This is a genomic window from Aquimarina mycalae, assembly GCF_029906345.1.
GTDB lineage: Bacteria > Bacteroidota > Bacteroidia > Flavobacteriales > Flavobacteriaceae > Aquimarina.
In genome coordinates, this window is the sequence record NZ_JARYGY010000002.1 from 623,929 (window position 1) to 723,735 (window position 99,807).

At 33.0% G+C, this 99,807-nt stretch carries 75 protein-coding genes and 1 tRNA gene (1 of these 76 only partly in view); 45 read left to right on the forward strand and 31 right to left on the reverse strand.

Annotation, left to right across the window (positions count from 1 at the left end; translation table 11 throughout):
- Window positions 1–176, reverse strand: the 5' portion of a protein-coding gene (locus QBK95_RS07400; RefSeq protein ID WP_280932124.1) for a carbohydrate-binding protein. Its footprint begins 664 nt before the window's first position; only the first 176 of its 840 coding nucleotides appear in the window; its start codon is at window positions 174–176; its stop codon lies beyond the left edge, outside the window.
- Window positions 177–901: 725 nt separating this feature from the next.
- On the opposite strand from QBK95_RS07400, the gene QBK95_RS07405 reads away from it, so the two are divergent.
- The 6 genes from QBK95_RS07405 (at window position 902) to QBK95_RS07430 (ending at window position 6,147) form a co-directional block, all read left to right on the forward strand.
- Window positions 902–1,630 carry a hypothetical protein gene (locus tag QBK95_RS07405; RefSeq protein ID WP_280932126.1) on the forward strand — a complete coding sequence of 243 codons (729 nt, stop codon included), beginning with the start codon at window positions 902–904 and terminating at the stop codon, window positions 1,628–1,630.
- Window positions 1,631–1,638: 8 nt separating this feature from the next.
- Complete coding sequence (locus tag QBK95_RS07410; protein WP_280932128.1) at window positions 1,639–2,301, forward strand: hypothetical protein; 663 nt, start codon at window positions 1,639–1,641, stop codon at window positions 2,299–2,301.
- Complete coding sequence (locus QBK95_RS07415; RefSeq protein WP_280932130.1) at window positions 2,274–3,056, forward strand: sensor histidine kinase; 783 nt, start codon at window positions 2,274–2,276, stop codon at window positions 3,054–3,056. Before QBK95_RS07410 ends, QBK95_RS07415 begins: the two co-directional genes overlap by 28 nt.
- Before the next feature lie 163 nt (window positions 3,057–3,219).
- Complete coding sequence (locus tag QBK95_RS07420; protein WP_280932134.1) at window positions 3,220–3,858, forward strand: response regulator transcription factor; 639 nt, start codon at window positions 3,220–3,222, stop codon at window positions 3,856–3,858.
- Between the two features lie 223 nt (window positions 3,859–4,081).
- On the forward strand, window positions 4,082–5,542 hold the full coding sequence (gene rpoN, locus QBK95_RS07425) for an RNA polymerase factor sigma-54 (RefSeq protein WP_280932137.1): 1,461 nt from the start codon (window positions 4,082–4,084) through the stop codon (window positions 5,540–5,542).
- A complete protein-coding gene (locus QBK95_RS07430) occupies window positions 5,542–6,147 on the forward strand; it encodes a hypothetical protein (protein ID WP_280932139.1) in 606 nt (201 codons plus the stop codon). The genes rpoN and QBK95_RS07430 overlap by 1 nt, the downstream gene beginning before the upstream one ends.
- Here the strand turns inward: QBK95_RS07430 and QBK95_RS07435 are convergent.
- The 13 genes from QBK95_RS07435 to QBK95_RS07495 all read right to left on the reverse strand — a co-directional run bounded on the left by QBK95_RS07435 (window position 6,142) and on the right by QBK95_RS07495 (window position 15,003).
- Complete coding sequence (locus tag QBK95_RS07435) at window positions 6,142–6,855, reverse strand: porin family protein (protein WP_280932142.1); 714 nt, start codon at window positions 6,853–6,855, stop codon at window positions 6,142–6,144. The genes QBK95_RS07430 and QBK95_RS07435 overlap by 6 nt on opposite strands.
- A 183-nt stretch (window positions 6,856–7,038) precedes the next feature.
- The gene (locus QBK95_RS07440; RefSeq protein ID WP_280932144.1) at window positions 7,039–7,518 is read right to left on the reverse strand and encodes an ExbD/TolR family protein; all 480 of its coding nucleotides are present in this window, start codon (window positions 7,516–7,518) and stop codon (window positions 7,039–7,041) included.
- A 20-nt stretch (window positions 7,519–7,538) separates the two neighbouring features.
- Window positions 7,539–8,165 carry an ExbD/TolR family protein gene (locus QBK95_RS07445; RefSeq protein WP_280932147.1) on the reverse strand — a complete coding sequence of 209 codons (627 nt, stop codon included), beginning with the start codon at window positions 8,163–8,165 and terminating at the stop codon, window positions 7,539–7,541.
- 391 nt (window positions 8,166–8,556) lie between these two features.
- Entirely contained in the window at window positions 8,557–9,036 is a 480-nt protein-coding gene (locus tag QBK95_RS07450) for an ExbD/TolR family protein (RefSeq protein WP_280932149.1), read from the reverse strand.
- Between the two features lie 21 nt (window positions 9,037–9,057).
- On the reverse strand, window positions 9,058–9,666 hold the full coding sequence (locus QBK95_RS07455) for an ExbD/TolR family protein (RefSeq protein ID WP_280932152.1): 609 nt from the start codon (window positions 9,664–9,666) through the stop codon (window positions 9,058–9,060).
- 2 nt (window positions 9,667–9,668) lie between these two features.
- A complete protein-coding gene (locus QBK95_RS07460; RefSeq protein ID WP_280932154.1) occupies window positions 9,669–10,163 on the reverse strand; it encodes a hypothetical protein in 495 nt (164 codons plus the stop codon).
- Window positions 10,164–10,271: 108 nt separating this feature from the next.
- Window positions 10,272–11,063, reverse strand: coding sequence for a MotA/TolQ/ExbB proton channel family protein (locus tag QBK95_RS07465; RefSeq protein ID WP_280932156.1), 792 nt, complete (start codon window positions 11,061–11,063; stop codon window positions 10,272–10,274).
- Window positions 11,064–11,145: 82 nt separating this feature from the next.
- Window positions 11,146–11,233: transfer RNA gene (locus QBK95_RS07470), tRNA-Ser, on the reverse strand.
- A 68-nt stretch (window positions 11,234–11,301) separates the two neighbouring features.
- A complete protein-coding gene (locus tag QBK95_RS07475; protein WP_280932158.1) occupies window positions 11,302–12,336 on the reverse strand; it encodes an asparaginase in 1,035 nt (344 codons plus the stop codon).
- A 59-nt stretch (window positions 12,337–12,395) separates the two neighbouring features.
- Window positions 12,396–13,184, reverse strand: coding sequence for a TatD family hydrolase (locus tag QBK95_RS07480; protein ID WP_280932160.1), 789 nt, complete (start codon window positions 13,182–13,184; stop codon window positions 12,396–12,398).
- Window positions 13,185–13,267: 83 nt separating this feature from the next.
- Entirely contained in the window at window positions 13,268–13,567 is a 300-nt protein-coding gene (locus tag QBK95_RS07485) for a hypothetical protein (protein ID WP_280932162.1), read from the reverse strand.
- Window positions 13,568–13,681: 114 nt separating this feature from the next.
- Window positions 13,682–14,419, reverse strand: a complete 738-nt coding sequence (locus QBK95_RS07490; RefSeq protein WP_280932164.1) for a tetratricopeptide repeat protein — start codon at window positions 14,417–14,419, stop codon at window positions 13,682–13,684.
- Window positions 14,416–15,003 carry an RNA polymerase sigma factor gene (locus tag QBK95_RS07495; RefSeq protein WP_280932165.1) on the reverse strand — a complete coding sequence of 196 codons (588 nt, stop codon included), beginning with the start codon at window positions 15,001–15,003 and terminating at the stop codon, window positions 14,416–14,418. Before QBK95_RS07495 ends, QBK95_RS07490 begins: the two co-directional genes overlap by 4 nt.
- A gap of 131 nt (window positions 15,004–15,134) precedes the next feature.
- On the opposite strand from QBK95_RS07495, the gene QBK95_RS07500 reads away from it, so the two are divergent.
- From QBK95_RS07500 to QBK95_RS07540, 9 genes are all read left to right on the forward strand, one after another.
- Window positions 15,135–16,172 (forward strand): hypothetical protein, encoded by a 1,038-nt coding sequence (locus QBK95_RS07500; protein WP_280932167.1) that lies wholly within the window; start codon window positions 15,135–15,137, stop codon window positions 16,170–16,172.
- 160 nt (window positions 16,173–16,332) lie between these two features.
- Window positions 16,333–18,312, forward strand: a complete 1,980-nt coding sequence (locus tag QBK95_RS07505; protein ID WP_280932169.1) for a PKD domain-containing protein — start codon at window positions 16,333–16,335, stop codon at window positions 18,310–18,312.
- Window positions 18,293–20,902, forward strand: coding sequence for a CHAT domain-containing protein (locus QBK95_RS07510; protein WP_280932171.1), 2,610 nt, complete (start codon window positions 18,293–18,295; stop codon window positions 20,900–20,902). The genes QBK95_RS07505 and QBK95_RS07510 overlap by 20 nt, the downstream gene beginning before the upstream one ends.
- Complete coding sequence (locus QBK95_RS07515; RefSeq protein WP_280932173.1) at window positions 20,899–21,336, forward strand: retropepsin-like aspartic protease; 438 nt, start codon at window positions 20,899–20,901, stop codon at window positions 21,334–21,336. Before QBK95_RS07510 ends, QBK95_RS07515 begins: the two co-directional genes overlap by 4 nt.
- Before the next feature lie 263 nt (window positions 21,337–21,599).
- A complete protein-coding gene (locus QBK95_RS07520; RefSeq protein WP_280932175.1) occupies window positions 21,600–22,184 on the forward strand; it encodes a hypothetical protein in 585 nt (194 codons plus the stop codon).
- A gap of 149 nt (window positions 22,185–22,333) precedes the next feature.
- Entirely contained in the window at window positions 22,334–23,293 is a 960-nt protein-coding gene (locus QBK95_RS07525; protein ID WP_280932178.1) for a methionyl-tRNA formyltransferase, read from the forward strand.
- Window positions 23,294–23,344: 51 nt separating this feature from the next.
- Entirely contained in the window at window positions 23,345–23,869 is a 525-nt protein-coding gene (locus tag QBK95_RS07530) for a phage tail protein (RefSeq protein WP_280932180.1), read from the forward strand.
- Between the two features lie 43 nt (window positions 23,870–23,912).
- Complete coding sequence (locus tag QBK95_RS07535) at window positions 23,913–24,437, forward strand: phage tail protein (protein ID WP_280932182.1); 525 nt, start codon at window positions 23,913–23,915, stop codon at window positions 24,435–24,437.
- A 231-nt stretch (window positions 24,438–24,668) separates the two neighbouring features.
- Window positions 24,669–27,221 (forward strand): beta strand repeat-containing protein, encoded by a 2,553-nt coding sequence (locus tag QBK95_RS07540; RefSeq protein ID WP_280932184.1) that lies wholly within the window; start codon window positions 24,669–24,671, stop codon window positions 27,219–27,221.
- A 332-nt stretch (window positions 27,222–27,553) separates the two neighbouring features.
- Here the strand turns inward: QBK95_RS07540 and QBK95_RS07545 are convergent, their stop codons facing one another.
- Window positions 27,554–28,807, reverse strand: a complete 1,254-nt coding sequence (locus tag QBK95_RS07545; RefSeq protein ID WP_280932186.1) for an ABC transporter permease — start codon at window positions 28,805–28,807, stop codon at window positions 27,554–27,556.
- Window positions 28,808–28,946: 139 nt separating this feature from the next.
- Between QBK95_RS07545 and purH the strand changes: the two genes are divergently transcribed.
- The 6 genes from purH to rodA all read left to right on the forward strand — a co-directional run bounded on the left by purH (window position 28,947) and on the right by rodA (window position 36,141).
- A complete protein-coding gene (purH, locus tag QBK95_RS07550) occupies window positions 28,947–30,479 on the forward strand; it encodes a bifunctional phosphoribosylaminoimidazolecarboxamide formyltransferase/IMP cyclohydrolase (protein WP_280932188.1) in 1,533 nt (510 codons plus the stop codon).
- A 43-nt stretch (window positions 30,480–30,522) separates the two neighbouring features.
- Window positions 30,523–31,551, forward strand: a complete 1,029-nt coding sequence (locus tag QBK95_RS07555) for a rod shape-determining protein (RefSeq protein WP_027393894.1) — start codon at window positions 30,523–30,525, stop codon at window positions 31,549–31,551.
- 145 nt (window positions 31,552–31,696) lie between these two features.
- Window positions 31,697–32,524: a rod shape-determining protein MreC gene (gene mreC, locus QBK95_RS07560; protein ID WP_280932193.1), complete on the forward strand. Its 828-nt coding sequence runs from the start codon at window positions 31,697–31,699 to the stop codon at window positions 32,522–32,524.
- On the forward strand, window positions 32,517–33,023 hold the full coding sequence (gene mreD / locus QBK95_RS07565; RefSeq protein ID WP_280932195.1) for a rod shape-determining protein MreD: 507 nt from the start codon (window positions 32,517–32,519) through the stop codon (window positions 33,021–33,023). Before mreC ends, mreD begins: the two co-directional genes overlap by 8 nt.
- Window positions 33,020–34,888, forward strand: coding sequence for a penicillin-binding protein 2 (gene mrdA, locus QBK95_RS07570; protein ID WP_280932197.1), 1,869 nt, complete (start codon window positions 33,020–33,022; stop codon window positions 34,886–34,888). The genes mreD and mrdA overlap by 4 nt, the downstream gene beginning before the upstream one ends.
- Window positions 34,888–36,141, forward strand: a complete 1,254-nt coding sequence (gene rodA / locus QBK95_RS07575) for a rod shape-determining protein RodA (RefSeq protein ID WP_280932199.1) — start codon at window positions 34,888–34,890, stop codon at window positions 36,139–36,141. Before mrdA ends, rodA begins: the two co-directional genes overlap by 1 nt.
- 54 nt (window positions 36,142–36,195) lie before the next feature.
- Here rodA and QBK95_RS07580 read toward each other — a convergent pair whose 3' ends face one another.
- A complete protein-coding gene (locus QBK95_RS07580) occupies window positions 36,196–36,996 on the reverse strand; it encodes a DNA/RNA non-specific endonuclease (protein WP_280932201.1) in 801 nt (266 codons plus the stop codon).
- A 451-nt stretch (window positions 36,997–37,447) separates the two neighbouring features.
- Here QBK95_RS07580 and QBK95_RS07585 point away from each other — a divergent pair, with 451 nt between their 5' ends.
- On the forward strand, window positions 37,448–39,040 hold the full coding sequence (locus tag QBK95_RS07585) for a vitamin K epoxide reductase family protein (protein WP_280932203.1): 1,593 nt from the start codon (window positions 37,448–37,450) through the stop codon (window positions 39,038–39,040).
- Between the two features lie 204 nt (window positions 39,041–39,244).
- Here the strand turns inward: QBK95_RS07585 and QBK95_RS07590 are convergent, their stop codons facing one another.
- Both QBK95_RS07590 and QBK95_RS07595 read right to left on the reverse strand, forming a co-directional pair.
- Window positions 39,245–40,357, reverse strand: coding sequence for an ABC transporter permease (locus QBK95_RS07590; protein ID WP_280932206.1), 1,113 nt, complete (start codon window positions 40,355–40,357; stop codon window positions 39,245–39,247).
- A gap of 9 nt (window positions 40,358–40,366) precedes the next feature.
- Window positions 40,367–42,502 carry a carboxy terminal-processing peptidase gene (locus tag QBK95_RS07595; RefSeq protein ID WP_280932207.1) on the reverse strand — a complete coding sequence of 712 codons (2,136 nt, stop codon included), beginning with the start codon at window positions 42,500–42,502 and terminating at the stop codon, window positions 40,367–40,369.
- A 170-nt stretch (window positions 42,503–42,672) separates the two neighbouring features.
- Between QBK95_RS07595 and surE the strand changes: the two genes are divergently transcribed.
- The 5 genes from surE (at window position 42,673) to QBK95_RS07620 (ending at window position 47,664) form a co-directional block, all read left to right on the forward strand.
- Window positions 42,673–43,455 carry a 5'/3'-nucleotidase SurE gene (gene surE, locus QBK95_RS07600; RefSeq protein WP_280932209.1) on the forward strand — a complete coding sequence of 261 codons (783 nt, stop codon included), beginning with the start codon at window positions 42,673–42,675 and terminating at the stop codon, window positions 43,453–43,455.
- A complete protein-coding gene (locus tag QBK95_RS07605) occupies window positions 43,448–43,729 on the forward strand; it encodes a hypothetical protein (RefSeq protein ID WP_280932211.1) in 282 nt (93 codons plus the stop codon). Before surE ends, QBK95_RS07605 begins: the two co-directional genes overlap by 8 nt.
- Window positions 43,730–43,748: 19 nt before the next feature.
- Window positions 43,749–44,876 carry a lipid-A-disaccharide synthase gene (gene lpxB / locus QBK95_RS07610; RefSeq protein WP_280932213.1) on the forward strand — a complete coding sequence of 376 codons (1,128 nt, stop codon included), beginning with the start codon at window positions 43,749–43,751 and terminating at the stop codon, window positions 44,874–44,876.
- A complete protein-coding gene (locus QBK95_RS07615; RefSeq protein WP_280932215.1) occupies window positions 44,873–45,391 on the forward strand; it encodes a C40 family peptidase in 519 nt (172 codons plus the stop codon). Before lpxB ends, QBK95_RS07615 begins: the two co-directional genes overlap by 4 nt.
- 224 nt (window positions 45,392–45,615) lie before the next feature.
- Window positions 45,616–47,664, forward strand: coding sequence for a ComEC/Rec2 family competence protein (locus tag QBK95_RS07620; RefSeq protein ID WP_280932216.1), 2,049 nt, complete (start codon window positions 45,616–45,618; stop codon window positions 47,662–47,664).
- 12 nt (window positions 47,665–47,676) lie between these two features.
- Here QBK95_RS07620 and QBK95_RS07625 read toward each other — a convergent pair whose 3' ends face one another.
- Window positions 47,677–48,960, reverse strand: coding sequence for a serine hydrolase domain-containing protein (locus tag QBK95_RS07625; RefSeq protein ID WP_280932218.1), 1,284 nt, complete (start codon window positions 48,958–48,960; stop codon window positions 47,677–47,679).
- 280 nt (window positions 48,961–49,240) lie between these two features.
- Between QBK95_RS07625 and QBK95_RS07630 the strand changes: the two genes are divergently transcribed.
- Window positions 49,241–49,711 (forward strand): MORN repeat-containing protein, encoded by a 471-nt coding sequence (locus QBK95_RS07630; RefSeq protein WP_280932220.1) that lies wholly within the window; start codon window positions 49,241–49,243, stop codon window positions 49,709–49,711.
- A 33-nt stretch (window positions 49,712–49,744) separates the two neighbouring features.
- Here the strand turns inward: QBK95_RS07630 and QBK95_RS07635 are convergent, their stop codons facing one another.
- The 6 genes from QBK95_RS07635 to QBK95_RS07660 all read right to left on the reverse strand — a co-directional run bounded on the left by QBK95_RS07635 (window position 49,745) and on the right by QBK95_RS07660 (window position 57,455).
- Window positions 49,745–50,083 carry a hypothetical protein gene (locus QBK95_RS07635; RefSeq protein WP_280932222.1) on the reverse strand — a complete coding sequence of 113 codons (339 nt, stop codon included), beginning with the start codon at window positions 50,081–50,083 and terminating at the stop codon, window positions 49,745–49,747.
- A gap of 323 nt (window positions 50,084–50,406) precedes the next feature.
- Window positions 50,407–51,063, reverse strand: a complete 657-nt coding sequence (locus QBK95_RS07640) for a hypothetical protein (RefSeq protein ID WP_280932224.1) — start codon at window positions 51,061–51,063, stop codon at window positions 50,407–50,409.
- A gap of 246 nt (window positions 51,064–51,309) precedes the next feature.
- Complete coding sequence (locus tag QBK95_RS07645; protein WP_280932226.1) at window positions 51,310–51,849, reverse strand: thioredoxin family protein; 540 nt, start codon at window positions 51,847–51,849, stop codon at window positions 51,310–51,312.
- 96 nt (window positions 51,850–51,945) lie between these two features.
- Window positions 51,946–53,694: a peptide MFS transporter gene (locus tag QBK95_RS07650; protein WP_280932228.1), complete on the reverse strand. Its 1,749-nt coding sequence runs from the start codon at window positions 53,692–53,694 to the stop codon at window positions 51,946–51,948.
- 10 nt (window positions 53,695–53,704) lie between these two features.
- Window positions 53,705–55,258: a peptide MFS transporter gene (locus QBK95_RS07655; RefSeq protein ID WP_280932230.1), complete on the reverse strand. Its 1,554-nt coding sequence runs from the start codon at window positions 55,256–55,258 to the stop codon at window positions 53,705–53,707.
- Window positions 55,259–55,283: 25 nt separating this feature from the next.
- Complete coding sequence (locus QBK95_RS07660) at window positions 55,284–57,455, reverse strand: S9 family peptidase (RefSeq protein WP_280932232.1); 2,172 nt, start codon at window positions 57,453–57,455, stop codon at window positions 55,284–55,286.
- A 247-nt stretch (window positions 57,456–57,702) separates the two neighbouring features.
- On the opposite strand from QBK95_RS07660, the gene QBK95_RS07665 reads away from it, so the two are divergent.
- Together QBK95_RS07665 and QBK95_RS07670 are read left to right on the forward strand one after the other, a co-directional pair.
- The gene (locus QBK95_RS07665; RefSeq protein WP_280932234.1) at window positions 57,703–59,019 is read left to right on the forward strand and encodes a hydroxymethylglutaryl-CoA reductase, degradative; all 1,317 of its coding nucleotides are present in this window, start codon (window positions 57,703–57,705) and stop codon (window positions 59,017–59,019) included.
- Between the two features lie 454 nt (window positions 59,020–59,473).
- On the forward strand, window positions 59,474–60,127 hold the full coding sequence (locus tag QBK95_RS07670; RefSeq protein WP_280932236.1) for an ATP-binding cassette domain-containing protein: 654 nt from the start codon (window positions 59,474–59,476) through the stop codon (window positions 60,125–60,127).
- Window positions 60,128–60,598: 471 nt separating this feature from the next.
- On the opposite strand, the gene QBK95_RS07675 is transcribed toward QBK95_RS07670, so the two are convergent.
- Window positions 60,599–61,342, reverse strand: a complete 744-nt coding sequence (locus QBK95_RS07675; RefSeq protein WP_280932237.1) for a hypothetical protein — start codon at window positions 61,340–61,342, stop codon at window positions 60,599–60,601.
- Between the two features lie 291 nt (window positions 61,343–61,633).
- Here QBK95_RS07675 and QBK95_RS07680 point away from each other — a divergent pair, with 291 nt between their 5' ends.
- The gene (locus QBK95_RS07680; RefSeq protein ID WP_280932239.1) at window positions 61,634–62,563 is read left to right on the forward strand and encodes a GYDIA family GHMP kinase; all 930 of its coding nucleotides are present in this window, start codon (window positions 61,634–61,636) and stop codon (window positions 62,561–62,563) included.
- 293 nt (window positions 62,564–62,856) lie between these two features.
- Window positions 62,857–65,343: a glycoside hydrolase family 9 protein gene (locus tag QBK95_RS07685; RefSeq protein WP_280932240.1), complete on the forward strand. Its 2,487-nt coding sequence runs from the start codon at window positions 62,857–62,859 to the stop codon at window positions 65,341–65,343.
- Between the two features lie 104 nt (window positions 65,344–65,447).
- Here QBK95_RS07685 and odhB read toward each other — a convergent pair whose 3' ends face one another.
- Together odhB and QBK95_RS07695 are read right to left on the reverse strand one after the other, a co-directional pair.
- Window positions 65,448–66,668 (reverse strand): 2-oxoglutarate dehydrogenase complex dihydrolipoyllysine-residue succinyltransferase, encoded by a 1,221-nt coding sequence (odhB, locus tag QBK95_RS07690; protein WP_280932242.1) that lies wholly within the window; start codon window positions 66,666–66,668, stop codon window positions 65,448–65,450.
- A gap of 61 nt (window positions 66,669–66,729) precedes the next feature.
- Complete coding sequence (locus tag QBK95_RS07695) at window positions 66,730–69,513, reverse strand: 2-oxoglutarate dehydrogenase E1 component (protein WP_280932244.1); 2,784 nt, start codon at window positions 69,511–69,513, stop codon at window positions 66,730–66,732.
- Between the two features lie 114 nt (window positions 69,514–69,627).
- On the opposite strand from QBK95_RS07695, the gene QBK95_RS07700 reads away from it, so the two are divergent.
- Window positions 69,628–70,149: a hypothetical protein gene (locus tag QBK95_RS07700; protein ID WP_280932246.1), complete on the forward strand. Its 522-nt coding sequence runs from the start codon at window positions 69,628–69,630 to the stop codon at window positions 70,147–70,149.
- Window positions 70,150–70,291: 142 nt separating this feature from the next.
- Window positions 70,292–70,669, forward strand: coding sequence for a hypothetical protein (locus QBK95_RS07705; protein ID WP_280932248.1), 378 nt, complete (start codon window positions 70,292–70,294; stop codon window positions 70,667–70,669).
- 15 nt (window positions 70,670–70,684) lie between these two features.
- Here the strand turns inward: QBK95_RS07705 and QBK95_RS07710 are convergent, their stop codons facing one another.
- From QBK95_RS07710 to QBK95_RS07720, 3 genes are read right to left on the reverse strand one after another with little or no spacing between them, the layout of a single operon-like run.
- Complete coding sequence (locus tag QBK95_RS07710) at window positions 70,685–71,311, reverse strand: hypothetical protein (RefSeq protein WP_280932250.1); 627 nt, start codon at window positions 71,309–71,311, stop codon at window positions 70,685–70,687.
- A 16-nt stretch (window positions 71,312–71,327) separates the two neighbouring features.
- The gene (locus QBK95_RS07715; protein ID WP_280932252.1) at window positions 71,328–71,660 is read right to left on the reverse strand and encodes a hypothetical protein; all 333 of its coding nucleotides are present in this window, start codon (window positions 71,658–71,660) and stop codon (window positions 71,328–71,330) included.
- Between the two features lie 16 nt (window positions 71,661–71,676).
- On the reverse strand, window positions 71,677–72,651 hold the full coding sequence (locus tag QBK95_RS07720; protein WP_280932255.1) for a polyprenyl synthetase family protein: 975 nt from the start codon (window positions 72,649–72,651) through the stop codon (window positions 71,677–71,679).
- 185 nt (window positions 72,652–72,836) lie between these two features.
- Here QBK95_RS07720 and QBK95_RS07725 point away from each other — a divergent pair, with 185 nt between their 5' ends.
- The 11 genes from QBK95_RS07725 to QBK95_RS07775 form a co-directional block, all read left to right on the forward strand.
- Entirely contained in the window at window positions 72,837–73,436 is a 600-nt protein-coding gene (locus QBK95_RS07725) for a TetR/AcrR family transcriptional regulator (RefSeq protein WP_280932256.1), read from the forward strand.
- Window positions 73,437–73,439: 3 nt separating this feature from the next.
- Window positions 73,440–74,861 (forward strand): TolC family protein, encoded by a 1,422-nt coding sequence (locus QBK95_RS07730; protein ID WP_280932258.1) that lies wholly within the window; start codon window positions 73,440–73,442, stop codon window positions 74,859–74,861.
- 8 nt (window positions 74,862–74,869) lie between these two features.
- The gene (locus QBK95_RS07735; protein WP_280932259.1) at window positions 74,870–76,036 is read left to right on the forward strand and encodes an efflux RND transporter periplasmic adaptor subunit; all 1,167 of its coding nucleotides are present in this window, start codon (window positions 74,870–74,872) and stop codon (window positions 76,034–76,036) included.
- A 5-nt stretch (window positions 76,037–76,041) separates the two neighbouring features.
- Entirely contained in the window at window positions 76,042–79,542 is a 3,501-nt protein-coding gene (locus QBK95_RS07740) for an efflux RND transporter permease subunit (RefSeq protein WP_280932261.1), read from the forward strand.
- A 379-nt stretch (window positions 79,543–79,921) separates the two neighbouring features.
- Window positions 79,922–82,414: a TonB-dependent receptor gene (locus tag QBK95_RS07745; RefSeq protein ID WP_280932263.1), complete on the forward strand. Its 2,493-nt coding sequence runs from the start codon at window positions 79,922–79,924 to the stop codon at window positions 82,412–82,414.
- Between the two features lie 23 nt (window positions 82,415–82,437).
- A complete protein-coding gene (locus tag QBK95_RS07750) occupies window positions 82,438–88,731 on the forward strand; it encodes a fibronectin type III domain-containing protein (RefSeq protein ID WP_280932265.1) in 6,294 nt (2,097 codons plus the stop codon).
- A 12-nt stretch (window positions 88,732–88,743) separates the two neighbouring features.
- Entirely contained in the window at window positions 88,744–89,229 is a 486-nt protein-coding gene (locus QBK95_RS07755; RefSeq protein ID WP_280932267.1) for a hypothetical protein, read from the forward strand.
- 12 nt (window positions 89,230–89,241) lie between these two features.
- Entirely contained in the window at window positions 89,242–89,601 is a 360-nt protein-coding gene (locus QBK95_RS07760) for a hypothetical protein (protein ID WP_280932269.1), read from the forward strand.
- A gap of 345 nt (window positions 89,602–89,946) precedes the next feature.
- A complete protein-coding gene (locus QBK95_RS07765) occupies window positions 89,947–94,731 on the forward strand; it encodes a hypothetical protein (protein ID WP_280932271.1) in 4,785 nt (1,594 codons plus the stop codon).
- An 88-nt stretch (window positions 94,732–94,819) separates the two neighbouring features.
- A complete protein-coding gene (locus QBK95_RS07770) occupies window positions 94,820–96,883 on the forward strand; it encodes a fibronectin type III domain-containing protein (RefSeq protein WP_280932273.1) in 2,064 nt (687 codons plus the stop codon).
- Between the two features lie 4 nt (window positions 96,884–96,887).
- Window positions 96,888–99,807, forward strand: a 2,920-nt coding sequence (locus QBK95_RS07775; protein WP_280932275.1) for a SprB repeat-containing protein, incomplete at its 3' end; no start/stop codon positions are given.

Below are 99,807 nucleotides of genomic sequence, written 5' to 3' on the forward strand. Positions count from 1 at the left end.
CCTCTATAATAACTATAGGATGAAAAAGATTTAACTAAATCAACTGGATTCGAACTTTTGATGGATTGATCTACTGTAATTTCATGATTCTCGATACTTTGGTCTTCTAATAAGTCATTATCTGTAGTACAGGAAAAAGAGATCAGACAAACTAGGAAATAAATATATTTTCTCATTTTTTAAGTGGTTTTAAACGGTTTTAATTAGTAATTGTTTGATTTTGGTTATAATATTTGTTGTTGACTACTTTTCGAAAAGTTTAGGTCTTGCTTTAAAAGCTGTAATGAAGTAATGAAAGGAAGGAAACCTAGTCAACATTTCTTATGTTTTTTAACACATTGATAACGAAAAACGTTTTCGGAAAGAGAAGGATTTAACACTTTATTAAATGCAAAAAATTGTTTTTACAAAGTATTCTAATTTTGACGGCATACATTAAAAATATGATTTTCAGGGTCGAAAAAATTTCGCCTTCTACTTCGAAATATTTAGTGCTACATATAGAGAAAATCACCGCTTATACGCAAAACTTTGAACCAATTATAGTAACTACAAATTATTTAATCCCAGTAAGAGTTATGGTTAGCATCTAGTCTTTTATGAAACACCTATTTATATAGGTATAAAACTCATCATAGAGATCTCACAGTTGTTTCCCTTTTTACAAAAGGGGTGTTTCCCCCTTTTTATAAAAGTAAGCTAAAGTAAAACCTATATGTTTAAAATGCTGTTTATCAGCGCCTTAAGCACGTTCTGATGTAATTACACCAATTGCTAATTTTTTTAAACTATATAAAATGGTATTTTTAATTCTTAAAACTCAACAAAAGTTGAGTTTTGCTAACAATCACTTCGACCATCGTCGAAATCACACAAATATCTTAATAAACCTATATCAAAAATGAAACAACAAACTAACCCTATCAAAAAGTCTGTAATGGTTGCGTTAGCATTAGTGCTAATTACATCATGTAAAGAAGGAGATCAATCTAGCAATGCAGAATTAAAAAAATGCAAAAAAAAGATTGAAACGTTAGAAAAAGAAAACAGAGCACTAAAGGAGCAACTGGGTTCTATAAATGATAAAAGACCAGATAATATTATTCAATCTGATTTTGCTAAAGACATTTATCATCTATATGATAAAAGAGAAGAATTAATCAATGAAGTTGTTGGTACAGATGGAGAGGACAATGATTTTAAAGCCACAAGATCTTTATTTTATGATCTTGATGATTTAAACAACTATCTCGCATATGTAAAAAAACAATCTCGAAAAGCAAAGGTAAAACCTACTGGACTTAGGTTCTATTTTGCATTATATCCTGATGATTATTTACGCGGAGAAAAAGATAAGAAATACGCAAAACGACAAACCATTTTTATTGCTCCTACCAAAGAGGTAAAAGATGCAGCAGGTAATACCGAACAACTAGGATACACTCTGGATAATAACTATGGAGTTCAATTGCTAAGAGAAAAGCTAGATTTTGATAGCAGAGCCACTGATAAAAAAGGCAAATCGTACCAAAAAGCTAGTTTTTTAAATTTTAGCAATAATACTCAAGAGATAGAAGAAAATAGTTTGATAGCCGATGAAGTAGCAGGAACACCTCCAATGGGCAAATAATAAAGCTAATGAGTCTAAGTAATGAATTTATAAATACCTTAATAAAAATTTGTATTGGTTTTGAAGTTTTTACTGCAATCGTAGGAACTATATTCTTTTACAAATATAAAGACGCTAAGTTTTTGAGGTATTTCATATTTTTCATTTGGTATGTGGCGACTAATGAGCTTGTCGGACTATATATAAAACTTGATTCTGGTGTTAATGCAATCATTTATAACATTTATAATGCAGTAAATTTCACTTTCTTCTTATTATTATATCGATATTATTTTAAAAATGAGAAAAATAAGAAGTTAGCACTTTACTTCAGTATTATTTATCTAAGTTCTTTTGTTATAAATGGCTTTTTTGAAAACTACCTGTCAGAGTATCAAAGATTTCCGTACATATTAGGAGCTTTATTTTTAGTCATTACCATTCTACTTTACTTTTTTGAAATATTAAATTCAGAGAAGGTTCTTAATGCCAAAAAGAACCTTCTCATTTGGATCAGCGTAGGATTACTGATGTATTTTGTAGGTAACCTTCCTTTTAGAATCCTACGCAACTATTATCAAGAACTAACCGATGCCACGGTTTTGTTTTTAGTTAATATCACCTTAACAGTAATCATGAATACCTGTTTTATCATAGGATTTATATGGAGCGACAAGAAACAGCAATATTAATAGCAACCATCGTACTTATTATATTAGTAATACTAATGGTTACACTTTTTTTGGTGTTCCAAAGAAGGAAGAATAGTCTTTTGCTTCAACAAAAAGAGGCAGAGAAAAAATTTGAGCGTGCCATAGCCGAAACACAAATTGAAATACGAGAAGAAACGCTGCGCAATATTAGTTGGGAATTACACGATAATATTGGTCAATTACTTACGCTCGCCAAAATACAGGTTGATGTTGCGCAAGGGGATCCAGAAAGGCTTCCAGAAGTTACAGAAACCATTACTAAAAGTCTAACAGAACTAAGAGCATTATCAAAGTTAATTAATCCAGATGCAATTAAGAGTTTGAGTCTTACAGAAGCAATTGCCTTAGAAGTGGAACGTTTTAATCGATTACAATTTATTGAAGCCACTTTAAGCACCAACACCGAAGTAAGAGCATTAGATGACAAAGCAGAGATTATTATTTTTAGAATCTTACAAGAATTTTTTAGTAATACAATCAAACATTCTAAGGCTTCAAAATTAACTGTGAATGTTAAATATGACAGACATAAAATAGTCATTAACGCAAAAGATGATGGTGTAGGGTTTAATATCAAAGATCTTACCTCGAGAAAAGGCATTGGATTGTGCAATATGCAAAATAGAGGAAAGTTAATAAATGCAGAAGTTGGCCTTCATTCAGAAAAAGGTAAGGGTACAGAGATTATGCTAACATATCATTATAAAAAAATAACATTAGAAGAAGTTGACTAATTTAGTACCGTATAGTAGTAAACAATGTTTCTATGTCACACTGAGCTTGTCGAAGTGTATAGAAAACAAATAGTCTTCGACAAGCTCAGACTGACACATTAGGTTTTATTACATAAACTTTTAAAGAAGGTCTGTTCACACAAAAAACAACAAACATAAAAAGATGAAATATTCAGTAGTAATTGTAGAAGATCATATTCTATTGTCGCAGGCATTAGCAGGATTGGTAAATGGATTTTCCAAATTCAAAATATTATACCTCTGCAAAAATGGGAGAGAATTGCTGACTCGTCTTAAGGATCCTAAAAACATCCCAGATGTCGTTCTTATGGATATTAATATGCCAATCATGAACGGAATAGAAACCACTATTGCACTTAAAGAAGAATATCCACAAGTAAACGTACTAGCACTTTCTGTAGAGGAAGATGAGAAAACTATTCTTAAAATGCTAAGAGCAGGAGCTAAAGGATACCTATTAAAAGATACCGAAAAAAGCATCTTAGAAAATGCACTCATCGAAGTTCAGGAAACAGGTTTTTACCATACCAAAGATGTTACTAATTTATTATTAGGCTCCTTGAATCCTAAAAAAGAAAACAAAGTCATTTTAAAGGATAGAGAAATGGAATTTATAAAACATGCTTGTACCGAAAAAACATATAAAGAAATTGCAAGTGACATGTTTTTAAGCCCCAAAACAATTGAAGGGTATCGTGATTCAATATTCGAAAAATTAAACCTTAAAAACAGAACTGGACTCGTTATTTATGCGATAAAAAACAAAATATTTATCCCTTAAGTTTTATTAGTTTTTGGCTATTAATAAAATTAAAACTTCTACTTTTTTAGTTTAAAAATCATTTTTGGCGTGTTTTTTGATCAAATCGAAAAAACAGTTTTAGATACTTTTAAGAAATACTTATAAAACTAAAGCTATTTTTAAGACAAACTAACCATCGATTACCTACAGAAATACGCCGTATTTTGTTTATTTTTGTGAGTATAAGAACATTGATATTTTTATGCTTAAGCAACAATTAAATTTTAAACTTTCTCAAAAACTTTCTCCTCAGCAAATTCAGCTAATGAAATTGATTCAACTGCCTACTCAGGCTTTTGAACAGCGTTTGAAACAAGAAATGGAGGAAAACCCTGCGCTTGATAGTGGTAAAGAGAAATCTGAAGAATATGAAGATACCTTTAGCAATGAAAATTCAAACGAAGAAGATTACGGAACAGAGAAGATTGATACTGAAATTAATGTAGATGAATATCTCAGTGATGATGAAATCCCTAGCTATCGCTTAAGCTCTAATAATTATAGCGCAGATGATGAAGATAAGAATGTTCCCTATGCCTCTGGAACATCATTCCATCAACATTTGGTAAATCAATTGAACACCTACAGATTTGATGGTGAAGAAAGGGAAATTGCAGAATTTCTTGTGGGTAGTATTGATGAAAGCGGTTATATAAGAAGAGCTGTTTCTGACATTCTTGATGATCTTGCTTTTACTCAAAATGTATATACCTCTGAAGATAAAATTGAAAGTGTTCTAAAAATAGTCCATCAACTGGATCCTGCGGGTGTTGGTGCCAGAAATCTTCAGGAATGCCTGTTAATTCAATTAGACAGAAAAGAAACTACCATACCCATAAAACTAGCATCACTGATCTTAGAAAAATCTTTTGATCACTTTAGTAAAAAGCACTACGATAAGCTTTTGACAAAATTTGACATCACAGAAGATCTTTTAAAAGAAGCTATTGAGGAAATCGAAAACCTCAATCCTAAACCAGGTGGTGCCTATGCAGGAAACAATAAAATGATAGAACATGTGGTTCCTGATTTTACCATACGAATTACTGAAGGCGAACTAGAGCTTACATTAAATGGTCGTAATGCTCCAGAATTACACGTTTCCAGAGAATATAATAACATGCTTCAAGGCTATAAAGCCAGCAAAGAAAAATCCAGATCCCAAAAGGATGCTGTGATGTTTATCAAACAAAAATTAGATGCCGCTAAATGGTTTATTGAAGCTGTTAAACAGAGACAACAAACACTTTTTTTAACTATGAGTGCAATAATGCACTATCAAAAAAGTTATTTCTTAAGTGGAGACGAACGTAATTTGAAACCCATGATCCTAAAGGATATTGCAGATGAGATCGATATGGATGTTAGTACTGTTTCTAGAGTAGCCAATAGTAAATATGTGGACACTCCCTATGGAACAAAACTAATCAAAGAATTTTTCTCAGAGTCTATGACCAATGATCAGGGCGAAGAAGTTTCTACACGAGAGATTAAAAAAATATTAGAAATAACAATAGGAGAAGAGGATAAGAAAAAACCGCTTACCGATGAAAAGTTGGCGAAAATTTTAAAAGAGAAAGGATATCCTATTGCTAGAAGAACAGTCGCCAAATACAGAGAACAATTAGATATCCCTGTTGCCAGACTACGAAAAAAGATTTAATGAACTTTTTACTGAAAAGCATTTCATATATTTTTCACCCACTATTGATGCCTATAGCGGCTTCGTTAATTTATTTTACTACCGCACCTAGGTTTATCCCTGAAAATATTATTAAAGCCAAGATTTTTGGATTATTAGTAGTCACTGTACTTATTCCTATTGTACTTTATTTTTTTCTTAAAACGATAGGCGTTATTACGTCAATTCATCTGGAAGAAGCTAAACAACGTAAAATACCGCTGTTACTGCAATCGTTATTGCTACTTTTGGTAATTAAGATGATTATAGATGTATATAATTATCCAGAGCTATACTTTTTCTTCCTTGGACTTCTATTATCATCGTTAAGCGCAATTTTTATTGTGTTTTTCAACATCAAGGCAAGTCTTCATATGATTGGATCAGGAGCTGTAACTATGTTCACTATAGCAATAAGTATACATTTTGGTATTAATCTTACACTTCTTATTGCCGGAATGATGATTATAAACGGTCTTGTAGCTACTTCTAGATTACATTATGAAGCTCATAGTAATCTGGAGCTTATTTTAGGTTTTTTAGTAGGTGTTATTCCACAACTCACATTGGTTAATTTCTGGTTATAGGATATAAAACATCAAACCAATTTTAGCAACATTAAGTCCAACTTCTTCATTACCTATTCTAGCATCACTATTAAACAAGGGATTCAAACTATAATAAAAATGAAAATTAAATGTATTCCATCCAAAAGTGAACGTTGCTCCTACTCTCCATCTATTTAATTCATCAATTTTAGTTTGTCCTACCTGATTTCCAGGTTGTTCAAAATTAGAATCAAAATAATACAAATAACCTATTCTTAAACCAGTATAAATTCTCCAGAACTTATGTGTATCTGGCACCGAAGTTCGCCATCTAAACTCTAAAGGAGATTCTATTAAGTGTGTGGTAAATCTATTTTTATCAAAATCTACACCATCTAAACTACTAAAAATACTCTGTTCGGTTTGCTCTTCTTCACCGATAAACAAGTTTTGACCATATGTATTAATAGAATATCCTAGTCCCAACCCAATTGCTATATTTCGTTTTTTATTAATTGGCATATCTCTGGTATATCCAATATGAAATCCACCAGAAAAACCAGATTGTCCAACTCCCGATGGAGTATTCCAAAGAAGATTAAATGTAAAACCAGTATAGAACTGATCCTCACGATATAACGAATCCAAGACTTTTTCCGATTCTGTATTGACCGTATTAATATCTTGCGCAAAATTAGGACAAACACTTAGGAAGAATAGCCCAACAAAAACCAACAACTGCTTCACCTGATAAAATTTCTTAATACATATTCCATATAAGGTTACTAAAATAAATCTATTTCTTTAGAAAAGAGAGCTACTTTATAAAAAACATGTTTCTGTATATGAATTGATTAACTTATGTTAAAATAGCAATGATTAAGAATCGCTACGTAAACATAGGATTCTTAATCATTACATTATCATTTTCTACTGTTCATTAAGCACAGCTTCTCCTGTTCTAGTGGTATAATTAATCTTAAGCATATTGATTGCTCTCAACTCCTTTTTAATATCACCTACAAGTCCCATTTTTGTGTCCTTATCAACTTTTAAAGCCGTAGTTAAGAACGGTCTTAATTCTTTTAGTTTTGACTTCATTTCTTCCAGCACATAAGGTTTTACTTCTCTTATATCTGCAAATTTATCATTGAGTTGAATTTTAGAAGCTGTACCAACATTTTTATATCTGGAACTGGGTTTTCCAGCGTATATATGTATCACCATGTTTTTTTTATCCAATTTTTCAATTTGATCCGCATATGGCAGCTCATTTTCCACTACTAATGTATGCTCTCTCATCACTGTAGCTACCATAAAGAAAAATAATAACATAAAAACGATGTCTGGTAAAGATGCTGTTGAAATCGCAGGCAACTCAGCCTTTTGTTTCTTTTTAAATATTGACATAATTAAGCGTATTTAAATGATTATAATTTTTGAGATTTTGATTCTTTAGGTTCGGCTTCTGATAGTTTTTCTGGATACATTAATTTAATCTCGGTAATCCGTTGTTTTAACCTTTCTTTATCTCCTGAATGATTGATATCCTTTAGATTCTCTTTCATTTGAGTAAATGACACCCCATATAATCTCAGTGCTTCCCGATTTCTTAATTCAGTGTAAGCACTCACAAGCTCATTCTGAACCGCTATATATGTCTCGTAATTAGTCTCACGATTGTTAATAAGAGATATTACTGCCCTATTTGGATTATCTGATGACTTAGGATCTCTTAAACCTTTGCAATAATGACAGGTTTCCTTTGCTTCTCCTCCTCCATTATCTAAAAAAGCTATCGCTGCATCTTTAAGATTCGCAAGCTTCATAGGCTTCTTTTCTACAAAAAGTGCATTAACCTGATTCAACTCCACTCTAAATAGATTTTTCTCCTTAACAATCATTTCTGATATCAAATCATCTGGAGGTGGAGGTAACTTTCTACTAATTCCATAGTCCGTTTCGATGGTAGTACTTACTAAAAAAAAGATAAGTAATAAAAAAGCAATATCCGCCATGGATCCTGCATTCACTTCTGGTGCTAATCTTCTAGCCATAATTAATTTATATTTAGTTAATAATTACTTACAGATCAATACACTGTGAATCAGAAAAGTGATATTGGAAACTAAAAAGAATAGCAGCATCCCAAAAAATACAGTTAGTACAATTTTCAGAAATAAAATTGCCAAAAACATTAAAATAGTATTTGGATAATAACTATGGTATTCTATTATTTCAATATCACTTTTTTGGAAGGTTAGATATTGATCGTATTAACAGATCACAGTTATATAAAAATTGACACAATTGTTATGCCATTTTGCAGAATAACACCACAGAAAAGGGAAGAGCACATCAATTCTATGGTCATTAGGTAAACTTAATTAAATAAAAAAGTCCCGCCAATGGCGGGACTTTAAAGGTATATAAATCTTTAACCTCTACTTATAGGTTATCGGTTGCTTCACCTTGTCTTGTGGTATAATTTATTTTTAGCGCTTGAACTTCTCTAAGTTCTTTCTTAATATCGCCTACAAGACCCATATTAGTATCACCATCAACTTTTAAAGCTGTGATAAGAAATGGTACTTCTTCTTCCCTTTTAGCTGCTCTTTCAGCTAAAACAAAAGGTTTGATATCACTAACTTCAGCAAATTTATCATTCAACTGAATTCTAGCTTGTGTACCTGCACTTGCAGCATATCTAGAGCTAGGCTTTCCAGCATAGATATACATTACCAAGTTTTTCTTATCAAGTTTTTCTGTTTGATCAGCAACAGGGAGTCTATTTTCTATTTTCAAGTTATTCTCCCTCATTACAGTTGCCACCATAAAGAAAAACAGTAACATAAATACGATATCAGGCAAAGACGCTGTAGAAATAGCTGGTAATTCACCACTTTTTTTCTTTTTAAACTTAGACATAATTACGTTTTTATGTTATACTTATTTCTTTGGTTCAGCTTCAGAAAGTTTTTCTGGATACATTAATTGTATCTGCTTGATCTGATCTTTCAATCTATCCTTACTCCCTGAATAATTTACGTCCTTCAATTCAGATTCCATTTGCGTAAATTTCTTTCCATACAAACGTTCTGATTCTCTATCACGTAGTTCAGTATACGCAGCAACCAGTTCATTCTGTACAGCTATATACGTAGCATAACTAGTTTCACGATTGTTACGTAAAGATATTACTGCTTTTTCTGGATTATCCGAAGAGCTAGGATCTCTTTCTCCTTTACAATAGCTACAAGCTTCATCACCATTTCCTCCTCCATTATCTAAGAATGCAACTGCTGCAGCACGTAAATCTTTTAACTCCATAGGAGCTTCCTCAACCAAAAGGTCATTATTTTTGTTCAATTCTACCACAAAAATATTTTTTTGTTTAAGAATTGGAGGCTCTACCGTTTCATCTAACGGCGGTGGTAATTTACGACTAATACCTCTATCTGTATCAATGGTTGTTGTAACCAGAAAGAATATAAGAAGTAAAAATGCAATATCCGCCATAGATCCTGCGTTCACCTCAGGTGCTGATCTTCTTGCCATAATTATTTACCTATTAATTTTTTAACTCCAGATGCTACCATAAGACCTACTGCCGCCGCTGCCAAAATGTAGAACGCATAAAGACCTGTTCCTACTAATTTGGATCCACCAGCAGATAGTACTTCACCATCTTTCATTTCAGTTTCCACACCGTTTGCCAATGCATAACCTATTCCTAGTACAACTAAAAAGGCAACGATACCAATACCTGCTTTCTTAAGACCTGCAGGGTTCTTGGCTAAGGCAGAAAATACTGCAAATAACGTAGCTATTATAATAACAACTAATATTATTAATGTCAGAGTATACATCGGACTAACTAAAGAGGTAGCTTCAGCAAATGCTGATCCAGCTTCATCTTTAACCAAATCCTTTGCCTCAGTAATACCATAAGTATCCATAAGTGTATCAAAATTGTTACCCATCAAGAATAACATGATAGCACCTATTGCTCCTACCGCTAGTATCACATATGATAAAATTTTTGAAATTTTCATTTGACTAATGTTTTATTTGAACCGCTATAGCGATTCCTATATTAAATAATAAATTGAATCGAAGAACATCTATATCCATATAGTTGTCCTAATAAAATCGAAACTTTATTATTTCTTGTTTTTGTAAGCTACTAACATATCGATTAAAGTAATCGATGCATCTTCCATATCATTTACTATACTATCAATTTTAGCGATAATATAGTTATAAAATACCTGAAGTATAATAGCTACAATAAGTCCAAATACTGTAGTAAGAAGTGCTACTTTAATACCACCTGCTACTAAAGAAGGTTGCATATCACCTGCAGCTTCAATTTTATCAAATGCATCAATCATACCGATTACAGTACCCATAAACCCAAGCATTGGAGCAAGAGCGATAAATAAAGATACCCAAGATACATTTTTCTCTAATTGTCCCATTTGAACACCACCATAAGCTACGACAGCTTTCTCTGCAGCGTCGATACTTTCGTCAGCCCTGTCAAGACCTTGGTAATAAATAGAAGCAACTGGTCCTTTTGTATTTCTACAAACTTCTTTTGCTGCTTCAACACCACCACTATTAAGAGCATCTTCAACATTTTGTTGTAGTTTCTTAGTATTAGTAGTAGACAGGTTTAAAAAGATAATTCTTTCAATTGCTATCGCAAGACCAAGAATCAAACATAAAAGAACGATCCCCATAAAGCTTGGACCTCCTTCTATAAAACGTTTTTTAAGATTTTGGTGAAAGGATTCCTCCACTGCTGCAGGCTCTTCCGCCTGAATAGTTGTTGTTATTGGAGCAATTAATAATTGCACGTTTGCCGTTAACTGGGCTGGAGCAGTGGCTGCTTGCATATTTCCAAAAGCCATTACTGTTGCGATTGCCAGAATAGAAAATAGTCTTTTCATTGCGCTGATTCTTAATTTTAATTAGTTAAAGGGTTAAAGATAAAAAAATATTACAAAATCTATTAAAATTTTAATAATAATGCAGAGAGGAAGGGATTCGAACCCTCGATACGCTTTTGACGTATACACACTTTCCAGGCGTGCGCCTTCGACCACTCGGCCACCTCTCTATCAATAAATTGCCAAAAATTGGTTGAGCAAATAACAAAAAAAATGTTAGCTACTAAAATTTAGGGCGTTAATTTTCTGACATTTCACCTCGTAAAGAAGTTTCGTATATGGTTTTGAGCACTTTAAGTGGTAAATTTTCTCCTAACAAATACATTAACTTAGCCAATGCGGCCTCTGTTGTGATATCTTTTCCTGATATAACACCTGCTTTTTTCAATGCTACACTGGTATCATATTTACCCATTTCGACACTACCTCCTGCACATTGTGTTACATTAATAATAGGAATACCTTTTTTTATTTGCTCAGAAATTATGCTTAAAAACCATTTTTTAGTTGTCGTATTACCCGATCCATAGGTCTCAATAATTATACCTTTTATTTCATTTGAAGAGAAAATACTTCTTAAAATCACCTCATTAATACCAGGAAACATTTTAATAATGACAATATTATTATCAAAATGGGTATGATATACCATTTTTTTCCTTCGATTTATATTCCTTAAAAAAGAAGTATTTACTTTAAGATGCACTCCTGATTCTACAAGTGCTGGGTAATTAAGAGATTGGAACGCTTTAAAATGTTCTGCGTTAATCTTAGTGGTTCTATTAGCTCTCAATAGTTTATATTCGAAATACAGTCCTACTTCTGTGATCACTGGCTTTCCTTTTTTTTGTAGTGCAGCAATTTGTACGGCTGTTATTAAATTTTCTTTAGCATCAGTTCTTAGATCTCCTATAGGTAATTGAGATCCTGTGAAAATGATCGGTTTACCTAAATTTTCAAACATAAAACTAATTGCAGAAGCAGTATAAGACATGGTATCACTTCCATGTAATATGACAAAACCATCATATTTTTCGTAATTATCATTGATAATATCTCCTAATTCTTTCCATCGCTCTACATCCATATCAGAAGAATCTATAGGTTCTGCAAAACTTATGGTTTCTATATTACAATCTAACTGTGTGAGCTCAGGAATTCTTAGCAACAATTCGTCAAAATCAAAAGCGATTAAAGCTCCTGTTTCAAAATTCTTGACCATACCAATGGTACCACCAGTATAAATCAATACTATGTTTGGTGAAGTATTCATTTCAAAACATATATTTATTTGTCTCGCAAATGAACAAAATTTAAATTACATTCTGCAATCTATATACCGAATATCTCTTTAGAGTTCTTAGTCGTGATTTCGGCAATTTCTTCAGGTGTTTTTTGATATATTTCTGACAACTTTTCTACAACACGTATTAAATAAGAGCTTTCATTGCGTTTTCCTCTATATGGTGTAGGCGCTAAATAAGGAGCATCAGTTTCTAAAACGATATGATCTAAGGAAAATTGATTCAAAAAAGTGTCTATTTTACCATTTTTAAAAGTAACTACTCCTCCAATACCTAGTTTCATATTATATCCTATTGCTCGATGTGCATCCTCTATAGTACCCGTAAAACAATGAAAAATCCCAAACAAATCTTCTCCTTTTTCGGATTCTAGTACTTCAAAAACTTCTTCAAAAGCATCTCTACAATGAATAACTATAGGAAGTTTATACTTTTTAGCTAGTTTAATTTGATACCTAAACGCTTCTTGTTGTTGTTTTAGAAAAGTTTTATCCCAATATAAATCCACACCTATCTCTCCTACTGCATAGAATTTTTTATCAGAGGTTTTATCTAAACGTTTCTCCAGTTCTTCTTGCACATGTTGTAATTCTTCTTTGTAATTTTCTTTTACATGAGTAGGATGCAATCCCATCATCAGGAATACATGGTCAGGAAATTTTTTTTCGATGTCATACATTGATTTTGTATAAGCAGAATCAATTGCAGGAACGAAGAAACGTTCTACACCAACTGAAATTGCCCTTTGCATCATTTCGTCTTGATCCTCTGAAAAAGACTCACTATATATATGTGTATGCGTATCTGTAAGTATCATGCGGCAAAAATAACCAAATTTCACTCACACAATTTATACTAAGAAGAAATATTATTTCTTAAAAATTAAATATCTCGAAATACCTAATTCACACTGATAATCCGTTCTAGAGGAATGATTGTAGATTGCTTAAGGATCACCGACTTATCAGTTATTCCCCAAATTGTAGTCTCTACTTTTTTGGATCCTTCATCATCAGCAAAAATGATTTTAACTTTAAGGTGTTCTAGGTTCCCTAAACTTAATCCTCTAACTAACTTACGATACCTATCTCGTTTATCTCTTTTGTTATTCAAAACTTCTTGATGCGGAAAGTGAAGAAATTTTATTTGCTCTTTTTCTATAACCTGTATATGATCATTAATCCCCATAACATATTTCATTTAAATTATTCAAAAGTTTAGTATAAGTAACTACCTAAAAATTACATAATACAACGCTTTTATTAAAGAAAATATTGTTAATTAACACATTAAGAATCAACACATTCTAGGTAATTATAGTTTTTTCATCAATTTTTGAGCCTGTTGATAATCTTCTGCTTCTTCAGGAAGTGTTTTCAGTATTTCAATACATCGTTCTTTATTATTTTGTTTCAATTGATTTAATGCCTCAAACCAAATTGCCTTGTACTTATATCCGGAATTCCCTAACTGCAGTTTGCTAAAAGCCTGTGACGCTTGCTCATATTTATTTTGTTCTACTAATGTGATTCCATAGTAAAAAAGATATGTTGAGTTAGCATTATCGTTTTCTAACAATTTAAAAAGATATTGCTCTGCATCAGTATAATTTTGAGAATTAAATGTTTCCTCCGCTTTTTTTACAAGTTCGGCTTCACCACTTCTCTCTGTAATAGACAATGCTGGTATAGAAACAAAATCATTATAGGTTGCACTACTTTTAGTAAAGGTATATACTCCCAAAATAATCGCAATACTCGCCGCAACAGCATATCCCCAAGAAGGCATTCTAATAACTTTTGTTTGAGGTTTATCGGGTTTTTGTTCAAAAAACGTATCTCCAATCTCTTTTAAATTATTCTCTAAATCATATTGCGCTTGAGCTGAACTAAGATTAGAATCCAGATAAGAATTCCATTCTTCATAAGCTTTAAACTCTTGTGCAGCATTTGTATCCTCACTCATCAATAGTGATAATGTTTCTTCTTCCTTTACCGAAAGTTCGCCGCTTATTTTTCTTTCAAAAAGCTCGTATTTTTCTTCTGGGGTCATAACAAGTTTTTTATTTGATTATACTTAGGAGAGCTTTGAACCATTTCGGTCAATTGACCTATGCATAACGATTTTTTCTTCCGGACATAGCCATAAGACTGCCCTAATTTTGATGCTACTTCTTCCATAGATTTTATGGTAAAAGTTGCTTTTAACAATTCTTTACAAGCCTTACCTAATTGATCAAATATTTCAGCAAAAAGCTTATTTCTAGCTTCAAAAACCAAGGTTTCATCTGCATATCGTTCACTCTCATCATCAATAGATACGATTGCTTCATTAATTGTTACCTCTTTTGTAGCTGTTTTTTTTAATTCGTTAAGCCATTTACGTTTACACAGCAAAAAGAAATATGCATCAAAAGGACAGGTAAGTGTTAGTTTTTTTTCTTTTGCTTGCTTATATATCGTAATTAATGTTTCCTGAATAATATCCTGAGCTCTAGATTCGTCTCCATTATTCTTCTTTATATACCCCACAACTTTGGGGGCAAATTTTTCATATACCTCTTTAAGAACAATAGTATCATTGGTTAGAAGTGCCTCAATATATTTCTGATCAGCATGCATTTTGGTATTTCCCATAAATAATTGGTCTGAGCAACTAAATTAAAAAAGTTTTAAGAAAAAGGGTAACAAAAAATTAGTGTTGTTGATATGAAGATGTAAACATTAAAAAATAGAAAGTCCACAACGGGCTATTAAAATTAAAAAATATGAAAACAAATAGTACAACAATTACATTACTGAATAATAGTAGGAATGTAAAACAAACAATCACAAACTTTTTACTTTTAGGGTTAACCATACTGTTTTTAGGAAGCTGTAGCAGTAATGATGACAATGACATTATTATTCAACAAATTCTGGATGGACTTGAATTAGAAGCTGAAATTACCGCTAATCGCGAAGAAGCTTTACAAACTTTTACATTAAATGGCGGAACAGGAGAAATATATGGAGAAGATGGTACTATATTATATTTTCCTCCAGGAAGTATTGTAGATCAAAATGGAGATCCTGTTACAGGTGTTGTTACCATAGAATTAATTGAAATCTACAATAAAGCTAAAATGTTATTAACTAAGATGCCTACTAATGGGAAACGTCCTAATGGAGATATTGAAACACTAGTATCTGCAGGAGAGTTTTTTATCAATGCAACGCAAAATGGTGAACAATTAGCAGTAGCAAATGGTTTCCAAATTTTTGCTCCTGCAGAAGAATTTGATGAAGATATGACAATTTTTAATGGTCAGGATAATGATTGTGATGGAGATGAAATGCAATGTGACATCGTATGGGAAGAAGACGAGCAAGGAGGCTTAGAACCTATGCAAAGAGAAGGTCCTAATGGACAAGGAGTTAGTGGATATGGAGGTTTTTTAAGCAATTTTGGATGGACAAATTTAGATAGATGGTATAATTACGAAGGTCCAAAAACAATTGTATATGCAGATGTTCCTGAAGGTTTTGACAATACGAACAGTAATGTATACATATCCTATGATGGAGAACCTACAGCTCTAGCCTTATTAGACATCTACAATCCTGATACAGGTTTATTCTCAGAACACTATGGTTTAATTCCAATCGGACTAGAGGTACATTTCATTTTTGTATCCGTACAAGATGATCAGTATGTATATGCTATTCAAGGAGCTACAATAGGTTTAGATCACACAGAGATAATTGGTGCTACTACCACAGGAACAGAAGCAGAATTAGTTGCATTGATCAACGGTCTCCCTTAAAAAAATCTCACACTGGAGTATGCTTATTAAGTAATGGGGGTTACGGCAAATTTCAGAAAAATTCCGGAAGGGTTAACCTTCCGGAATTTTAATACATTAAAAGATGTAATTCTATCTGATTTAACTTTTTGTTTATCTTTATTAACACTAACAACAAATCATGAACAGGTCTTCGGCTATTTTTATACTTATATGTTTTCCTTTTTTCTGCATTGGACAAATATTAACCAATGATACTATTCCAAGAATAGCACCAATATCATATGAAATTCAAGGCAATCGGGTAACATACGGAGCAGAAATGCCTCCTCTCAATCAAGTTGCAGGTGCTCCCAAAGCATTCTACACATACTATTGGGAACTTGGAGATGGAACCTATAGTTTTAAAGAAAAACCAACTCATACATATAAAAAAAATGGAACATTTGATGCTAAGTTATGGGCAACAAATAATTATGACAATGGAAAACCTCCCACAAGTAGACCTAAATCTGTTACCATTAGCAATACAATAGACGAAGCATCTATACAATATAACTCTCCTTTTATTGAAGATGAGGATCTAATCCTAAAACGAAATCGTGAACCCATTCCAGATCAAGAAATGGTCTTTATTACAAGTTACAAAAACACTCACAACTATGTATCTAGTGGTAAATTGTATCTATTCTATAATGATCGTCAATTTAAGAATGATAATTTCATCATTGAGGATACCCGACTCCATCACAATGAACGCATTGTTCCTTTGGATGACATTTCTTCAATACTTCCAGAAAATGATGATCATACATTGTTAGCTTCTGACAATCCTTCTTTTCTAAACAACAAAGTATTGTTTGTACAAGATACTACCAAACGAAAAAACTTTCCGCTAACACTTGAAGAATCAAAAGCACTATACAGAAGTTATCAGATCATAGAATTCGACGACATGCAACCTGGTGAAGAACGTAATATATTCAGAACATTAAAGACTACTCCAGAAATGATTAAAGACACAAGTGCAATCGTCACTCTACGAAGTGTATATGTTCCTGATAATAATTATGATAATCATACCGTAAAAGATACTGAGATGGAAATTGTAACTTCTCATGATCCTAATAAAATGTCTTCTAATGGATGGTTAATGAATTATAGATTGGTTAGATTTAAACGATTAAAATTTAAAGTTCGTTTTCAAAATAACGGAGAAGGTCCTGCTAATACTATTAAATTAGAAGTAGATACCCCAGAAATGTTTGATAAATCCACTTTAAAAATAGATGGTATGTATCCAGAATGTCCAATCTGTCCTAAAGAGAGAGAAGTAAACTATAGTTGCCTGGACACTATACTTCAAAAAGATAAAATCATCTTTCAATTCAATAGAATTTACCTTCCAGGAAGTGAACAGAAAAATGTTGAAGAGATTGACTCCACCAAAGGTTTTGTAAAATATTCTATGAAATTTGGTAGAAAATTTCACAAAAAAAAGACGCGAAGCAAGACTGCTATTTATTTTGATAAAAACGACCCTATTATCACCAACTATGCCACTACGAGATTCCTGCCTGGAATTTCTATTGGAGCCAAGGCTGGATATATTTCGGCCCCAGAATTAGACAATCAAAAAGAATATTTTATAGGAGCTACCCTATCACCTTTTAAGTCGTATCGAGGATATTATCAGGCAGAACTATTTTTCTCTTCTTCTTCATTTGATGAAGTAAGAAATTTTGAAACACGCGTTATAGGTCCTAATGGAGCAGAAGATTTGACACGTTTTTCTGAAGTAAACCAATATGATAATATAACGATATATGCTGTTCCTGGATCATTTAGATATAATTTCAATAATTATGTAGCTTTTGGCGCTGGATTGCAAGTAAAGTTAGATCTAACCAGCACAAACAATCAGGAAACTACAGGGCAAGGTTTTTTTGTAGATATTAATGGAGAAGAAATCCCCAATCCAGATAGAAATACTTTTTCGAATCAAGAAATAGACGATAGTTTTACAAATTTGCAAACTGGAGTTTTTGTCGGAATGAATATAGGAGCTGTTAGGATCGGACCAAGTATTGGTGTGAGATATGTGTACAATTTTGATGCTCCCAATTCTCAAATTCAGTTCTATGGGATTTGGAAATTTTAGGATACTATTTTTGGTTTTTCTATTTCTCTGTATAGGGAATAAGCCTCTTCAAGGGCAGCAAAAAGTTAACACCGCAAAACTCATATACAATCAATTAGATACTTTCTTAGAAAAACCCTCAAAACCTAAATTACATCAACTAAGCAACATAATAGCATCTGAAGAAAAACATCTTCTAACCAAAGAAGATCAATTAGCCTTTGTTATTGCACAGGCTAATATGGGATATTACTACAATTTTTTTGGAAACGTTTCTAACGCGATTTTACATTATGAGAACGCATGGAAAACTTTTAATAATAATGCACTAGACAACTACGATATTATTGAAAATTGTCTACAACCTCTTGGTAATCTATACCTAAAAATTGGAGATCTTCAGAGAGCAACAATTACCATCACCAATTACTTATATCAAGCAGAACAATCACAAAACACAACTAAAATACTTTCAGCTGTAACTAATCTATCCATCGTATACAACAATCAAAGTAACTATCAAAAAGCAATTGAAATTCTGAAAAAAGGAGAAGTTATAGCTCCTAAAAACATAAACATATTAACAAACTTAGCGACAAACTATTTAGATGCTAAAGACATCAAAAAAGCTGAGATCTATGCTCTTAAAGTAACTTCAATAGATTCAACTCAGGTAAATGTATATCAAATCTTAGCTGCAATTGCATTAGAACAAGAAAACTTACCAAAAGCCCAGAATTATTTTCTGAAATCAAAATCTAAATTACTTGAAAAACAGCATACCTCAGTTAGAGATCTTGCTAAACTACAATTAGCATACCTTGACATTCTTCTTTATAAAAGAGCATTTTTCGAAGCATTAAATCATCTAAAAGAAATTTATACAATTCTTATTCCAGAATACACTTTAGAAAAAGACGTTCCAAAAAAAGAAACCCTTATCGCAGACAGAATAGTGCTTAAAGCGTTAGATATTCAAGCATATATCTATCAACAAATAGATAAACCTACTATAGCTATTGAGGCATATGAAGCAGCTTTTGAGGTTAATTCAAAATTAAATCTAGCGTATCCATTGCAGGATACTAAGATTATTCAACATAGTCAAAACCGAAATCGTACTGAGACGTTTATTGACCTATTGTACTCTTTATATAAGACAACAAAACATCAAGAGTATGTTGTAAAAGCATTCCAAGCTGCAGAAAATTCTAAAGCGCCATTTGTTAATGAAGCCTTAGTATCAAAGCACCTACTATCACAATACAAAAACGACTCATTAGTATCTAAAATCAATATCCTAAACAACTCACTTGCCCAGTACGACACCTATATTCTAAAAGAAAAACAAAAAGGCGAGCAAGCCAATATTCCTCAAATTCAAAAATGGAACTCCTCTAGAAGCACACAAGCCATCGAACACTCAGAGGTCACTAAACAGCTTCAGAAAAAATATCCAAATCTTCTTTTTAAACAAGGAAAAATTTCGATTGTATCGCTTCAAAAAAAGCTAAGACAAGATGGTCTTACATTGATTGAATATTTTTTCGGAAAAGAAACGATTTATCAATTTAAAATCGATGCTGATTCAATAGAAATAACAGACATAAACAACACTACAGATTTTAAAAATACTATTCAAGGTTATATACGTTATTTTGACAACGCTTCTATGATCATTAATAATGTTGAAGATTTTTCTAACAGTAGTTTCGAGCTTTATAACGCATTAAATATTCCTGCAACAAAAAGCATACTAATCATCCCTGATGGACTTCTTAATTTTATCCCTTTTGAAACATTACTCACTAAAAAAAGCAATTCTTTACGTTTCCAAAATATGCCTTTCTTACTTACATCTACTATCACCAGCTATGAAATTTCTGCAAGTAAGTATCTCCGATCAGTGAATACGAATACAGACAGTGCAACAAGAACTATTTTGGGTGTCTTTCCAGTTTTTGAAAATACAGCCTTGGCACTTCCATTCTCTTTAGATGAACAAAACTTACTACAACAAAAGTTTGATGGTAGATTCTTAGAAAAAGAAAAAGCTACCTATATACAATTCATAGATGAAGTAGAAAACCACGACATTCTGCATCTATCTACACATGCAGAGGCTGGTGGATTTTCAAGGCCAGCTTCTATTAAATTTAGAGATCAGGATGTTTTGGTAAATCAATTATACGGACTACAATTAGAAGCGGATCTAGTTGTCCTAAGTGCATGTGAAACGGGTATTGGCACTATAGCAAAAGGAGAAGGCCCATTAAGCATTGCAAGAGGTTTTCAATACGCTGGAGTTCCTAATGTACTATTTTCATTATGGAAAGTAAATGATAAAACTACTTCTGAATTAATGCAATACTTTTATAAAAATCTTCATCTTTCTAATTCAAAAGCACACGCATTATATCAAGGAAAACTAAATTATCTCGCTTCCGAAAAAATTTCTAATACCCAAAAATCCCCTTATTATTGGGCAGCATTCGTATATTATGGTTCTTATCAAACTCCATCAGTATCTAATTATAACTGGATCCTTATTATCGGTATTTTCTTATTAATTATACTATTTTTGTTTGTGATTCGACAAAAAACAAAATGACAACACTTCGCCAGTTCCTTATCAGTAAAGAATACCATCGTATTAGACTTATTTATACAAAAACAAACCATTTTGAAGTAAAGGCAATACTTAATGGTGTAACGGGTAATTTTATTGTAGATACAGGAGCATCCAATTCATGCGTTGGTTTTGATGCTGTAGAAAAATTTCACCTTTTTGCACAAGATAGTGATGTAAAAGCTGCTGGAGCTGGAGCAACCGATATGCTTACTCAACTTTCTAAAAAAAATATGTTACAATTAGGCAAATGGTCAAAAAATAATATCTCGCTCATTTTATTTGATCTTACTCATGTAAATACTGCCTTAATTGCACATCAAGCCGAACCCGTAGACGGGATTATTGGTGCTGATGTATTGAAAAAAGGAAAAGCTGTTATTGATTATGAACGAAAATGTCTTTATCTTAAATAACTGATTTTAAAAATCACATTTCTACACCGCAATAAATCTACCTCTAAACAGGAAACATCCCCAATCATCACAATAGTTCCCAAAACACATAGCGGGGAATTTACACTGTAAATCAACGAATTAACTTACGTTTTATCTGTAAAAAACAAGAAGAAAAACCATAAATATTAAAAATAATTCTTAGTTTTAAGGAAATATTAAGATTTTAAAATAACCTCTTATAAACCTAATAAGCCTATTGTAAAACTCTACATACCCTTTTTATGAATCGAAGAAATTTTCTAACATCAGGAACTTTAACTGCTGGTGCACTATCTTTAGTCCCTACCTCAATTTTTGCAAATAACAACACTATTTCAATTTTTTCCATAGGTAAAGGATTTAACAGCATATCCGATCAGATCCAACATCTTTCAGTAAAATTCTTATCGAAAAATGTATTAAAAGCGCATACAAAACTCCTCATAAAACTTGATGAGAAAGGATATAACTATAGCAATTCTGATATCGTTCAATTAAGCAATAATTGTTATGCCATTCCTTTAAGCAAAAAACCATTAATCGGATTTGATTCTAAAGAACTTGCTCTATTAATAGAACAAAACGGAGTATATAAACACTACATTCTTAATGAACCCACATCCATAGCATTTAATTCTTTGATTGAGAATTTTAGCAGAAACTCTGAAGCTCAAAGTTTAAATTTAGATACACTTAACTTCATTTCCCCAAACGAAGTGATTGGAACCTCTTTTGGAAAAGAAAACACATTTACATATAAAAATGTAAGCGGGAATACTATAACACTAAAAGGTTCTTCAAAGAAACAGGTAGCTATTATTAGCTAACATTTTGGTCAAAATTCAGGTAGTTATACGTATTGATTTATTTTAATACTCTGTTTAGTTTTGATACATAGGGATATCAGAAAAATCATCTGAATACTTTAATCAAGAAAACTAGATACATCTCTAGTGTATTATAAAACCGTGAATTCATGAAAATAATACTTATTGGAAGCTTTCCTGTCTGTCTTTCTGTATACAATAGCTTATCGAAAGATAATCATCTTGATGCCGTATGTTTTCAGGAATCCGAAGTCCCTAATCCAAAAAAAAACTTCTGGTTAACTTCTATCCAGAAAGAAGGTTTAGATACTTTTCTGATAAATAAACAAAATATCTATACAGAATTCAAAACTTGGTTAGAAGATAAAGCTCCTGATTTAGTGTTGGTTTGTGGTTTTTCCATTAAAATCCCCAAAGCAGTATTAGGGATACCAACACATGGTTTTCTAAACGTTCATTTTGGAAAATTACCAGAAAACAGAGGTCCAGACCCTTTATTTTGGTCCATTAAACAAGGGAAAAAACAAAGTGCTATTACTATTCATCAAATGGATGAAAATTGGGATACTGGTAACATTTTAATAGAACAACCAGTTCCTATTATACCAGGAGAAACACTTGGAATGGCTAATTCTAAGATGAGCTATATGCTTGGCGGATTAACTCAAAAAGCATTAGAATTAATAGTAAATCCTGAAAACCTAAAACCTCAATCAGACAAAAACACCCATTATAATCAAAAACCAACAGAAAAGGACACAATTATACATTGGGAAACACAAACCGCTGATGAAATAGAACAGTTAATTAACGCTTGTAATCCTAAATACGGCGGAGCCACCACCTATTACCAAGGATCACCTATTAAAATAATTGAAGTTTCGCCAGTAGACACTCAACCTCTATTGGGCAAAACTGCTGGAGAGATCATACATGCACATCCACAAGAAGGATTATATGTGTATTGCAAATACGGTAAATTATTAAAAATAAATACAATCAGTTCTGACGCCGGTGTTTTATCTGGAATCAAATATGTACATCTGGGTGTAAGACAAGGACATTGTTTTACCACAAGCTTACAAAAGAAACAACGCGCAGCCATATAAATGGCTGCAATTACTAAATAACTAATTTATTAATCTTAAAATCAATTCAATATGGAAGGAACATTGGCAGAAATCAGACTGTTTGGAGGCAATTTTGCTCCTAGAAATTGGGCCCTTTGTGAAGGACAATTATTAGCAATTAATTCCAATCAAGCTTTATTTTCTTTGTTAGGGACTATTTATGGAGGAGATGGTAGAACTACGTTTGCTTTACCAGATCTAAGAGGTCGTGTACCTATTGGTCCTGGACATGGACCTGGATTATCCTCTTATAAACAAGGACAAAGAGGAGGAGTAGAAACTGTTATTCTTAATACAACTCAGATTCCTAATCACACTCATACTGTACAAGCAAATTCAGCTTCTCCTGTTGGGAGAGGCGAAGGTTCTTCTACCGCTGCTGGAACATATTGGGGAGATGGAGACAGTTATGCTTCGGCAAAAAACAACACTATGGCAGCAGATGCAATTACGGTAGGTAATACAGGAGGTAATTTAAGTCATGAAAACAGACAACCTTATTTATCTACATATTACATCATTTGCTTACAAGGTGTTTTCCCTTCTAGAAGCTAAAAGATTTCTATTTTAATTATTCATCTAAAATTCAAAAAATATTATGGAACCAACTATAGGAGAAATTAGAATGTTCGCTGGTAATTTTGCCCCAAGAGCATGGGCATTATGCGAAGGTCAATTATTACCAATTAATCAAAATGATGCATTATTCTCAATACTAGGAACTACATATGGCGGGGATGGCAGAACCACTTTTGCCTTACCTGATTTAAGAGGTCGCGTTCCAGTAAGCCCAGGAAATGGTCCAGGATTATCTACTTATAAACAAGGACAAAGAGGAGGAGTAGAAACTGTTACTCTTAATACAACTCAAATTCCAAGTCATACCCATGTTGTACAAGCAAATTCAGCTTCTCCTGTTGGAAGAGGTGAAGGTTCTTCTACAGCTGCGGGAACATATTGGGGTGATGGTGATAGTTACGCCTCAGCAAAAAACAACACTATGGCTGCGGACGCAATTGCGATAGGAAATACAGGAGGTAATTTAAGTCACGAAAATAGACAACCTTTTCTATCCATTTATTATATAATATGCTTACAAGGAGTATACCCTTCTAGAAGTTAACAATTTTAAAAAAGTTCTATACAGAACACCTTTATTCAAAATAAAGTTATAACCATATAAATTTAGGTAATTTGGAGTGTTCAACTTTTTTACCTAGATTTATATGAATAAGGGTTGTAATAACAAAAACTTATCAAATATATTGATAGCAATTCTTTAATTATGAAAATAAATTACTCATTTTTTTTAGTTTGTTTATTCCTTTTTTTTACAGGATATAGTCAAACTACTTTGAACTTTACTATAGATGCAGCAACAGATAATGGGACTACCATCACTGAAACAATAGTAGACGGCGGTGACACATATGTCTTGACTGCTGCTTCCTCTAATGACGCGCAATTATTCGATTTAGGAGGAGGAGATCAAATATTTTTTACAGCTGTTGATGGTAGTTTACCACCTTGGGTTGTTTCTATTACTAGAAATGGTTCTCCTGTTTCTTTTACATTAAACGGTCTAGATTATGATACAGTAGCTGCAGGGAACATTTCTGTAGAAAATCAAGATGATAATACTATAGCAGCATCTGCGAATTATAGTGGTTCTGGAGCAATTACGATTACTAACACGTCCAATGCAACTAATATTTCAAGTTTTAAGATTACTCCTGGGGATTCTGATGATTTAAATGATTTTGGTTTTCATAACATCAATGTAACATTCCCTGCTGCAGACACAACTCAACCAGAAATAACATCTGTAGATAGACAAAATCCAACAGCATCAACTACCAACGCTGATGTATTAGTTTTTGCCATAGAATTCTCTGAGCCTGTTGTAAATGTAGATACCTCTGATTTTGTTATAGGAGGTGGTTCTACGGCAACAGTAACTAATGTTGCAGATCAAGGAAGTAATATTTGGAATTTAACAGTATCGGGTGGAGATTTGGCTAGTTTTAATGGCAATGTAATTCTTGGATTAATTGCTAGTCAAAATATACAAGATGCAGCTGGAAATGCTTTATCTGGCATTACAGATCCGACTCCAGAAAGTTTTGCTGTTGATAATATGGCACCAACAGGATACTCTGTATCCATAGATCAAAGTCCAATCAATGCTGGAAATGACGATGCAGTAAGTTATACCTTTGCGGGTGCTGAAGTTGGAGCTACCTACAACTATACTTTTACAACTTCTGGTGGTGCAGGATCTGTTACTGGTTCTGGAGTTATCGCTACAGCTACTGATCAAATTACAGGAATTGATCTAAGTGGATTAGCTGATGGTACTATAACCCTTAGCGTTACACTTACGGATACTATTGGAAATACTGGTGTTGCAGCAACCGATACAGAAACTAAAGAAACTATTGCACCAACAGGATACTCAGTATCCATAGATCAAAGCCCAATCAATGCTGGAAATGACGATGCAGTAAGCTTTACCTTTGCAGGTGCTGAAGTTGGAGCTACCTATAACTATACTTTTACCACTTCTGGTGGGGCAGGATCCGTTACTGGTTCTGGAGTTATCGCTACAGCAACTGATCAAATTACAGGAATTGATCTAAGTGGATTAGCTGATGGTACTATAACCCTTAGCGTTACACTTACAGATGTTAATGGAAATACTGGTGTCGCAGCAACCGATACAGAAACTAAAGAAACTATTGCACCAACAGGATACTCAGTATCCATAGATCAAAGCCCAATCAATGCTGGTAATGACGATGCAGTAAGTTATACCTTTGCGGGTGCTGAAGTTGGAGCTACCTACAACTATACTTTTACAACTTCTGGTGGTGCAGGATCTGTTACTGGTTCTGGAGTTATTGCAACAGCTACTGATCAAATTACAGGAATTGATCTAAGTGGATTAGCTGATGGTACTATAACCCTTAGCGTTACACTTACGGATGTTAATGGAAATACTGGTGTTGCAGCAACCGATACAGAAACTAAAGATACTGAAGCGCCAACAGGATACTCAGTATCCATAGATCAAAGTCCAATCAATGCTGGTAATGACGATGCAGTAAGTTATACCTTTGCAGGTGCTGAAGTTGGAGCTACCTACAACTATACTTTTACCACTTCTGGTGGTGCAGGATCCGTTACTGGTTCTGGAGTTATCGCTACAGCTACTGATCAAATTACAGGAATTGATCTAAGTGGATTAGCTGATGGCACTATAACCCTTAGCGTTACACTTACGGATGTTAATGGAAATACTGGTGTTGCAGCCACAGATACAGAAACTAAAGATACAGCAAGACCTAGTGTAGCTATAACCTCAACTGAAAGTCCTGGACCTACTGGATCCAATCCAATTCCAGTAACCATTACCTTTTCTGAAAGTGTATCAGGTTTTACTGAAGGAGAAATCACTGTCGTTAATGGTAGTACAGGAAACTTCTCTGGAGGAACAGGAACTACATATACAGTAGACATTACACCTTCTGGAGCTGGACCACTAACAATAACTGTAGATGTAGCTGCAGATGTAGCTACTAATATGTCAGGAAATGGAAACACAGCTGCTCCTCAGTTTAGTATTGGTTATGATAACGTATTAAGTATTAATGATGAAATCCTAGAAAATGGGCTTACTGTTTATCCAATTCCATCTAGCAATACAATCAATATCTCTGGAGCAATTAATCTAGCAATAGAACGTGCTGAAATTTTTGATATACAAGGTAAACTGATTCTTTCTCAAAAACTGAATGCTAGTAGTATTACCAATACGATTGATATCTCTTCTATTCGTTCTGGATTATACCTAATGACAGTTTATTCTGAAACTGGTTCAGCCACCAAAAGAATAATTAAACAATAAAAAATCTTATTGTCATAAAAAAAGCCGAGATTAAAATCTCGGCTTTTTTTATGCTCTAAAATATCTCTAGAATCCTAAGTTCTTTAAACAATTCTTTCTAAAATAACTTAAGATTACCTGCAAAACTATAAACAAGTATTTCTACCTATTTCGTTATACTCTCATTCACAGTATCTTTACCGTATGATTATAGAAGGAATGTCCCAAAATAAAAAAAGAAATATAATGATGAAAGTAATTCCCGTTGCCGTATTGGTTATCATATTGATTGCACTAGCTATGAACATATACCTATTATCTAGGTTTGTATAAAAAATAGTAGTTTTTTAGTACTACATTCCAGTTCTAATGGCTTCTACAGGATCCAATCTGGCAGCCATCCAGGCAGGAAAAATACCAGCAATTAACCCTATCAATGTAGACCAAAACATACCCCAAAACATATTGGAAGAAGATAATATAAATTCGAAATCTCCTGTAAGTTGCGAGGCTCCCTTAGAAATCAACCAGACAAAAAACAATCCTATTAACCCTCCGAAAATAGCCAGAATAACCGCTTCAAATAAAAACTGAAGTAAAATAAACTTCTTTTTAGCTCCCAAAGCTTTTTGAATACCAATTAAGTTTGTACGTTCTTTTACACTTACAAACATAATATTTGCTATTCCAAAACCTCCTACTAATAGCGCAAAGCCTCCAATGAACCCTCCAATTTTGGACATGGTTCCTGTAATATTATCTATAAAATCTGTAAACCCTTGTAATTGGTTTACAAAGAAATTATCAATATCATCAGGTTTCAAACCTCTGTAAGATCTTACTTTTTGTGTTAAAGAAGCCACAAATTCAGGAACATCACTTCCTGTTTCGGGTTTAATAATAATCATAGGAAATGTGAACTTATTATTATCTCCATAAATCCTTCTCACAATATTAACTGGCAATATCGCTGCAGTATCTTTAGAACCTCCAAAAAGACCACTTCCTTCTTTTTTTAAGACACCAATTACTGTAAATTTCCTTCCGTAAATACGTATTTTTTTACCAATAGGGTCACTGGATCCAAATAGACTGTTAGCGATTTCATCTCCAACTACAACAACTGGAGCTCCAGCAACTGATTCCTGCTCATTATAAAACCTGCCTTTAACTACTTGTAATTCTTCAATTTCGTAATAATCACTAGTAACAGGAACTATATCTACATTACTTACACTTTGATCACTATACTTTATAGTTTCCTGACCTACATTAAGTAAAAAGCTAGCTGCTTTTAAATTTGGTGTTGTTCTTTTAACATGTTGATACTCTTCAAAGGTTACATCGGGAAACTGTTCTCTTTTCCAATCTGGAACCTCAGATGGTCCAAAAGAAACACGAGTAAGATATATAGTACTATTATCTAAAGAACTTATACTTCCTTTTATTTCTTTTTCTAAAGAATCTACAGCCGCCAATACTCCAATAATCGAGAAAATACCAATGGTAACTCCTAACAAAGAAAGAAACGTTCTTAACTTATTATTTTTAAGGGCATTAATCGCAAAATTAAAGCTTTCTTTTAGTACTCTAAGATAAATCAGCATATGCTATTTTTTGAACAATATAAAGATAGGACGTTTTCCTTATAATTTTGTTACAAAATATCTAAAACAATTACAGATAATGGGTTGTCTAATTGATAACTAAATTATTACTTTTGCGTTTTACTAACTAAAAATTGTCATGAGCAACATAAAAACCGCTAAATCTGCATTAATTTCTGTTTTCAGTAAAGAAGGATTAGCACCTATCGTAAAAAAATTAGACGAACTAGGTATTACTATTTATTCTACAGGTGGTACTGAAAAATTCATTAAAGATCAAGGAGTACAAGTGATTCCAGTAGAAGATATTACTTCGTATCCTTCCATTTTGGGAGGAAGGGTAAAAACCTTACATCCAAAAGTGTTTGGAGGAATATTGAATCGTCAGAATAATGATAGTGATGTTGCAGAATTAGAACAATACGAAATCCCACAAATAGATATTGTAATTGTAGATTTATATCCATTTGAAAAAACAGTTGCCTCTGGAGCTTCAGAACAAGATATTATTGAAAAAATAGATATTGGTGGAATTTCTTTAATCAGAGCTGCCGCTAAGAATTTTGCAGATGTTACCTGTGTTGCCTCGGTAGATGATTATGCAGAGTTTTTAAACGTTATTTCTGAAGGAAACGGAAGTATCTCTCAGGAAGATCGCAAACGCTTCGCTGCAAAAGCTTTCAACGTTTCTTCTCATTATGATAGTGCTATTTTTAACTACTTCAATAGTGATCATGAAATTGCCTCACTAAAAATTAGTGAAACTAAAGGAAAAGTATTGCGTTATGGAGAAAATCCACACCAAAAAGGATTTTTCTTTGGAGATTTTGATGCAATGTTTGATAAATTACACGGTAAAGAGTTATCATATAACAACCTACTGGATGTTGATGCTGCGGTAAACCTAATGAATGAATTTAAAGGAGAAGCTCCTACCTTTGCAATCCTTAAACATAATAATGCTTGTGGTTTAGCACAACGCTCTACTGTACATCAATCATATATTGATGCATTGGCAGGTGATCCTGTTTCTGCGTTTGGTGGTGTATTAGTTAGTAATTCTGAAATTGATGTTGCTACCGCAGAAGAAATTCACAAACTATTCTGTGAAGTAGTAATTGCTCCATCTTATAATAATGAAGCTCTGGAAATATTAAAAGGGAAGAAAAATAGGATCATTTTGATTCAAAAAGATATTACGTTACCACAAACTCAAGTTCGTTCTTGTCTTAATGGTGCTTTAGTGCAGGACAAAGACTTAAAAACAGATGCTTCATCTGATCTTACAACAGTAACAAAGGTTGCTCCTACTACAGCTCAAGTTGAAGATCTTTTATTTGCTTCTAAAATATGTAAACACACAAAATCTAACACCATTGTTTTTACTAAAGAAAAACAACTGCTAGCGAGTGGAACTGGACAAACATCCAGAGTAGATGCATTGAGACAATCAGTAGAAAAAGCAAAGTCATTTAATTTTGACCTTAATGGTGCTGTAATGGCAAGTGATGCTTTCTTTCCGTTTCCTGATTGTGTAGAGCTTGCGGATAATGCAGGAATCAAAGCTGTCATTCAACCAGGAGGTTCTATAAAAGATCAATTAAGTATAGATTACTGTGATGCAAACGGAATTGCAATGGTAATGACAGGAACTCGTCATTTTAAGCATTAATTTTAGTACATTTACTCAATTCTAACCCTTTTTATCGTTTTATATGGGATTTTTCGACTTCTTTACTGAAGAAATTGCTATAGATTTAGGTACCGCAAATACCTTAGTTATTCATAATGACAAGGTGGTCGTAGATAGCCCATCTATAGTCGCCAGAGATATTATGTCTGGAAAAATAATTGCAGCAGGTAAAGAAGCTGCAATGATGCAAGGAAAAACACACGAAAACATAAAGACCATCAGACCTCTTAAGGATGGGGTAATTGCGGATTTTGATGCAAGTGAAAAGATGATAAGCATGTTTATCAAAGATATACCAGCGCTAAAGAAAAAGATTTTCACTCCTGCCCTACGTATGGTTATCTGTATCCCATCGGGAATTACTGAAGTTGAAATGCGTGCTGTAAAAGAAAGTGCTGAACGTGTAAATGGAAAAGAAGTATATCTTATTCACGAACCTATGGCTGCAGCTATTGGTATTGGAGTTGATATCATGCAACCTAAAGGAAATATGATTGTAGATATCGGTGGAGGTACTACCGAAATTGCTGTTATTGCTTTAGGAGGAATTGTCTGTGATAAGTCTGTAAAAATTGCAGGTGATGTATTCACAAATGACATCATATATTATATGCGAACTCAACACAATTTATATGTTGGAGAGCGTACCGCGGAGAAAATAAAAATACAAATTGGAGCAGCTACAGAAGATTTAGAATTACCTCCGGAAGAAATGAATGTTCAAGGTCGTGATCTTCTGACGGGAAAACCAAAGCAAGTTCAGATTTCATTTCGTGAAATTGCAAAAGCATTAGACAAATCTATTCTTAGAATTGAGGATGCGGTTATGGAAACATTATCGCAAACTCCTCCAGAGCTTGCTGCAGACATTTACAATACAGGAATCTATCTTGCTGGAGGAGGATCTATGTTAAGAGGGCTTGATAAAAGATTGTCTCAAAAAACGGATTTACCAGTGTATATTGCTGAAGATCCACTTAGAGCAGTAGTACGAGGAACTGGAATTACACTGAAAAATATTAATCGATACAAAAGCGTATTGATCAAATAATAGTTTTTCAGAAAATTATACTTAGTAGGATATACCTAAAATCTATTTTTTACGTTATGCTGCTTTGATTGTTTTTAATTATGCTAAAAAGCATCTTATTAAAAAACTATAAAATTATTTTTAGAATTTAGTACCCCCATAAAGCATGCAGCAGATTATTAATTTTTTAATACGGAATAAAAACTTCCTATTATTTCTGCTTCTGTTATTATTGTCCTTATTACTAACTATACAATCCCATAGTTACCATAAGAGTAAATTTATTAGCTCTACCAACTTTCTTACAGGCGGAATCTATGGATGGAGACATTCTATAAGTGATTATTTTGGCCTTAAGAAAGAAAATGACCGTCTTCTCGAAGAAAACGAACATCTTCGCAATCAGATAAGTTGGCTATCTAATGACACTATTGTCAATAAATACGTTGACACAACATCTTTTAATAAACCTTTTACCTTTATTAAGGGAATTGTTTTTAAAAACGATTACAGTAAAATGGATAACTACATTTTAATCAATAAAGGTGAAAAAGATGGAATACAACCAGATATGGGTGTCATTACAGATAAAGGAATCGTTGGTATTGTAGAAAACACTTCTAACAACTACAGCAGGGTTATTTCTATATTAAATAGCAACTCTCGAATTAATGCAGGGTTAAAAAAATCAAATCAATATGGATCATTAGTTTGGAATGGTAAAAACCCTAATATAGTACAGCTAGAAACCATTCCTAGACAAGCTATTCTAAAAAAAGGTGATACTATTATTACCAATGGTCGTTCTACTATATTTCCGAGAGGAATAGGAATTGGCACGATACTAAATTATAAATTAGATCAAAATCAGAGCTATTATCTTATTGATGTACAATTATTCAATGATATGACGAATATAGGTTTTGTGTATTCTATTAAAAGTAATGATGCTCCAGAAATTAAATCCTTAGAAAACCCAACAATTAATGAATAACAATGTACTCTTATATATAGGTAGGTTTATTGTTCTTGTTTTGGTTCAGGTATTTATTCTCAATCATATTAATTTCCTAGGATATCTTAATCCGTATATCTACATCATTTTTATTTTATTAGCTCCTATTAATATCAACAAAAGTCTTTTTCTTTTTTTAAGCTTTATTTTAGGGTTAACCATTGACATGTTTGGTGATTCTGGTGGAGTTCATGCAGCTGCTTCTATTATTATTGCGTATTTGAGACCTGTAGTACTAAGATCGGTTTTTGGTTTGAGTTACGAGTTTCAAACTGTCAAGCTAAGTAAGGTAGGACTAGGTGAACGATTAGCCTATGTAACCTTAATGGTATTCTTACATCACACCATACTTTTCTCACTAGAAATATTTAACTTCTCACATACACTATTAATTGCAAAAAAAACGTTATTTTCTAGTCTATTCTCAATCATAGTAATTATGCTAGTATTGGTATTGTTTAGAAGAAAAGATTCATGAGAAAATTGTTACTTTATCTTATTATTATTAGTACTGGAGTCGTATTTGTTTCCAGGCTATTTTATTTACAGATTTACAACACTTCCTTTGCTGCTTTATCAGAAGATAACGCAATAAAAGTGTTATATGATTACCCGCAACGTGGAGCAATTTATGATAGAAATGGCAAATTACTAGTAACTAACCAACCGTCTTATGACGTAATGGTAATACCAAGAGAACTAAAGCCTTTTGATACATTAGAATTTTGCTCTATACTTAAGATTACCAAAGAAAAGCTCGTAAAACAATTAAACAAAGCCAGAGTATATTCTCCTCGTGTTCCTTCTGTAATTATTCCTCAACTCACCAAAGATGAGTATGCCTATTTGCAAGAAAAAATGCGAAAGTTTGATGGGTTTTATATTCAGAAACGTTCTCTAAGAGATTATCATACCGTAAATGCATCTAATGTACTTGGGTATATAGCCGAAGTAAATGATGGATTGATTAAAAAAGACCCATATTATCTTTCTGGAGATCTTATAGGAATGCAAGGTGTTGAGAAACAATATGAAAAAGAATTAAGAGGAGTAAAAGGAATTAAAAGAATACAGAAAGATAGATTTAACCGAGACATTGGTCCTTATAAGAATGGCAAATATGACACGCTTCCTGTTAACGGAAGAGACCTGACCATTACTATTGATGAAGAATTACAGTCATATGGACAAAAGTTAATGGAAAATAAACGAGGTGGTATTGTAGCTTTAGATCCTTCTACAGGCGAAATTCTTACTTTAATAACAGCTCCAAGTTATAAACCAGAATTATTGGTAGGACGAAAACGTTCTCCAAATTATACAAGATTACACTATGATTCTATTTCGAGGCCATTATTTGATCGAGGTGTTAAAGGTGAGTATCCTCCTGGATCTCCATTCAAAGCAATAACAGCATTAATTGGATTACAAGAAGGGATTGTAAATACTCAAGAAAGCTTCTTTTGTAATCATGGTTTTAGATATGGAAAAAAAGCGAAACTAGGTTGTCACGCACATAGAAGTCCATTAAGCATGGTATCTGGGATTGCGCAATCTTGTAATGCATACTTTGCAAATGTATATTTAAGAAGCATCAACAAATACGACACTCCTCAGGAAGGTATAGACAACTGGAAAAGACATGTAGAAAGTTTTGGGTTAGGAAACTATTTAGGAAATGATTTATCAAGTGGTAGTAAAGGACTGGTCCCCAACTCTAAGCTTTATAATAGACAGTACGAATATCCTAAATACAAATGGTATGCAACAGCAACTATATCGAATGCTATTGGTCAAGGAGCGATATTAGCTACCCCAATACAATTAGCTAATATGACTGCTGCTATAGCTAATAGAGGGTATTTTTACACTCCTCATATCGTCAAAGCTATTGATGGGAAACCAGTTACTATAGAAAACTTCACTAAACCAAAATATACCACAATCAACAAAGAACATTTTGAACCTATAATTGAAGGAATGCATCAGGTTTATGTGCAAGGAACTGCTTCATCTTTGCAAGTAAAAGACATAGAGATTTGTGGTAAAACTGGTACTGCAGAAAATTATACTATAGTTGATGGGCAACGCATGCAATTAACCGATCATTCTGTTTTTGTTGCATTTGCACCAAAAGATAATCCCAAAATTGCTTTAGCCGTTTTTGTAGAAAATGGATATTGGGGATCTAGATATGCTGGTAAAATTGCAAGTTTAATGATTGAGCAATATATTAAGGGATCCATTTCCAGGACAGACCTTGAAGATTGGGTTTTGACTCATAGTCTAGAAGAAGAATATGCTAAACCATATAGTGGAGAACCTTTTAAAATTAATCAATAATGGCTAAATCTACAGTTGTTGCAATAGATTGGCTAACCGTACTTTTGTTTTTATTATTAGTTGGTTTTGGATGGGGCAACATCTATTCCGCATCTTACGGAGATGAAGTTTTTTCTATCACCAATTTTTCTTTGCCTTATATAAAACAATTATACTGGATTGCTTTAAGTGTTATTATCATTATCATTACTCAAGCAATTGAAACCAAATTTTACGAAAGGTTTGCTGGCTTAATTTTTATCATATCCTTGGTATCACTATTGGGACTCTTCCTATTTGGAAAAAACGTTAATGGTGCTACTTCTTGGTACGCTTTTGGGCCTGTTGGACTACAACCATCAGAATTCGCAAAAGCTGCTACCGCATTGGCTCTTGCAAAGTTCTTAAGCGATATGCAAACCAATATAAATCTAATCAATCACCAATTAAGAGCATTTTTAATCATTGCAGTTCCTGCATTATTTATTGTACCTCAACCAGATCCAGGAAGTGCATTGGTGTATGCTGCTTTTTTCTTTCCATTGTATCGAGAAGGTTTAGCCGCTACCTACTTAATTATAGGAGCTTCTGCAGCAGCATTATTTATACTAACCTTATTATTTTCACCCTTATGGGTCGTAATAGGCATCGCATCAATTATGCTACTGATTCTGATCAAAAACAGAAAGCAAAAGCCTAGATACTCAAGATATTTATTATCAATTATTGTGATTACAGGATTTTGTTTTTCTGTAAACTATATTTTTAATAACGTTTTTGAGCAAAGACATCGAGATCGTTTTAATATTGTTTTAGGTAAGGAAGTAGATTCTAAAGGGATTGGATACAATACAAATCAAAGTCAAATTGCTATTGGAAGTGGTGGTTGGACTGGAAAAGGATGGAAGGAAGGTACACAAACTAAAGGCGGTTTTGTGCCAGAACAACATACTGATTATATTTTTAGTACTGTTGGAGAAGAATGGGGTTTTCTTGGTGCTACAACAATTGTAATATTATTTATTGGATTACTTATCAGGTTACTATATCTAGCAGAGCGGCAGAAATCACAATTTAGCAGAGTTTATGGATATAGTGTGGTAGGTATCTTGTTTGTACATTTTGCTGTAAATGTTGGAATGGTTACTGGATTACTCCCTACAGTTGGAATCCCTCTTCCGTTTTTTAGTTATGGAGGATCGGGATTATGGGGATTTACCCTTTTACTGTTTATTTTTATCAAGCTTGATTCTAATAGAGTCAATGAATGGTAAGCTTAATTTTTATGGGATTTATAAACATATGACAGATTAATCCAGTTATAAAATTTACAATTTCCACCCATTTTTATTAGAAGATCCTTCTAATCGGTTTTCTGTATCATCCTTCAATTTTGAAAAAAAATCGATTCCTGTTAATTTTTCAATACTATCAGTAGTAACGATAAAATCTTCTAATGGCTTATCTGTATCTTTATTAGGAATCAAAAATGCGATTATTTTAGGATTCTCAGAAGAATTATCAAGAATTACTTTATAAAAATAATTCGGTACCGAAACTGCTTCATATCCTATTGTCTTAAGGTCTTTTGTCAAAACTCCTCCAGTAACAACATATACACCATTATATCTACTTGCCCAATATCTTGTTTTTTGCTCTAGTCGATTCCAAATCCCTGCATTAAATTCATGATTCTGAGGAGAAATATTAGAAGTAAGAAAGGTTTCTTCAAAAGCATCATAACTAAATTTTCTATCTCCAGCAGGACATAAATGTCCTTTGTCATATCCCGAATTTTTATAATTTCTCCAATCAGCTGATGAGGATTTCACCTTTTTATCAATCTCAAAATAAGGTCTTTTAAATTCATTTTTGGATAAATGTTCTTTTTTCAGTTCATAGGCCACCCATTCTGGTTGTTCATGCTTCTCTGAATAAGAAAAAGAGTAATTGCGATGAGAAACCACAACTCCAGTTGTTGACGATGGAAGGTAGAAAAAACCAAACTCATTATTATCTACATCATTAGATATGTTTTTAGAACCGCTTGTATCTATTTGTTCTTCGATATAATAAAACCCTATTGTAACAACGAGTACTAACAATGGATATATATACTTTCTTTTCAAATCTTTGATTTTAATGATTGACACATAACAAGCTACAAAAGTATCAAAATCAAACTATACTCTTACATTACATGTTATATGAAATCACAATATCTCATATATGATATTGCTCGTTTACCAGAGACACATAAAATCATATAAAAAACAAACTTTAACATAAATAAGGAGCTATATTTTCAACAAGTTTTTGTGAATTTAAACAACTAATTGTCAATATTTTAAAACAAAAAGAAACCTAAAAACTACGGTTATTCCATTTCTATTTTATGTAATTTCCTCGTCGATAGTATGCCTAAAATATCTAATTTAGGAGGCTTATTCTTTTGAAAGAAAATCTTTAATTTCTCAATGTACCGAGAAAAAATATAGCATAAGTATATATGGGGCAATTACTTATACTATCTTTATCCGAAGATTAAGCACACAAAATAAACATCATCTTAAAGGGAATATGGAAAATAATATTGAAAAAATCGTAGAAACAGTGCTAATCCAAAACAGGATTAACGACTACGACAAAAAAGATTTAGAACTACAACTACAGATACATCCTAATTATCCAAGTTTTCAGTCCATCACTGATACTCTTGATTATTTTAATATTGATAATATTGCAGTAGAGGTTCCTATTGAAGCACTTGATCAACTTCCTAAAAGCTTTGTATCATTAGTAAAAAAGGACAATACAGAGGAGATCGTTTCTGTTATCAATAAGGACGGACGCATTCAACTTAAGCATACTGATCTTGAAAATAAGAATTACTCACATGAAGAGTTTAAAAAAATATGGTCACCTAAAGTAATAGCGGTCGAACACAATACTAGTGGAAACAATATTTTCTCTAAACAATCCTTATTACAAAACCTTTTATTTGGTGGATTATTAATAAGTGCCATAGTACTTTTCTTAAATAGAACTGTAGATATTAATCAGATTTTGTTTTTGTTATTATCCATTTCAGGAATTGTATTCAGTTTTTTTGCAGTAAGAGAAAGCTTAGGTATACAATCTAATACCATGCATCAATTTTGCACCTCTGTAGGAAGTTCTAATTGTGGCGATGTTATTAATAACAACACTGGTAAATTATTTAAGAATTTTTCATTAGCAGATGCTAGTATGGTATTTTTTGGTGTTCTTACTGTGTATCAATTATTTTATGGCTTTAATAACACCTTCTTACTACCTACTCTTATTGGTATTCCGTTTATAATATACTCCATATATTCTCAGGCATTTGTAATTAAAAAATGGTGTGCCATTTGTATGGCAATTAGTGCTATATCTATTAGTATGATTGTTGTTGCAGTACTAAGCCTTTCTTTTAGCTTTTCATTGTCGTTGATTGCAGCATTTGTATTGATTGCTACATTATTTACATTGGCTTATATGTATGTTAAAGAGCATATGGTAGAAAATAAGGATTATAAAAGTGATAATATAAAACTCAACCATTTTAAAAGAGACAGACAAATATTTGATCATTTATTGAGCATCTCAGAAAAGATAGAAGATAATTCCAGTATTACCAATGAAATTGTTCTAGGGAATCCAAACGCTAATTTTAAGATTATTAGCCTTACTAACCCAATGTGTGGGTATTGTAAAGGTGCTTTTGAAGCTTATGCAAGAGTTCTAAGATCAATGAGTGAACAGCTTCAGGTAATCATTCGGTTAAAAGTAGCACTAGATGACCTTGATAATCAAGCGACTCAGATTAGTTTACGTTTAATGGAAATATACCATACCGATGGAGCTGATAGCTTTATCAAAGCGTATAGCGAATGGTTTAACGACAGAACATATAGCACTTGGATTAAGAAGTTTGGAGCTCCTAAAAATAATGAGAAACATATTGAAGTACTTAGGACTCAATCCGAATGGGCAGAAAAAAACAATCTGTTTTATACTCCTGCTTCATTAATGAACAACTCTATATATCCTAAAAAATATAGCTATGATGAGTTTTTTCACTTTACTAGTATGCTAATAGAAAATCAAAATGAACATACTTATGAAGAAGAAAAACCTATAGGTGTTTAAGAACACAACCGCATAACTTTTTAGCTAGTCTGAAAAGTTAATTTATGAAAGACGTATTATTACTCTTTTTCTTCACACACTCAGATATTTCCCTGAAAACTTATAATTTTCGGGGAATGTTTTTTTATATCTATTTTAAATAAATTGAAAATGTTATAAACTCTAATAAAAAAGTGAGTTTTTATGGCGTACAGTAGTTACTTTTTAACCCTTTACATCTAATGCGTCTCTTAGTGCATTACCCATAAGCATAAATGCCATTACCAAGCTCATGATTCCAATACCTGGTATTATTGCCAGATAAGCTTTTCCCAAAATGATATACGAATAATGATCTTTAATCATTGCTCCCCAACTGGCCATTGGTGGTTGAGCTCCGATTCCCAAAAAACTAAGTCCACTTTCAATAAGAATAGCAGCTGCAAAATTAGCTGCAGAAATCACTATTACTGGAGCTAAACTATTAGGAAGGATATGTTTTGTTATTATTCTAAAATGATCATATCCCAATGCTTTTGCGGCTGTCACATATTGCATTTGTTTTATGCTTAGAACCTGCCCTCTTACAATCCTAGCCACTTCTACCCACATCGTTAGTCCAACTGCTATAAAAACCTGCCAGAAACCCTTTCCTAAGGCTAATGTAATAGCAATAACCAGTAATAAGGTAGGTATTGACCAAGTGACATTAATCAACCACATAATGACTACATCAACCTTTCCTCCAAAATAACCAGCTATAGCTCCTAAAGATATCCCTAGAAGCAATGATATCAATACTGCTACAAATCCAATTGAAAACGAAATGCGAATGCCTACAAGCATTCTACTTAACAGGTCTCTACCATATTTGTCTGTTCCTAAAATAAAGGTATGATTCTTAATATACCTATCTTCTATTTCTTGTTGTATGATACCTTTTGGAAAATTGCTTAGTGCAATATCTTTTGAAACTTCCATAAGTTCTCCTTCATTAAAAGGAATTACTCTTAGTATAGAATCAAGAAAGCTATAGCGCTCTATCGGAATCTCGGTATCCATATTTTTAGTTCCGAAAAATATCTTATTAAAAAACGATTGATCAGATACAGAACCTGAAGGAATAGTTAACATTTTTACAGAAAAGCCTGGTCCTTTAGAATGTATTGATAAATGCATCTGATTGGCATTCTTAGAATTATCGGGCGCCAACACATATGCTAAAATTGCGATTATTGCACAAAAAACAATAAACCAAAAACTCAAAACGCCCCAAAAATTTTTCTTAAATCTTTGGAGCGCTAACTTTGTTAATGAGTTTGACTTAGTTTCTTGCATTAAAGCATGTTAATTCTTGAGTGTAAGTGGATTTTTAGATCTACGTATATTGTTTATCTTCATATCTTCTAGAACACTTAAAGCTTCTTCAACATATACATCTTTACTTAAACTTTTATGCCATCTGTTTCTCTTTTCTTTAAGAACAGAATCTTGCGTCATTAAATCCTTTTCGTATGGTAATGATTCGAAAGTCAAATTAGTTTTGTAGTCATTTAATTTTTCAAAACGTTTAGCTTGTTCCTCATTCAACTCAATATTTGCTTTATATTTCTTATAGTTTAAAGAGTATACATCGATATCTCTTTTTTCTCTAACCCATTTAGCATTTTCATCAATCAATTTTAATTGTTCGTTTGTCGCCATACGAGCTTTACTTTTATTAATGGTTTGATCAAAATCAATATAACCATCCCATAAAGTATAATCGGCTGCAGGGATTTTATCCCAAGGAAGTGGATTCTCCTGATCTTTTTCACCAATGTCAATATAGCTATAGCGATCTGGAACTACTACATCACTTTTAACTCCTTCTAATTGGGTAGAACCTCCATTTACTCTATAAAACTTTTGAGTCGTCAATTTTAATGCTCCTAAATCTCCAAAATCATTGCTACGCATCCATCGATTAAGATCCATTACATTTTGCACTGTTCCTTTTCCGTAGGTTTGCTTACTACCAATAATAATTGCTCTTTTATAATCTTGCATTGCGGCTGCCAAAATCTCTGATGCAGATGCAGAAAGTTCATTTACTAATATCACCAATGGTCCATCCCAAAGTACGTTTCTATCTTTATCACTTAAAACTTCTGGAGATTCTCCTTTTGTTCTTACTTGAACAATAGGTCCTTTATCAATAAACAATCCCGCAATATCCACTACGGTTTGCAATGATCCTCCTCCATTATCTCTAAGATCTATTACCAGACCTTCCATATCCTGTTCTTTAAGACGAATAATCTCTTGTTTTACATCCTTAGCAGCATTACGTTGATTATAGTCTTGCATATTGAAATAGAACTTAGGTAAGTTTATAACTCCATAACTCTTGTTGTTCTTTTTCACTAATGAAGATTTAGCATATGTTTCTTCTAATTCAACAACATCTCTTACTATTTCTACATTTTCAATAGTTCCGTCTACTTTTTTTACCGTTAGCGTAACTTTAGTTCCTTTTGGTCCTTTAATAAGACTCACAGCATCGTCCAATCTCATTCCCACAATGCTAACAGGCTCTACTTCATCTTCCTGTTTTACCTTCATAATAAAATCCCCAACTTCAACCATATTTCCTCTCCAAGCAGGACCACCAGATATAATCTCTATAATTTTTACATTATCATTTTTCTTCTGTAATCGAGCACCGATACCTTCTAATTTACCAGACATAGCAATATCAAAACGATCTTTATCCTGAGGTGCGAAATAGTACGTATGAGGGTCGAATTCTTCAACTATAGAATTGATATAGATAGAAAACCAATCTTTTCTTTCTAAATCATCCGCAAATTCGAAATATTCTTTTAATGAAGTTTTAGTAATCTCACGAGATTCTTCTTCTAATAATACTGCAGACTTTCTTTCGTATTTTTTATTTACGGTTATAGAGTCTATTTGCTCATCAACCTTATCATAATAGCTGGATAGTGCATTAAATTTAAGCTGCAGTCTCCAACGATTTTTCATTTCCTTTTCATTACTAGCGTAAGATAGTGTTTCGTAATCTGTATTAATAGTTTCTTCTTTTTCAAAGTTAAACGGACGCTCCAATATATCTTTGTATAAAGATCTAGCATCGTTCATTCTTTGTTGTAATCGCTCATAAGTAAGATTAAAGAAATCAATCTCTTTATCTCTTATTTGATCGTCTATTAGTGTTTCAAATTTTTTGAACTCCTTAATATCACTTTCATAAAAATATCGCTTTAATGGATCTAAAGCATCGATATAATCAACAAAAACATTTTTCGAAAAATCATCGTCTATATTCTTTGCATCATAATGACCCTTACTTAACACATAACTAATCAAATCTATCAAGATTCGATCTTTATCAGGATCATTTTCAGTTTTTGTTGTGAAGCTGCAAGAAGCAGCAGAAACGATTACGGTAAGCATCAATACCAAAAAACTCTTTTTCATACGCTCATTTTTAATTTAGGGGGTTCTTGGCAAAATACATTAAAAATCGTGCCAATATCAGGTAATATTACTAAATTTTTCTTAAAAGAACTAATAATGTTATCTCCTGATTACTAATAATATATTTAGAATAAAAAAAATGTACTTTTACGAACGAAAAAAAGAATCCTATGTTGCAAAAAAAACCATTGATTTTAGTTACCAACGATGATGGGATTACTGCTCCTGGAATTAGGGCTTTGATTAGTATCATGAATGAAATCGGAGATGTATGTGTTGTAGCTCCCGATAGACCTCAAAGCGCTATGGGCCATGCAATAACCATCAACAGCACCTTGTATTGTGATCCTATTGTTATTGACAAAAGTGCTCCTCAAAAAGAATACAGTTGTTCTGGAACTCCTGTTGATTGTGTCAAAATGGCAACTAGACAAATTCTTGACAGAAAACCCGATCTATGTGTGAGTGGAATTAATCACGGTTCCAATTCTGCTATTAACGTAATTTATTCTGGTACTATGAGTGCTGCAGTAGAAGCAGGTATTGAAGGAATTCCGGCAATAGGTTTTTCTTTACTAGATTACAGTATGAAAGCTAACTTTGAGCCTTCTAAAAAATATATAAAAACAATTGTAAAAAACGTGCTTGAACATGGATTACCAAAAGGAGTAGTCCTTAATGTCAATATTCCTAAGCTAGATGAGGATGCTATAAAGGGAATTAAAATTTGTAGACAAGCTAACGCACATTGGGTAGAAGAATTTGATAAACGAACTAACCCAATGGGAAGAGATTACTATTGGCTTTCAGGGAAATTTATTAATGAAGATAAAGGTGAAGATACCGATGAATGGGCATTACAACAAGGGTATGTATCTATTGTTCCGACACAATTCGATCTCACAGCACATCATTTTATACAAGAACTAAACAATTGGTCACTACATGATTAAAAAAGAAATTCTCATTGGTTTTTTTATAGGTATTATTGCCAATATCATTGGTATAGTATTATATATTTTATTATTTTCTGAACTTAGTATTAAAGAAACATTACAGGCTGCTCAGGAAAATAACTTTTTAGGAAGTTTAATTGCTTTAGGGGCGATTCTTAATCTAATAATTTTCTTTTTATTTTTAAAACAAAATAAACCCTATAGAGCTCGTGGCGTACTTCTTGCAACAATTATAGCTGCAGTTTGCATTGCAATAAGTAAGTTTAGTTAGTATCTGAAAGTATAAAAAGATGAAATATTATCTTATAGCAGGAGAGGCATCTGGTGATTTACACGGTGCTAATCTTATGAAATCTATTCTTAAAGAAGATCCCGATGCAGAATTTAGATTCTGGGGAGGAGATTTAATGCATGATGTTGGTGGATCTATAGTAAAACACTATAGAGAATTGGCATTTATGGGGTTTATAGAAGTTATTCTTAATCTTTTTACCATTCTTAAAAACATAAAACTTTGTAAGCAAGACATTGTGGATTACAAACCAGATGTATTAATCTTTATTGATTATCCTGGATTTAATCTACGTATTGCTAAATGGGCGAAAGAAAAAGGATTTCGAACCCACTATTATATTTCTCCTCAAATATGGGCATGGAAAGAAGGTAGAATCAAGAGTATCAAAAAGTGCATTGATGCAATGTATGTCATTCTGCCCTTTGAGAAGCCATATTATGAAAAAAAACATCAATTTCCTGTTAATTTTGTGGGCCATCCTTTAATAGACGCTATTGCAAATCATCAACAGATTATGCCTGATGATTTTAAGAACAAACATGGTTTGGATGACAGGCCTATTATTGCAATTCTTCCTGGAAGTAGAAAACAAGAAATTAAGAAGATGCTAGAAGTTATGCTTAGTATCGTTGATGATTTTCCTGATCATCAGTTTATCATCGCTGGAGCACCTAGTCAGGATGCTGAGTTTTATGCTCCATTTATAAAGAAAGATGGAGTACATTTAGTAATTAATCAGACCTATGATTTATTGAGTTTAAGTAATGCTGCTTTAGTTACTTCTGGTACAGCCACACTGGAAACAGCTCTTTTTAAAGTACCAGAAGTTGTCTGTTATAAAGGAAGTGCTATTTCATATCAGATTGCCAAAAGAGTTATCAATCTTGATTATATTTCTTTGGTGAATTTAATTATGGATAAGCCTGTAGTTACCGAGCTTATACAAGGGGATTTTAATACAACAAGACTTAAGCAAGAACTTACAACCATCTTGGATGACTATAAAAGAGCAGTAATGTTCTTGGAATATTATGATTTAGAAAAAAAGCTTGGAGGAAAAGGAGCAAGTGATAAAACTGCAAACCTCATTGTAGAAACTATAAAACAACACACCACAGGATGAATAAATTACACTACTTTTTGCTTGTACTCTGTATTATATTCACTTCTTGTGGAGGTGCTAAAAAAAGTAGTGCTGTTTCTTCTCGAAAAACAAAAAAAACTACTAAAACACGTACTGTTGTTTCCCCTAAAAACAAAAAAATCAAGAGTATTATTGGTTACGCAAAAACTTTTGAAGGCACAAAATATAAATATGGTGGTACTACTAAAAAAGGAATGGATTGTTCTGGATTAGTTTACACATCATTCAAAAAAGGTGAAGTTGTGCTTCCCAGAACATCCAGAGCAATGTCTACTCAGGGAACTAAAGTTTCTTTAAAAAATATTGCAGTTGGAGATCTCATTTTTTTTAAAACTAATAAAAGGAAAAACGTAATCAATCACGTTGGTTTAGTAGTCAATGCAGGCAAAAAAATTGAATTTATTCATGCATCTACCTCAAAAGGAGTAACCATATCTAGTCTTGACGAACGATATTGGAATAATTGTTTTGCAGGGGTTCGTAGAATTTTATAGCCAAAATTCAATATAAAACTACGTAAATATCCTACTATCATAAAGGGGTTTCTACACCATAATTTATAAAAACATCTTTATTGGTTCGGCTTATAATAAGAATATACTTTTATCAAAACCTTATTTTAGGTATTTAAACACCTATTCTCTGGGTAACATATATCCTATACGCAACACGATTAACTAGAAAGGTCAAAAACTTTCCTGTTAATCCATTAATATTCGTGTATAAACTACTTAATATTCCTTTTCTGACCCTTACTTTTTCTTTAATTACAGGAATTATTTTCGGGTATTACAAATCAACAGATATTGACACTACTTTTCAAACACAAACTATTGCGATACTCAGTCTCATATTATCATGGTGGTATGTGAAAAAAATATTCCGTAACACATACATATTTAGCATTTTAGTAATAGTTACATTTTTCTTTTTTGGAGTTACTTTGGTACAAACTCATAATCCAAAGAATTCACAAAGTCATTATACAAATATCCTTTCTGAGAAATCACTAGAAAACCCTGTCACATTAAGTTTCCATATTAAAGAAAGATTAAAGCCTACCTCCTATTATGAAAAGTATGTTATCACTCTTGTATCCCTTGAAAAAAATGCAGTTACAGGAAATATGTTATTCCAAATACCTAAAGACAGTTTAAAAGCCTCTTTAACTATTGGAGATTCATACATTATCTACGCACAAATCAAACCGATTTCTACACCATTGAATCCAAATCAATTTGATTATGCTAATTATTTATCCAAACAGTATATTTTTCATGTGGTTACGACAGATTCAAAGCTGTTAATTTCTACCAATAATCCAATAATATCGGCTCATAGTATTGCCCATTATATCAGAGCCAATATCAATCAAAAATTATCCTTTTATTTTAATAACAAACAATTATCCATTATCAATGCACTTCTTTTAGGGCAACGTCAGGATATTGACAAGAATACTTTTATTGATTATAGAGACGCCGGAGCGATACATATTTTAGCCGTTTCTGGGCTTCATATTGGTATTCTTTTAATGATTTTAAACTTAATTCTAAAACCATTAGAACGTTTAAAAAAATATGGCAAAGCTGTTAAAACCATACTCATCATTTTATTACTTTGGTGTTTTGCTGTAATTGCTGGTCTATCTCCATCCGTTCTTCGAGCTGTAACCATGTTTTCTTTTATTGCAATAGGAATGTACACTAACTCAAGAACTAGTATTTACAATGCTTTGATTATTTCTATGTTTCTCTTATTATGCGTTCAACCCTTGTTATTATTTTCTGTTGGATTTCAGCTTAGTTATATAGCGGTTTTTTCAATTGTATGGATTCAGCCATCTCTAGCTAGTATATATCGACCTACATTTTACCTCGACAACATCTTATGGGACACTTTTACAGTTACTATAGCAGCTCAACTTGGGTTATTACCATTAAGCTTGTATTATTTTCATCAATTTCCACTTTTATTTTTTGTTGCTAATCTTATTATAATCCCAGTATTAGGTATTATACTTGGGTACGGTATATTGGTAATCATACTTGGAATATTACAATTGCTTCCCAATTGGTTAGCGATCATTTTTGGAGACTGTATTAATGTAATGAATAACACGGTTCATTGGGTATCAAAACAGGAAGCTTTTTTAATTACAGAAATTACATTTTCATGGAGAATGCTAATCACTGGTTATATTTTTATAATTGCTTTTGTATCCATATCCAAAAAATATAGTGTGCAAAGGCTTTATGTACTAGTTGGCAGTATTCTTATACTATCGTTCGTTTTGACATATGAAAAACACATATATAATAATCAAGAAGAACTTATCGTTTTTCATAATCGAAGGAATACTACCTTAGGAATTCTCCAAAATCAACAATTAGACATCTACAGTAAGGATTCTATTTCGGAAATAACAAAAAACTATGTCTTAAAAAATTATCTTATCGAAAACAAGTCATTAGTTACTTCTAACAAAAAACTAAAAAACGTGTACAACTATAGAGAAAAAGTAATCTTAATTATAGATAGTTTTAGTGTATACAACGTCAATGGATTACGGCCTGATATAGTTATTTTATCAAATTCCCCAAAAATTCATTTAAATAGAGTATTAGATGTATTACATCCCCAACAGATTATAGGCGATGGCAGTAACTACAAGAGTTATCTTGATCAATGGGAATTGACTTGCGAGCAAAAAAATATCCCTTTTCATCGCACTGATAAAAAGGGAGCATTTATTTTTAATGAATAACTTTTAATACGTCTATAATTCTGCGATTTCTTCCACGAATTCTTCTTCTGGAAGCTCCATAATTTGTTTTACAATGGCTTTTATATCTGGAATCACTGTTCTGGCTAATTTTGTTGGACTATTAAAAAGAACTGTAATACCAAGATCTTCTTCTGGATAAATGGCTATTTCACTTCGATAACTATTTACGTGACCTCCATGGTGAATCATTTTACTAATTTCACCTGTACGATTATTTTTAAATGTGTGTATACGCCAACCTAACCCATAGTAGGATGCTTGATGACCAGACCATTTCTGATAATATTTACTGCGTCCTTCTATTTGTATATTGCTATTAAAAACTTCGTTCATAATATTGGTTCCTAGAACATCTTGATTATGTCCTAACAAAAAACGCATATACTTAGACATATCTGTTACACTTGCATTTACTCCTCCAGCGGCTATTGCATTATAATACTTTTGATTAATCTTTACCGTTCTATATCTTCCGTATCGTTTGCGATGTGGATATGCAATATTATCGGTATTGATAAATGACTGATAATCGGTAGATGCTGTAGTCATATCCAAAGGAGTAAATATTTTATCAGCGATTTCTTTACTATAAGAGTTTCCTGTGACTTTTTCGATCATTGTTCCTCCCAACGCGAATGCTGCATTTTGATAGCTATATACAGATCCAGGGTTTCCTATTGTTTGAATTTTTTTAAAATCGGCAGCAATAACCTCCAGATCTACTCCATCCTCTACCAAATTCGTATAGCTATGGTATGGTAATCCTGATGTATGCGATAATATATGAGATAATGTAATCTCTTCTGTTTTCTTTTTACTTGCTAACTGAAATGTTGGAATATGATCCTGTACTTTATCATCCCAATTCAATTTGCCTTCTTGCACCTGAATTCCTGCTAAAATCCCAGCAAAACCTTTAGAAACAGACCCGATTCTAAATACCGTTTCTGCATCAATGGTAAGATTTTCTTTGCTATTACGTTTTCCGAAACCACCAAGATATACCATAGAATCGCACTTAACAACTCCAACGGCAGCACCTATAATTTTCTTTTGGGCAATTGCTTTATTAAAATAAGCCTCTATGGCTTCTGTTAAACGTTGTTTATACAAATCAGAAAGAGGATTCTTAAAAACTGGTTTCGCTTCTTCAATCTGTGTTAACGCTGTCTGTTGCGCAAGTGAAGAAGAATCAATTTGATTAGCTGAAATAAGAGGGAAAAGCAATGCAATTAACAACAACATTGAAGGGGCAATGATGAAACGTTTTTTCATAGTGGGTTAAGCTCTAAAATATATTTTTAATTAAGCCGATTTCTAAACAACTTTTTAAATATGATTTGGTTTATTAGGATTTAAATTTCGGCTAATATAACGATTATCGGCAATATTCATCGTTAAAACGCACTTTTTTTAAACATATTGTATATATAACACATTTTTTTTAGGTTTTGATTCATCTAAATCATCTGATAATCAGAAAATAATAGCTAACACAAAAACACAGTTTGATGTAAGTTTTCCTTCACGATTTACGACAATCCTATAAAAAACGATGAAAAAGAGCATTTTATTATTGGTTGTAGTTATTCTAGCATGTTTTAGCGGAAACGCACAAAAGATCCATACAATTCCAACGAAACAGATTAATCAATTATCTAGTGGATGGCACAAATTTGTATCTGAGGGTGCTACTTTTGATGTAGAGGTACTAAATGGAACCTTGATTAAAGGAAATATCATATGGTTTGACACTTCTACCTACTCTGGCAGTTTCTCTGGTAACAAGATTTCTGGAAGAGGGACATATACCTGGCCAAATGGCGATCGCTATGAAGGAGGATTTAGAGGTAATAAATTACATGGAAAAGGCACTTTCTATAAATCAGATGGCACTAAACATCAAGGTAAATGGAAGCACAATAAAAAGAATGGAAAAGGAAAACGCTATGACAGCCAAGGCAATATAGTTCAGCAAGGGACTTGGGAACAAGATGTTTACATCAACAAAGCAGCCAAGAAATAATATTACCTGTGCTCATAGATTTGATGTTACTTACTACACCAACTTTATATCTTCTTTAAATAACATGTGAATATATTCTGCATGAATTTTCACATGATGTTTACTCTCTAAACAATGAAAAAGTAAATGAATTAAACCATAATCCCCTAAACAATCACGATATTCATCCTGTTCCTTATTTTTTACCCATAGAATAAAGCTACATAAATGCCCTATTTCCCCAATCTTTTTAGGGCTTTTTAAACATTCCTTAAACTCATCCAATGGCATACGTGCATACTCATCATACTTTTGCTTACAAAAGTTGTAATCAAATGTATGCTTATACGATCTAAGATTTCGATTTTGTATTTCATAATTAATGCCACTCATAAGTTACATGTATTCGATTAGGTACTTATACTTTATAATTATATTGTTTTAGATTGTATGTCTTATTAATATCAAAACATACTCCACGATTGTGTTTTTAAGATTCCTTTAATGAAGTTTAACGAAATCCTATGATTAGGAATTATTCCTATACAAAGATACAAAATATGGAATTATTCCAAGTATTTTACATGTTATTATTTACTAAAAACTTCTATTTATAATAGATTTTACTAAAATAAGTTCATGGCAATAATTCAAAAACAAAACTCCCTTTTATCGTATTGATAAAAGGGAGTCAAAGTATTAAAATAAAGAGTTTATCAGATTTTTTTGATTACTGTAATAGCAATCTCTACTCCAGATACATTCAATGTACTTAGATCAGATGGTAGCACTATCGGATCATTCGAACCAAAGGATTTTGCATCCAATTCTAATTGCCTATATCTAATCCCAGGTTCCAGGAAAAATTTATCAGACAATTTTAATCTTAGTTTAGCATCGATATGAAACCCCAAGGCTGAATCATATTCAATAGGATCGGCAGACACATCGTTTTCTGTTATTTTAAGTTTTCCAGGAATACTATAATTTCCACCCGCACCAAAAGAGATACCGTGTAATGTTCCGTCTGACAACTTGAAAAACTTTTGTATTCCGAAAGTTAAAAATGTTCGACTAAAGGTAAAAGAAGATTTATTTGATCCACCTGAACCACTTTGTAGTTGTAATGCCAGATTATACTGGAATCCTAATGTACCATATCCGTAAAATCCTTTTGCTATATGATATTCTGCTCCAATTTCTAACCCCATTCCTCCACCAGGGCTATATGCTGTGCTTCCACCGTTATAATCTAAAGATTCATAATTAAACCCAATACTACCATTTAACCTTCCAATTAGGTTAAAATCCTGTGCATTGGTATAATTAATCAATGCACAAAATACCACAAGACAACATAATGTTTTTTTCATTCTAAAAATTTGATTTGATTTATTTTTGTTCAAGTCCCAATCATTAGTTACATCTGCTCGAATTATGTTACCCACTTTATGGAAAGAAATTTTAAAAAACACATATACTCTTGGTAAACAGCGTAAAAAAATAAATCGAATTTTCATTTTAAACTGTATCGCCTCTATTATTTCATGTTTTTATACAAAAATTCCCTTTTTATCCTAATGACAAAAAGGGAATTCATATTTTATTAACGCTACTTTTTAATTACTAAAAGTACTTACAAAAGACTGTTCATATTGCTGCCAAGCTTCTGCACTAGTTAATTTTTTATAATCATTATTATGAATCATTTTTAGATAAATCTCTAGCTGCTTTGGCGTTTTATATCCTACCACAGGAGCTATCAAATTTCCTTCTTCATCAAAGAAAACCATACTTGGATACCCACTAATTTTTAATGCATTTGCAAAAAAGTGTTGACTATTTCTACCTTTTCTATCTGGATTATGATTAGGATTTGTATAGGTAAAATCATTATAGTGAATTTCTTCAGTTCCCTCTCCATTAAACTTTACGGCATAGTAGTTAGCGTTTACATATTCTACTACATCCTTATTGTGAAAAGTTTTCTTATCCAATAATTTACAGGGACCACACCAATCGGTATATACATCCATAAAAATTTTCTTCGGTGTCTTTTTTTGAGCCTCTAACGCCTCATTCATTGACATCCAATTGATTTCTTGTGCCTGAATAGGCAAAACAAATAGAAATCCGAATAGTAAAAGTAGGTTCTTCATCTGTTCAAAATTTATTTTCATATTAGTCGAAACAAAAACTGTTCCTTATTAAAACTTTACCCGTGTTTGGGAACGGGTAAAGTTGTTTTTTTATTATTAACGAATTCCGTGCATTAATTTCTTAAGCAGTGGATTTAAAATCATTATTAAAGCTCCAGCAACAATTGGAACTATTGTAAATATCAGGAAAAAAGTTGATAAATTATAATTAGCTGTAACCTCATCAATCATTCCTCCTAACGTTCCAGCGGCCTTTTGACCAATTGCTATAGCAAGGTACCATATACCAAACATAAAGGCAATCATTCTTCCAGGAACTAATTTACTAAGGTATGACAAACCAACAGGAGATAAACAGAGCTCTCCTAACGTATGGAAAAGATATGCTAAGATCAACCAAATCATGCTCACAGATGCTGTTTTAGCACCTTGAGGAATTCCTGAAGAGCCATAAGCCAGTAATGCAAAGCCAAAACCAAGTAATGCTAATCCAAAACCATATTTGAACGCAGCACTTGGATTATATTTACTTTCCCACCATTTAGAAAATAAAGGTGCTAATGCTATAATAAAAAAAGAATTCAGAATCCCGAACCAAGTCGCTCCTACTTCTGTAGTATCCTTACTAAATTCGTTATTTAATTTCCAGATAACAATCCCCCATATAATCAAAAATGATATAGACAATACTATATTGGATATTCCGATCTTAGAGAATGTCTTTTTAAACAACAGGTACAAAACCCATGAAATAATTACCAAAGGTACAACCGTTAAAACTGCATCAATGCTTTTAAAAATTAACGCAGAAGATCCTGAAAGATCTCTTGCAGTATAATCACGGGCAAAAATATTTAGAGATCCTGCCGCTTGTTCGAATGCTGCCCAAAAAAACACAGTAAAGAAAGCAAAAATCCCTACTGCAATCATTCTATCTCGAACCGTAGCACTATATCTAATAATCCTTGAGATAATTAAAAACAGGAATAATAATACTCCTAAAACAATTACTATCGTAGGTCCTTCATAACTCCCTAAAGTAAAATCAAATAAATTGATATCTCCAATTTTGGACATTGGATCATTAATTAACCATGTAAAACCAATTACAGCACTAACTACAATCAATATTTTATCTACAAGAGTAAAAGGATTAAGTTTATCTCCTTTTTCTAGAACAACTTCTGTTTTTGCTTCTTTCTTAGGCCTCGCTCCTATCTCTCCGAATAGAGGATTTGCTAACCAAAACTGAATCATTCCCAGAAACATAAAAATCCCTGCTAATCCAAAACCTAATGCCCAGCTAAAGTTTTCTCCTAAATAACCACAAAGCATGATTCCAAAAAAAGCTCCTGCATTCACACCCATATAAAATATAGTATAAGCACCATCCTTCTTAGCATCATTACCTTTATACATTTCTGAAATAATGGAAGTAATATTAGGCTTAAATAATCCTGTTCCAATTACCAATAGACCTAATCCTATATACAATGTAGTTTCAGTTTCGAATGCCATAGAAACATGCCCTAAAGTCATGATCAAGCAACCGATTGTCACAGCCCATCTGTATCCCGTTATCTTATCTGCAATAAATCCTCCTAAAATGGGTGTTAGATATAATAAAGATGCATAGGTACCGAATAATGCTAATGCATGTTCTCTCGGCCAATTCGCCCAACCTGGATTTTCTCCAAACAAAGGTTGTGTTAGGAATATTACTAATAGAATTCTCATTCCATAGAAAGAGAATCGTTCCCACATTTCTGTAAAGAAAAGTACAAAAAGCCCCGCAGGATGTCCTAAAACTTTATCTTTAAATAAGTTTTCTATATCTGTATTCATAGATAGAATTTTAGTTATCTGCTAATTCAAAACCTTCTGCTTCTTCATTCTTAAGAACTCTCTCACTTTCTTCTGCTCCGTGTGTTAATCTTTTTAAAGGTTTTAAAATAGCTATAAATAGTAATCCAATCACTACAGTAAATATTACTATTCCTGAAAAAATAGTTAGCTCTCCATATTCACTTGCCGATTCACCAACAATTCCTGCTACTTTGTTTCCTAATCCTGTTGCTGCAAAATAAACCCCCATCATTAATGATGCATATTTAACTGGCGCTAATTTGGTAATAAATGACAATGCCACTGGAGAAATACATAATTCTCCTATAGTATGAAATAAATACGCTAAAACTAACCATATCATACTTGAAGTTCCTGAATTTTCAAATTCCATTGCAGCAAAGACCATAAATAGAAACCCAAACCCCATAATTATAATTCCGAGAGCCATCTTAAATAAAGAAGATGCCTCTTTACCTTTTAATTTTCTTTTAGCCCAAATACTCGCAATTAATGTGGCAAACAAAATAATAAAACCTGCATTTAGACTTTGAAACATTACCGTAGGAATTGTCCACAAACCAAAGAAATTTCTATCTGTATTCGTTTCTGTATATAGATTCATTAATCCTCCTGCCTGTTCGAAAGCACCCCAAAATATAATTACCATAATAAATGACAATAATAACACCATAAAACGGTCCTTAAACATTTGAGAATCTAACTCTTTATAGATCATCATCAATAACGATGCAATCGCAGTTAAGAATAGAAACAAAAGCCCATAGCCCCAACCCAAGAAATACCATCCAATACCTGATGCTGCTAATAATACTCCAGCAAAAAGTAATTGTACAGGTGAGCTAAATAGTTTTGAGTATAATTGTCCATAAGACACTTCATTATCATCTCCCTTTGATGGCATGAAATCACCTACTCCTTGTAGATATTTCTGTCCATATAAATAGTTAATTAAACCAAGGACCATAACTATTCCTGCTAGTCCAAATCCTGCATGCCATCCCCATTTAGCTACAACTCCTCCAATAATCATTGTTGCTAATAAAGATCCTAAGTTGATACCGATATAGAAAATACTAAATCCTTTATCTCTTCGAATGTCTCCTTCTTTATAAAGACCTCCCACCATAGTTGAAATATTAGGTTTCAAAAGTCCTACTCCCAAAATCACTAACCCTAAACCTGTATAAAAAGCCCAAATATCTGTCATAACTAATACTCCATGTCCCAAACAGAGTACTATTGCTCCTAATAAAACAGCTTTTTTCTGTCCTAAAATCTTATCCGCGATCATTCCTCCAGGAATAGACATAACATAAACCAACATGGTATACCATCCATATAGTGCTAAAGCTTCTTTACTAGTCCAGCCTAAGCCAGCTCCTCTTTCATCTCCTATTGTAGCTGTTGTCATATATAAAACTAAAAGCGCACGCATTCCATAATATGAAAACCGTTCCCACATTTCAGTAAGAAATAAAATATATAGCCCTATAGGTTGTCCCCAAAGCTCCTTTTGATTATGTTGTACCGTTGTCGACATAGAAATTAAATTGTTTAAGTGTGATTTATAAGTTTGTTTTAATAAAATTTGTCATCTTATTATACAGATGTAATCGTGTATTACCTCCATAAATACCATGATTCTTATCTGGATAAATTGCCCATTCAAAATCTTTATTTTTTTGCACTAATGCTTCAATCAATCGCATTGTATTTTGCACATGTACATTATCATCCGCACTACCGTGTACCAATAGGAATTTACCTTTTAATCCATCCACAAAATTGATCGGAGAATTATCGTCATATCCTTTTGCATTTTCCTGAGGAGTCATCAAATATCGTTCCGTATATATAGTATCATAAAACCTCCAACTAGTTACCGGAGCTACTGCAATTCCCATTTTAAAAGTATCTGGAGCTTTAAATAAACAATTACTAGACATAAATCCTCCATAGCTCCATCCCCATATACCAATTCTGGAAGCATCCACATATTCTAATGCTCCTAATTGTTTTGCAACAGCAATCTGATCCTGAACTTCCAGATTACCTAGATCATTCTGAGTGACTTTCTTAAATTTAGCACCTTTAAATCCTGTTCCTCTTCCATCAACGCAAACTACAATATATCCTTGTTGTGCTAACATCATATACCAATAGTCATTACCTCTGTTCCAGGAATTACTTACTGATTGAGATCCAGGTCCAGAATATTGGTACATAAACAAAGGATATTTTTTTGCTGGATCAAAATCCTTTGGCTTGATTGTCCACATATTTAAAGTTTCTCCATTAATATCAATGGTCGAAAATTCTTTTGGTCTTACATCATATCCAGCCAGTTTATCTTTTAACCCTTGATTATTTTTAATCTCACGAATTACTTCTCCTGTAGTGGCATTATTTAATGCAAATTCATAAGGAGTAGTAGTATTGGAAAAATAACTAATATATTGGCTAAAATCTGCGCTAAAATCTGCATCATTAGTTCCTTCTTTAGTACTCAACCTCTTTTTATTCTTACCATCTAATCCTACAGAGTAAATATCTCTATTGACATTCTTATTCTCTACACTTTGATAAAAGATCGTTTTATTTTTAGCATCGTATCCATAATAGTCCGTCACTTCCCAAGAACCTGAAGTAATCTGGTTAATCAACTCACCTGTTTCTTTGTAATGGTAAATATGGTTATAACCGTCTTTTTCGCTTGTCCAAATAAAACTGTTATCTTCTAGGAAAGTAAGATTATCTGTAATATCTATATAAGCTTCGTCTTTTTCGTTTAAAACTACTTTAGGTGCTTTAGTTTTAGCATCTACAAAAATTAAATCCAGATTATTTTGATGTCTATTTAGTACTTGAACACTCAAAATATCTGGATTTGCAGACCATTTTATTCTTGGAATATAGAAATCTTTATAATCTCCTAGTTTTACCTTATCCAAAGACATACTTCCAAGATCGGCAATATGTAAAGAGACTTTTGCATTCTTTTCTCCTGCTTTTGGATACTTAAATACGTCTTGTTTCTGATATAACGCGGCTCCATACACATCCATTGAAAACTCTGGAACCTCTTTTTCATCAAATCTTATAAATGCAATTTTATTACTATCTGCACTCCAATCGAATGCTCGTACAAAAGAGAACTCCTCTTCATATACCCAATCGGTAATCCCATTTATAATTTCATTTTTCTTACCATCATCTGTTAATTGAATCTCTTCTCCTGTAACAAAATTGAGTACATAAATATTATTATCTAATACATACGCTAATTTATTTCCATCAGGAGATAAAGCAGGTGACTGTATTTTTTTATCGCTTATTTTAAAACTACTATTGGAAGGAACATCAAAAATATGATAAATCCCACGAGAGGAACGACGATAAATCTGTTCTAATTCACTCGCTAAAAGAATTCTTTTCTCATCTTTACTAAAGGTATATCCTTGAAAGTATTTCAGACCTTCTATAAAAGACGAACTGATTATTGTTTTTGCTTTTGCTCCAGAACTATAATCATACACTTCAATTGAAGTATCACCAGAAGTATTATCTCTTTCTAAAACAGAATACTGAGTACCATTATTCATTGAATGTAGAGATTGCAATCTTTCTGTACTAAAAGAACCTCCCCATATCTCTTCTAATGTAAAAGCTTTGTCCTGAGCTATCGCGACACAGCTTACAAACAATATTATTCCAAACAACAATCGGGTAATCTTCATATCTTATTTTTATAAAATTTTAACGCCAAGAATACTAAAAAATCCGTGAAAAATACAACAATTGACGTTAAATACAATAAAAAGCGATACGAGAAAGGAATATTTATTAGCAGATCATCAATCTATCCATTGAGTTTTATGGAATCTCATATTCTCAAACTTAAATAAAAAAACGTATAAGAATTACCAAAAATCGTTTGATAGCAAACAGAATAGTATCTTTGAAGCTTGATAGTAAAAAAATAATATGGCGCCAGTGGTTTCAGGCTTTTCTAAGCTTTCTAAATCGGACAAAATAAATTGGTTGGTAGAACATCATTTCAATAATGATCAACATACAGTTGAGATACTAAAAACATATTGGAACTCTGATAAAAAATTACAAAAGTTACATGATGAGTTTACAGAGAATACCATCTCCAACTACTATTTACCTTTTTCGGTTGCTCCCAATTTTTTAATTAACGGGAAAAGACACACCATTCCTATGGCTATAGAAGAAAGTTCTGTAGTGGCTGCAGCAAGTAAAGCTGCAAAATTCTGGCAAAATCGAGGTGGATTTAACGCTGAAGTATTATCTACAATAAAAGTAGGACAAGTACATTTTACTTATTTTGGAGATTATCCAAAACTTAAAGAATTTTTTGACATTATAAAATCTGAATTAATCTCCTCTACTGCCCATATCACCAAAAATATGGAGAAACGAGGTGGTGGCGTGATTGATATAGAACTTCGGGATAAATCTTCAGAAATTGAGAATTATTACCAGTTACATTGCACTTTTGGTACGGCAGATGCAATGGGAGCTAATTTCATCAATTCTTGTTTAGAGCAATTTGCTACTTCTTTAACAGATCAAGCTTCCTTATATGAGGCTTTCTCTGATGAAGAAAAGAACATAGAGATTATTATGAGTATTTTATCCAACTATGTTCCAGAATGCTTGGTAAAAGCATCTGTTTCGTGCCCTATAAAAGACTTGCCTAATACAGAAGAATTATCCTCATTAGAATATGCTGAAAAATTTGTAAGGGCAGTCCAGATTGCTCAAATAGAACCCTACAGAGCAGTGACCCATAATAAAGGAATCATGAACGGGATTGATGCTGTCGTATTAGCTACAGGTAATGATTTTAGAGCAATTGAAGCTGGAGCACATGCATACGCTGCAAAAAACGGGAAATATTCCAGCCTTACCGATGCTTTTATCGAAAATGATATTTTTCATTTTTCTATTCAAATTCCATTAGCTCTTGGAACGGTTGGTGGATTGACTACATTGCACCCTCTTGTAAAGTTAGCCTTGCACTTATTAGGCAAGCCAAATGCCAAAAAACTAATGAAAATTACTGCTGTAGCTGGTCTTGCTCAGAACTTTGCTGCAATAAACTCTTTAATAACAACAGGTATTCAACAAGGCCATATGAAAATGCATCTAATGAATATACTGAATCAGTTTGAGGCTACCAATGATGAAAAAGAGCAACTAGTCGCATATTTTAAAACAAATACAGTAACGCATAGTGAAGTAGTAAATCAAATTGAGAAATTAAGAAGTTAACGTCTCTAATGATTTATTAATTTTAAACAAACTTGTCATATCAAGACAAAACATCCGTTTATTATTATGATGTTATTATTAGAATTTAGTGCTACAAATATTAAATCTTAAGTTAACATCCTATTTAATGATAAACTATGTCCCTTAAACTATACATTCTTTTTTCATTCTACAAAAAACATCTTGTTGTACTCACTATAGCCACCCTATTCCTTTTATTAAAAGAATCAAACACTCCATTATCTATGATTATTTTGATAAAGTTCATGTATTTCGCAGTACTAAAGGCATGGCATAAATTTTTAACATATACGAATGTAGAAGTTTCTTTTACAGACCGATTCCTTTTTTATGAAAACCTAGGTCTACACAATATGTATCTCTTTGGATTTGGATTCTTACTCGATTGTGTCATTTCTGTGATTACATTTTATTCATTTCATTATTTCACAACATGATTCTAGAAATTGATAACATTGAATTGTCGTACAATAACAAATTTATACTCAATGGGGTATATATTAAAGGTGAAAAAGGAAAAGTTACAGGTATATTAGGACGAAATGGTTCTGGAAAAAGTAGCTTATTAAAAATAATATTTGGTCATTTAAAGCCACAAAATAAGCTGATTCGTATAAACAAAAAACCTCAAACCAAACCTCTTTATCTCTCTGGAAAAATTAAATACTTATTCCAAAAGAACACCATACCTACAAACATTCCATTAAAAAGAGTTTTTACTTTGTTTCATTTAACCTGGGAGTCTTTTATTAGCACATTTGATACTTTTGAAAAATATAATAACCCAAAGATATCTGATCTTTCTGGAGGTGAAAAAAGAGTTATAGAAACTTATCTTATGCTAATGAGTCCAGGAGAAATAGCCTTGTTAGACGAGCCTTTTTCTAACATCGCTCCGCTATACATTGAGACTTTTATAAAACTCATTGCTCAAGAAAAGGCAAACAAGATCATTATGGTTACCGATCACATGTATCGTCATATCCTTGATGTATCTGATACCATATATTTGTTAAACAACAATACATCTACTTTTATAAAAGATCATAAAGATCTTATTAATTATGGTTATTTAAGTAGTTTTTAGAATTCTACAGATAGGAAATACAACTTGGCACTGTAACGCAACTTCTATGGATATTTATTGTAACAAATCACGACACTTGAAATACACCAAAGTTAAAAATATCACCATCAGTATTACCCCATCTAATAATAGTATTACCAATACAAGACATCGGTTTTAAATATTCGAAACCATGATCTACCCCTTCATTAAAAAACCCTGCCCATCTTGCAGTTTCTTGCGAAGCACAAAATAAAGAAAGGTGCTCTCTTAATTTGATATTATCAATTTTTTCGAGTTCACCTTTCCATGCTTCTTCTATCTTATAATTATCTTCGGATTCTCCAGTATGTGATTTTATATTAATTTAATCAGGATCTATAACAACTGCAGGATCAGAGAAATTCTAGTACAAATGATATTTAGCATCTTCATTATCTGTAATTGACTTTTTTAATAAATTACAAATAAGATGTAGCAAATATTAATATTTTAAAAAGGAGCATCGTTAGGAAAAGTAACTCTCCCTTTTCCAACAAATCCAGAATCATAACTATCAATGCCCGTGCTAGTTCGATTATCCAACCATACATTGGGAGATGTTTGTATAGTTGTTAAACCAGAAGCTGTGGGGTTATCCCAATTCCACATATATAGATTAAACTCTTCTACAAACCACTCATCCATTCCTTGTAAGTAGATAATTGCTTTATCAAATTCTACCCATTTTACTCCAAGACTTGAGTTTGATGCAGCTTTTAAAAGGTAATAATCCCATCCACCTTCTCGGTCATTTCCAGGGTTGTCTAAAACATTAAATGAAGTCACATTACCGCCCCATCTAGTATTAAACGAAACAACCGCCATCACTTTTCCATCAGTTTTAGCATGTCTTTGAGTTCCAGTTTTAGTTGTCAATCTATAAAACCACTCGGTAGTATTACTTTTAGTTTGTGTTAAATGTTTGCTCTTATATGCTAATACTGCTTCGTCAAATTTAGCATCGGCTTCAGCTTTACTTAAATCACCATCAAACCTCAAATGTACTAATGGTTGATTAATTTCATAATCATCTAATGTTAACACAGCATCACTTTTACCAGTTGTACTCATAAAATTCTCTTGTTCATTTGTATCAGATAACTCATTATTTACTTCTTGTTTTTCACAAGAAATAAGGAACATCGTACACACAAAAAGAAATAGAATTGTTCTAATACTAATTAAGTTTTTCATTTTTTAGATTTTAAATTTTAAGAATAATAAACTGAAATATCACAATTGATTTTTCAGAGACACTTGCATCTACACAAATATCTTTTTAATAGTCCAAGCTTTAAAACCCATGTTTATATTAAGCGCAATAGAGTTTATACTTAACAGTTTAAAGTATAAATTACGTTTTGTATCTAGTTTAATAAGAGGATGAAGTACTTATAAAATACTTCTCGCAGTATATTTATAGTATTCACGAGATAAAAAACATCGTAAAAAAGTACATTTGTCTTCGATTAAGGCAAATATTATATGTTGAAAAAAACCTTTTATAGTCACGGAAAGCTTCTTATAACTGGAGAATACTTAGTTCTTGATGGAATATCTGCATTAGCGGTTCCTACTAAAAAAGGACAATGGCTAACTATCGAAGAAAATAATTCTGATCAAATTTCATGGAAAAGTTTTGATCACAAAGAAGAATGCTGGTTCGAAGCAAACCTTATTCTTGAAAACGATACCATTAGGCAAACCAAAAATGTAATTGAAGAAAACGAAATAACAAATACTTTAATCAAAATACTTATAGCGGCCAAGGAACTGAATCCTAATTTTCTTTCAAAAAATAAGGGATATACTATTGAAACCAAATTAGAGTTTGATCGTGAATGGGGCTTGGGATCTTCTTCTACATTGATTAATAATATTGCACAATGGGCAGAAGTAAATGCTTTTACATTATTAGAAAATAGTTTTGGTGGCAGTGGATATGATATAGCCTGCGCTCAGTATGATACTCCTATCATATATAAGCTTAACAACAATGTTCCTGTAATTAAAAAAACAGAATTTAACCCTATATTTAAAGATCAATTATTCTTTGTGTATTTAAATCAAAAGCAAAGCAGTAAAGAATCTATTAAACATTATCAATCCTTATCATTAAAAGATTTTGATCACGCTGAGGCAGTTGTTAACGAAATCACAGATAGCATACTTTATAGTAAAGATATTCGAGAATTTGAAACCTTAATAAATTCACACGAAGAGATAATTTCTTCAATTATCAAAACTCCTACCGTAAAATCAACGCTATTTCCTGATTATACAAGAAGTATCAAAAGCCTTGGTGGATGGGGTGGAGATTTTATTCTTGTGACAGGTTCACAATCCGACATGATGTATTTTAGAAATAAAGGCTACGATACTATTATTCCTTATACTGAAATGATTTTAGAATAAGTTTTGCTGTTCATTACCAAAAAAACATCATATTTCCCTCTTAAAATTTATTACCTATAGTATCAATTTATTATTTAAAAAATCTATACTACGTGTTTCTTTTTAGAGAAATAAGCGTTTAACCCAGTATTTCCTAAAAAACATAAAACACTGTAAATCAATGTGTTTTATGTATTTATTTTAAGTTTCATAAAGTTTTGTTATTACTTTGTATATGCAATGTTAAGATCACAATATATCTATACCTCCTTATGTTATTTGTACATTAAAATTCTAACACACAAACCGTCATAATGAAAAAGCTACAATTTCTATTATTGATAACTTCTATTATTGGAGTTCATGTACAAGGTCAAATTACTTACAGTGATAATTTTGATGAAGGAATATTAAAAATAGATCCAACTACTGCCTATACACCTTCTTTATCAAACAACAATCTATCGATTTCTGGGAATGGTACCGCTGGCGCGTATGCTGCATTTACCTATCAAATTCATAATAGTGGCACCAATACTAATATCAATATCGCGTCTGCCCCTAAACTTTTTATTAAAGCAAAAGGCTCCTCTATTCCTGATCTAAGAATTGATTTACAAGATCAAAACGATTATGTTACTAATCTCAGTGCGCAATCTATAAATCTATCAGATGAGTTTCAGATATTTGAATTGGATTATACTGGAAAATTAGAAGATGGTGGCTATGGAGGACCTTGTGCCCCAGCAAGTGCACCTTGTCCAGTGGATGCGGCTATGATCAAAAATCTGGTAATGTTTGTGAATGCCGCTACAGGTGGTTACACTGGAACTATCGAAATAGATTGGATCTCGTTTGGAGAGCCACTTGAAGCCATACCGCCTCCATCTGAGTATGACATTAGATACAATCAGGTTTCTTATCTAAAGGGAAAAGATAAATTAATCAATATTGTTGCTAAAAGTAGTTTTACTAGTAAGTCCTATACTATATATGATAGTTCTGATAATGTAATAACTAATGGAAGTACTGGAGCCTCTGTTTTATGGAGTGATTCTGGAGAGCACGTAACTGTTGTTGACATTTCCTCTATCGATGCAGTAGGCACATACCGTTTTGCAATTGATGAGATGGAAATATTCTTTGACATTAGTAATGATGGATATGAAGAGGTACGTGAACAAGCTTTTAAATATTATTATTATAACCGAGCTTCTACTGAGATTACTGCGACCTATGCTGGTGCGTATGCCAGAAACCTAGGGCACCCTGATAATCAAGTAATTGTACATTCGTCAGCAGCGTCTGCTACAAGACCTACTGGAACCATTATTTCTTCACCAAAAGGTTGGTACGATGCTGGAGATTACAATAAATACATTGTAAATAGTGGGATTAGCACATACACTTTGTTAGCAGCTTATGAGCATTATAGCACATACTATCAAGATGTAGATTTTACTATTCCAGAACAAGGTGGCGATATCCCAGACATTTTGGATGAAACCATTTGGAATCTCGATTGGATGCTCACTATGCAAGACCCCAATGATGGTGGAGTTTACCATAAGCTTACTGGTCTTAATTTTTCTGGAAACGTAATGCCTGATCAATATACTTTTGATCGATATGTAGTTCAAAAAACTACCTCAGCGGCACTAAATTTTGCTGCAGTAACCGCAATAGCATCTCGATTATTCGCAAATTTTGAAGCTGCAAAGCCTGGTTATAGCACTGCATTATTACAAGCTTCAAAAAATGCTTACGCTTGGGCAAAAGCAAATCCTGCAGTTTACTATAACCAACCATCAGATGTACAAACAGGTGAATATGGAGATAATAATGTCATCGATGAATTACAATGGGCGGCAGTAGAACTTTTTATCACGACAGATGAAGCTCAATATAAAAATGATATCGATATTGGTCAAATTGGAAATGGAACACCTTCTTGGCAATATACAGCTCCTTTAGCTTTAATTTCAATTGCTCATCACACATCTAATTTAACAGGAGATATCGATGTTACAGCTGCTAATAACAAGTTACTATCTTCTGCAGATCAACTAAAAAACACAGTAAATACTTCTCCTATGCAAATTGCAATGAACACCTCTGATTACAATTGGGGAAGTAACGGAAGTGTAGGAAATCAACTAGTTATTTTAATAAGAGCCTACGAATTAACTAATGACAGCTCATATCTGGATGCTGCTTATAAAGCGATGGATTATATCTTCGGAAGAAACGGAACTGGATATTCTTATGTGACAGGATTTGGAGACAATAAAGTATTAGATCCTCACCATAGAATATCTGTAGCTGATAATGTAGCTTTTCCAGTACCTGGTATGATTGTAGGAGGTCCTCATTCTGGTCAACAAGATGGTTGTTCTGGATATCCTAACAATAACCCTGCATCTTCCTTTGTGGATGATTATTGTTCCTATTCTACAAACGAAGTAACTATTAACTGGAATGCTCCTCTTGTGTATTCATTACATGCGCTACATTTTTACCAAAACGAATCACTTACTTTATCCATAGATACTTTTGAAGAGACCTCAGAAAAATTTAAAATTTTTCCAAACCCAATACATGAAATTTTAAACATAAAGTTTCTTGCCTCTACCTCCTCTTCTAATATGGAGATATATTCTATTCAAGGCAAAAAGGTTTTTTCTAAAATTTTAAATGACTCCGAATCCAAAATAAACATTGGTAATTTACCTTCTGGATTCTATTTAGTAAAAATTAAAGGTGAAGGTCGCACATACGCTACTAAGATTATCAAAGAATAGATAGAGATTTTATTCGTATGAGCTGCAATTAAAAAACCCTTATATTTTACTCTCGGTTATCCTCTGAGTAAAATATAAGGGTTTAAAGTATGAGATATTATTTCCTAAAGTTCTAGTGCTTTAGTAACATTATTATCCATTAATAATTCTTCTGGGTTTTCTAATGCCTCCTTAACTGCTACTAAAAAACCTACAGATTCTTTACCATCAATAATTCTGTGATCATAAGATAGTGCCACATACATAATTGGAGCAACTACAATCTGCCCGTCTCTTACTATTGGACGCTCAACAATATTATGCATTCCTAAAATAGCACTTTGCGGAGGATTAATAATTGGTGTAGATAACATACTTCCGAAAACTCCACCGTTAGTTATAGTAAAAGTTCCTCCAGTCATTTCATCTACCGTAATCTGGCCATCACGTGCTCTAATTGCTAATCTTTTTACCTCAGATTCTACACCTCTAAAGCTTAGGTTCTCTGCATTTCTAATTACGGGAACCATCAATCCTTTAGGTCCAGAAACAGCTATACTAATATCCTGAAAATCATAAGATATCATTTCCTTACCATCAATCATAGAATTTACAGCAGGATACATTTTTAACGCTCTAACACATGCTAGAGTAAAAAATGACATAAAACCAAGACTTACTCCATGCTTGCTCTTAAACGTTTCTTTATATTGTTTTCTTAAGTCAAAAATTGGTTGCATATCCACTTCATTAAAAGTGGTTAGCATTGCTGTCTCGTTTTTTACAGAAACCAAACGTTCTGCTACTTTACGACGAAGCATTGATAGTTTCTTACGAGACTCTCCTCTACCAGCTGTTCCTGGAGTTCCCATTGAAGGTACTGCATCTATCGCATCTGCTTTAGTAATACGACCATCACGACCAGTTCCTTTTACCTGAGAAGCATCCATTCCTTTTTCTGCAAGTACTTTTTTTGCAGCTGGCGAAGCGGTACCAGTTGCATATGTTTCAGTTTTTACTGAAGCTGCCGCAACAGGAGCTTCTTCCTTTTTCTCTTCTACCTTTGGAGTTTCTGTAGAAGCAGAAGCAGTATCGCCTTCTGGTTTAGCAGCATCTGTATCTATATGACACACTACTTGTCCTACAGCAACAGCATCACCTTCTTCTGCCATTAATGTAATAATACCACTAGCTTCTGCAGGAAGTTCTAATGTAGCTTTATCACTATCAACTTCTGCAATAGCTTGATCTTTTTCTACATAATCACCATTTTCTACAAGCCATTGTGCTATTTCTACTTCTGTAATGGATTCTCCCGGAGAAGGGACTTTCATTTCTAAAGCCATAATTCTAAATTTATACTTTATATCGCTTTCGCGAAAATATTTCTATTGTATCGTTACTTTACTATTTCTTTTTTCTTTTTTGATTATCTTTTGTTTTATCAAAAACAAAATCAATCACTTCTTGATGCCTTCTTTTAGATCTTGTAGCACTTCCAGCTGCAGGAGCGCCATAAGGTCTTCTACTTGCAAATCTAAACGTTTTAGCATCATCATATTCCATTAATATATGACTCAGTGCTCCCATATTTCTAGGTTCTTCTTGAGCCCAAACTACCTCATCGGCATTATATTTCTTAATCAATGCATCCATTTCTGAAGCTGGTAATGGAAATAACTGTTCTATTCTTACCAATGCTACATCTTTCCTTTTTAATTCTTCTTTGGCATCCAATAAGTCATAATAGAATTTACCTGTACAAAAAACCAATGTTTTGGTATCTTTTGCTTTAGCTTCAGGATCATCAATAACTGTCTGAAAACTTCCATTCGCAAATTCTTCAATTGAAGAAACTACTTTAGGATGACGTAGTAAACTTTTGGGAGTAAATACTATTAAAGGTTTACGATAATCAGCTTTCATTTGCCTACGTAATAAATGGAACATATTAGCTGGTGTCGTAACATCTGCAACAAACATATTATCCTTTGCACACAGCTGAAGATAACGTTCCATTCTTGCAGAAGAATGTTCTGCTCCTTGACCTTCATACCCATGTGGTAACAACATAACCAATCCATTTTGCAACTTCCACTTATCTTCTGCAGAAGAAATATATTGATCAATCATAATCTGAGCTCCATTACTGAAGTCTCCAAACTGTGCTTCCCAAATTGCTAAGGTTTTTGGACTTGCCATAGCATATCCATAGTCAAATCCTACTACACCATACTCTGAGAGAAGTGAATTATAAATATAGAAATCTCCTTGCTCTCCTTTAAGATTATTCAATAACAGTACTTCTTCTTCACTGTCTTCTACTTTTACAACAGCATGTCGATGAGAAAAGGTTCCTCTTTCTACATCTTGTCCGCTCATTCGTACATCATAACCTTCTTTAAGCAAGGATCCATACGCTAACAATTCTCCCATTGCCCAATCTAACTGATCTTTTTCAAAAAACATTTTATGTCTTTGATCAATCAACCGTTCTATTTTACGTAAGAACTTTTTATCTGTAGGTAATTTTGTTATTACCTCTGCTATTTCTGTTAAGCTTTCTTTAGAATAGGTGGTATCCACCACTTGCATCATTTCGTCTTCCTGAACTCTGGTAAATCCTGCCCATTCATCATGCATAAATGGAGTAATCACCGTTTTTTCTAACTTTCTGGAATCTTCTAATTCTTCTTCTAACGAAGCTTTATATGCTTTCTCTAGCGCAACAACGTGATCTTTATCAATAATACCTTCTGATATTAATTTTGCTGCGTAGATATCTCTTGGGTTTTTATGTTTAGCAATTGCTTTATACAACTTTGGCTGTGTAAAACGAGGTTCATCACCTTCGTTATGCCCGTATTTTCGATAACCTAATAAATCAATAAATACATCACGCCCAAAATTCATTCTAAAATCCAACGCAAAATTAGTGGCGTGCACCACTGCTTCTGCATCATCAGCATTTACATGAAGTACTGGAGATAATGTTACCTTACCCACATCTGTACAATACGTAGACGAACGAGCATCTAGATAATTAGTTGTAAATCCTATTTGATTATTAACCACTATATGAATGGTCCCGCCAGTTTTATATCCATCTAATTGCGCCATCTGCACAATTTCGTACACTAATCCTTGCCCTGCAACGGCAGCATCTCCATGCACTACAATTGGTAAAACCTGTGATATATTATCCTTATAATATCTATCTTGCTTCGCTCTGGTAATTCCTTCTACCACTGCTCCAACAGTTTCTAAATGCGAAGGATTAGGAGCAATATTCATGTTGATTGCTTTCCCAGAATCGGTTTCACGTTTAGAAGTCCAGCCTAAGTGATATTTTACATCTCCGTCAAAAACTGCTTCTTCATAATCTTTACCATCAAACTCGCTAAATATATCCTTAGGGCTTTTTCCAAAAATATTTGTTAATGTACTTAAACGACCTCTATGCGCCATTCCCATTACAAACTCTTTAACACCCATATCTGCAGCTTTCTCTACCAACGCATCCAGGGCTGGAATAAGAGACTCTCCACCTTCTAGAGAGAAACGTTTTTGCCCAACATATTTAGTATGTAAAAAACTCTCAAAAGAAACTGCTTGATTAAGTTTTTTTAAAATGTGCTTTTTTTGATCTGAAGAAAATTTAGTCCTATTCGTATTAAAGTTTACTCGTGATTGTATCCATTCTCTTTCTTTAGGATTACGAATATACATATACTCTATTCCGATAGCATCACAATATATCTGTTCTAAATGAACAATAATATTACTTAATGTATTAGGCCCGATATCAATAATTTCTCCAGCATTAAAAACTGTATTAAGATCTCCTTGACTTAATCCAAAATTCTCTATTGCTAAAGTGGGGTTATATTTTCTACGATCCCTAACAGGATTAGTTTTGGTAAATAAATGCCCACGTGTTCTATATGCATCTATAAGTTGTACAACCTGAAACTCTTTTTGAACATTTTCTGGAACCACTACTGTGCCTCCTGATTCTTTTTCTACGTATATCGTTTCCCCAGAACCATCTGCGCTTTCTAATCCAAAATCAAACCCTTGAAAAAAAGCTCTCCAACTAGGTTCTACACCATCGGGATTTTGCAAATATTGATCGTATAAATCTGCAAAAAATGCGGTATTAGCCGCATTCAAAAATGAATATTTATCCATATGTAAGTATTCAACCGTCTTTTTATTATAAAACATCACAAAAATACAACAATTACAGTTTATTAAGTATCGAATTATATATATTTATTGTAACTATTTTTTAGATTTTTAATAATGAAAGTAATTCTTATTAGCAATATCAAATCCTTAATCTTAGTATTTTTAATATTCTTTTCCTTACAGAAAAGTTATTCTCAGGATGAAAATTTTTGGTCTCACGTTAGATTTGGAGGAAATATCGGTATCGGTTTTACTGATAACACTTTTAATGGTGTGATTGCTCCTTCTGCTATCTATGATTTTAATAATCAATTTAGTATGGGGTTTGGACTTAATTTTGGATACACTGATTCGCAAGATTTTACCGCAACCAATTATGGTGCAAGCCTAATTACTTTATACAATCCTTTTCCTGAATTACAATTATCTGCAGAGTTTGAACAAATGGGAGTAAGTACTAGTTTTGAGATTGAAGGAGAAAACCTCGATGATAGTTATTGGTATCCTGCCTTATTTATAGGAGCTGGTTATAGAATAGGGTTTGTGAGTATTGGTCTTAGATATGATGTATTGTATGATGAAAACAAAAGTATCTATGCAAGCGCATATGCTCCATTTGTACGAGTATTTTTCTGAACAAAATACTCTAATCTGCACAGCAAGTATGTTATTTATCCAAGTAAACTGCCAATGATCTAATATAGAGAAGAATACAGGTGAATTTCTTCAGTTTTTTCTACATTTACAGATAATCTTAGATTAAAAACCCCAAAATACAATGAAAAAGTATATTCTAATGCTATCAATTGGAATAGCAATCTCTTCGTGTTCGAGCAATAAAAAAACCGTAGCTTCCAAATTTGACCCTGCTAATAATCCTTATTATGTAAAAAAGGAAAAAAAAGGATTAGAATTAAGTGAAGTAAATGATCCAAAAATACAAGGTAAGATCACCGCTATAATTGAAAAACATCTTGGTATTTCTATTTCTTCTATTGCTATTTCTCCAATAACGTCAACAGGTTCTGGTTATCATTGGAAATTTATGAATGTAAAAAATGGAAAGACTTTTATTGGATCTACTGATCTTAAATTTAAGTCAGTTAACATACGAAAGAATAACAAAAAGACGAACTCACAAATATCGGATTTTTGATATCGCACAAATTAGCTACCACATGTGAAAAATACAGCTGGGCTTTCTATTAGAGTAGCTCTGAAGCTTTTTTTCTGATTTCCTAAGTAATCTATATTTGTAGCGTATATCTTCAACATCCTCTAAGCAATTACTAGTTTCAAATGTTAGTTTGCTAAAGTAATCCTGATCCCATTCCGCAAGTTTTTCCCCATGTTTTCTTTCAAAACATTCCTTGGTATTAGTATTTTTAAAGAACATTCTTTGTTCTGTTACTTCAATCACTTTTTCTACACTTGTGGATGATACTCCTTGACTACTTTCTTTATAGAGCGTATTCATATACATTTCTTCAGAAATTGAAGTTTTTATTCTTAGTGTATCTCTTTCGATAAAATAATTTTCTAAAAACGAATTATTCCCAAAACCTTGTTTATAAATATGAGTCATTAATATTAACTCTTTATCTTGATAATAAAACTCAATTCTTCCAGACAAGTCTTCAGAACATTTATAATACTTTGTTCTATTTTTAATCAACGTATCCTTATCCGTTATTCTTTGTAAGAAATTAGTATATGCAGTATTAGCTGTATCAAATGCCTCTTGACTAAAACCAATTTTCAGAATAAACAAAAACAGTATACTACTAAATAACCTCATTGATATAGTAAAAATTTTACAACTTATTTCTATAATATATTTTTTGCCATTCTCTTTTCAAAATCAAGTAAGTTGTATATTGTGAAATATCCAAACTATCTTCTGATTGAAAATTTCTAACAGCTTTTTCTGACACATCTACTGCATATAACAAATTTAAGTATTCATTAAAGGCATTATTCAATTTTTCAAAAAGCAAGTTTTCTATATTTAAAAAAAGTTCTTTAGGATTTAACTGATCTCCTATAGTATGCTCAATTCCTGCTCGATGAATATCTTTTTGAAGTTGCTGAATTAATTGTGGGTACAAATTAGAACTCACAACCTCTTCGATTAGTTGTTCAAACAATATAATATTTTGACTTTTAGACACTCCTATTCATTAATTGTTCTCCAAAAAGCCGTAAAATTTTCTTTTTATCTTCCGAAATAGATAAATTCTCTAAAACTTCAAAGGCCATTTGAGTATATTTTTCAATTTCTAATCTCGTCTTCTCCTTCGCTCCTGTAGTTTCAAAAATACTTTTAACCGTTTCAATCTTTTCTGTAGGGTCTTCTGGATTAAGAGAGAATAATCCTTCTAATTGCTTTCTTCCATTTACATCAGTAGATTCTATTGCTTTAAGATACAGAAAGGTCTTTTTATTTTCTATAATATCGCCACCTACTTGCTTCCCAAAAGTTGCTGGATCACCAAAGGCATCTAAATAATCATCCTGTAACTGAAACGCCAATCCTAACAACCTCCCAAAATCATATATTGATGACTTGCAGGTTTCTGAAGCATCTGCAATAATAGCTCCCATTTGCATAGCCGCAGCTACCAGCACTGCGGTCTTATATTCTATCATTTTTAGATACTCAGGAATAGTGACATCATCTCTTGTTTCAAAATCGATATCATACTGTTGTCCTTCACATACTTCTATTGCCGTTTTAGTAAACAACTTTGCTAATTGCCTAAAAGTATCACCTTTATAGTTTTCGAATAATTGATACGCATTGATCAGCATGGCATCTCCAGAAAGGATTCCTGTATTGACATCCCATTTTTCATGAACAGTCTCTTTACCTCTTCGTAAAGGAGCATCATCCATAATATCATCATGAATTAAAGAAAAGTTATGAAAAACCTCTATCGCCAAAGCCGCATCAAGAGCATTTTTATAGGAACTTCCGAAAATTTCGGAAGTCATCAATACCAAAACTGGCCTCAATCTTTTTCCTCCAAGATTTAAAATATAAGAAATAGGCTCGTATAAATTCTTAGGTTCTTTATCTATTGTGTTTTTTGAAAGATATTCCAAAAAATACCCTTGATATTCTGAAATTGTGTGCACTGCTATTTTTTTATGCTAAAGTAACTGAATCTTTTCAAATGGTATAGACCAAAAACAAACTTCAACTTTATACATCTATTAAACAACATATTACAACAATGTTAAAAAATTGTAAAACTTAGGAAACTTTTAATGTTTTTAAAGTTTCCTGATGTACATTTGCACAAATTAATTCACACCTTTAGATGAAGGAAAAAATAATTGAAAAAGCAAATGATATGTTTTTGAACTACGGTTTCAAAAGTGTTACCATGGATGATCTTGCTTCAGAAATGGGGATTTCTAAAAAAACTATCTATGCTCATTTTCAGAATAAAACCAAACTAGTAGAAGCTACTACAGATCATTTGTTCTGTACGATTAGTGATGGTATCGATGCTATTTTAGAGGAACAAAAAGAACCGATAGAGGAATTATATGCTATCAAAGCTTTTGTAATGTTTCATTTGAAGGATGAGAAAACATCTCCTCAATATCAACTTCAGAAATATTACCCCAAAATACATAGCAGCCTTAAAGTTAGACAGTTTGATACCATGCAAGAATGCGTTATCGAAAACCTGGAAAGAGGCATCCGAAAAGGTGTTTTTAGAGAAAATATTCGAGTTGAGATCATATCCAGGCTTTATTTTATGGGTATGACCGGGATAAAAGATCAGGAAATGTTTCCCAGACAAGTATTTCCTGTTTCAAAATTAATGACAGATTATTTAGAATATCACATACGAGGTATTGCTACCGAAAAAGGATTAAAAATTTTAAACAAGCTAATAAAAGAACAATAAATTATGAGAAACCACCTTTGGTCTTTATGTTTCTTTAGTCTATTCACGTTATCTGGTTTTGCACAAGAAACTCCAGTTTCTTCGCAATATTCATTTACGATGAATGAAGCTATTGAATTTGCACTAGAGAATAGTTACCAGTCCATCAATGCAAGGCGTGATGTGGCGAAGGCCTTAAAACAAAAATGGGAAACCACAGCAACTGGTCTTCCGCAAATTAATGCAGCCATTGATTATCAAAATCAGTTAAAACAACCAGTATCTTTATTACCTGCGTCTGCTTTTGATAATAGAGAAAGTACTATCAATACTGTAGAAGATTTTTTTGGATTGACTGCAAATGGCACTCCTGATCCTTTAGAAGGTTTTATCCCCGTTGTATTTGGAACCAAGCAACAACTTACAGCGAGTGCTACCTTATCACAATTGTTATTTGACGGATCTTATCTTGTTGGTTTAGAAGCTGCAAAAAGTTTTCTACAATACAGCAATGATGCTCAGGAAAAAACGCTGATTAATGTTCGCGAAAGTGTAATTAATGCGTACGGAAGTGTTTTAGTATCCGAAGAAAGTGTAAAAATTCTTCAAAACAATAAAGCCGCTTTAGAAAAAAACTATGAAGAAAGAAAAAAGATTTTTGAAAACGGTTTAGCAGAAGAAGAAGACGTAGAACAATTACAAATTACACTCCTACAGATTACTAATCAATTAAATAATGCAGAAAGGTTATCCAAAATAGCATTACAAATGTTTAATCTTACGATTGGTGTTGATGTAGATTCCAATACTGTTCTATCCGATAATCTAGATAGCCTAACAATTAAAAATACGGATCAATCGATAGGATTTACTCCTTTTAAAATAGAAAACAACATTGATTATAGATTAGGTTATTTATTGACAGAACAAAGAAGGTTAGAATTAAAATTAGAAAAAAGTAAAGCACTACCTTCTCTTTCTGCATTTGTTAACTATGGCACACAAGCTAATAGTGATTCTTTTACATTTTTGGATAGTGAGCAACGCTGGTTTCAATCATCTATATTAGGAGTTAGTCTTAACATACCTATTTTTAGTTCCTTAGGAAGAAGTGCTAAAACACAAAGAGCAAGAATTGCTTTCGAACAAGCAAACACATCTTTTATTGAAGCACAACAACAAATTCAACTTCAATATAATAGTACTGTAAGTGATTATCAACTTTCTCTGGAAACCTACGATACATCAAAACAAAATCTGGCACTAGCAGAAAGAATAGAAAACAAAAATCAAATCAAATACAATGAAGGATTAGCTTCTAGTTTTGAATTACGACAAGCACAATTACAATTATACAGCGTGCAACAAGAAGTACTTCAAGCAATGTTAACCATCATAAATAATAAAGCCAAACTGGAATCAATTATAAATACACCTAATAATTAAATATACCCATGAAAAAGATACTTATCATATTATCTGCATTCCTTCTTATAGTTTCTTGTGGGCAAGAAGGCGCAAAATCTATAGACAAAGTCATCGAAAAAGGTGATCTTAAAGCAATACGTGCCAAAAGAAGTGAAGTTGTAGCCGAACAACAAGCCGTTGCGGACAAATTAAAACAGTTGGATGAAGCTATCGCATCTCTTGATACCATCAAAAAACTTCCTTTGGTAACTACCATAGTAGCTAAAGATTCTCTTTTCAATCATTATCTGGAATTACAAGGTAGTGTAGAAACCAAAAAGAATATTGTACTATATCCTGAAACTTCAGGAACATTAGTAAGAGTATTAGTAAAAGAAGGACAAAGAGTTTCTAAAGGTCAAATACTTGCTCGAATTGATGATGGCGGTCTTAGTCAACAAGTAGCACAAATGGAGGTGCAAGCAGAATTAGCAAAAACTACATATGAGCGTCAGAAAAAACTATGGGAACAAAAAATAGGTTCTGAAATTCAATACCTACAGGCTAAGACTAGTTATGAGTCTGCTAAAAACGGAGTTGGACAGATGAAACGTCAATTAGCAAAGTCTACAGTAAGCGCTCCTTTTTCTGGAATCGTGGATGACATTATTGCAGAACAAGGTAGTGTCGTAGCTCCTGGACAAACGGAATTAATTCGTATTGTGAATCTAGATGACATGTACATAGAAGTAGAAGTTCCTGAAAGTTATATCGCAAATATTGTAAAAGGTAAAGAAGCAAAAGTACATTTCCCTATACTGGGTAAAACTATTGATACCAAAATTAGACAGGTTGGAAATTACATCAACCCTAATAACAGATCTTTTACCGTAGAAGTTGCTGTTCCTAACAAAGAAGGAGTTATCAAGCCTAATCTAACAGCTAAGGTAAAGATCAATGATTATACCAGTGAAAAAGCAATTTTGATCCCACAAAGTATAATTTCAGAAAACTCAGAAGGAGATCAGTATACCTATGTAACTTCAGGTATTGATGCCAAAAACATTGCAGAAGCTAAAAGAGTTATTGTAAAAACTGGAAAAACACAAGGTGATCTTATTGAAATATTAGACGGGATTAGTAGCGGAGATGCTATTATTAGCGAAGGTGCCAGAAGTGTTAAGGATGGTCAAAAAGTAGAAATTATAAACTAAATCCTATGGAAGTTAATAAGAAAAAGGTAGATAAGGAATTTAGATTATCATCCTGGGCAATAGATAACCCAACCACAATCTATGTAATGATTGGTATTTTCTTGGTGTTAGGTTTATCTGCATATTTTTCAATGCCAAGAGAGAATTTTCCTGAAATCAATGAAACCAAAATTTACATAAGTGTTCCTTATCCTGGTAACACCTCTGAAGATATAGAACGATTAATAGTTGACCCTTTAGAAGATAAACTAAAAAACGTTAGTAACGTAGTAGAAATTGTATCTACTTCTCAAGAGGATTATGGTATTATTACAGTAGAATTTGATGAAGATCTTACGGTTGCAGAAGCCAAACAAAAGGTAAAGGATGAGGTAGATTCTGAAAAATCTAACGAGGACTGGCCCACATTTAATGGTGCCAAAGTAGAACCTAATGTTTTTGATTTAAGTATCTCTGAAGAGACTCCGATCATGAATATTAATATTACAGGAGATTATCCTGTAGAAAAGTTAAAGCTATTCGGAGAATACCTCGAGGATGAGATCGAAGACTTGAAAGAAATTAAAGGTGTTGATATTCGTGGAGCTCAGGAAAAAGAAGTCGAAGTTGCTGTAGATATATATAAAATGATGGCGGCAAAAGTGAGTTTTGACGATGTGCTTAATACCATCAGAAATGGAAACGTTACTATGTCTGCTGGAAATATGATTAGTAGTGGGCAAAGAAGAACGATTAGAATACTTGGTGAAATTGATCAACCTTCAGAGTTAGATAATTTCGTAGTTAAATCGCAGAATGGTGCAGTGTATTTACGTGATATCGCCAAAGTAACCTTTAGAGAAGAGGATAAAACCACTTACGCTAGAGAGTTTGGTGACAATGTTGTAATGCTAGAGGTTAAAAAACGTTCTGGTAAAAATATGGTAGAAGCTGCAGAAAAGATCGGTCTAATTGTAGAAGATGCCGAAAAAAATGTATTCCCAACAGATCTAAATATTAGTATCGCTAATGACCAATCTTCTAAAACCATAAATCAAGTTGATGACCTGGTTAACAATATTATTTTTGGGATTATATTGGTAGTTGGAGTATTGATGTTCTTTTTAGGGTTTAGAAATGCATTATTCGTTGGTTTTGCAATCCCAATGTCTATGTTTATGTCATTTATGATTCTATCGTTACTTGGATATACCATGAATACCATGATCCTTTTTGGATTAATTATGGGATTAGGGATGTTGGTTGATAATGGAATTGTAGTAGTAGAAAATGTATTCAGGTTGATGGAAGAAGAAGGAATGTCTCGTACTGAAGCTGCTAAAAAAGGAATTGGTGAAATTGCTTTTCCAATAATTATTTCAACACTAACCACTGTTGCGGCATTTGTACCTCTAGGGTTATGGCCAGGAGTGATGGGGCAGTTTATGATCTATTTCCCAATAACTCTTTCTGTAGTGTTAGGTTCCTCATTATTTGTGGCAATATTTATTAATTCCATGTTGGTATCCCAATTTATGGAAATTGGAGAAAAAGTATTGACCATTAAGCAATTAATTAGAATAAGTTTAATCCTTGGTGGATTCGGAATCTTTATTCTTATCGTTGGAGGACCCGTTAGAGGCTTAGGTTCTTTAATGATATTTACAGCCATCATGTTCTGGGTGTATCGTTTTTTACTAAAAAATGCGGCAAACTTCTTTCAGAAGCGAATTTTGACTTGGTTAGAAAATAGCTATCAACGTTTTCTTTCGTTTGCTTTAAGAGGATGGCGTACGTATGCATTTATTATTGGAACATTCCTTTTACTATTTATTGTATTTGCAATGTTTGGGGCATCCGTAGGAAGTCAACGTACCAAAATTGAATTTTTTCCAGACAATACGCCAAACCAGATCATTGTCTATATTGAATATCCTCAAGGAACAGATATTAAGAAAACTAATAAGATCACCAAAGAAATTGAAAACAGAGTCTATGCAGTCATTAATGATGAAGAATATGTAGAAGGTAAAGATTATAATTTCTTAGTAGAAGCTGCAGTCTCACAAGTAGGTGAGGGAGCTGGAAATCCACTAACAGACGGAGGAAGTAGTGCAGAAATGCCTCATAGAGCCAAAATTATAGCGGCAATGAGAGAGTATAAATTCCGAAAAGGAAAAGACTCTGAAATACTACGTCAAAAAGTACAAAACACATTAAAAGGAATTTATCCTGGTGTTGCAATATCTGTAGAAAAAGATGCCGTTGGTCCTCCTGCTGGATATCCTATTAATATAGAAATCGAAGGTTCTGATTACGATGAATTGATTACTGTAGCAGAAAAAATGCGAAATTTCATCAACGAAAAAAATATTCCAGGAATAGAAGAATTAAAAATTGATGTTAACAAAGGAAAACCTGCAATGCAAGTAGTAGTAGATAGAGAAAAGGCGGGAGAACTTGGAGTAGCTGCAGGACAGGTAGGCAATCAATTAAGACGTTCAATTTTTGGGGAAAAAGCAGGTGTTTATAAAAAAGATGGTGAAGATTATGATATCTATGTTCGTTTTGACGAAGACAATCGATATAATACAAGTGCTTTGTTTAACCAAAATATCACTTTTAGAGATCAGGCGTCTGGTAAACTTAAAGAAATTCCTGTTTCAGCGGTAGCTTCTCAAAAAAACACTTCTTCATTTAGTGCTGTAAAACATAAAGACACTAAACGTGTAGTAACAGTGTATTCTGGATTACAACCTGGATTTACAGATGCTGGAGCCATTGTAGCTCAAATACAGACAGAAATGGCTAGTTTTACTAATTTACCAACAGGTGTTAAGATTGATTATACGGGTCAGATAGAAGAGCAAAATAAACAAATGACTTTTTTGATGGGTGCTTTCTTTACTGGACTTGGATTAATTATGCTAATCCTTATTTTTCAATTTAGTTCTATCTCTAAACCTACGATTATTATGATCGCTATATTCCTAAGTTTCATAGGAGTGTTTGGTGGCATTATAATTACAGGAGCAGCTTTTGTAATTATGATGACTATGATGGGGATTATTTCTCTTGCTGGAATTGTAGTGAATAATGGAGTGGTACTATTAGACTATACTCAACTATTAATAGATCGTAAAAAGGTAGAACTCAATATTCCCGAAAATGAATTACTTGCAAATGATGAAGTAATGAAATTAATTGTAAAAGGAGGAAGAGCACGTCTTAGACCAGTAATATTAACTGCAATCACTACAGTATTGGGATTGATTCCTTTAGCGGTTGGTTTTAATATTGACTTCTTCTCGTTATTTACAGAATTTGATCCTAAAATCTATATCGGAGGAGATAATGTAATCTTCTGGGGACCATTGGCGTGGGCAGTAATTTACGGATTGATCATTGCCACCTTCTTAACACTTATTATTGTTCCTTGTTTATTCTTTATTGTACATAAGATTAAAGTGAGGTTTCGCAGAAAAAAAAGCGTCCCAACTGAAACACCAGTTACCGCTACTGTGTAAACGTCTTTAACAAGCTTTAATCTAAAAACCATCTTGGAGTTGAACTCTAAGATGGTTTTTTTATGGTACTAAAAAGTAATGATGTATCAGAGGAAAATTTCATAATTAAGGGTAACATTTTCATCCTTTAAGACACTTACTTATATAGATCGTATTTCTATGCAGTAATTATGTATTAATTAAAGACACATAACTCCACAAAAAAAGGTGGGAAAAAATCTTTACTGATAGCGTTAATTAGAATGGTCAAAATAGGTAACATAAACATTTTAACAAGTATTCACCTACAAGCTATTGTTAACACGCTTATTATTAAGTTTTTCGACTTGTTTTTTGCGGAAATTATAGTATTTTTGCAAGCTAAAATTCAGCCCCTATATTGAAGAAAACATTACTCCTACTACTGCTTAACATTACTTTTGTAGCCTTCGGTCAAAATTTAGATCAAATAGGTAAAGCTCCTTTGGTTAAAATTAATGGAGGTGTTTCTGCCAATTCTGTGTATTATAATGGAACAGCAAACAGAGAACCTTTTACGTATTTCCTTAATGGTAATCTGAATTTTAATATTAGCGGGATCTATAATATTCCTTTATCATTTTCATACACCAATCAGGATTTTGCATATAGTACACCTTTTAAAATTAATCGGTTAAGTATCCATCCGTCCTACAAATGGGTTGCTACTCATATTGGAGATGTAGCCATGACTTTTTCTCCGTATACAGTTAGCGGTCATCAATTTACAGGTTTTGGTACTGATCTTACACCTAATGGACCTTTTAAAATCAGCGCATTATACGGTAGATTCCTAAAACCTACAGAATATAATGAGGAAGTTCCTGAAGCTATTCCTGCCTACAAAAGAATAGGGTATGGATTAAAAACATCCTATGATTTCAGCAGATTTTCTGTGGGATTAATATTTTTCAAAGCCAAAGACGAAGCATCTTCATTAGATATCCCTATTCCAGAAGATCTAAATATTGACCCCAAAGAAAATCTTGTAGTCAGCTTAGCATCTTCAATTGAAGTTACTAAAGGATTGAGTTTTAATGTAGAAGTTGCACAAAGCGCTGTTACAGAAAACCTGGAAGATCAGGAAACAGATTCTAATACCAATGTATTAGGGTTTTTGATTAACGAAAGAGCTTCAACAGAATATTATACCGCTTTTAATGCAGATGTGACCTATTCTTTTGGAAAAGGAAGTCTAGGTGTAGGATACGAAAGAATTGATCCTCAATACAGAACTTTTGGAGCCTATTTCTTTAATAATGATCTCGAGAATATCACGGTAAACGCTTCTCAGGAATTATTTAATAGTCGCGTATCCCTTGCCGTGAATGCAGGATTACAAAGAGATGATCTTAAGAATGAAAAAGAATCACAATCCAATAGAGTTGTTGCTGCCATCAATGCCAATATTAAAGTATCAGATCGATTTAATATTGCAGCATCCTATTCTAATTTTCAATCCTATACTAATATTAGAACAGCTTTTGATGTAATCAACGAAGTAGATCCGCTACAAAACTTAGATACCTTGGATTTTAAACAAGTATCGCAGAATGCTTCTCTTAATCTTGGGTATATATTATCTCAAAGCAAACAAAAACAACAAAACGTTGGACTTAATCTAACATATCAAACCACCAAAGACGAACAAGGAACTGCGGATGCCACTAATAATAAAACAGACTTTTATAATGCAGGAGCAAACTATTCTATTGCATATCCAGAACGTGCGTTGACCATTAGTGGTGCGGTGAATGCAGCATATAATGTCATCGAAGAGAATGATGCCTTAACCTATGGTCCAACCTTATCTGTAAATAAACAGTTCTTTGACAAAAAACTAAGAACTGGCCTTTCTGCTTCCTACAATGAAAGTCTAACCAATGGAGACTCTCAAGGAAATGTAATGAATTTTAGAGCAAATGCAAGTTATGTATATAAAGAAAAACATAACCTTAATCTCAATGCATTGACCTTATTTAGAAATACAGCAAACACTTCTAGCAACAACGATTTCACAGTTACTTTGGGATATAGTTATTCTTTTGATGTTAAAAAGATTGATGCCCGTTTTAAAAGGAGAAGTGCGGACGATGCTGTTGAAAAAGCACAACAAGAAACCTCAAAAGATACACTGCAAAAACTTGAAGAAAAGCTCGAAAAAGAAAAAATTGAGAAACAAAATTATTATAGATTCCGATATAGAGGCGAAATCTATGATAATAATTCTGCTCTGGTAGCAGACCAAATAGAAGCTACTGTTCGGAAAGAATACTATGACAAAGAAGATGCTTTCTCTAAAGATCAATTAAAAACATTATTTGCCAGTTTAAAAGAAAAGGCAAGAAATGATGATGATTTCAAAAACCTGGCAATTGACTTTTTGGACAGTGTCTATCTTAGAAAAGATTACATTCCTGTATATCAAAAACGATTACAACTTGTTTTGATTAGCTTACAAAAAGAGCTACGTAGTAAAGATCAACAAATGAAGGATGTGTATGCTAAAACTAAATTCGAATTAGAAAATCATCCATTGCATTTGCTTAGTGAATCCGAAAGAAATGCTACTACAGAAGAAGCGCAATTCGAATATATGAAGATGAGCACAAAATATAGAGTTGAAGGTGAACGATTTGAATCCTACCTCTTCTTACGAATAGAAATTGAAAAGCTATTGAATGGTAACACCATTGTCAAAAACAACAGTAACATCAAACAAATCAAAGAATTAACTCAGGAAGAAACATTCAGAATGCATTCTGAAAAGAAAGATTTAGAAAAAATTAATATATATTTAGAGGAACAAATTATCATCTATTTTGATAAACAATATCGAAGTTCGGATAACTAGTTGGTAATTCCCCAAAATTACATATGAAAAAACTACTACTTATACTCGTTGCATTAGTACAGGTATCATTTGTGTTCGCACAGAGTTTCCCTGTTCGTGTTACTCCACAAGCCATTCCACCTTATCCTACCAATTTATCAGGATATGCCAACTCGGGATTAATGAACAGCCCATTACGGGTGCAATTAGTACTAAGTGATGTGACCGCTTCGAGTAGAGAAGTACGATTAGCTGTTTCTATAGAAGGTAACGGATTAAATGCCACGAGTGCACCTGTAGTGATAGGAGCACCAACATTGATTTTGGATGGAGGAATTCCATTAAACTTAACTATTGCAGAATTAGCTCCTTATTTTGAACAACAAAATCTACAAGGCTTATCTTCTGTTCAATATAACAACCCGTTACCAGATGGGATGTATCGATTTTGTTTTGACGTTTTTGATGCTTTTAACGGAAATCGATTATCAGCAAACCGTTGTGCTACAGTATTTCTGATCAATAATGATCCTCCTTTCCTTAATAAGCCAGATAACGAATCTAAAATTTCTGAACAAAACCCTACCAATATCATTTTTCAATGGACACCAAGGCACATTAATGTTCCTAATGTATCCTACGAATTTAGCATTGTAGAGGTTTGGGATCCATATATAGATCCACAGGCGATATTTTTATCATCTCCTCCACTATATCAAGAAGTCACTACCAATACGAGTTTATTATACGGCCCTATTCAGCCTTTACTATTAGCAGGGAAACGTTACGCGTGGCGTGTACGCGCATTTGCAACTAATAATGGAGAAGAAGTTTCTGTATTTAATAACAACGGAAATAGTGAGGTTTTCTGGTTTGACTATCAAGGTAATTGTGAGTTACCAACAAATATTGAAGTACGAGATGTAAGCATGACCAATGCTACAATCAGTTGGGTAGGTCATCCAGAACATTTGGATTTTACAGTAGAATATCGCGAGGCAGGTAATGATCGATGGTACAAAAAAACTACGCCTCGTAATTATGTAACCATCGATGAGTTTAAGCCAGATACTATCTACGAGTATAGAATCGTAGGTAATTGTACAGAGAATAGTTTTGGGCAAACTCCGACAGACACTTTTAGAACCTTAAGTGAAGAGCTCGCAGAATACGCATCTTGTGGTATCGACCCAGATCCAGTAGATCTTTCTAATCAAGAGCTATTAACAGAATTACTAGTTAACGATGTATTTACTGCAGGTGATTTTCCTGTATATGTAAAAGACGTATCAGGATCAGGAAGTTTTACAGGAGAAGGATATATCAGTACACCTTGGTTAGCCACAGTTCGGATTCCTGTAAAGTTCGAAAATATCAAGATCAATACAGATATGAAACTCGTTGATGGTTTTGTAGTAACCACCTATGATCCTACTTGGGGAAGTATTATTGATGCTGATGAAATCATAGAAGAAATAGTTGGAGATGATGGAGATGTTGATGTAATCAATATTGACGTAGATATTGTAGATATTGAAATCAATGAAGAAGATGGGACCATTACTATTGTTACTTCAGATGGTCAAGAAATTACAAGACCTGGCGGAGAAGATGTTGTTTATGTAGATAATACAGGAGAAACCTGGTCTGTTAGTGAAGATGGAGATGTTACACAAGGAGAACAAGCAGAAGGAGGTCCCGTTAATAGTGGTAATACAAATGGTATTGGCAGTGGCGGAGTAAAAGAGATTACCTCTACAGATGTACGAATAGAATTTGCAAAAGGGTCTGGATATTATAATTTTGATCAAATTCCTCAAAACGCTGGTGGGACTATTGCGAACAAATATGATAAAGTTCCAATAGCTGGAGGAGGAGAATATAACGTTCCATATAAAGCTATTTCAAATCTAGAAGGTCACACTTCTGATATCCTTATCGCCAATGCTACATTTAATAATAGCGACTATACTAAGGATGATGTTATATTTAAAACTAAAGAAGGTATCAAAGTGCAAGCAAATTGGAATGGAGACATTGCTACACTTTCTATACGAAAAGCCTTTGATTTTGGAAAACAAGAGATTATCGCTACTATAAAACCTAAAGATTCTACAAAGAAATATTCGGTTGCAGGTTCCGCCAATCTATGGCATTTAGCATCTCAGGAAGTAACTGATGTAAGTGTAACTATTATCCCAGTAAACAATGTAAGCGTTTCTAATAGCATTGCCCAACAGATCAATGCTATTTACAACCCTGCAGGAGTAAACCTTGCTGTAACTGTCGGTGATCGTTTAAACATCGACCAAAGCGTTTGGGATCTCAATAACAATGGTCAACTAGACCTAGGTGATAGTAGTCTGTTAGCTCAGTATACAGAAGAAGAACGAGCTATCAATGCGTATTTTAAAACCCAAACTAATTATAATAACAAAACCTATTACATTTTTGTAACAGACCTGGCAACTACAGATTCAGGAACTGCTGGTTTTATGCCATTAAAAAGGCAATACGGTTTCATTTTTGACCAAAACAATGTAGCCAGAACTATTGCCCATGAATTAGGTCATGGAATTTTTGGATTGGAGCATCCATTTACGGAATACGACACCAATTCTGGAGCAACTGATCTCTTAATGGATTATGGTACAGGCACCGAATTCAATCATATGGATTGGGAAAAAATGCATGCACCAGGAATTCAATTGTATTGGTTCCAAGGCGATGAGGATGGGGAGCAAGCTACAGTCTCAAACATGGAAAACCTTGATAAATTCAAGAATGAGAACGGTTCTTTTACGTTCATTTCAATGTCGGGAAAACCAATATCTCTTCCAGGAAATACATCATCAGTAACTTTTAGTACTGGTGACGACCTTAATCTAGATAATTGTGAGGATGATTTTGTCATACAACCTTTTGGATCATTAAAAAGTTTCAAAATTGATAACGTCAATTACTCCTTTTGTGCTTCATGTAATAGTACAAATTTTGCGGGGTACTTCAAACAAGGTACAGGTTGTGCATCAGAAAGTAAGTATATAGATATTTATTCCAATGAGAAAAACAAGAACGCTATTGTAGGATTACCTTGTGTATCTGGAGATGCAGTAGTGTTTAAGGCCATGTTAATGGACAACTTCTTTGATCAGTTTGATTTTACTACTATTACATCTACATATAATGGAAGTGGAGATTTAAAAGCTTACGATTATATTATTAACGAATATGGTTTTGATACAATAAGTGATGACAACATTGTATATGTTCCCGCTGATTTCAATCCTCGTTTCGAAGCTGACGTTATTAATTTCTTAGCTTCAGAATTCTGTTTTTGTGATGAAAATGATTTTACATCAATAGCATACGGTTTTGTTTATGCAACACAATTACAAAAAAACAAGGATCTTTTATCCTGTTTCAATTCAGATGTTCCGTTGTTCTTTTATGATGAAAATGTCGATGCTGATAAGTTTCATTATGTAGTTGTTAATGATTGGCAAGAAAAAAATATAAATGGTTTTACTACCTTAAAAAATCACGTTGAAAAGTTTAAAAAATTATCCACTTCATTCTCTTCATCTGGAACACCATATGCAATGCACGATTTTCTTATGCAGTATGTTCCTGAACAAATATCTACATCCAATGCCAATTCTTATAACCTTCGTTTTGGAACAACATATTGGGAATCTGGAGTAGTACTTGATAAAATCAAAAATATTTCTGACTCTCAGTTATTAAGACAATACGATGATGTGTTTTGTTTATGGGAGAGTATTCCTTTTGATGATAGAATCAGTGCTCTTAATTATCTACCAAGTCAAAACCGTGGAAATGATAGAACGGAAGAAATTCTTCTTTACCTAATTATAAATGAAACTAATAAAGTTTCAATGATGAATAGTCTAAAAGATAAAGACTATACTTTATTTTGGAAAATTTGGGATGTTTTAGATTTTACTGAAAGAAGTGTTTTGATTAGTTATTTAAACGAAAATCTTATCAGCGAAACAACCAAAAACGCGGGAAAAATAGTTTATGATACTTTCATCCAGAATTGTGTAGAAGGTAATGTAACCGATAACACATTCGTGGACAATCCTTGTGATTTTAACAAATATAAGATTTTACCTGTATGGAGAGCTAATTCCTTAGGAGTTGTAAATTTCGCATTTGATATAAGTGACGGAGGTTTAACAGAAGAATTCGACTATTCTTTAGAAACTTCAAATAAAGATGGCAACGTAGATATTGTTGCTTCTACTAATTACATTGATTATTCAGAACTAGAAGATTATTGGGAGTATTTCACTAGGGATCTCTCAGGAGGAAATCTTTTTGATTCAACAATAGAACCTTTCTTACCAATTGTTTTGATTGTAAGAGAGGATATAAAATTAAATGGAAAAACAATCCTTGAAAAAGATCAAATCGCTAGTGTTCCAGCAATATTCCTACACTGGCTTGATTCCTCTATTGATTCAGAACAGAATCAAGTAATTATTAGAGTTGCTGCGGATGGATTAGTAGTTGCTAGTATTTTTGCAACTGGTGGTGCCACCACACCATTATTAGCATTAGACTTAGCTATTTTTGGTACAGACTTCGTATTCACAATTGTTAATGAAAGTTCTGATAGTATCGATCCAGAAGTAGCTGCTGCCTGGGATGCTATTTATAATTTATATAGTATTGCCAATATACCTAGAGCAGTTGCATCGACTAGTAATTTATTGGTAAATGGTAGTAGAAGATTTATAACCTTCGTTGAAAATAGTCAAACTGTAAACAAATTTTCAAAAGTCGTTATAAATTCACAGTATTTGGATGATTACATTATTCAGTTTAGGAAGTTGTCTGATGCCAAAAAAATAAAGGAGTTAGAGTTAATAGACAATTTAATTTTAGCAGTAAAAAATACTCCTCGATTTAATAGAACGGCATATGTTCCTCGTTCCTTATATAGAAACTTGGTTCACGCTAGATTAAAGATTTTTAATTCGCAGTTTACGACGACGGGCATAACGATGGGTGTTGAAGCATCTGTAAATGCATATTCTCCATATTTGAAAATTTTCAGAGGTGGTACTAGTTCTTCAATTGCTAATATTGTATATCCTACTGCTGGAGTCGCTAAACCAACTCTTGAATCGGTTCGATGGTTACCAGCTACTGTTGCTCTTGAAAACACAAAAACTGTTGGAACTATTAGTGATATTACATTCAATGACCTTAATGAGGTATCTAAAAATGGAGCTTTACAAATTGTTGAGGATCTAAAAAATAGAGGACAATTTTATTTGGCATTAGAAGAATCATTCATAACAGTTCTTAGACGAGATTACCCTAAAATATATAATAAAGTTAGTACTTTCTCAGAGCCTTTAAAAAGTACTTTTATAGATGATTTTAAAGATTTAGAACAAACAATTTTAACTAGGCTTAATAATCAAGAGGCAGAATTGGTTAATGTATGGGAAAAATTACACACACAAGGTTTTCCTAAAACGGTAAGAACTAAAATAATTGATCTTTTTGATAGTAACAACAATCCTCAAATCTTGCTTAAAGCAGGTAATCCAATAGAGGGAGAAATATCTATGACATTTAATTGGCAGGGAGAAGAAGTTACGGAGGCTCTTAAAATAATTAATGATTCAGAAGTTGGAAAACTTCGATTTAGATTCAAAAACTTTGTTGAAAAAGGGCATATTTACAAATTCCCTATTCGTCATGGATGTAGTAAAAATTTAATTCCTCAAACTCCATCACAATCATTTCCTACTTCCTTGAATCCAAAGGACATTAAATTAATGCAAGTCAGTATAAGAAATGATCACGATGGAGGACCATACTTTGTTCTCAAAAATGCATATCTTTTAAAAACTGGTCAGATGTCAGTAGATGATTTTTTCCCTATAGGATCTGATAATATAATTCAAGTATGGAAAAATTTAGATCCTGATGGATTTGGAATATGGAGTGTTGATCATAGAAGATTAGTTGCTTCAATATTAGGAGATGTTCAAACTATTCCTGTCAGGAAAGTGGAAAATGTAGAATCTATAACTTATACTGGCACATCTGCTAATTCTAGTTTTGGGTTTGGACATGGTTTTAAAATGAGTACAGTAAATGATGGAGTAAGTATTAATATACGAGTTCATATGAAAGATGGAAAGTTTGCGAACAAATCTACACCAGGAAAAGTTACAGAAGAGTGGAAAATGGAAAGACAATCGAGTGGTTCTTATAAAATACTCAGAAAAGAACATGGACAAAGTACTTTTAATGAAGTTCAATTTAACGACCTCCCTTCTTTTTGGGATTAAATTTATTTTGTAATGAATAAACTAAATATAAAATTGATTTTAGAAAGGCCAGAATTGAAAAAAAATATTTCCCATTCTTTTAGTATTATTGGGCCAGATTATGATGACTTTTCTACTGAACAAAAAGCATATATTAAAATAAGAAATGAAATATTATTTTTTGATAATTGTTTCGGTATACAACTAGGATCTTCACCTGATTTGTTGGATGAAAATAATCGCGTTATCCTATCTGTTCCTTTAAATTTTGAATCATGTAATTTATATGAATTAGAATCAGAAGTATGGAAAGGTTTAGTAAATGAGCATAGAAAAAAAACGCCCTATTTAATCCCTGAAGAGGTAATTCAAGAAAAATTGAAACATTATTTTCTTCAAATAAATAACAAAGAATACTGGCATATTCTAAGTAACCCGATTGAGGTTTTAACAAATAGAGAAGAAATTACTTTAAGAAGTGATTTTGAAGAAATTAGAAGAAACATTTTTAATATTTAAAATGCGAGAAACATGAACATTAAATTACTTATTGCAAAGGATGCAGATTTTAGATTGAACGGTGGTTATGAATGTGAGTGGGCATACTGTAACAAAAAGAAGCAGTTATTATTGGGAATACAAAAATATTCGTCCATTGAATATATCTATATCCTTTTCGATGAGGTTGCAGGTTACAAGTTTTCTAATTGGATGTTCGATGAATTTCGACAAGATTTTAATGAAGAAGAGGACGAGGGCTTGTTATATGAGATTATATCAAATAAGAAAAATGAAGACTACAAGCATTATTTAACATTAGAACCTTCACAGGGAAGTCTTCAGGTTTTTGCATCTTCATATAAAATATTATCTAGATCAATATCTCATTAATAAGTTAAAGATAAAGAGTTTGCATATTTTATTGAATAAAAAGTAATTATAGATTATAAACTGAAAAATGTTAAAAGAAAAAACCGCTTTTATGTAAATAATTAACATTTAGAAATAAAGATATTATACTCGATGGATCATTTTGATTAATCTTTTGCGCATGAGAGAGCTAAAACTCTTTAAAATTTAAAAAAAAAGAAATCAGCATAGAAATTAACACATATAAAGAATATAAATATCAATCGATTTGATCCAAAAAATAAATACTCTATGGGAGTATGATATAAAAAAGAACAAAATAAATGTCAGACTAAGTTTATCAAAGTCTCAAATAAAACTAAGTATATGAAAAAATACTACCTACTTATACTAACCTTACTCCTATCCTTCCACATCGAGGCAAGTACAGGAGATAAGGATACTAAGAAGCCTGTTTCTGAAGAAACAACAACTCCGGTGTTACCTCCAGTCATGATGAGTCGTTCATTTGCAGATCTAGATGTAAAGATTGAAAATGATTTAAAAACGATCATTAACACCTCAGAAGGACAAGATTTCTGGCAAAACGAATTATATGAGCGATTTGAAAGCGACACTACTGCCAACAATCTAAGAGGAAAAGCAGAAGAAGTAATCAATGAATTGATCGAAGGAGACAAATTCCTTGAAACCCTAACGCAATATATTACTGGCCAAACTCCAGTTACTTTACCCATCGGAATAAAAAAAGAGATAGGTAGCTCTGAATTTATTATGGGAGTAAGTCAGATCAAAATCGGTAAAGATTATTCTGAACTAGAAATATTTGTTCGATTAAAACTTCCACAGATTGACGAAACGGGAAAACAAAGAGAATTGTTCTTTGGTGCGAGTCGCGTAAAACTTTCTCATAAAGGAGGATTGTTTGGGGATGCAGATCTAGTTTTATTAGGAGATGTAGGGATTCCTTTTCAAGGAAAAGAGATCATGATGATCCTTAAAGGTGGGTTTGATCTAGAAACAGGAGATCTCAACAAAAAAACCTATGTAACCATCGATTGTGATGGATTTAAAGAATTAGGATTAGCCGTTGATGTAGAATTCTCAAGAAAGAAACTACTTCCTGTTAAAGCTGATAACACGGTAGATAACTCTAACATTCCAGGGACTAATATCAAGAAAAAAGTTACCACAAGTTTCGAAATGGTAGCTGGTGATTGGAACGATATTCTAATAGAGGTTAATCTGCCTCGGTTCCAAGTCCCTTCATTAAAGAACACCATTTTTGAACTGAATACTGCCGTTTTTGATTTTAGTGATGTTAGAAATTCTGCAAATATTCAGTGGCCCAAAGATTATCAACAAACCTATCTGATTACTGGCGAAGAAGATCTATGGCGTGGAGTATATGTAGAATCTGTAACAGTCGTTTTACCTAAACAATTCCAAAAAAGAGGAGATAACAATAGAATTACTTTTGGAGCAGAGAAAATGCTTATTGATAATAATGGTGTTTCTGGGACTTTTAAAGGAGAAAACATTTTACCTCTTAAAGAAGGTAATGCAGATGGTTGGCAATTTTCGGTGGATCGATTTCAGGTTACCTTTGTAGCAGGAAATCTCTCTGGAGCTGGTTTTGGTGGAGCAATAGTACTCCCTGTAACCACAGAAACAGTTTCAGGAACACATACAGAAAAGTATTTAGATGAAAATGGTAAGGAACAAAGTAGACTAGGTAGTATAGATTATACTTCTACAGGAACTACTGTACTGGTATATAATGCATTGATCGATCCTGTAAATGAAGAGTATGTATTGAATGCAAGTCCAGTGGACAATATTGCTTTCGATATTTTTAAGGCTAAAGCTACACTTACCAAAAACAGTTTCATTGAACTAAGACTAAGTCAAGGCAAATTTAAACCTAAGGCAGTCTTACATGGGAACATGGCTATTAAAGGATCTAATAGTGGATCTACTTCTGCTACCGCAACCGCAGATTTCGAAGGAATCACGTTTACGAATTTCCAGTTACAGACTGTAAGTCCGATCATACAAATTGGAGAAGCAGGATATACAGGAGAAGTTAAATTTGGAAACTTCCCCGTTACGATATCAAAAATAGGAATTCGTGCACAAGATGATATTGCTGCCTTAGACTTTACTATCAACATTAATCTTATGGATAGTGCTGGATTTAGTGGAGCATCGAGTTTATCTATAGAAGGGGATTTAAAACAAGGTGATGGGCTTGAAAAGTGGAAGTTTAAAAGGATTAAGCTTCGTCGTGTAGAGATTGCTGCGGATATTGGTTTCAAAATCGATGGATTTGTAGAATTCAGAGAAGATGATCCTGTATATGGAAATGGATTTGCTGGAAGAGTTAAAGCCGAATTTCAAGGAGGAATTGCAGTTACAATCAATGCTACTTTTGGGAAAACAGATTTTCGATATTGGTATGTAGACGGATTGGTAGAAGGGTTAAATATAGTAGTACCAACTGGATTAGCTATTACAGGTTTTGGAGGAGGAGCCTCTTATCGAATGCGTAAAGATGGATATAGTTCCAATGTAGGTATTGGTGAATCAGGAGTAAACTATGTCCCTGATAAAAATTCTGGACTAACCGTAAAAGCTATGATGCTATTTTCGATAGCTGGAGGAGACACTCTGGTGAATGGAGGTTTTGGATTTGAAATAGCATTTAATAGCAGTGGAGGAATTAATCGTATTAGTCTCTATGGAGAAGGACATATGTTGCAGGAACCAGAATGGAATAATGCGGGAGATGAAATAACAGAAAATTTAGGAGGAATTGTAGAAAACGAAGCTACGATGTCTGAAACCGTACAAGATCAACTAAAGGAAACAGACTTAATAGGAGCTTCTAAGGCAATTTATCCAGCCACAATGACTGGTCAAAAAGGATTAAATGCTTATGTAGCTATAGAATTCGATTTTGTTGCAGATACATTTCATGGAACTTTTGAGCTATATATAGACTTATTAGGAGGCCTTTTCCAAGGAGTAGGTAATGGTGGCCGTGCGGGTTGGGCCGTAGTCCATTTTGGTCCTGGAGAATGGTATGTTCATGTGGGAACTCCTACAGATCCGATAGGTCTTAAACTAGGAATCGGAAGCATTGCATTACGTTCTGAAAGTTATTTTATGATGGGTGATTATATGCCTGCCTCTCCTCCTCCTCCTCCAGAAGTAGCAGAAATTCTTGGGTTGGATTCTGATATCCTTGATTATATGAGAGATGAAAATGCTCTCAAAGGAGGTCGCGGATTAGCATTTGGATCTAAATTTAGTTTTGACACAGGAGATATGACTTTCCTTGCTTTTTATGCTAGATTCAGTGCTGGATTCGGTTTTGACATTATGGTCAAAGATTATGGAGATGTAGTTTGTAGAGGAAGCGGTCAATTGGGAGTCAATGGCTGGTATGCTAACGGTCAAATATATGCTTACCTGAAAGGGTCGATGGGAATAAGTTTTAAACTTTTTGGAAAACGAAGAAGAATCCCAATTATAGAAGCAGGCGCAGCGACTTTATTACAAGCTAAATTACCTAATCCTGTATGGATACGTGGGTATTTAGGAGGGTACTATAATCTTCTTGGAGGTTTAATCAAAGGAAGATTCAGATTTGAAATGCAATTCGGAAAAGAGTGTGATATTATAAGTGGAGGTTCTCCATTAGGTGATATCAAAATTATTGCAGATGTTACACCTAGAGATGATATCACAGGTGTTGACGTATTTGCAGTACCTCAGGTAGCATTTAATATGCAGATAGGTAGTGAAATTAGAATTGAAGATGACAATTATAAAACTCATTATTATCGATTTAAACTTGATGATTTTTGGATAAAAGATGATACAGGTCAAATTCTGAAAGGAGAAAAAGAATTGAATAACAGTAATGATCTACTAAGCTTTACTTCTGAAGAGATCTTACCTCCTGAAACCCTTATGAGTTTATATGTATCAGTAACGTTTGAGGAAAAAATAAATAATCAATGGATTCCTGTAACTGAAAACGGGGAAATTTTCAAGGAAGAAGAAAACATTACGTTTACAACAGGTACCGCACCAGATTATATTCCGAAAACTAATATTGCTTATTGTTATCCAGTAATTGGGCAAGAATACTTTTTCCCAAAGGAACATAATCAGTCATATATGAAGTTAAAAAGAGGGCAATCATATTTATTTAATTTAGAAGCTGGATGGTCTCAACGCTCATATTTTGTAGATGATTATGATGCAGCTGTAGAAAGTACAGTATCATATAATGCAGGTCAAAAGAAGGTTATGGTTCCTTTGCCTTTATTAGGTAATAGTAAGGAATATAATTTAAAAATATTAACATTGCCTCCAAGTGCAAGCACAAGTAGTACGTCAGAGAATTACACTGCAACAAATTTAGGAAACGAGAATACTGTAGAAACTAGAAGTATTAGTATAGAAGGTTTGACTACAAATCCTGAAACTATTGAAATGCTATCTTATGAGTTTAAAACAAGTGCACATAATACATTTAAGGAGAAAGTTGAAAACAAAGATTTAACATCTCCTCTTAGAGAAATCCTCTATGCAGATGTACACAAGTTAAAAGCAATAGTAACCGATGGAGAACCTTTCGATTTGACTGAATTATTAGGAAATCAATATTCAGAAGGAAAACCACTTATACAAGTAGAAGCTGTTTTAGATGATTCTTATTATAAAAACGAGATTTATCCATTAGTTTATAAAAATTATCCTTTGAAACCACAATTTACTGTAGATCGTGATATTTCAGAATTAGGATTACCTCCTAAGAAAGGGATGGATCAGTTGACATGGTATCATACATATTTGGAGAACAATTCTCAAAGCAGTTATTTAAGAGAAAGATTACCTCATTCCTATAATTTACCAATTTATTATAAGAATGATTTTATCGATATTCAATTTAAAATTGTAAACGCATATCTGAATAATCCTGGTGCATATCAAGGTCAAATTGCACAATACGATTATGTTATCAATGGAATATTTCCTTACATAAAATCTGGGAATTACAATAGTAAATATTCATATGTGTTGCCTGGAGGTACCAATGGAACATCAGCTAATTTTATGTATGTAAATCCAAATTAATTGAAAACAAATGTTAGACTGAATCTGTTGAAGTTTTAAAAAAAATAAAACATTTCAACAAATTTAGAATGACAATAGAAATATAAAAATGAATAAAAAATTAATCATAGTAATACTACTTCTATTGTTTGGGCAAAAGCTTTTTTTTGCTCAAACAGAGAATCAATCACCAGAAGTTAAGGTAATTGCAAGAGCTCAAGAAGATAGGATTTTGATACGTTGGGTATTAAACACTCCTGTTTCCTGGAGAAAAGGTAATCGTTATGGATATACATTAGAGAGATATACTATTTCTAGAAATAGAAAAACACTTCCTAGCCCTGAAAAATTAATTATTGGACAAGACTTTAAACCCTTGCCGATGATGGAATGGGAAAATATTGCAGAAACTAGTGATAACGGAGCTATTATGGCACAAGCTCTTTGGGGAGAAACATTTGTAGTTGAAGGAGGCAGTGGATTAGCGTCTATAATTAACCGTGCAGAAGAACAACAACAACGTTTTGCGTTTGGTTTATATGCTGCAGATCAGAATTTTGAAATTGCTCAAAAAGCTGGCTTAGGATATATAGATACATCCGTAAAACCTAATGAAAAATACTTATATAAAGTAATTTCTAATATTCCTGAATCCGAATTAAAAACCAAAGAAGGCGGAGTTTTCATAGGAATTATCGATTACGAACCACTTCCCGAACCTGTTGATTTTGTTGGAGTTTTTCAGGATGGTGCGACGTTATTAAGTTGGAATTCTAAGCTATTGAAAAACACCTATAACAGTTACATTGTAGAACGTTCAGAAGAAGGTGGTGTTTTTAAACAACTTGATGATATCCCATATGCTACTATCAATAAAGAAAAAAAGGAAAACATCCGTACTATTTACATTGATTCCATAACTAACAATCAAAGCTATATGTATCGAATCAAAGGAATTTCTTCTTTTGGAGAAGTAGGTCCGGTTTCCAATGTTGTGGTAGGAGAAGGGAAAAAAGTACTAAAGTACGTGCCACGTCTTAAAACCAAAAACATCAAATCCGATAGTGAAGTAGAACTCACTTGGGATTTCCCAGAAGAAGGAAATGATGATATCACTGGATTTACCTTAAAAAGATCAGAGACCGATCGAGGAGCATATAAACCTGTCGTATATAATATTCCCTCAACGGCTAGAAAAATATCATATGATAAACTAAGAACTACTAATTATTTTAAAATTACCGCTATCGGTAAAAATAATAATCAACGAGATTCATTCTCTATGCTTGTACAACCTATTGATTCTATTCCTCCAGAAAAACCTATTGGGTTAGAAGGTAAAGTTGACAGTACTGGTGTTGTAGAACTAAAATGGACATCTAATACTGAAGAAGATCTTATGGGATATCGAATTTATAGAGGGAACCTTAAGAATGAAGAATTTTCTCAATTAACTCAATCTCCTCATAAAAATTACACGTTTAGAGATACTGTGAAAGTTAAAAGTCTTAATAGTAAGGTATATTACAGAATAATAGCTGTAGATCAGAGATATAATATGTCTGAACCTTCTGAAATACTTGAGTTAATTAAACCTGATATAATCCCGCCTACATCTCCTGTATTTAAATCTTACGAAATCATTGACGGGATTGTACATTTGGAGTGGGCTAATAGTTCTAGTGAGGATGTAGAAGCACATTATATTTATCGAAAAGCAAAAGAGGACCCAAATTGGAATTTGGTATTCCAGAGTCCAAAATTCAAAAACGAAAATTATCAAGATAAAAATGTTGAAGAAGGTAAATACTATAGCTATACAATTTTAGCCAGAGATATTAATGGATTAGAATCAGCTCCTGCACCTCCAATATCATTAATAATTCCAAATACTACTTTAAAACCTAGTGTTAAAGGATTTTATGGTAGTGTTAATACCTATGACAAAACTATTCTTCTAAGTTGGAGATCTAAAAATGAAGATGTTTCCAGTTTTGAATTATTCAGAGCTGTAAATGATCAACCATCTTCTTTATACAAAGTACTACCAGCAGGAACTAAAAGATTTTCGGATGCTGGTCTAACAATAAATTCCACATACAAATACATTATACGAGCAGTGTTTTATGATGGTACCTATTCTAAGTATAGCACAATCGAAGTAAAATATTAAGTCTATGAAAAAGGTACTCTTTTTATTTTTATTTTTTGTCACTATTTCTGCAGTATCTCAAACATATACTATAGAGTTAACTTCAAGATATACAGGAAATTCAACTTGTGGATCGGGAGTTGATAGAGGATTCTTTTTTAGTTTTAGAGCTAATAACAATAATACTATTTTAGACACGTATGATTTAGACGATTTTTCATCTTCTCAGGTTAGATATGATAAGACATTATCCAATGTTCCTAGATATCCAAACTTTTCGATCAGACTGAATTCTTTTTGTATTAAGGAGTTTAATCAAAGTGGTGGATGTACTTATGTTGATACAACTTCGAAAACAGAGGTTGAATTGATTCTTGGACAATCTCTAAGTAATAATGGATGTCACGGATTTGTGATAATTTCATCATTTATTCCTAATATGAGAATACAACGGAACGCTGCTACAAATCCATCAGAAATTTGTTTGGGTGATCAATTGACATTATTTGGTCTTCCTCAAACGGGTAGCGGAGCTTTTCCAACAGAAGCCTACAATTGGCAATACTCTACAAATGGAACTACTTGGATTGACACAGGAGTTGTAAACCCTCAGTTCATTAAAACTATACAAGAAGTTCTAGGAAGTAACCATAGAGATTTTTTAAATCAAGATATTTATTTCCGATTAGGTAGGGCAAATAGAGCATTTTCTTCACCATATTCTGTAAGGTATTCTCCTTGTGGTCCTATTTTAGAAACAGTAGTTGAGAATGATACAAACTGTTCTAATAGTGATGATGGATGGTTTAGACTTCAATTTGATTCTCTTATTGATGCAGGTGACCGCATAGACATTCAACTCTTTCCTCTTCTAAGTAACGGGGAATTAGGACCACAATCACCAGCAAAATTTATTGAAAGAGATGATTTGGAAACCATAGGTACTAAACATTATTATAATTGGAGACCAAAGAATGATGGTTATAACGTCCCTGCTGGTAATTATATAATTAAATATCAATACAGAAAAAACGGGAATATTCCTTTAGGTTTCGAACAATATCCAACAACTCTAGTTATAAACTCTCCTGCTCAAGTAACTTTTAGTACTTCATCAAGTGATATTTCATGTGCATCTGGCCAAGGAACTGATAATGATGGAAGCATAACTATTAATGCTTCTGGAGGTAATGGATCTTATCAATATGAAATTAATGATAGTGGTACCTGGATTCAGTTTTCTGATAGTGTAGATATATCAAGAGGAGTTGGTACATACAGTATCAAAGTTAGGGATTTGTTAACAAATGTAGGATTAGCTACAGAACAAGGAGGATGTATCGGAACTCCTACCTCTCCCGAAATGGCATCTGTTGAAATAAAATCAGGTAGCGAGATAACAATTCCTACACCTACAATAATAAATGCATCTATTGGTGATGCCCCCAAAGATGATGGAAGTATCAATATCAATCCTTCAGGAGGAACTCCTCCTTACACATACCAATGGAGTAAAACCGAGGATAATTCTTTTAGTGAAACTACAGAAAATCTAAATAACCTGAGTCCTGGTACTTATCAAGTTATAATAACTGATAGTAAAATGTGCTCTTTTACATCTGATGACTTTACCGTTGGAGTATTCGACTTTGTATTGATAGACCCAAAACCTTTGACCTGCGGAAATAATGACTTAAGCGATGACGACGGAAGTATTGAAGCTAGAGTTACAGGAGGTATTACTGATTACGAATATGAATTATTCAAAAAGAATACCTCTGATGAATATATATCTCAAGGATTACCAGTAGATTTATCAACTGAAGTATTTTCTAGAACGGGATTATCTCCTGGAGATTATAGAATAGAAGCAAAAGACAATAATGGCGCAGGAAGAACTATTTTTGTAGAGAGAAAAATAACTGCTCCTGATATTTTTACAATTACTGCGACACCTACTCCTGTAAAATGTAATGGAGCTAGTACAGGTGGTATTGATTTATCTATTTCTGGAGGAACAGCTCCATATAGTATTTCTTGGGAAGGAAATGGTCAAACATATAGTACAGAGGATTTAAGTAATATATCAGCTGGTGTATATATTCTGACGATTACAGATGCTAATGGATGTCTACCTATCGAAGTTATTTCTGGCACTACTTATTCTGTTACCGTAGGAGAACCTGCTACCAGTGTAAGTATAAACCCTTTAAGTGTTGTCAGTCCTACTGCAGGAAACTCTGATGGTAGTATCTCTGTACAAGGACAAGGAGGAACACCTCCGTATACCTACTCCTGGAATACAGGTCAAACTCTGGCTGCTATTAGTAACCTCTCTGATGGTAGTTATACAGTTACAGTAACAGATGACAATGGATGTAATATAGATCAAACTTTTACACTCAACGAACTGGCAGTCACTATTTCGATCACTCCTGGTGAAGAAGTATTGTGTAGTAATGATACTGCTGGGTTCACTGCAAATCCAACGGGTGGTGATAATAACTATACCTATAACTGGTATAATCAAAATAATCTAACTGCTAGTATTGGTAGCAATCAAACCATAAATGGACTTACCGATGGGGATTACATTGTCGTTGTCACCGATGGAACAACAGCTTCAGTTACTTCTGCAGCAGTAAATGTTACTGCTCCAACTCCTGTTGTGATCAATACAGTTGCTTCTACTAATGTTAATTGTTTTGGTGGTAGTGATGGAACTATTACCATCAATGCTTCAGGTGGAACAGGAACATTACAATACTCTATCAACAATGGAGCTTCCTATCAAACTTCTAATACCTTCTCTGGACTAACAAATACAACCTATGATATCATTGTACGTGATGCCAATCTATGTCCGTCAGCAGCACAACAACAACCAATTACAGCACCCACTACACCTATTACTATTTCGGGTACTCAAACCAATGTGCTGATCT

Coding starts and splice junctions, on each gene's coding strand:
- QBK95_RS07405 (WP_280932126.1), top strand. CDS start 902: ATGAAACAACAAACTAACCCTATCAAAAAGTCTGTAATGGTTGCGTTA.
- QBK95_RS07410 (WP_280932128.1), top strand. CDS start 1,639: ATGAGTCTAAGTAATGAATTTATAAATACCTTAATAAAAATTTGTATT.
- QBK95_RS07415 (WP_280932130.1), top strand. CDS start 2,274: ATGGAGCGACAAGAAACAGCAATATTAATAGCAACCATCGTACTTATT.
- QBK95_RS07420 (WP_280932134.1), top strand. CDS start 3,220: ATGAAATATTCAGTAGTAATTGTAGAAGATCATATTCTATTGTCGCAG.
- rpoN (WP_280932137.1), top strand. CDS start 4,082: ATGCTTAAGCAACAATTAAATTTTAAACTTTCTCAAAAACTTTCTCCT.
- QBK95_RS07430 (WP_280932139.1), top strand. CDS start 5,542: ATGAACTTTTTACTGAAAAGCATTTCATATATTTTTCACCCACTATTG.
- QBK95_RS07440 (WP_280932144.1), bottom strand. CDS start 7,518: ATGTCAATATTTAAAAAGAAACAAAAGGCTGAGTTGCCTGCGATTTCA.
- QBK95_RS07445 (WP_280932147.1), bottom strand. CDS start 8,165: ATGGCTAGAAGATTAGCACCAGAAGTGAATGCAGGATCCATGGCGGAT.
- QBK95_RS07450 (WP_280932149.1), bottom strand. CDS start 9,036: ATGTCTAAGTTTAAAAAGAAAAAAAGTGGTGAATTACCAGCTATTTCT.
- QBK95_RS07455 (WP_280932152.1), bottom strand. CDS start 9,666: ATGGCAAGAAGATCAGCACCTGAGGTGAACGCAGGATCTATGGCGGAT.
- QBK95_RS07460 (WP_280932154.1), bottom strand. CDS start 10,163: ATGAAAATTTCAAAAATTTTATCATATGTGATACTAGCGGTAGGAGCA.
- QBK95_RS07465 (WP_280932156.1), bottom strand. CDS start 11,063: ATGAAAAGACTATTTTCTATTCTGGCAATCGCAACAGTAATGGCTTTT.
- QBK95_RS07475 (WP_280932158.1), bottom strand. CDS start 12,336: ATGAATACTTCACCAAACATAGTATTGATTTATACTGGTGGTACCATT.
- QBK95_RS07480 (WP_280932160.1), bottom strand. CDS start 13,184: ATGATACTTACAGATACGCATACACATATATATAGTGAGTCTTTTTCA.
- QBK95_RS07485 (WP_280932162.1), bottom strand. CDS start 13,567: ATGAAATATGTTATGGGGATTAATGATCATATACAGGTTATAGAAAAA.
- QBK95_RS07490 (WP_280932164.1), bottom strand. CDS start 14,419: ATGACCCCAGAAGAAAAATACGAGCTTTTTGAAAGAAAAATAAGCGGC.
- QBK95_RS07495 (WP_280932165.1), bottom strand. CDS start 15,003: ATGGGAAATACCAAAATGCATGCTGATCAGAAATATATTGAGGCACTT.
- QBK95_RS07500 (WP_280932167.1), top strand. CDS start 15,135: ATGAAAACAAATAGTACAACAATTACATTACTGAATAATAGTAGGAAT.
- QBK95_RS07505 (WP_280932169.1), top strand. CDS start 16,333: ATGAACAGGTCTTCGGCTATTTTTATACTTATATGTTTTCCTTTTTTC.
- QBK95_RS07510 (WP_280932171.1), top strand. CDS start 18,293: ATGGGATTTGGAAATTTTAGGATACTATTTTTGGTTTTTCTATTTCTC.
- QBK95_RS07515 (WP_280932173.1), top strand. CDS start 20,899: ATGACAACACTTCGCCAGTTCCTTATCAGTAAAGAATACCATCGTATT.
- QBK95_RS07520 (WP_280932175.1), top strand. CDS start 21,600: ATGAATCGAAGAAATTTTCTAACATCAGGAACTTTAACTGCTGGTGCA.
- QBK95_RS07525 (WP_280932178.1), top strand. CDS start 22,334: ATGAAAATAATACTTATTGGAAGCTTTCCTGTCTGTCTTTCTGTATAC.
- QBK95_RS07530 (WP_280932180.1), top strand. CDS start 23,345: ATGGAAGGAACATTGGCAGAAATCAGACTGTTTGGAGGCAATTTTGCT.
- QBK95_RS07535 (WP_280932182.1), top strand. CDS start 23,913: ATGGAACCAACTATAGGAGAAATTAGAATGTTCGCTGGTAATTTTGCC.
- QBK95_RS07545 (WP_280932186.1), bottom strand. CDS start 28,807: ATGCTGATTTATCTTAGAGTACTAAAAGAAAGCTTTAATTTTGCGATT.
- purH (WP_280932188.1), top strand. CDS start 28,947: ATGAGCAACATAAAAACCGCTAAATCTGCATTAATTTCTGTTTTCAGT.
- QBK95_RS07555 (WP_027393894.1), top strand. CDS start 30,523: ATGGGATTTTTCGACTTCTTTACTGAAGAAATTGCTATAGATTTAGGT.
- mreC (WP_280932193.1), top strand. CDS start 31,697: ATGCAGCAGATTATTAATTTTTTAATACGGAATAAAAACTTCCTATTA.
- mreD (WP_280932195.1), top strand. CDS start 32,517: ATGAATAACAATGTACTCTTATATATAGGTAGGTTTATTGTTCTTGTT.
- mrdA (WP_280932197.1), top strand. CDS start 33,020: ATGAGAAAATTGTTACTTTATCTTATTATTATTAGTACTGGAGTCGTA.
- rodA (WP_280932199.1), top strand. CDS start 34,888: ATGGCTAAATCTACAGTTGTTGCAATAGATTGGCTAACCGTACTTTTG.
- QBK95_RS07585 (WP_280932203.1), top strand. CDS start 37,448: ATGGAAAATAATATTGAAAAAATCGTAGAAACAGTGCTAATCCAAAAC.
- QBK95_RS07590 (WP_280932206.1), bottom strand. CDS start 40,357: ATGCAAGAAACTAAGTCAAACTCATTAACAAAGTTAGCGCTCCAAAGA.
- QBK95_RS07595 (WP_280932207.1), bottom strand. CDS start 42,502: ATGAAAAAGAGTTTTTTGGTATTGATGCTTACCGTAATCGTTTCTGCT.
- surE (WP_280932209.1), top strand. CDS start 42,673: ATGTTGCAAAAAAAACCATTGATTTTAGTTACCAACGATGATGGGATT.
- QBK95_RS07605 (WP_280932211.1), top strand. CDS start 43,448: ATGATTAAAAAAGAAATTCTCATTGGTTTTTTTATAGGTATTATTGCC.
- lpxB (WP_280932213.1), top strand. CDS start 43,749: ATGAAATATTATCTTATAGCAGGAGAGGCATCTGGTGATTTACACGGT.
- QBK95_RS07615 (WP_280932215.1), top strand. CDS start 44,873: ATGAATAAATTACACTACTTTTTGCTTGTACTCTGTATTATATTCACT.
- QBK95_RS07625 (WP_280932218.1), bottom strand. CDS start 48,960: ATGAAAAAACGTTTCATCATTGCCCCTTCAATGTTGTTGTTAATTGCA.
- QBK95_RS07630 (WP_280932220.1), top strand. CDS start 49,241: ATGAAAAAGAGCATTTTATTATTGGTTGTAGTTATTCTAGCATGTTTT.
- QBK95_RS07635 (WP_280932222.1), bottom strand. CDS start 50,083: ATGAGTGGCATTAATTATGAAATACAAAATCGAAATCTTAGATCGTAT.
- QBK95_RS07640 (WP_280932224.1), bottom strand. CDS start 51,063: ATGAAAAAAACATTATGTTGTCTTGTGGTATTTTGTGCATTGATTAAT.
- QBK95_RS07645 (WP_280932226.1), bottom strand. CDS start 51,849: ATGAAGAACCTACTTTTACTATTCGGATTTCTATTTGTTTTGCCTATT.
- QBK95_RS07650 (WP_280932228.1), bottom strand. CDS start 53,694: ATGAATACAGATATAGAAAACTTATTTAAAGATAAAGTTTTAGGACAT.
- QBK95_RS07655 (WP_280932230.1), bottom strand. CDS start 55,258: ATGTCGACAACGGTACAACATAATCAAAAGGAGCTTTGGGGACAACCT.
- QBK95_RS07660 (WP_280932232.1), bottom strand. CDS start 57,455: ATGAAGATTACCCGATTGTTGTTTGGAATAATATTGTTTGTAAGCTGT.
- QBK95_RS07665 (WP_280932234.1), top strand. CDS start 57,703: ATGGCGCCAGTGGTTTCAGGCTTTTCTAAGCTTTCTAAATCGGACAAA.
- QBK95_RS07670 (WP_280932236.1), top strand. CDS start 59,474: ATGATTCTAGAAATTGATAACATTGAATTGTCGTACAATAACAAATTT.
- QBK95_RS07675 (WP_280932237.1), bottom strand. CDS start 61,342: ATGAAAAACTTAATTAGTATTAGAACAATTCTATTTCTTTTTGTGTGT.
- QBK95_RS07680 (WP_280932239.1), top strand. CDS start 61,634: ATGTTGAAAAAAACCTTTTATAGTCACGGAAAGCTTCTTATAACTGGA.
- QBK95_RS07685 (WP_280932240.1), top strand. CDS start 62,857: ATGAAAAAGCTACAATTTCTATTATTGATAACTTCTATTATTGGAGTT.
- odhB (WP_280932242.1), bottom strand. CDS start 66,668: ATGGCTTTAGAAATGAAAGTCCCTTCTCCGGGAGAATCCATTACAGAA.
- QBK95_RS07695 (WP_280932244.1), bottom strand. CDS start 69,513: ATGGATAAATATTCATTTTTGAATGCGGCTAATACCGCATTTTTTGCA.
- QBK95_RS07700 (WP_280932246.1), top strand. CDS start 69,628: ATGAAAGTAATTCTTATTAGCAATATCAAATCCTTAATCTTAGTATTT.
- QBK95_RS07705 (WP_280932248.1), top strand. CDS start 70,292: ATGAAAAAGTATATTCTAATGCTATCAATTGGAATAGCAATCTCTTCG.
- QBK95_RS07710 (WP_280932250.1), bottom strand. CDS start 71,311: ATGAGGTTATTTAGTAGTATACTGTTTTTGTTTATTCTGAAAATTGGT.
- QBK95_RS07725 (WP_280932256.1), top strand. CDS start 72,837: ATGAAGGAAAAAATAATTGAAAAAGCAAATGATATGTTTTTGAACTAC.
- QBK95_RS07730 (WP_280932258.1), top strand. CDS start 73,440: ATGAGAAACCACCTTTGGTCTTTATGTTTCTTTAGTCTATTCACGTTA.
- QBK95_RS07735 (WP_280932259.1), top strand. CDS start 74,870: ATGAAAAAGATACTTATCATATTATCTGCATTCCTTCTTATAGTTTCT.
- QBK95_RS07740 (WP_280932261.1), top strand. CDS start 76,042: ATGGAAGTTAATAAGAAAAAGGTAGATAAGGAATTTAGATTATCATCC.
- QBK95_RS07750 (WP_280932265.1), top strand. CDS start 82,438: ATGAAAAAACTACTACTTATACTCGTTGCATTAGTACAGGTATCATTT.
- QBK95_RS07755 (WP_280932267.1), top strand. CDS start 88,744: ATGAATAAACTAAATATAAAATTGATTTTAGAAAGGCCAGAATTGAAA.
- QBK95_RS07760 (WP_280932269.1), top strand. CDS start 89,242: ATGAACATTAAATTACTTATTGCAAAGGATGCAGATTTTAGATTGAAC.
- QBK95_RS07765 (WP_280932271.1), top strand. CDS start 89,947: ATGAAAAAATACTACCTACTTATACTAACCTTACTCCTATCCTTCCAC.
- QBK95_RS07770 (WP_280932273.1), top strand. CDS start 94,820: ATGAATAAAAAATTAATCATAGTAATACTACTTCTATTGTTTGGGCAA.